This is a genomic window from Nocardioides panacihumi (genome assembly GCF_039530925.1).
GTDB lineage: Bacteria > Actinomycetota > Actinomycetes > Propionibacteriales > Nocardioidaceae > Nocardioides > Nocardioides panacihumi.
In genome coordinates, this window is the sequence record NZ_BAAAPB010000008.1 from 216,682 (window position 1) to 331,007 (window position 114,326).

105 protein-coding genes (1 of these 105 running past the window's edge) are annotated in these 114,326 nt (G+C 71.0%); 60 read left to right on the top strand and 45 right to left on the bottom strand.

Going from position 1 to position 114,326, the window contains the following annotated elements:
• Positions 1-15: 15 nt before the first annotated feature.
• Together ABD205_RS21990 and ABD205_RS21995 are read right to left on the bottom strand one after the other, a co-directional pair.
• Positions 16-1,380 (bottom strand): GH1 family beta-glucosidase, encoded by a 1,365-nt coding sequence (locus ABD205_RS21990; RefSeq protein WP_344048672.1) that lies wholly within the window; start codon positions 1,378-1,380, stop codon positions 16-18.
• A gap of 31 nt (positions 1,381-1,411) precedes the next feature.
• Entirely contained in the window at positions 1,412-2,653 is a 1,242-nt protein-coding gene (locus ABD205_RS21995; RefSeq protein ID WP_344048674.1) for an MFS transporter, read from the bottom strand.
• 107 nt (positions 2,654-2,760) lie between these two features.
• Here ABD205_RS21995 and ABD205_RS22000 point away from each other — a divergent pair, with 107 nt between their 5' ends.
• From ABD205_RS22000 to ABD205_RS22035, 8 genes are all read left to right on the top strand, one after another.
• Positions 2,761-5,445 carry an FtsK/SpoIIIE family DNA translocase gene (locus tag ABD205_RS22000; protein WP_344048676.1) on the top strand — a complete coding sequence of 895 codons (2,685 nt, stop codon included), beginning with the start codon at positions 2,761-2,763 and terminating at the stop codon, positions 5,443-5,445.
• Between the two features lie 11 nt (positions 5,446-5,456).
• Positions 5,457-7,100: a helix-turn-helix domain-containing protein gene (locus ABD205_RS22005; protein ID WP_344048678.1), complete on the top strand. Its 1,644-nt coding sequence runs from the start codon at positions 5,457-5,459 to the stop codon at positions 7,098-7,100.
• A 58-nt stretch (positions 7,101-7,158) separates the two neighbouring features.
• Positions 7,159-8,556, top strand: coding sequence for a 30S ribosomal protein S12 methylthiotransferase RimO (gene rimO, locus ABD205_RS22010; RefSeq protein ID WP_344048680.1), 1,398 nt, complete (start codon positions 7,159-7,161; stop codon positions 8,554-8,556).
• Between the two features lie 7 nt (positions 8,557-8,563).
• Entirely contained in the window at positions 8,564-9,169 is a 606-nt protein-coding gene (gene pgsA, locus ABD205_RS22015; protein ID WP_344048682.1) for a CDP-diacylglycerol--glycerol-3-phosphate 3-phosphatidyltransferase, read from the top strand.
• A gap of 182 nt (positions 9,170-9,351) precedes the next feature.
• Positions 9,352-11,358 carry a bifunctional metallophosphatase/5'-nucleotidase gene (locus tag ABD205_RS22020; protein WP_344048684.1) on the top strand — a complete coding sequence of 669 codons (2,007 nt, stop codon included), beginning with the start codon at positions 9,352-9,354 and terminating at the stop codon, positions 11,356-11,358.
• A 78-nt stretch (positions 11,359-11,436) separates the two neighbouring features.
• A complete protein-coding gene (locus ABD205_RS22025) occupies positions 11,437-14,331 on the top strand; it encodes an ExeM/NucH family extracellular endonuclease (RefSeq protein WP_344048685.1) in 2,895 nt (964 codons plus the stop codon).
• Between the two features lie 76 nt (positions 14,332-14,407).
• Positions 14,408-14,893: a CinA family protein gene (locus ABD205_RS22030; protein ID WP_344048687.1), complete on the top strand. Its 486-nt coding sequence runs from the start codon at positions 14,408-14,410 to the stop codon at positions 14,891-14,893.
• Between the two features lie 73 nt (positions 14,894-14,966).
• Positions 14,967-15,269, top strand: a complete 303-nt coding sequence (locus tag ABD205_RS22035; RefSeq protein WP_344048689.1) for a helix-turn-helix domain-containing protein — start codon at positions 14,967-14,969, stop codon at positions 15,267-15,269.
• On the opposite strand, the gene ABD205_RS22040 is transcribed toward ABD205_RS22035, so the two are convergent.
• From ABD205_RS22040 to ABD205_RS22050, 3 genes are read right to left on the bottom strand one after another with little or no spacing between them, the layout of a single operon-like run.
• Positions 15,266-16,375 (bottom strand): hypothetical protein, encoded by a 1,110-nt coding sequence (locus tag ABD205_RS22040; protein ID WP_344048691.1) that lies wholly within the window; start codon positions 16,373-16,375, stop codon positions 15,266-15,268. The genes ABD205_RS22035 and ABD205_RS22040 overlap by 4 nt on opposite strands.
• 35 nt (positions 16,376-16,410) lie before the next feature.
• Positions 16,411-17,169, bottom strand: a complete 759-nt coding sequence (locus ABD205_RS22045; RefSeq protein ID WP_344048693.1) for a DNA-formamidopyrimidine glycosylase family protein — start codon at positions 17,167-17,169, stop codon at positions 16,411-16,413.
• Positions 17,156-21,682, bottom strand: coding sequence for an ATP-dependent helicase (locus ABD205_RS22050; protein ID WP_344048695.1), 4,527 nt, complete (start codon positions 21,680-21,682; stop codon positions 17,156-17,158). Before ABD205_RS22050 ends, ABD205_RS22045 begins: the two co-directional genes overlap by 14 nt.
• Positions 21,683-21,774: 92 nt before the next feature.
• Between ABD205_RS22050 and ABD205_RS22055 the strand changes: the two genes are divergently transcribed.
• The gene (locus tag ABD205_RS22055) at positions 21,775-22,416 is read left to right on the top strand and encodes an HAD family acid phosphatase (RefSeq protein WP_344048697.1); all 642 of its coding nucleotides are present in this window, start codon (positions 21,775-21,777) and stop codon (positions 22,414-22,416) included.
• A 50-nt stretch (positions 22,417-22,466) separates the two neighbouring features.
• Entirely contained in the window at positions 22,467-23,864 is a 1,398-nt protein-coding gene (gene pdxR, locus ABD205_RS22060; RefSeq protein ID WP_344048699.1) for a MocR-like pyridoxine biosynthesis transcription factor PdxR, read from the top strand.
• Here pdxR and ABD205_RS22065 read toward each other — a convergent pair.
• Positions 23,800-25,083: an APC family permease gene (locus ABD205_RS22065; RefSeq protein ID WP_344048701.1), complete on the bottom strand. Its 1,284-nt coding sequence runs from the start codon at positions 25,081-25,083 to the stop codon at positions 23,800-23,802. The genes pdxR and ABD205_RS22065 overlap by 65 nt on opposite strands.
• A 127-nt stretch (positions 25,084-25,210) precedes the next feature.
• Between ABD205_RS22065 and ABD205_RS22070 the strand changes: the two genes are divergently transcribed.
• From ABD205_RS22070 to ABD205_RS22115, 10 genes are all read left to right on the top strand, one after another.
• The gene (locus tag ABD205_RS22070) at positions 25,211-26,197 is read left to right on the top strand and encodes an ABC transporter ATP-binding protein (RefSeq protein ID WP_344048703.1); all 987 of its coding nucleotides are present in this window, start codon (positions 25,211-25,213) and stop codon (positions 26,195-26,197) included.
• Positions 26,197-26,991, top strand: coding sequence for an ABC transporter permease (locus ABD205_RS22075; protein WP_344048705.1), 795 nt, complete (start codon positions 26,197-26,199; stop codon positions 26,989-26,991). The genes ABD205_RS22070 and ABD205_RS22075 overlap by 1 nt, the downstream gene beginning before the upstream one ends.
• Entirely contained in the window at positions 26,991-27,803 is an 813-nt protein-coding gene (locus ABD205_RS22080; protein WP_344048707.1) for an ABC transporter permease, read from the top strand. The genes ABD205_RS22075 and ABD205_RS22080 overlap by 1 nt, the downstream gene beginning before the upstream one ends.
• Positions 27,800-27,994 (top strand): DUF3046 domain-containing protein, encoded by a 195-nt coding sequence (locus ABD205_RS22085; RefSeq protein WP_344048709.1) that lies wholly within the window; start codon positions 27,800-27,802, stop codon positions 27,992-27,994. The genes ABD205_RS22080 and ABD205_RS22085 overlap by 4 nt, the downstream gene beginning before the upstream one ends.
• A 201-nt stretch (positions 27,995-28,195) precedes the next feature.
• Entirely contained in the window at positions 28,196-29,251 is a 1,056-nt protein-coding gene (recA, locus tag ABD205_RS22090; RefSeq protein ID WP_344048711.1) for a recombinase RecA, read from the top strand.
• Positions 29,241-29,855: a regulatory protein RecX gene (locus tag ABD205_RS22095; protein WP_344048713.1), complete on the top strand. Its 615-nt coding sequence runs from the start codon at positions 29,241-29,243 to the stop codon at positions 29,853-29,855. The genes recA and ABD205_RS22095 overlap by 11 nt, the downstream gene beginning before the upstream one ends.
• Positions 29,852-30,349: a phosphoribosyltransferase gene (locus ABD205_RS22100; protein WP_344048715.1), complete on the top strand. Its 498-nt coding sequence runs from the start codon at positions 29,852-29,854 to the stop codon at positions 30,347-30,349. Before ABD205_RS22095 ends, ABD205_RS22100 begins: the two co-directional genes overlap by 4 nt.
• Entirely contained in the window at positions 30,349-31,203 is an 855-nt protein-coding gene (locus tag ABD205_RS22105) for a PPK2 family polyphosphate kinase (RefSeq protein ID WP_344048717.1), read from the top strand. The genes ABD205_RS22100 and ABD205_RS22105 overlap by 1 nt, the downstream gene beginning before the upstream one ends.
• Positions 31,200-31,961, top strand: coding sequence for a HipA family kinase (locus ABD205_RS22110; RefSeq protein WP_344048719.1), 762 nt, complete (start codon positions 31,200-31,202; stop codon positions 31,959-31,961). The genes ABD205_RS22105 and ABD205_RS22110 overlap by 4 nt, the downstream gene beginning before the upstream one ends.
• The gene (locus ABD205_RS22115) at positions 31,958-32,380 is read left to right on the top strand and encodes a DUF3037 domain-containing protein (protein WP_344048721.1); all 423 of its coding nucleotides are present in this window, start codon (positions 31,958-31,960) and stop codon (positions 32,378-32,380) included. Before ABD205_RS22110 ends, ABD205_RS22115 begins: the two co-directional genes overlap by 4 nt.
• Positions 32,381-32,555: 175 nt before the next feature.
• Here ABD205_RS22115 and ABD205_RS22120 read toward each other — a convergent pair whose 3' ends face one another.
• Genes ABD205_RS22120 through ABD205_RS22130 form a run of 3 tightly spaced genes read right to left on the bottom strand, consistent with a single transcriptional unit; the run spans position 32,556 to position 35,820 of the window.
• The gene (locus ABD205_RS22120) at positions 32,556-33,299 is read right to left on the bottom strand and encodes a sirohydrochlorin chelatase (protein ID WP_344048723.1); all 744 of its coding nucleotides are present in this window, start codon (positions 33,297-33,299) and stop codon (positions 32,556-32,558) included.
• 53 nt (positions 33,300-33,352) lie between these two features.
• Complete coding sequence (locus ABD205_RS22125; protein ID WP_344048725.1) at positions 33,353-34,099, bottom strand: phosphoadenylyl-sulfate reductase; 747 nt, start codon at positions 34,097-34,099, stop codon at positions 33,353-33,355.
• Positions 34,096-35,820 carry a nitrite/sulfite reductase gene (locus ABD205_RS22130; protein WP_344048727.1) on the bottom strand — a complete coding sequence of 575 codons (1,725 nt, stop codon included), beginning with the start codon at positions 35,818-35,820 and terminating at the stop codon, positions 34,096-34,098. Before ABD205_RS22130 ends, ABD205_RS22125 begins: the two co-directional genes overlap by 4 nt.
• Before the next feature lie 349 nt (positions 35,821-36,169).
• Here ABD205_RS22130 and ABD205_RS22135 point away from each other — a divergent pair, with 349 nt between their 5' ends.
• Positions 36,170-37,612: a glycine hydroxymethyltransferase gene (locus tag ABD205_RS22135; RefSeq protein WP_344048729.1), complete on the top strand. Its 1,443-nt coding sequence runs from the start codon at positions 36,170-36,172 to the stop codon at positions 37,610-37,612.
• Here the strand turns inward: ABD205_RS22135 and ABD205_RS22140 are convergent.
• Positions 37,605-40,346: an aminotransferase class III-fold pyridoxal phosphate-dependent enzyme gene (locus ABD205_RS22140; RefSeq protein WP_344048731.1), complete on the bottom strand. Its 2,742-nt coding sequence runs from the start codon at positions 40,344-40,346 to the stop codon at positions 37,605-37,607. The genes ABD205_RS22135 and ABD205_RS22140 overlap by 8 nt on opposite strands.
• Positions 40,347-40,391: 45 nt before the next feature.
• Positions 40,392-41,135 (bottom strand): class I SAM-dependent DNA methyltransferase, encoded by a 744-nt coding sequence (locus tag ABD205_RS22145; RefSeq protein ID WP_344048733.1) that lies wholly within the window; start codon positions 41,133-41,135, stop codon positions 40,392-40,394.
• Between the two features lie 150 nt (positions 41,136-41,285).
• Here ABD205_RS22145 and ABD205_RS22150 point away from each other — a divergent pair, with 150 nt between their 5' ends.
• Positions 41,286-41,438 carry a hypothetical protein gene (locus tag ABD205_RS22150; RefSeq protein ID WP_344048735.1) on the top strand — a complete coding sequence of 51 codons (153 nt, stop codon included), beginning with the start codon at positions 41,286-41,288 and terminating at the stop codon, positions 41,436-41,438.
• A gap of 16 nt (positions 41,439-41,454) precedes the next feature.
• Here the strand turns inward: ABD205_RS22150 and ABD205_RS22155 are convergent, their stop codons facing one another.
• On the bottom strand, positions 41,455-41,859 hold the full coding sequence (locus ABD205_RS22155; RefSeq protein ID WP_344048737.1) for a DUF1801 domain-containing protein: 405 nt from the start codon (positions 41,857-41,859) through the stop codon (positions 41,455-41,457).
• 85 nt (positions 41,860-41,944) lie between these two features.
• Between ABD205_RS22155 and ABD205_RS22160 the strand changes: the two genes are divergently transcribed.
• Together ABD205_RS22160 and ABD205_RS22165 are read left to right on the top strand one after the other, a co-directional pair.
• Entirely contained in the window at positions 41,945-42,376 is a 432-nt protein-coding gene (locus ABD205_RS22160; RefSeq protein ID WP_344048739.1) for a GNAT family N-acetyltransferase, read from the top strand.
• Between the two features lie 57 nt (positions 42,377-42,433).
• Positions 42,434-42,688 carry a hypothetical protein gene (locus ABD205_RS22165; RefSeq protein ID WP_344048741.1) on the top strand — a complete coding sequence of 85 codons (255 nt, stop codon included), beginning with the start codon at positions 42,434-42,436 and terminating at the stop codon, positions 42,686-42,688.
• 13 nt (positions 42,689-42,701) lie between these two features.
• Here the strand turns inward: ABD205_RS22165 and ABD205_RS22170 are convergent, their stop codons facing one another.
• Both ABD205_RS22170 and macS read right to left on the bottom strand, forming a co-directional pair.
• Positions 42,702-43,334 (bottom strand): response regulator, encoded by a 633-nt coding sequence (locus ABD205_RS22170; RefSeq protein ID WP_344048898.1) that lies wholly within the window; start codon positions 43,332-43,334, stop codon positions 42,702-42,704.
• Between the two features lie 26 nt (positions 43,335-43,360).
• Positions 43,361-44,515 carry a MacS family sensor histidine kinase gene (macS, locus tag ABD205_RS22175; RefSeq protein ID WP_344048743.1) on the bottom strand — a complete coding sequence of 385 codons (1,155 nt, stop codon included), beginning with the start codon at positions 44,513-44,515 and terminating at the stop codon, positions 43,361-43,363.
• Positions 44,516-44,584: 69 nt separating this feature from the next.
• On the opposite strand from macS, the gene ABD205_RS22180 reads away from it, so the two are divergent.
• Complete coding sequence (locus ABD205_RS22180) at positions 44,585-44,869, top strand: YiaA/YiaB family inner membrane protein (RefSeq protein WP_344048745.1); 285 nt, start codon at positions 44,585-44,587, stop codon at positions 44,867-44,869.
• 17 nt (positions 44,870-44,886) lie between these two features.
• On the opposite strand, the gene ABD205_RS22185 is transcribed toward ABD205_RS22180, so the two are convergent.
• The 3 genes from ABD205_RS22185 to ABD205_RS22195 all read right to left on the bottom strand — a co-directional run bounded on the left by ABD205_RS22185 (position 44,887) and on the right by ABD205_RS22195 (position 48,477).
• The gene (locus tag ABD205_RS22185) at positions 44,887-45,234 is read right to left on the bottom strand and encodes a GntR family transcriptional regulator (RefSeq protein ID WP_425573095.1); all 348 of its coding nucleotides are present in this window, start codon (positions 45,232-45,234) and stop codon (positions 44,887-44,889) included.
• Positions 45,235-45,246: 12 nt separating this feature from the next.
• Positions 45,247-46,647 (bottom strand): MFS transporter, encoded by a 1,401-nt coding sequence (locus ABD205_RS22190; protein ID WP_344048749.1) that lies wholly within the window; start codon positions 46,645-46,647, stop codon positions 45,247-45,249.
• A gap of 144 nt (positions 46,648-46,791) precedes the next feature.
• Positions 46,792-48,477 (bottom strand): acyl-CoA dehydrogenase family protein, encoded by a 1,686-nt coding sequence (locus ABD205_RS22195; RefSeq protein WP_344048751.1) that lies wholly within the window; start codon positions 48,475-48,477, stop codon positions 46,792-46,794.
• A 59-nt stretch (positions 48,478-48,536) separates the two neighbouring features.
• Here ABD205_RS22195 and ABD205_RS22200 point away from each other — a divergent pair, with 59 nt between their 5' ends.
• Complete coding sequence (locus ABD205_RS22200) at positions 48,537-49,610, top strand: potassium channel family protein (RefSeq protein WP_425573098.1); 1,074 nt, start codon at positions 48,537-48,539, stop codon at positions 49,608-49,610.
• A 140-nt stretch (positions 49,611-49,750) separates the two neighbouring features.
• On the opposite strand, the gene ABD205_RS22205 is transcribed toward ABD205_RS22200, so the two are convergent.
• Entirely contained in the window at positions 49,751-50,011 is a 261-nt protein-coding gene (locus ABD205_RS22205; protein ID WP_344048756.1) for a DUF3263 domain-containing protein, read from the bottom strand.
• 249 nt (positions 50,012-50,260) lie between these two features.
• On the opposite strand from ABD205_RS22205, the gene ABD205_RS22210 reads away from it, so the two are divergent.
• Positions 50,261-52,585 carry a M4 family metallopeptidase gene (locus ABD205_RS22210; RefSeq protein WP_344048758.1) on the top strand — a complete coding sequence of 775 codons (2,325 nt, stop codon included), beginning with the start codon at positions 50,261-50,263 and terminating at the stop codon, positions 52,583-52,585.
• 82 nt (positions 52,586-52,667) lie between these two features.
• On the opposite strand, the gene ABD205_RS22215 is transcribed toward ABD205_RS22210, so the two are convergent.
• Genes ABD205_RS22215 through ABD205_RS22230 form a run of 4 tightly spaced genes read right to left on the bottom strand, consistent with a single transcriptional unit; the run spans position 52,668 to position 56,660 of the window.
• Complete coding sequence (locus tag ABD205_RS22215; RefSeq protein WP_344048760.1) at positions 52,668-54,026, bottom strand: pyridoxal phosphate-dependent decarboxylase family protein; 1,359 nt, start codon at positions 54,024-54,026, stop codon at positions 52,668-52,670.
• 54 nt (positions 54,027-54,080) lie between these two features.
• Positions 54,081-54,848 carry a type I methionyl aminopeptidase gene (map, locus tag ABD205_RS22220; protein ID WP_344048761.1) on the bottom strand — a complete coding sequence of 256 codons (768 nt, stop codon included), beginning with the start codon at positions 54,846-54,848 and terminating at the stop codon, positions 54,081-54,083.
• A 9-nt stretch (positions 54,849-54,857) separates the two neighbouring features.
• Positions 54,858-55,766, bottom strand: a complete 909-nt coding sequence (locus ABD205_RS22225; RefSeq protein ID WP_344048763.1) for a carbohydrate kinase family protein — start codon at positions 55,764-55,766, stop codon at positions 54,858-54,860.
• A 27-nt stretch (positions 55,767-55,793) separates the two neighbouring features.
• Positions 55,794-56,660 carry a sterol desaturase family protein gene (locus tag ABD205_RS22230; protein ID WP_344048765.1) on the bottom strand — a complete coding sequence of 289 codons (867 nt, stop codon included), beginning with the start codon at positions 56,658-56,660 and terminating at the stop codon, positions 55,794-55,796.
• A gap of 108 nt (positions 56,661-56,768) precedes the next feature.
• On the opposite strand from ABD205_RS22230, the gene ABD205_RS22235 reads away from it, so the two are divergent.
• On the top strand, positions 56,769-57,653 hold the full coding sequence (locus ABD205_RS22235) for a hypothetical protein (protein WP_344048767.1): 885 nt from the start codon (positions 56,769-56,771) through the stop codon (positions 57,651-57,653).
• Between the two features lie 114 nt (positions 57,654-57,767).
• On the opposite strand, the gene ABD205_RS22240 is transcribed toward ABD205_RS22235, so the two are convergent.
• Positions 57,768-58,385, bottom strand: coding sequence for an MBL fold metallo-hydrolase (locus ABD205_RS22240; RefSeq protein WP_344048900.1), 618 nt, complete (start codon positions 58,383-58,385; stop codon positions 57,768-57,770).
• A gap of 50 nt (positions 58,386-58,435) precedes the next feature.
• Entirely contained in the window at positions 58,436-59,164 is a 729-nt protein-coding gene (locus ABD205_RS22245; RefSeq protein ID WP_344048769.1) for a maleylpyruvate isomerase family mycothiol-dependent enzyme, read from the bottom strand.
• Positions 59,165-59,270: 106 nt separating this feature from the next.
• Here ABD205_RS22245 and uvrA point away from each other — a divergent pair, with 106 nt between their 5' ends.
• Together uvrA and ABD205_RS22255 are read left to right on the top strand one after the other, a co-directional pair.
• Positions 59,271-62,165, top strand: a complete 2,895-nt coding sequence (gene uvrA, locus ABD205_RS22250) for an excinuclease ABC subunit UvrA (RefSeq protein WP_344048771.1) — start codon at positions 59,271-59,273, stop codon at positions 62,163-62,165.
• Positions 62,166-62,267: 102 nt separating this feature from the next.
• Entirely contained in the window at positions 62,268-62,693 is a 426-nt protein-coding gene (locus tag ABD205_RS22255) for a Rieske (2Fe-2S) protein (RefSeq protein WP_344048773.1), read from the top strand.
• Here ABD205_RS22255 and ABD205_RS22260 read toward each other — a convergent pair.
• Positions 62,680-63,987 (bottom strand): tetratricopeptide repeat protein, encoded by a 1,308-nt coding sequence (locus ABD205_RS22260; protein WP_344048775.1) that lies wholly within the window; start codon positions 63,985-63,987, stop codon positions 62,680-62,682. The two genes, ABD205_RS22255 and ABD205_RS22260, sit on opposite strands and share 14 nt — an antisense overlap.
• A gap of 60 nt (positions 63,988-64,047) precedes the next feature.
• Here ABD205_RS22260 and uvrC point away from each other — a divergent pair, with 60 nt between their 5' ends.
• The 10 genes from uvrC to ABD205_RS22310 all read left to right on the top strand — a co-directional run bounded on the left by uvrC (position 64,048) and on the right by ABD205_RS22310 (position 73,143).
• A complete protein-coding gene (gene uvrC / locus ABD205_RS22265; RefSeq protein WP_344048777.1) occupies positions 64,048-66,012 on the top strand; it encodes an excinuclease ABC subunit UvrC in 1,965 nt (654 codons plus the stop codon).
• Positions 66,012-66,914 (top strand): RNase adapter RapZ, encoded by a 903-nt coding sequence (gene rapZ / locus ABD205_RS22270; protein WP_344048779.1) that lies wholly within the window; start codon positions 66,012-66,014, stop codon positions 66,912-66,914. The genes uvrC and rapZ overlap by 1 nt, the downstream gene beginning before the upstream one ends.
• On the top strand, positions 66,911-67,900 hold the full coding sequence (locus ABD205_RS22275; RefSeq protein ID WP_344048781.1) for a gluconeogenesis factor YvcK family protein: 990 nt from the start codon (positions 66,911-66,913) through the stop codon (positions 67,898-67,900). The genes rapZ and ABD205_RS22275 overlap by 4 nt, the downstream gene beginning before the upstream one ends.
• A 135-nt stretch (positions 67,901-68,035) precedes the next feature.
• Positions 68,036-69,019 (top strand): DNA-binding protein WhiA, encoded by a 984-nt coding sequence (whiA, locus tag ABD205_RS22280; RefSeq protein ID WP_344048783.1) that lies wholly within the window; start codon positions 68,036-68,038, stop codon positions 69,017-69,019.
• 142 nt (positions 69,020-69,161) lie between these two features.
• Positions 69,162-69,314, top strand: coding sequence for a hypothetical protein (locus ABD205_RS22285; RefSeq protein WP_344048785.1), 153 nt, complete (start codon positions 69,162-69,164; stop codon positions 69,312-69,314).
• A gap of 168 nt (positions 69,315-69,482) precedes the next feature.
• Positions 69,483-70,481 carry a type I glyceraldehyde-3-phosphate dehydrogenase gene (gap, locus tag ABD205_RS22290; RefSeq protein WP_344048787.1) on the top strand — a complete coding sequence of 333 codons (999 nt, stop codon included), beginning with the start codon at positions 69,483-69,485 and terminating at the stop codon, positions 70,479-70,481.
• Between the two features lie 2 nt (positions 70,482-70,483).
• Positions 70,484-71,701 (top strand): phosphoglycerate kinase, encoded by a 1,218-nt coding sequence (locus ABD205_RS22295; protein ID WP_344048789.1) that lies wholly within the window; start codon positions 70,484-70,486, stop codon positions 71,699-71,701.
• 3 nt (positions 71,702-71,704) lie between these two features.
• Positions 71,705-72,499 carry a triose-phosphate isomerase gene (gene tpiA, locus ABD205_RS22300; protein ID WP_344048791.1) on the top strand — a complete coding sequence of 265 codons (795 nt, stop codon included), beginning with the start codon at positions 71,705-71,707 and terminating at the stop codon, positions 72,497-72,499.
• 33 nt (positions 72,500-72,532) lie between these two features.
• Positions 72,533-72,763: a preprotein translocase subunit SecG gene (gene secG / locus ABD205_RS22305; protein WP_344048902.1), complete on the top strand. Its 231-nt coding sequence runs from the start codon at positions 72,533-72,535 to the stop codon at positions 72,761-72,763.
• A 20-nt stretch (positions 72,764-72,783) separates the two neighbouring features.
• Positions 72,784-73,143, top strand: coding sequence for an RNA polymerase-binding protein RbpA (locus tag ABD205_RS22310; protein ID WP_344048793.1), 360 nt, complete (start codon positions 72,784-72,786; stop codon positions 73,141-73,143).
• A gap of 65 nt (positions 73,144-73,208) precedes the next feature.
• On the opposite strand, the gene ABD205_RS22315 is transcribed toward ABD205_RS22310, so the two are convergent.
• From ABD205_RS22315 to tkt, 7 genes are all read right to left on the bottom strand, one after another.
• Positions 73,209-73,490: a hypothetical protein gene (locus ABD205_RS22315; RefSeq protein WP_344048795.1), complete on the bottom strand. Its 282-nt coding sequence runs from the start codon at positions 73,488-73,490 to the stop codon at positions 73,209-73,211.
• An 82-nt stretch (positions 73,491-73,572) separates the two neighbouring features.
• A complete protein-coding gene (pgl, locus tag ABD205_RS22320) occupies positions 73,573-74,304 on the bottom strand; it encodes a 6-phosphogluconolactonase (RefSeq protein WP_344048797.1) in 732 nt (243 codons plus the stop codon).
• Positions 74,301-75,224, bottom strand: a complete 924-nt coding sequence (locus ABD205_RS22325) for a glucose-6-phosphate dehydrogenase assembly protein OpcA (RefSeq protein ID WP_344048799.1) — start codon at positions 75,222-75,224, stop codon at positions 74,301-74,303. Before ABD205_RS22325 ends, pgl begins: the two co-directional genes overlap by 4 nt.
• The gene (gene zwf, locus ABD205_RS22330) at positions 75,221-76,780 is read right to left on the bottom strand and encodes a glucose-6-phosphate dehydrogenase (protein ID WP_344048801.1); all 1,560 of its coding nucleotides are present in this window, start codon (positions 76,778-76,780) and stop codon (positions 75,221-75,223) included. Before zwf ends, ABD205_RS22325 begins: the two co-directional genes overlap by 4 nt.
• Entirely contained in the window at positions 76,761-78,470 is a 1,710-nt protein-coding gene (pgi, locus tag ABD205_RS22335; protein ID WP_344048803.1) for a glucose-6-phosphate isomerase, read from the bottom strand. Before pgi ends, zwf begins: the two co-directional genes overlap by 20 nt.
• Complete coding sequence (tal, locus tag ABD205_RS22340) at positions 78,467-79,585, bottom strand: transaldolase (protein WP_344048805.1); 1,119 nt, start codon at positions 79,583-79,585, stop codon at positions 78,467-78,469. The genes pgi and tal overlap by 4 nt, the downstream gene beginning before the upstream one ends.
• A gap of 40 nt (positions 79,586-79,625) precedes the next feature.
• Positions 79,626-81,662 (bottom strand): transketolase, encoded by a 2,037-nt coding sequence (gene tkt, locus ABD205_RS22345; protein WP_425573099.1) that lies wholly within the window; start codon positions 81,660-81,662, stop codon positions 79,626-79,628.
• Positions 81,663-81,812: 150 nt separating this feature from the next.
• Between tkt and ABD205_RS22350 the strand changes: the two genes are divergently transcribed.
• Entirely contained in the window at positions 81,813-82,757 is a 945-nt protein-coding gene (locus ABD205_RS22350; RefSeq protein WP_344048809.1) for a heme o synthase, read from the top strand.
• Between the two features lie 162 nt (positions 82,758-82,919).
• On the opposite strand, the gene ABD205_RS22355 is transcribed toward ABD205_RS22350, so the two are convergent.
• The 5 genes from ABD205_RS22355 to ABD205_RS22375 form a co-directional block, all read right to left on the bottom strand.
• On the bottom strand, positions 82,920-83,840 hold the full coding sequence (locus tag ABD205_RS22355) for a DUF559 domain-containing protein (protein WP_344048811.1): 921 nt from the start codon (positions 83,838-83,840) through the stop codon (positions 82,920-82,922).
• 201 nt (positions 83,841-84,041) lie between these two features.
• A complete protein-coding gene (locus tag ABD205_RS22360; protein ID WP_425573100.1) occupies positions 84,042-84,926 on the bottom strand; it encodes a COX15/CtaA family protein in 885 nt (294 codons plus the stop codon).
• Positions 84,923-85,702 (bottom strand): ABC transporter permease, encoded by a 780-nt coding sequence (locus ABD205_RS22365; protein ID WP_344048815.1) that lies wholly within the window; start codon positions 85,700-85,702, stop codon positions 84,923-84,925. The genes ABD205_RS22360 and ABD205_RS22365 overlap by 4 nt, the downstream gene beginning before the upstream one ends.
• A complete protein-coding gene (locus ABD205_RS22370) occupies positions 85,699-86,640 on the bottom strand; it encodes an ABC transporter ATP-binding protein (protein ID WP_425573096.1) in 942 nt (313 codons plus the stop codon). Before ABD205_RS22370 ends, ABD205_RS22365 begins: the two co-directional genes overlap by 4 nt.
• Positions 86,641-86,682: 42 nt before the next feature.
• A complete protein-coding gene (locus ABD205_RS22375; protein WP_344048817.1) occupies positions 86,683-89,043 on the bottom strand; it encodes a xanthine dehydrogenase family protein molybdopterin-binding subunit in 2,361 nt (786 codons plus the stop codon).
• 168 nt (positions 89,044-89,211) lie between these two features.
• On the opposite strand from ABD205_RS22375, the gene ABD205_RS22380 reads away from it, so the two are divergent.
• From ABD205_RS22380 to ABD205_RS22420, 9 genes are all read left to right on the top strand, one after another.
• Positions 89,212-89,919 carry a helix-turn-helix transcriptional regulator gene (locus ABD205_RS22380; protein ID WP_344048819.1) on the top strand — a complete coding sequence of 236 codons (708 nt, stop codon included), beginning with the start codon at positions 89,212-89,214 and terminating at the stop codon, positions 89,917-89,919.
• Positions 89,916-91,334 (top strand): Fe-S cluster assembly protein SufB, encoded by a 1,419-nt coding sequence (gene sufB / locus ABD205_RS22385; RefSeq protein ID WP_344048821.1) that lies wholly within the window; start codon positions 89,916-89,918, stop codon positions 91,332-91,334. Before ABD205_RS22380 ends, sufB begins: the two co-directional genes overlap by 4 nt.
• Positions 91,331-92,539, top strand: coding sequence for a Fe-S cluster assembly protein SufD (gene sufD / locus ABD205_RS22390; protein WP_344048823.1), 1,209 nt, complete (start codon positions 91,331-91,333; stop codon positions 92,537-92,539). Before sufB ends, sufD begins: the two co-directional genes overlap by 4 nt.
• Positions 92,536-93,294 carry a Fe-S cluster assembly ATPase SufC gene (sufC, locus tag ABD205_RS22395; protein WP_344048825.1) on the top strand — a complete coding sequence of 253 codons (759 nt, stop codon included), beginning with the start codon at positions 92,536-92,538 and terminating at the stop codon, positions 93,292-93,294. The genes sufD and sufC overlap by 4 nt, the downstream gene beginning before the upstream one ends.
• Positions 93,294-94,571 (top strand): cysteine desulfurase, encoded by a 1,278-nt coding sequence (locus tag ABD205_RS22400; RefSeq protein ID WP_344048827.1) that lies wholly within the window; start codon positions 93,294-93,296, stop codon positions 94,569-94,571. The genes sufC and ABD205_RS22400 overlap by 1 nt, the downstream gene beginning before the upstream one ends.
• Position 94,572: 1 nt before the next feature.
• The gene (gene sufU / locus ABD205_RS22405) at positions 94,573-95,046 is read left to right on the top strand and encodes a Fe-S cluster assembly sulfur transfer protein SufU (protein ID WP_344048829.1); all 474 of its coding nucleotides are present in this window, start codon (positions 94,573-94,575) and stop codon (positions 95,044-95,046) included.
• 107 nt (positions 95,047-95,153) lie between these two features.
• Complete coding sequence (locus ABD205_RS22410; RefSeq protein ID WP_344048906.1) at positions 95,154-95,489, top strand: metal-sulfur cluster assembly factor; 336 nt, start codon at positions 95,154-95,156, stop codon at positions 95,487-95,489.
• 215 nt (positions 95,490-95,704) lie between these two features.
• Positions 95,705-96,601 carry an ABC transporter ATP-binding protein gene (locus ABD205_RS22415; RefSeq protein WP_344048831.1) on the top strand — a complete coding sequence of 299 codons (897 nt, stop codon included), beginning with the start codon at positions 95,705-95,707 and terminating at the stop codon, positions 96,599-96,601.
• Positions 96,598-98,160, top strand: coding sequence for an ABC transporter permease (locus ABD205_RS22420; protein ID WP_344048833.1), 1,563 nt, complete (start codon positions 96,598-96,600; stop codon positions 98,158-98,160). Before ABD205_RS22415 ends, ABD205_RS22420 begins: the two co-directional genes overlap by 4 nt.
• 12 nt (positions 98,161-98,172) lie before the next feature.
• On the opposite strand, the gene ABD205_RS22425 is transcribed toward ABD205_RS22420, so the two are convergent.
• On the bottom strand, positions 98,173-99,345 hold the full coding sequence (locus tag ABD205_RS22425) for a glycoside hydrolase family 6 protein (protein ID WP_344048835.1): 1,173 nt from the start codon (positions 99,343-99,345) through the stop codon (positions 98,173-98,175).
• Positions 99,346-99,430: 85 nt separating this feature from the next.
• On the opposite strand from ABD205_RS22425, the gene ABD205_RS22430 reads away from it, so the two are divergent.
• On the top strand, positions 99,431-100,336 hold the full coding sequence (locus ABD205_RS22430; protein ID WP_344048837.1) for a phosphotransferase family protein: 906 nt from the start codon (positions 99,431-99,433) through the stop codon (positions 100,334-100,336).
• A gap of 58 nt (positions 100,337-100,394) precedes the next feature.
• On the opposite strand, the gene ypfJ is transcribed toward ABD205_RS22430, so the two are convergent.
• Positions 100,395-101,357, bottom strand: a complete 963-nt coding sequence (ypfJ, locus tag ABD205_RS22435; protein ID WP_344048839.1) for a KPN_02809 family neutral zinc metallopeptidase — start codon at positions 101,355-101,357, stop codon at positions 100,395-100,397.
• 66 nt (positions 101,358-101,423) lie between these two features.
• Between ypfJ and abc-f the strand changes: the two genes are divergently transcribed.
• Both abc-f and ABD205_RS22445 read left to right on the top strand, forming a co-directional pair.
• Positions 101,424-103,022, top strand: a complete 1,599-nt coding sequence (gene abc-f, locus ABD205_RS22440; RefSeq protein ID WP_344048841.1) for a ribosomal protection-like ABC-F family protein — start codon at positions 101,424-101,426, stop codon at positions 103,020-103,022.
• Between the two features lie 54 nt (positions 103,023-103,076).
• On the top strand, positions 103,077-104,954 hold the full coding sequence (locus ABD205_RS22445) for an ABC transporter ATP-binding protein (RefSeq protein WP_344048842.1): 1,878 nt from the start codon (positions 103,077-103,079) through the stop codon (positions 104,952-104,954).
• Between the two features lie 13 nt (positions 104,955-104,967).
• On the opposite strand, the gene ABD205_RS22450 is transcribed toward ABD205_RS22445, so the two are convergent.
• Complete coding sequence (locus ABD205_RS22450) at positions 104,968-105,831, bottom strand: SURF1 family cytochrome oxidase biogenesis protein (RefSeq protein ID WP_344048844.1); 864 nt, start codon at positions 105,829-105,831, stop codon at positions 104,968-104,970.
• Positions 105,832-105,895: 64 nt separating this feature from the next.
• Between ABD205_RS22450 and moaA the strand changes: the two genes are divergently transcribed.
• Positions 105,896-106,891 (top strand): GTP 3',8-cyclase MoaA, encoded by a 996-nt coding sequence (gene moaA, locus ABD205_RS22455; protein ID WP_344048845.1) that lies wholly within the window; start codon positions 105,896-105,898, stop codon positions 106,889-106,891.
• Positions 106,892-106,936: 45 nt separating this feature from the next.
• On the opposite strand, the gene ABD205_RS22460 is transcribed toward moaA, so the two are convergent.
• Together ABD205_RS22460 and ABD205_RS22465 are read right to left on the bottom strand one after the other, a co-directional pair.
• Positions 106,937-107,140, bottom strand: a complete 204-nt coding sequence (locus tag ABD205_RS22460; protein ID WP_344048847.1) for an acetone carboxylase — start codon at positions 107,138-107,140, stop codon at positions 106,937-106,939.
• Positions 107,137-107,460, bottom strand: coding sequence for a DUF3099 domain-containing protein (locus ABD205_RS22465; RefSeq protein WP_344048849.1), 324 nt, complete (start codon positions 107,458-107,460; stop codon positions 107,137-107,139). Before ABD205_RS22465 ends, ABD205_RS22460 begins: the two co-directional genes overlap by 4 nt.
• A gap of 27 nt (positions 107,461-107,487) precedes the next feature.
• On the opposite strand from ABD205_RS22465, the gene ABD205_RS22470 reads away from it, so the two are divergent.
• The 4 genes from ABD205_RS22470 (at position 107,488) to ABD205_RS22485 (ending at position 109,825) form a co-directional block, all read left to right on the top strand.
• Complete coding sequence (locus ABD205_RS22470) at positions 107,488-107,727, top strand: dodecin (RefSeq protein WP_425573097.1); 240 nt, start codon at positions 107,488-107,490, stop codon at positions 107,725-107,727.
• Between the two features lie 67 nt (positions 107,728-107,794).
• Positions 107,795-108,520 carry a 3-oxoacyl-ACP reductase FabG gene (gene fabG / locus ABD205_RS22475; RefSeq protein WP_344048851.1) on the top strand — a complete coding sequence of 242 codons (726 nt, stop codon included), beginning with the start codon at positions 107,795-107,797 and terminating at the stop codon, positions 108,518-108,520.
• A 1-nt stretch (position 108,521) separates the two neighbouring features.
• On the top strand, positions 108,522-109,292 hold the full coding sequence (gene fabI, locus ABD205_RS22480) for an enoyl-ACP reductase FabI (protein ID WP_344048853.1): 771 nt from the start codon (positions 108,522-108,524) through the stop codon (positions 109,290-109,292).
• A 38-nt stretch (positions 109,293-109,330) separates the two neighbouring features.
• A complete protein-coding gene (locus ABD205_RS22485; protein ID WP_344048855.1) occupies positions 109,331-109,825 on the top strand; it encodes a SixA phosphatase family protein in 495 nt (164 codons plus the stop codon).
• Between the two features lie 19 nt (positions 109,826-109,844).
• On the opposite strand, the gene ABD205_RS22490 is transcribed toward ABD205_RS22485, so the two are convergent.
• Positions 109,845-110,444 (bottom strand): TetR family transcriptional regulator, encoded by a 600-nt coding sequence (locus ABD205_RS22490; protein WP_344048857.1) that lies wholly within the window; start codon positions 110,442-110,444, stop codon positions 109,845-109,847.
• A gap of 104 nt (positions 110,445-110,548) precedes the next feature.
• On the opposite strand from ABD205_RS22490, the gene ABD205_RS22495 reads away from it, so the two are divergent.
• The gene (locus ABD205_RS22495) at positions 110,549-111,979 is read left to right on the top strand and encodes an MFS transporter (protein ID WP_344048860.1); all 1,431 of its coding nucleotides are present in this window, start codon (positions 110,549-110,551) and stop codon (positions 111,977-111,979) included.
• Between the two features lie 143 nt (positions 111,980-112,122).
• On the opposite strand, the gene serB is transcribed toward ABD205_RS22495, so the two are convergent.
• Both serB and ABD205_RS22505 read right to left on the bottom strand, forming a co-directional pair.
• Positions 112,123-113,331, bottom strand: a complete 1,209-nt coding sequence (gene serB / locus ABD205_RS22500; RefSeq protein WP_344048862.1) for a phosphoserine phosphatase SerB — start codon at positions 113,329-113,331, stop codon at positions 112,123-112,125.
• An 8-nt stretch (positions 113,332-113,339) separates the two neighbouring features.
• Positions 113,340-114,143: a hypothetical protein gene (locus tag ABD205_RS22505; RefSeq protein WP_344048864.1), complete on the bottom strand. Its 804-nt coding sequence runs from the start codon at positions 114,141-114,143 to the stop codon at positions 113,340-113,342.
• Between the two features lie 60 nt (positions 114,144-114,203).
• On the opposite strand from ABD205_RS22505, the gene ABD205_RS22510 reads away from it, so the two are divergent.
• Positions 114,204-114,326, top strand: partial view of an ABC transporter ATP-binding protein gene (locus tag ABD205_RS22510; RefSeq protein WP_344048866.1) — the 5' portion only. Its footprint extends 678 nt past the window's final position; only the first 123 of its 801 coding nucleotides appear in the window; the start codon lies at positions 114,204-114,206; its stop codon lies beyond the right edge, outside the window.

Genomic DNA, 114,326 nt, shown 5'->3' on the forward strand with positions numbered 1-114,326 from the left:
TGCGCCGACTCGGCGTCAGCCGCGCCCGGCCGCAAGACGCTGGAACCAGGCGAAGGAGTCCTTCGGTGTCCGCGCGAGCGTGTCGTAGTCGACATGGACGAGCCCGAAGCGCTCCCGGTAGCCCTCGGCCCACTCGAAGTTGTCGAGAAGCGACCAGGCCAGGTAGCCGCGGACGTCGACGCCGGCGTCGATCGCCCTCAGGACCGCGCGCAGGTGGGCGTCGTGATAGGTGATCCGGCGATCGTCGTGCACAGCGCCGTCGGGGTCGACGACGTCGTGGTAGGAGCATCCGGACTCGGTGATCCACACCGGCGGGAGCGCCGGGTAGCGGGCCGCCATCTCGGTCAGCACCTCGGTGAGCGCCTCGGGCACGATCGGCCAGCCGAAGTCAGTGGTCTCGCGACCGAGGAGCTCGCGCAGCTCGAAGCCGATCTCCGGCGGCGTGGGCATGCCACCGGCCACGGGCGAGGCGGCGGTGGCGGTGCCGGGGGCGCCGACGACCATCGGGCAGTAGTAGTTGACGCCATACCAGTCCAGGGGCGTCGCGATGACCTCCAGGTCCTCGGCCACCGGTCCGGGCATCGCCTCGGCGAACCCCTCGGGATAGGCCCCGAGCAGGAGGGGGTCGGCGAACAGCCGGTTGTAGATGAGGTCGAAGAGCCCGGCAGCGGCCTCGTCCTCGGGCGAGGACGAGGCGGGCCAGACCGGGACGTGGTTGTTGGCGATGCCGATGTTCGAGGCCCCGGCCGCACGGAGCGCCTGGACCGACAGCCCGTGCGCCAGCAGCTGGTGGTGGGCGACCGGGAGCGAGTCGAAGCCGAGCGTCAGACCGGGGGCGTGCAGGCCCAGCGCGTGGCCGAGCAGCGTCACGACGACGGGCTCGTTGAGCGGCATCCACATCCCGACCCGGTCACCGAGCCGGTCGGCGACGACGGCGGCGTACTCCGCCATCCTGTGCGCGGTGTCGCGGTTCTGCCAGCCGCCCGCGTCCTGCAGGGCCTGCGGCAGGTCCCAGTGGTACAGCGTGACGGCCGGGGTGACGCCGGCCGCCACGAGCTCGTCGACGAGCCGGTCGTAGAAGTCGAGCCCGGCCGTGTTCGGCGTGCCGGTCCCCGTCGGCAGGACGCGCGGCCACGCGATGGAGAACCGGTAGACGTCGCTCCCGAGCTCCTTGATGAGCGCCACGTCCTCGGGCATCCGGTGGTAGTGGTCGCAGGCCACCGCACCGCTCTCGCCGTTGAGCGTCTTGCCGGGGGTGGCGCAGAACGTGTCCCACACCGACGGGCCTCGGCCGTCGACGTCGACCGCCCCCTCGATCTGGTACGACGCGGTGGCCGTCCCGAGCTGGAAGCCGCTCGGCAGGGTGGGGAGATCGGTCACGGGGGACTCCTTCAGCGGTGACGGGTGGGAGCTAGGCGACGCTTCGGACGTTGCGGACGAGCAGGGCGCCGAGCAACGCGAAGACGCCGGCGACGGCGAAGAGGGCGGGGTAGCCCACGAGCGTGACGACCGGGGCCGCGATCGCGGGGGCGAGGACCTGGGGGAGCGCGGAGGCGATGTTGAGCACGCCGAGGTCCTTGCCGCGTGCGGCCTCGTCGGGCAGGACCTGCGTGATGAGGGCGAAGTCGACCGAGGTGTAGACACCGAAGCCGAGACCGAGGACGAACGACGCCGCGAGCAGCGTGGTCCACGTCGGCGAGAGCGCGATGACGAAGGCGCCGAGGCCGAGCACGACCCCGGAGGCGATGACGAACACGCGCCGCCGGCCGAGCCGGTCCGACCAGACGCCGGAGACGAGCACCGCCGCCGCCACGCCGACGGTGTTGACGACGGTCAGCAGGAAGACGTCGCTCTCGGCGTGCGGCCGATCGAGGTCGTCGCGCAGGAAGTAGAGCAGGTAGACGATGGCGACGGAGTAGCCGAGGTTGATCAGCAGCCGGGTCAGCCACGCCCAGCCGAAGTCCGGGTGGCGGCGCGGAGAGACCCAGAATCCGCGGAGGAAGCCGCCCCAGCTCCACGGCGGCACGTCGCGCGGGTCGAGCACGACGTCCCGACGCAGCAGCACGTAGGGAAGGACGAGGGCGACCACCGCGGCCGCGCAGACGACGTACCCGCCCCGTCCCGGGACCAACGCGGCGGCGCCCGTCGCGACCACCACGCCGACGATCTGGGCGAGCCCGAGCCACCCGGCGATCGCGCCGCGTCGGACGGCGGGCACCTGGTCCGGGACCGCGGCCGTGAGTGCCGCCCACGTGGCGTTGAGCGTGCCCTGGACCAGGCACCAGCCCAGCACCATCGCCGCCACGTTCGGGGCCACCGCCAGGATCAGCAGGCTGACGACGCCACCCGTGACGCCGGCGACGACCCACGGGAGCCGGCGGCCGAATCGGGAGGTGGTCCGGTCCGACAAGGCACCCCAGAGCGGGTTGAGCACGGTGGAGACCGCGGCCCCCAAGCCGGTGACCAGGGAGAGGACGTACTCCTTGTGGTCGGGGGAGAGCGCTTCTGCCTGGTTGGGCAGAAGCACCTGGATCGGTCCGTAGAAGCCGATCATCACGCCGACCCAGGCGAGGTAGAAGCGCCGCGCCCACCCGTGCGGCGGATCCTCCAGCGGCTCGGCCGCGGCGGCAGGCCCGGGTGTGGCGTGGGTCACGGCGGCCAAGCATGCACGATGGCGGGTTCGACGCGCGGCGAAACCGCTCCGCGACACGCACGCGTGTGGTCCCTGTGACTGGTGGGGCTTTGAAATAGGTTGGTCTCATGGCGACCCGTACGTCTTCCCCGCCGGGGTCGCGGAGCAAGAGCACGTCCTCCTCGAAGGGAGGTCGTGCTCCGAGCAGCCGCACCCGGAGTGCTGGAAGCACCACCAAGCGATCCACCTCGCGCACCGCACGCAAGCCCGCGGCGCGCGGCAGCAGCGCACGGCGGCCCGCCCCGCGGGCGGTGCGCAACGGTCGCGGACCGATCGCCGGCCTGTTCTACGCGCTGTTCCGGGGCGTCGCTGCCCTGTGGCTCGCCGTCGCTCACGCCATCGGCACGATCGCGCGCAGCATCGGTCACGGCGCGCGTGACCTCGACCCCGAGCACCGTCGCGACGGTGCCGGGCTGTTCGTGCTCGGCCTCGCGCTCGTCGTCGCCGGAGCCGTGTGGTTCGGCATCGAGGGCGGCGTGCTCGGATTCGTCCGCACCATCGTCACCGGCAGCGTCGGCAAGGTCGGGTGGCTGGTGCCCCTGGCGCTGGTGTACGTCGCCTCGCGCACCATGCGCGACCCGGAGGGCACGGGCCCGGCCGGACGCCAGATGATCGGCTGGTCCGCGCTCGGGCTGGGCGTGCTCGGCATCGTGCACATCGCCAACGGCAACCCGCAGCCGCAGAACGGCAACGCGGCCGCGCTCCAGGACGCCGGCGGCGCGATCGGGTACGTCGTCAGCGCGCTGCTGCTCGACCTGCTCCGGTCGGCGTACGTCGTCGTGCCGCTGCTCATGCTGCTCGCCTTCTTCGGCCTGCTCGTGGTGACGTCGACGCCGCTCTACCAGGTCCCCGCCAAGCTCGCCGCGCTCCGCGACCGCGCGCTCGGCCACGAGCACGACGAGGACGAGTTCAGCGTCGGCCCCCACGACACCCAGCCGATCGCACGGCGCAGGAACTCGGGCAAGCGCGGGCTGGACGACTCGTTCATCGACCCGGACATGGGTGACCCGGCCTACGACAGCCCGGTCATCGAGGACGGCGAGCGGCGCAAGCGCCGCCGCCGTGGCGACAAGGTCGGCCTGGACCAGCTGTTCGCCGACGACCCCTTCGCGCCCGGGGAGGGCGACGCCGCCGAGGCCGCGGAGGCCGCGGACGAGGCGGTCGAGGCCACCGTGCGCCGGGCCAGGCCGGGCGCCCGCCAGGACAAGGCCGAGAAGACCGAGCTCGAGCCCCCGCCGCACAGCCCGCTCCCGCCGCGCGTCGAGCAGCTGTCGCTCTCCGGCGACGTCACCTACACGCTGCCCGGCAACGACCTGCTGAAGCCCGGCTCGCCCCACAAGGCGCGCTCGAAGGCCAGCGACGACGTCGTCGGCCGCCTCACCAACGTGCTCGACGAGTTCGGCATCGATGCCACGGTCACCGGCTACACCCGCGGTCCGACGGTCACCCGCTACGAGGTCGAGCTCGGCCAGGCGGTCAAGGTCGAGAAGGTCACCGCGCTGTCGAAGAACATCGCCTACGCCGTGGCGAGCGCCGACGTCCGCATCCTGTCGCCGATCCCCGGCAAGTCGGCCATCGGCATCGAGATTCCGAATGTCGACAAGGAGATCGTCACCCTCGGCGACGTGCTGCGCTCCAACACGGCGCGCAGCGACCACCACCCGATGGTCGCCGGCCTGGGCAAGGACGTCGAGGGCGGCTTCGTCGTCGCGAACATGGCGAAGATGCCGCACCTGCTCGTCGCAGGTGCCACCGGCTCCGGAAAGTCGTCGTTCATCAACTCGCTGATCACCTCGATCCTGATGCGATCGACGCCCGACGAGGTCCGGATGATCATGGTCGACCCCAAGCGGGTGGAGCTGAACGCCTACGAGGGCGTCCCGCACCTGATCACGCCGATCATCACGAACCCGAAGAAGGCCGCCGAGGCGCTGGCCTGGGTCGTGCGCGAGATGGACATGCGGTACGACGACCTGGCGAACTTCGGCTTCCGCCACATCGACGACTTCAACAAGGCGGTGCGCGCCGGCAAGGTCGAGGTGCCGCTGGGCAGCGAGCGCACGCTGACGCCGTACCCCTACCTGCTGGTGATCGTCGACGAGCTCGCGGACCTGATGATGGTCGCCCCGCGCGACGTCGAGGACTCCGTCGTCCGCATCACCCAGCTCGCCCGCGCGGCGGGCATCCACCTGGTGCTCGCGACGCAGCGCCCGTCGGTCGACGTCGTGACCGGTCTGATCAAGGCCAACGTGCCGTCGCGGCTGGCGTTCGCCACCTCGTCGCTCGGCGACAGCCGGGTCATCCTCGACCAGCCGGGCGCCGAGAAGCTCGTCGGCCAGGGCGACGGTCTGTTCCTGCCGATGGGTGCCTCGAAGCCGATCCGTGTGCAGGGCTCGTGGGTCTCCGAGGCCGAGATCGCTTCAGTCGTCAAGGCGTGCAAGACGCAGCTCGAGCCGGCGTACCGCGAGGACGTGACGGTGCCGGCCGCGTCGAAGCGCGAGCTCGACGACGACATCGGCGACGACCTCGAGCTCGTCGTCCAGGCGATCGAGCTGGTCGTGACGACCCAGTTCGGCTCGACGTCGATGCTGCAGCGCAAGCTGCGCGTCGGCTTCGCGAAGGCGGGGCGCCTGATGGACATCATGGAGAGCCGCGGCGTCGTTGGCCCGAGCGAAGGCTCGAAGGCCCGCGACGTGCTCGTCAAGCCTGACGAGCTCGACGGTGTGATCGCAACGCTTCAGGGGGAGCTGTGAACGCTAGGGACATGCGGGCCCGGGACATCCAGATCGGCCGCAACGGACGTCTGGCGGCGGTCATCGGCGGGATCGCCGGTGTCCTCGCGCTGGCCTTCCTGCTTCGCCATGACGGTGCGGTCGACATCGCGCTCGGCGTGGTGCTGCTGGCGATCGCCGGCCACCAGCTGTGGAACGCATGGGACGCGCGCACGCCGCTGCTCGTCGCCGACGACCTCGGCATGCGGGTCCGGCTCGGTCGGGTCTGGCAGGGCATCCCGTGGCGCGACCTGGACGAGGTCGAGCACCTGCCCCGACGGTCCTGGTGGCGTGACGGCCGCCTGGTCCTGCTGCCCCAGGACGGTGACGCCCAGATGGCTGCGCTGCCCGCGGCGGCCCGACGCCACGCAACCGTCTCGCAGAAGCTGTACGGCGCCCCCTTCGCCGTCCCGCTCGGCCTGGCCACCGTGGTGGCCGGCGGTAGCCGCGACCTCTCCTCCCGGCTGGCGGACCTGGCCGGCGAGACCACCACGATCGTGGAGATCGACCCCGGGGTGGAGGACCTCGCCGACCTGGGAGACGCCGCCGACCCGACGGCCCCCGAGCCGACCCGGGTCGTCTCCCGCGCCGCCCTGACCGACAACGCCCTGACCGACAACGCCCTGACCGACACTGCGGAGCGCCCGGCCGTCGCCAGCCCGACGCCGTCGCCGCTGCGCGAGCCGACCACGGCAGTGCGGGCCGAGATGACCCGCGACTTCTCCACGATGGGCGCCAACGCGCTCAAGCTCGACCCGTCCGAGAGCGACGACGAGTCTGACGGCGTGGGCCCCTCGCTGCCCGAGATGGGGGCACTGCAGCGCCCGTTCTTCGGCGAGATGCAGGGCGTCACCCCCATCGCCCGGCCGGGCGAGCCCGTCGAGCCGCTCGTCATCGACGACCTCGGTCCGACCCCGGCGGCGGAGCCGTTCATCGGTCCCGAGCTCGCCGCGGCCCGCACCCGCATCGGCCTGTCCGTCGACCAGCTCGCCGAGCGCACCCGGATCCGCCCGCACGTCATCGAGGCGATCGAGGTCGACGACTTCGGACCCTGCGGTGGCGACTTCTACGCGCGCGGCCACCTGCGGACGCTCGCGCGGGTGCTCGGCGTCGATGCGGCCCCTCTGCTCGAGCAGTACGGCGCGACGTACGCCGACGCCCCCATCGACCCTCGCCGGGTCTTCGAGTCCGAGCTGGCGACGGGCGCCGGCGGCCCCATCCGCCGGATGACCGGTGGCCCGAACTGGTCGGTGCTCGTCGCCGCGGTGATGGCGATCGTGCTGGCCTGGTCGGTCGCCCGGCTCGTCCTCGACAGCTCAACGACGACCCCGCCACCGGCGCCCAGCCTGGGCAGCGGCTCGGCCGGCACCGGCAACCCCTACGGCAAGCTCGCTCCGGCCGTGCCGGTGACGATCACGGCTGCCGGCGGAGGCGCCGAGGTCGTCGTACGTGACGGTGGCGGCGACGTGGTGTTCTCCGGCTCCTTGGCCTTCGGTGAGTCCAAGACGCTGCGCGCCTCGCCGCCCGTGCGGATCCAGGCCTCGGACGGCTCGACGACCGTCGCGCTCGACGGCGGCAAGGCCGCGCCGGTCGGCGAGACCGGTCAGGCCGCGCAGCAGACGTACACCGCCGACTGAGCGCGTGCCGTCAGGGTTCGTCGGTCGCGTGCGGCCGCGGCTAAGGTGAACGACGATCATGACGACTGACACGCAGCTCTCCGTGGCCATGGTGACCCTTGGGTGCACCCGCAACGAGGTGGACTCCGAGGAGCTCGCCGGCCGGTTGACCGCCGGCGGCTTCCGGCTGGTCTCCGACCCGTCGGAGGCGGACACGGTCGTGGTCAACACCTGCGGCTTCGTCGAGCAGGCCAAGAAGGACTCCGTCGACACCCTCCTCGAGGCGGCGGACCTGAAGGGCACCGCCGGAAACGGGGGCCGCGCACAGGCGGTCGTGGCCGTCGGCTGCATGGCCGAGCGCTACGGCAAGGAGCTCGCTGAGAGCCTCCCGGAGGCCGACGCGGTGCTCGGGTTCGACGACTATCCCGATATCGCCGCCAAGCTGCGGGCGATCGTCAACGGCGAGGCGCACCATCCGCACACGCCGCAGGATCGCCGGCTCCTGCTCCCGATCTCACCGGTCGAGCGCGACGCGACCGCGGTGTCGACGCCGGGCTTCGACGACCTCCGCACGCGACTCGACGACGGACCGTGGGCGCCGCTCAAGCTCGCCAGCGGCTGCGACAGGCGCTGCACGTTCTGCGCGATCCCGACCTTCCGCGGCTCGTTCGTGAGCCGCCGGCCGAGCGACGTCCTCCACGAGGCGCAGTGGCTCGCCGGGCAGGGCGTCAAGGAGCTCTTCCTGGTCAGCGAGAACTCCACGTCGTACGGCAAGGACCTCGGCGACCTGCGGCTGCTCGAGACCCTGCTGCCGGAGCTCGCTGCCGTCGACGGCATCGAGCGGGTGCGGGTCTCCTACCTGCAGCCCGCCGAGACCCGCCCCGGCCTCGTCGAGGCGATCGCGACGACGCCCGGCGTGGCTCCGTACTTCGACCTGTCCTTCCAGCACGCCAGCAACGCCGTCCTGCGGCGGATGAAGCGCTTCGGGGACCCCGACAGCTTCCTCGGCCTCCTGGAGAAGGTGCGCTCGTACGCGCCGGAGGCCGGCGTGCGCTCCAACGTCATCGTCGGCTTCCCCGGTGAGACGGAGGAGGATCTCGAGATCCTCTGCGACTTCCTCGTCGCCGCCCGCCTCGACGTGACCGGCGTGTTCGGTTACTCCGACGAGGACGGCACCGAGGCCGCGGGCTTCCCCGAGGAGCTCAAGCTCGACGAGGACGAGGTGCGCGCGAGGCACGAGCACGTGCAGTCGCTCGTCGAGGAGCTCAACGCACAGCGCGCGGAGGAGCGCATCGGCGAGTACGTCGACGTGCTGGTCGAGACGACCCAGGACGAGACGACCGGCCGGGCGGCCCACCAGGGCCCCGAGGTCGACGGCACCACCACCCTGCTCGGCTCCACGGCCGGCGTCGGGGACATCGTCCGGGCCGAGGTCGTGGCGACCGACGGTGTCGACCTGATCGCCAAGGCCCTGTGAGGACACGATGACCGAGACGCAGGCCAGCAACCTCAACGTGCCCAACGTCCTGACGACCCTGCGGATCGTCATGGTGCCGTTCTTCGGCTGGGCGCTGCTGGCCGACGGCGGCGAGAACGCTTCGCTGCGGGTGCTGGCCTGGGCGCTCTTCGTGGTCGCCATGATCACCGACAAGATCGACGGCGACCTGGCCCGCAAGCACAACCTGATCACCAACTTCGGCAAGATCGCCGACCCGATCGCCGACAAGGCGATCACCGGGATGGCGTTCATCGGGCTGTCGGTCGTCGGCGACATCTGGTGGTGGGTCACGATCGTGGTGCTGCTTCGCGAGTGGAGCGTGACGCTTCTGCGGCTCTCCATCCTCAGGCGCGTGGTGATCGCCGCCGACCAGCTCGGGAAGGTCAAGACCGCCGTGCAGGCCGTCGCCCTCGCCGGCCTCTGCCTGCCGCTGCGCGACCCGGACCTGCCGGACTGGTTCCACGTGCCCGGTGAGCTGCTCTACTACGGCTTCCAGGCCTGCCTCGCCGTCGCTGTCGCCCTGACGCTCTGGTCGGGCTACAACTTCTTCGCCGGCGTCTGGAAGCAGCGGCACGCCATCCGCGCCGCTTAACCGCTGCAGATGGGATCTGGCATCGGCAAGACCTGCCGAGATTGCCGGAGAATGTCGTTGCCGAGTTGGGAAGCCGTTCACTTCCTGGGATGTCCACGACACCCGAGCCGTCATAGGGTCACGGAGTCACACGGGGTTCGGGCCTGGGATGGCGGGAGCCCCTTCTCAGCAACGGAGGCTCCATGTCGTCCTCACGCCCCATCGCCCGCCTCGGTGCGGGCTCGCTCGGACTGGCCCTCGCGGCCGCCGGCCTGAGCTTCGTCGCCGCTCCTGCCGCGCATGCAGCCGACCCGGTCGTCATCAACCTGGTCGGCATCAACGACTTCCACGGCCGCATCGACGCCAACACCGTCAAGTGGGCTGGGACGGTCGAGCAGACGAAGGCTCTGCGGCCGGCCGCGGACACGCTCTTCGTCGGCGCCGGGGACCTCGTCGGGGCCTCGCTGTTCGCCTCGGCCACCGCCAACGACCAGCCGACCATCGACGTGCTCAACGAGCTCGGGCTGCAGGCGTCCTCGGTCGGCAACCACGAGTTCGACAAGGGGTGGGCGGACCTCCGCGACCGGATCATCGGCCCCGCCGCCACTCCGAACGCGGCCTGGGAGTACCTCGGCGCGAACGTGTACGCCAAAGGCACGACGACCCCGGTCCTCCCGGAGTTCTGGGAGACCGACGTCAGCGGGCTCAAGGTCGCCGTCATCGGCGCCGTCACCGAGGAGACCCGCTCGCTGGTCAGCCCGGGCGGCATCACCGACATCGACTTCGGCCCGATCGTCCCGGCGATCAACCGCGTCGCGGACGAGCTCACGGACGGCAACGCCGCCAACGGCGAGGCCGACGTGATCGTCGCGACGGTCCACGCCGGCGCCGTCAAGGGCGCGGGCTCGTCGTACGAGGAGCAAGTGCTGCAGAACGGCGAGTTCCAGGACATGGCGCTGCATCTGTCGCCGAAGGTCGACGCCGTCTTCCAGGGCCACACGCACCAGCTGTACGCCTGGGACGCCCCGGTCACGGGTGGCGACCTGCCGACCCGCCCGCTGCTGCAGACGGGCAACTACGGCGACAACGTCGGCAACATCCAGCTGACCGTCGACCCGGCCACCAAGCACGTCATCTCCTACACGAAGCAGAACGTCGCCCGGGTCACCACGCCGGACGCCGACCTGATCGCGCGCTACCCGGTGCTCAGCCAGGTGAAGTCGACCGTGGACACCGCCATCGCGAACGCGGCGGCGGTGGGCAACCAGCCGGTCGGCTCGATCACCGCCGACATCACGACCGCGCTGCCCAACCCCGCGCTGCCGCCGGCCGCCGGCGGCACCGGCAACCGCGACGACCGGGCCAACGAGTCGACCCTCGGCGACCTGGTCGGCAACGCGCTGCGCGACGGCGTACCGTCCGACCAGGGCCACGTCGACCTCGGCATCGTCAACCCGGGAGGCCTTCGCTCCGAGCTGCTGTACGCCGGCGACACGACCTCGAACCCGGCCAACACCAACGGCGTGGTGACGTACGCCGAGGCGAACAACGTGCTCCCGTTCGTCAACAACATCTGGCTGGTCGACCTCAAGGGGTCCTCGCTGAAGAAGGTGCTCGAGCAGCAGTGGCAACCGGTCGGCTCCTCGCGTCCGTTCCTGGCGCTCGGGTTGTCGGACAACGTCCGGGTGACCTACGACCCGAACGCACCGGCCGGCTCGCACATCACCTCCGTCCGGATCGGTGACGCGCCACTGGACCCCGACGCGACGTACACGGTGTCGACGTTCAGCTTCCTCGGCACGGGCGGTGACAACTTCGCGGCCTTCACCGAGGGCACGCCGCACGACACCGGCCTCGTCGACCGCGACCTGTGGATCTCCTACCTGCAGAACCACCCGGGCCTGTCGCCCGACTTCGCGCGCCAGCAGGTCGGCGCCACGGGCCTCCCTGCCTCGGTCAGTGCGAAGGGCCACTACGAGTTCACGCTCAGCAAGCTCGACCTCACGTCGGCAGGGAGCCCCGCCAACACGTCGGTGTCGATCACGGCTGACCGTGGTCGTGGCCCGGTGGTCAAGGTCGGCACCGCCACCGTGTCCGGCGGGACCGCAGCCGTGTCGATCGACATCCCGTCGCAGGTGAAGGGCGGCGTCCTCACGCTCGTCGCGCAGCCCAGCGGCACGACCGTCACCATCCCGGTCGCGCAGAAGTAGATCCGTCTTCGTCGGGGCCGGCTCGCGCCGGCCCCGACGTCGTCCCACCCCACCGCCCCCTCACCTCTCGGAGCATCTATGTCCTCGTCACGTCGGGTCGGCATCGTCGCCGCCCTCGGCCTCGCCACCACAGCGCTCAGCCCGCTCCTGGTCGCCTCACCCGTCCACGCCAACCCCGCCGGCACCGGCCTCGTCATCAGCGAGGTCTACGGTGCGGGCGGCAACAACGGCGCCGTCTACAACGCCGACTTCGTCGAGCTCTACAACCCGACCGCCTCCGCGCTCCCGCTCGCCGGGCTGGCGGTTCACTACCGGTCCGCGGCAGGCGGGTCGGGCGGGTCGCCGTACGCACTCTCCGGGTCCGTGCCCGCCCACGCCCACTGGCTCGTGCAGATGGGGGCGGCCGGTGCCAACGGGGCCGCGCTGCCGACGCCGGATGCGACCGCGGCCCCGGCGTTCAACATGGCGGCGGGAGGCGGTCAGGTCGCGCTGCAGCAGGGCACGACGGTCATCGCGACGTCGGGCAACGTGGCCGGTGCTGCAGGTCTCGTCGACTTCGTCGGCGCGACCGGCGCGAGCAGCTTCGAGACGGCCCCGACGACGTCGGCCGCGACCGCCGCGCAGTCGCTCAACCGGACGAGCGCCGGGGCCGACACCGACAGCAACGCGGCGGACTTCGCGCTCGCCGCCCCCTCTCCGACGAACAGCGGGACGACCGGCGGCGGGGGAGACCCGACGCCGCCCACGCCGCCGATCGACGCGTCGATCGCCCAGATCGAGGGCTCGACCGACACCTCGCCGTACGCCGGCTCGAACGGCGCGGCCGGCTCGCAGACCCTCACCACGCAGGGCGTCGTCACGGCGGTCTACTCCGGATCGGGGTCGTTCAACGGGTTCTACCTGCAGACTCCCGGCACGCCCGACACCCCGAACGCGTCGGACGGCATCTTCGTGTTCGGATCCCAGGCGGCCGCGCTCGTGCACCGAGGCGACAGCGTGCGGATCACCGGGCGGGTGCAGGAGTTCAACGGCTTGACCGAGTTCTCCGTGGACACCCCGGTCGCGTCGAACCTCACCGTGCTGCCGACCTCGCTCGGGCAGGTGACGCCGCTCTCCGTCAGCGACTGGTCCAGCCTCGACACCGACGCCGAGAAGGAGGCCCACGAGAGCGAGGTCGTCGACCCGACGGCCCTGCACTTCACCGTCTCGGACAACTACGACACCAACGTGACGGGCACCTTCGGCCTGGCGGTCGGTGACCACGCGCTCGTGCAGCCGACCGAGGTCGCCGACGCGCAGGACGCCGCCGCCATCGCGGCCGTGAAGGCCGACAACGCCGCACGCGCGATCGCACTGGACGACGGCTACAGCGGCGACTTCTTCACCAACACCACGGGCAAGAACACGCCGATGCCGTGGCTCACCCTCGATCACTCCGTGCGGGTGGGGGCGTCGGCGACGTTCCACCAGCCGGTCATCCTGGACCACCGGAAGAAGGAGACCAGCGGCACGGTGGCGGGCGACCCCGCGCAGTGGACGCTGGAGCCGCTCGCGCAGGTCACCGGCACCGGCGATGACGTCGTCTCGTTCGCCGACACGCGGGCCGACAACCTGGCCCCGAAGCAGGTCGGGGGCGACACCCGGATCGCGACCTTCAACGTGCTCAACTACTTCCCGACCACCGGGCGGGAGTTCGTCGACCAGCTCGGCGGCAAGTGCACCTTCTACACCGACCGGGCCGGCAACGACGTCGCGACCAACCAGTGCGGCTACGCCTCGACCAGCGCCGGCGACGGCCCGCGCGGCGCGGCCGACGCCGCGAACCTCAAGCGGCAGCAGGACAAGATCGTCCACGCGATCAACACCCTGGGCGCCGGCATCGTGTCGCTCGAGGAGGTCGAGAACTCGGTGAAGTTCGGCAAGGACCGCGACTTCGCGCTGTCCACGCTCGTCGACGCGCTCAACGCCGACGCCGGCTCGACGGTCTGGTCCTACGCGCCCTCTCCGGCCGCGGCGGACCTGCCGCCGGTCGCAGAGCAGGACGTCATCCGCACGGCGTTCATCTACAAGCCCTCCGCGGTCTCGCTCGTCGGCCCTTCGCACGTGCTCACCGGCTCCGCGCCGTTCGCGGACGCCCGGGAGCCGCTCGCCCAGGGCTTCAAGCGGGCAGGAGCGCCTGACGAGGACGCCTTCGCGGTGATCGTGAACCACTTCAAGTCGAAGGGCTCCGGCGTCGACGACGGCACGGGCCAGGGCAACGCCAACCCGGACAGGGTGGCGCAGGCGAACGCGCTGGTCGGCTTCGCGAACAGCGTCGCCGGCGACCTCGGCACCGACAAGGTGTTCCTGACGGGTGACTTCAACGCCTACTCGCACGAGGACCCCGTCCAGGTGCTGGAGTCGGCCGGCTACGCGGAGCTCAACGGCGAGTTCAACGGCGGCGAGTCGACGTACTCCTTCGACGGCATGGACGGCTCGCTCGACCACGTCTTCGCCAGCCCGGCGGCGAAGGCATGGGTGACCGGCGTCGACGTGTGGGAGATCAACGCCCAGGAGTCGGTGGCCTACGAGTACAGCCGCTACAACTACAACGCGACGCTGCTGTACGACGACAGCCCGTTCCGCGCCTCCGACCACGACCCGGAGGTGATCGGGGTCGACCTTCCCGAGCTGACGTACACGCCCACCGTCGACGCAGCCGACACGACGGTGGTCTACAGCAAGGCCCCCGCCCAGGTGACCGTCACGGTGAGCGCCGACGGCGTGGTCCCGACAGGGACCGTGCAGATCCTCGACGGCCAGGACGTCGTCGGGAGCGGCACCCTGGTCGATGGCAAGGTCGTCGTCACCATCGCGGAGAAGGCGTACAAGCGTGGCACGTACACGCTGACGGCCGCCTACTCCGGTGGCGGTCGGGTGCTGCCCGGCAGCGACACCTTCACCCTCACGGTGACCAACCCGGTCGGACACTGAGTGCGACGGAGGGTCCGGACCGCGCCGCGGTCCGGGCCCTCCGTGCGGCGTTGACGTGCCTCCTACGATCGGCGTCGTGACAGACCTGGGGAAGCGCGTCCACCTCCTGCTGCGCGCGGAGGGCAGCACGGTCTCGACCGCCGAGTCGCTGACGGGCGGGCGACTGGCGGTTCGGTTCACCGACGTGCCCGGTGTCTCCGAGACGTTTCTCGGCGGCGCGGTCACGTACGCGACCGCCCTGAAGATGTCGCTCCTCGGGGTCGACGAGGAGATCGTCGTGAGGCACGGGGTGGTCTCCGCCGAGTGCGCCCGGGCCATGGCCAGCGGCGTCAGGGCGGTCACCGGGTCGACGTACGGGCTGTCGACGACGGGCGTCGCAGGCCCCGACGACCAGGAGGGCAAGCCCGCCGGCACCGTGTACGTCGGCCTGGCCGGTCCCGGCTTCGTCGTGTCCGAGCTGTTGGAGCTGCAGGGCGACCGCACGGAGATCCAGGAGGCCACCTGCGAGGCAGTCCTCGCCGCGCTGGAGGTGCGCCTGCGGGAACAGACTGCTCTCAGGTAGCGTTGGCCCATCGCCACCCTGGTGGCAGCGAGACTCTTGGCCAGCCGCGGCCCGATGTGAGGAGGCAGTCCGCATGGTGCTGTTCCGTCGACTGCTCGGCGACGTGCTCCGCGCGCAGCGGATGGATCGCGGGATGACGCTGCGCGAGGTCTCTGCGGAGGCGCGCGTCAGCCTGGGCTACATCTCCGAGATCGAGCGCGGTCAGAAGGAAGCCTCGTCCGAGCTGCTGGCGTCGCTGTGCGGTGCGCTCGACGTGCGCCTCTCCGACGTGCTGCGCGAGGTCTCGCACGCGGTCGCGGTCGAGGAGGCCGCCACCGCCCCGACGCCGATCCCGGTCCGCAACGCGGGCGCGGACGTCGTCGCCTCCGCGGCCTAGACTGCAGGGTCGACCGCTCCGGGCGTCGGAGCAGGCTCGTGTGCGCGACGCCAGTCGTACACCGGGCGCCAGCGCTCGTGCATCGTGGTCACGAGGCTGAGCAGGAGCACGAAGAAGAGCGCGTGGCCGTAGTTCAGCGAGCCTCCCAACCGGCCGAGGACGATGCCTTCGACGACCACCAGCGCCACGTTGACGGCGGTCCGCACGACGAACGCCACGGCCAGCGACTCGATCGACCTCGACCTGCGCTGAGCCGCCAGGGCGAGGGCCGCGTTGATCAGCACGAGGACGCTCACGCCGACGAACATCTCCGTAGCGTCGGCCTCGACGCCCGGCAGCACTTGGGCGAACAGCACCGACAGCAGGCCGACGAGCACGACGCGCTCGAACGTCACCCACGAGACCAACCGGCCTCTCGTGGCCGACCACGCCGCCACCTCGGCGGCGGAGTCGATCTCCTCCGGCAGCGGATCTGCAGCCAGCTTCCAGGGCCAGTCCGGGGGCGACAGACGTGGCCGGACCACGAACCACAGCACGAGTGCGAGCACCCCGAGACCGGCGAGGATCAGCGGACCGAACCACGCGTGCTCGGCGAGCGCGTCGGTGAAGTCGAGCTTGGCGATGTGGATCCACCACTCCTGCGGCAGCTTGATGAAGATCCAGATCGCCGCGGCGACGTACACCCACGTGCGCTGGACCCACCGGCCCGCGTCCCAGCGGGTCCGGACGCCTTCGTAGGCGATGAAGAAGTACTCGAAGGTGTTCGCGAAGATCAGCAGCAGGGCCCTCACCTGGGTGAGCTCGAACGCGACCACCCCGACCAGGCGGTAGAAGTAGAGGAAGCGGGCCACCCCGAACGCCGGCATGCTCGACCAGTTCCGCAGTGTCGAGAGGTAGGCGATGGCGAGGTAGTAGGTGTCCATCGCCTTGTCGTAGCCCTGGTAGGCGGGCGGGTCGTAGCCGAAGGCCTGGAAGACGCTGTGGTCGACCGCGTCCAGCACGAGGGATGCGATCACACCGGGAAGCGGCCACCTCGGAATCGTCAGGGGCACGAGGAAGCGTGCCCCGACGACCGTGATGAAGACAGCGAGGACGCCCCCGTGCATGACATCGGACCCTAGGGGGTCCGGGTGCGGCGCGGCTAGGAGCGCATCGGCTGGCACGCCGGGCAGAAGTACGCCGGCCGGGGCCGCGCCTCGCCGCCCAGCTCCATCCGCTGGATCGGAGTGCCACAGCGCAGGCAGGCGGCGCGACCGCGCCCGTAGACGGCGTTCGTGGGCGGTCGGCGTGCCATCGCCTGCTCGAGCTTGAGATGCCCGACCCGCACGGTCCGCAGGAGATCAGGCACGTCGCGGACGGGTGTGGTCGGATGAAGCCCCATCGTGAAACAGATCTCGGCGGCCCACATCGTGCCGATGCCGGCGAGGCTGGTCTGGTCGCGCAGCGCGTCGAACACCGGCTCGTCGGGATGGGCCCGCAACCGGCGGACGGCCTCGTCCTCGTCCCAGTCGCTGCCGAGCAGGTCGGGGCCGAGGTGCCCGACCGCCTCCGCCTCGTGCGAGCGTGCGAGCACCTCGACGACGCCGAGCAGGAACCCGACCGCCTGGGCCGTGTCCGTCTCGAGGACGACGCGGACGGTGTGCGCGGGCTTGGGCCAGCGTTGTCCGGGGCCGAGGATGGCCCACGAGCCGTCCATCTTGAGGTGGGTGTGCAGCGTCCAGTCGTCGCCGATGCGGGTCAGCAGGTGCTTGCCGCGCGCGACCGTGCCCGCGACGGTCTGCCCGGCGAGGTCCACCGTGGCGAAGCGAGGCACCCGCACGTCCGTGCGGGTCAGGACCTCGCCGGTCAGCGCACGGTCGAGCCGGCGTGCCGTCCGGAGGACGGCGTCACCTTCGGGCATCGCTGATCCGCAGACCTCTGGGTGTCGCCACGAAGCCGGCGGACTGGAGCGCGTGTCGCAGCGGCGTGTCGCCGGAGCCGAGCAGGCGGTCGCCGTCGGCTCGCTCCACGGTCAACCGCCCGAGGGCACCCCGACGGACGGCGTCGGCCAGCGCCTCTGCGGCGGGGTCCAGCCGGTCGGGCTCCTCCGACCAGGTGAGGAGGGTCCGTCCACCGCGCTCGACGTAGAGCACGAGGTCACCGTCGACGAGGACGACGATCGCGCCCGCCTTGCGTCCAGGACGGTGTCCTTCGCCGGCCGGCCACGGCAGGGCAGCGCCGAACGGGTTCGCGGGGTCGGTGGCTGCCAGTGCCACGGCGATCGGCTTGACGCCGTCGTCGGTGCTCCTGCTGTAGGTCCGCAGCCGGTCGACGGCGCCCGCCGTCCCGAACTGAGCAGCGCCGAGGCCCTCCACGAAGTAGCCGCGCCGGGCCCGACCTGAGTCCTCGAAGGCGCTCAGCACCTTGTAGACGCCGGCGAAGCCGCCGGGAACCCGCTCGTTGACCACGGCACCACGCGTCACGACGCCGTGCCGCTCGAGGAGTCGCTCGGCGGTGGCGTGCGCGCGCCGCGTCGCGTCCGAGTCGATCTCCGGGAGGAGGGCCCATCGGCCGGCTGTCTCGGGCGGTCCCGACCGTGCCGGCATCCGCCCCCGGCCGCCCGAGAGCCGGGCGCGTGGCGGCTGCCGTCGGGTCCGGTGGGCAGGCGTGCCGGCCCCGGTCAGGGCGCGGACCGGGGCGAGGGTGTCGTTGCTGATGCGTCCCGCCCAGACGAGATGCCACAGCACGGCGCTGAGCCCGGGGTCGTCCTGGGCGCCGACGGCGTCGGAGAGCTGGCGGAAGAACCAGGCGCCACCAGGCGACAGCGCCTGCAGGACCGCTTCGGCGAGCTCGGCGTCGCGGTGGTCGAGCCCTTCGAGCTCCTGCGGCTCGGGCAGCGTCAGCTCGGCGCTGTCGGCGGCGTGCAGCGAGATCCACCCGTCGGCGCCCGGCAGCGGCCCGTGTCCGGACCAGAGCACCTCGCCGGTCGTCGTCAGCTCGTCGAGGTAGGCCGGCTCGTAGTCGACCACGCGTGCTGCGAGCACCAGCGGCTCGAGTGCACTCGCCGGCACCGGGCAGCCGGCGAGCTGGTCGACGACGGCGAGCACGCCGTCGATGCCGCGCAATCCCTTCGCCGTGGCCGAGACACGCTGCCAGGCCGGCAGGAAGCGACCGAGCGTCGCCGGCTCGACCGGTTCGATCTCGTGACGCAGACGCGCCAGCGAACGTCGACGGAGGGTCCGCAGGACGTCGGCGTCGCACCACTCCTGACCGCCGACGACGCCTGCCGGCCGGAACTCGCCGTCGAGCACGCGGCCACGAGCCGCGAGGCGCTGGAGAGTGTGGCGCACCACCGCGACGCCGAGGCCGAGCCTGTCGGCCACCTCGTCAGCCGTGAAAGGTCCGTGTGTGCGGGCGTAGCGAGAGACGAGGTCGCCCAACGGATCCTCGACGGGCTCGGTGAAGACGGCGGGGACGCCGGGCGGCACAGCGACGCCGAGGCCGTCCCGCAGCCGGCCGACGTCCTCGACGACGGCCCAACGGTCGTCGCCGGCCACGCGGACGGGGACGACACGACGGGCGGCGACGAGGCCATCGAGCATGGTGACGGTCGCAGCGGCGTCAGGGACGGTGCGCGCCTGCACCTCGGCGCTGCTCAGCGGGCCGACGAGGCGGAGCAGGTCCACGACGCCCTCGGCGTCCCGTGCGCGCCGGTCCGGGGCGAGCCGCTGCAGCTCCGCCTCGAGCTCGGCGAGGACCTCGGGGTCGAGAAGCTCGCGCAGCTCCGCCCGGCCGAGGAGCTCGGCGAGCAGCCCCTGGTCGAGGGACAGCGCCGCCGCGCGGCGCTCGGCGATGGGGGAGTCGCCCTCGTACATGAACTGGGCGACGTAGCCGAACAGCAGGCTCCGTGCGTACGGCGACGGGGTCGTCGTGGCCACGTCGACCACCTGCACCTCACGGCGCTCGACCCGACGCAGCAGCGTCACGAGCGAGGACAGGTCGTAGACGTCCCGCAGACACTCGCGGACGGCCTCGAGGACGATCGGGAACGACGGATACTGAGCGGCGACCTGCAGCAGTGCCGCCGACCGCTGACGCTGCTGCCAGAGGGGGCTGCGCCTGCCGGGGTCGCGCCGTGGGAGCAGGAGGGCGCGGGCCGCGCACTCGCGGAAGCGGCTGGCGAAGAGCGCCGACCCGCCGACCTCGGTGGTGACGATGTCCTCGATCTCGCCCGGGTCGAAGACGACGATGTCCGGCCCGGGCGGCTCGGCCTCGGTGTCGGGGATCCGGATGACGATGCCGTCATCGGAGGCGACCGCCTGTCCGTCGACACCGAACCGCTCGCGGAGCCGCGCGTTGATCGCGAGTGCCCACGGTGCGTGCACCGGCGTGCCGTAAGGGGAGTGGAGGACCAGTCGCCAGTCGCCGAGCTCATCGCGGAAGCGCTCGACCAGCAGGGTCGTGTCGCTGGGCAGCACGCGGGTGGCCTCCGCCTGCTCGGTGAGGTAGGCGACCAGGTTGCCGGCAGCCCACTCATCGAGTCCGCCCTCCTGCGCGCGCGCCTCCGCCTTCGCCGGCGGAAGCGCCGCGAGCTCGCGGGTGAACGCACCGATCGCCTCGCCGAGCTCGGCGGGTCTGCCGAGGCTGTCGCCCTTCCAGAACGGCAGGCGTCCTGGCACTCCCGGCGCGGGCGTCACGAGCACACGGTCGTGGGTGATGTCCTCGATCCGCCAGCTGGTCGCCCCGAGGGCGAACACGTCACCGACGCGCGACTCGTAGACCATCTCCTCGTCCAGCTCGCCCACCCGCCGGCCCGGCCCCTCGCCCACAGCCAGGTAGACGCCGAACAAACCCCGGTCGGGAATCGTGCCGCCGCTCGTCACCGCCAGCCGCTGCGCGCCGGGCCGGCCCGTCAGCGTCCCGGTGACCCGGTCCCACACGATCCGTGGCCGGAGCTCGGCGAACTCGTCGCTCGGATAGCGCCCCGCCAGCAGGTCGAGGGTGGCGTCGAACGCGCTCCGCGGCAAGGCGGAGTACGACGCGGCGCGTCTGACCAGCTCGAAGAGGTCGTCGACCGGCCACTGGTCCATCGCCGTCGCCGCGACGACCTGCTGGGCCAGCACGTCGAGCGGGTTGGCGGGCACGCTGAGCGACTCGATCGCTCCCGAGCGCATCCGCTCGACGGCCACTGCCGTCTGCGCGAGGTCGCCGCGGTGCTTGGGGAAGAGGATCCCCCGGGAGACCTCGCCGACCTGGTGGCCCGCGCGACCGACCCGCTGCAGGGCGCTGGCCACGCTGGGCGGCGACTCGATCTGCACCACGAGGTCGACCGCGCCCATGTCGATGCCCAGCTCGAGGCTGCTCGTCGCCACGACCGCCGGCAGTCGGCCGGCCTTGAGGTCGTCCTCGATCAGCGCCCGCTGCTCCTTCGACACCGAGCCGTGGTGCGCCTTCGCGATGATCGTCTCGGCGCCGTGGCTCTGCCCGGACTGCGCCATCAGCTGCGCTGGCGGCGCCCCGTCCGCGTCGACCCCGGAGGCGATCTCGTTGAGACGAGCGGTCAGGCGCTCGGCGAGCCGCCGGGAGTTGGCGAAGACGATGGTCGAGCGGTGCTGTGCGATGAGCCCGGCGACGCGCTCCTCCACGTGCGGCCAGAGCGAGTTGCTCCGCTGCGGGTCGCCCGACTCCTCGTCGTACTCCTCCGGGGCCGTCATGTCCTCGACCGGCACCACGACCTTGAGGTCCCACCGCTTGTCCGCGGGTGGCGCGACGATCTCGACCGGGGCCGTGCCGCCGAGGAAGCGTGCGACCTCCTCGAGCGGGCGCACCGTCGCCGACAGGCCCACCCGCTGCGCCGGCTTCTCGAGCAGGGCGTCGAGCCGCTCGAGGGTCAGCGCGAGGTGGGCGCCGCGCTTGGTGCCGGCGACGGCGTGCACCTCGTCGAGGATCACCGTCTCGACACCGCGCAGCGACTCGCGCGCCTGGCTGGTGAGCATGAGGAAGAGCGACTCCGGAGTGGTGATGAGGATGTCCGGGGGCGCCGTGACGAGCCGGCGACGCTCGTTGGCGGGGGTGTCGCCGGACCGCACGCCGACGCGCACGTCATGGGTCTTCGTGCCGAGGCGCTCGGCCGTCTGCCGGATCCCGACGAGCGGCGTTCGCAGGTTGCGCTCGACGTCGACGGCGAGAGCCTTGAGCGGGCTGACGTAGAGCACCCGGGTGCGCTTCGCCTTCTCGGGGACGGCGTCGGTCAGCAGCCGGTCGACCGCCCAGAGGAACGCGCTCAACGTCTTGCCGGAGCCGGTGGGCGCCACGACCAGCGCGTGCCGTCCCTTGCTGATCGCCTCCCAGGCACCCTGCTGCGCGGGAGTCGGCTCCGCGAAGGCGGCCGAGAACCACGCGCGGGTCGGCTCGCTGAATCGCTCGAGGGGCATGCGACCATCCTTGCGCACGGCACCGACACCCGAACCGCTCAGGCGGGGCGCTCGGCGGCCGTTATGGGTCCTGTCCCCGACAGAAAGCAGACATGTCCCACAGCAGCACGGCCGGTCGCCTTCGCCCGGCCCCTCCCGTCGCCGTCGTCTTCCCGCTCGCGGTGGCGCTCGCCATGACGCTCGCCATGACGCTCGCCATGACGATGGCCGCGCCCGCCTTCGCGAGCGCTCCGCGCGCCCACCCCCACCACGCTCGCCACGACCGGATCCCGCCGAAGCGGGTGTGGCTGCGCGACGTGTCGACGGCGCTGTCGGACGTCCCGACGTATCTCGACGCGCGCGCCCGCGCGGCTGGCAGGCTGGCCGTGGTGCTCGGCATCGACAACGTCGCCCTCGCCTCCCACTACGACTGGCCACGGGGTGTCCCGCCGACGCTGCGGGTCGCCCGGCACGCCCGCCGGCTCGGCATGGCGGTGTTCTTCGTGACCGGGCGCTTCCAGCGTGAGCAGCATCGTCTGAGCCGCCTGCTGCACAGGGCAGGGTTCGACTTCGACGGGGTCTGTGGACGCGCGCCCGGCGAGCGGGTCCCGGTGGCCAAGCAGCAGTGTCGACGCGCCATCGCGGCCAGGGGCTACACGATCACCGCCAACATCTCGAGCAACAGGCAGGCGTTCCACGGCGGCTACTACGAGCGCGCCGTGCTGCTGCCGGACTACGGCGGCAGGCTCGGTTAGGGCGGCTCGCGGCATCGCCCTCTGTCGGTGCTCTCGGGCATGGTGAGCACGTGGACCTCTCCCTCGACCTGAGCGAGCGCGGTGACCGTGCCGGGGCGCTCTACCGCGCGCTGCGCGACGCGTTGCGGGAGGCCAGGCTCGTGCCCGGCGATCGGCTTCCCTCGAGCCGCACGCTCGCGGGAGATCTCGGCATCTCCCGGACCACGGTCGCGACGGTCTACGAACGACTGGTCGCGGAGGGCTTCCTCGAAGCACGGGTCGGGGCGGGCACCTTCGTCAGCGAGGTCGCAGCCACGCCGCCGCGCTGCGCCGCGGGCTCGCTGCGGCCGCGTCCGGGCTGGCGCTGGCCGCCCGTCGCCGTCAGCGGGGACAGTCCCGTGCCGGCGTACGACTTCAGGGTCGGCATCCCCGACGCCTCCCTCTTCCCGTTCGAGACGTGGCGTCGGATCCTGGCGGCGGAGTCACGGCTCCGCGGGCACAGCCCGGGGGCGTACGGCGGCCCGGCCGGCCTCCCGCGGCTGCGCGAGGCGATCGCCCACTCGGTGGCCTACGGGCGGGGCGTGCGGGCCGACCCGGACGAGGTCGTCGTCACCAGCGGCACCCAGCAGGCGCTCGACGTCGTGGCGCGGGTGCTCCTGCAGCCCGGTGACACCGTGGCCGTGGAGGATCCGGGCTATGCCGCGGCGCGTGACCTCTTCGCGTCCCACGGTGCCACGGTCGTGCCGGTGCGGGTCGACGCCGAGGGCCTCGTCGTCGACGAGCTGCCGGCCCGGACGCGACTGGTCTACACCACACCGAGCCACCAGTTCCCGCTCGGCGTGGCGCTGAGCCTGGCCCGGCGCCGAGAGCTGCTCACCTTCGCCGCGCGCCACGACGCGGCGGTGGTGGAGGACGACTACGACAGCGAGTTCCGCTTCAGCGAGCGGCCGCTGGAGCCCCTTCACGCGCTCGACCGCAGTGGCAGGGTCGTCTACGTCGGGACCTTCTCCAAGTCGCTGCTGCCGAGCCTGCGGGCGGGATACCTGGTCGCGCCACCGAGCCTCGTCGACGCGTTGTCGGGCGCGAAGCAGCTGACCGACGGGTTCGGGCCGGTCCAGCCGCAGGCCGCGCTGGCGCGCTTCCTCGAGGAAGGCCTGCTCGGACGCCATGTGCGCCGAGCCGCGAAGGTGTACGGCGAACGCCGAGCCCTGGTGCTGGCCGCCCTCGACGGTCTGCCCGTGGAGGTGGTCCCGTCGGCGGCCGGCCTGCACCTCGCGGCGTACGCCGCCGTGCCGCCCGACCTCGCCGAGCGCGTCCGCTCGGAGGGGATCGCCGTCGAGACCATCGCCCAGCACCGTGTCGGCGCCGGCCGTGACGGCCTCGTGCTCGGCTACGGCGCCGCCGTCACGGACACGATCCGGCCGGGACTGGCTCGGCTGGCACTGGCGGCGGGGTGGACCGCCTCCTGACGAGGGTCCACACCAGACCTCCGGCGGCGAACAGGGCCGGACCGATGACGTGTGTGCCGGTCATCGCCAGCAGCACGAGGGCTGAGGCCAGGGACGCGACGGCGCACCACCAGGCCGGCGTACGCCGGGGGAGGAGGCGGAGCGCGGCCGCGGCCCCGACGACGTACACGAAGGAGAAGGTGCCCGTCGCCAGGAGCAGTGTCGCGTCGGTGGGAAGGTCCAGCAGCGCCAGCGTCGCGACCGATCCCAGAGCGATCGTGGCGATCACCGCGAGTGAGCGGCGCGGCACCTCGCCCGGCCCTCCACCGGCTGCCAGGACGCGAGGCAGGCCGCCGTCGCGGGCGAGTGCGGCACCGAGCCGTGAGCCGCCCGCGAAGTACGCGTTGACGGCCCCGACGGTCAGCAGGACGGCGACGACCGTGGTCACCGGCCGCGCTGCATCGCCGAAGCCGAGCACGAGGAGGTCGGACAGGGGCGCGGGGCCGGTCGCCGGCCCGAGGACCGCCACGGTCACGAAGGCGATCCCCAGGTAGAGCACGCCGACCACGACCAGCGCGATCGCCGTCGAGCGGCGGATGTCGCGCGCGGGGTCGCGATACTCCGCCGACAGCGAGGTGAGGATCTCCCAGCCCGCGAACGCCCATACCAGCACCGCCGCTGCGCGGCCGACCGACGCCCAGCCGTGGGGCGCGAACGGAGTCAGGTGGGCCAGGTCCGCGTGCGGGAGTGAGACCAGCACGGAGACGGCGAGCAGGAGCGCGATCGCCGCGGCGATGCCGAGCTGGATCCGGCCGGAGATCCGGATCCCGAACCAGTTGAGCACGGTGACGAGCGCGATGATGCCGGCGGTCGCGGCGAGGGTCGTCGGTCGTCCGCCGCCTACTGCGTCGGCGACGTACGCACCGGCGAACGCGGCCGCGACCGGGGCGCCGACGCCGATCGTGAGGTAGCACGCCCAGCCGACCATGACGGCGACGTGCTCACCGAAGGCGAGCCGTGCGTATGTCGACACACCGCCGCCGTCGGGGTGGCGGGCGCCGAGCGCGGCGAAGGTCGTCGCGAGGGGGACCGACATCACGATGAGCGCTATCCAGGCGACGAGCGAAGCTGGTCCGGCCTCGGCGGCGGCGAGGGCGGGGAGCGAGATGACCCCGGTGCCGAGCACGGCGCCGAGGGTGAGGGCCGCGCCCTGGGTGACGGAGAGTCCGGAGCGAGTCACACACGGAGCGTAAAGCGACATAGTGGCCCGCCACCCGGCCAATTTCGCCACGATCGACTGGGCCAATCGCCCCCGGCGTTCGAGGCTGTCGGTGGGGCGTCCTAGGGTCAGGAGTGTGTCCGAACCCATGACCTCGGCTCCCGTGGTGCCGGCATCCTCCGACCCGCCGTCGATGATCTCGGCGCGCGGGCTGCGCAAGTCCTTCGGGCAACGCGGGAAGAAGGGGCAGGGGACCGAGTTCGAGGCGGTCCGGGGCATCGACGTCGACGTACAGCGTGGAGTGGCCTTCGGCTTCCTCGGCCCCAACGGCGCCGGCAAGTCGAGCACCATGCGGATGATCTGCTGCGTGTCGCCGGTGAGCGGCGGCGACCTGCGCATCTTCGGGCTCGACCCGGCGACCCACGGCCCTGAGATCCGGGCACGGATCGGTGTCTGCCCGCAGGAGGACACCCTCGACACCGAGCTCAACGTCTGGGAGAACCTCTACGTCTACGGTCGCTACTTCGGGCTCCCGCGCGACGTGGTCAAGGGTCGGATCGACGAGCTGCTCGACTTCGTGCAGCTGACAGACAAGGCGCGTGCCAAGGTCGACGACCTCTCCGGGGGCATGAAGCGGCGTCTGACGATCGCGCGGAGTCTGATCAACAAGCCCGAGATCCTCATCCTCGACGAGCCCACGACAGGGCTCGACCCGCAGGCGCGCCACGTCATCTGGGACCGCCTGTTCCGGCTCAAGCAGCAGGGCGTGACCCTCGTGCTGACCACTCACTACATGGATGAGGCGGAGCAGCTCGCGGACCGTCTGGTCGTGATGGACAAGGGCGTGATCGTCGCGGAGGGCTCGCCTCGCGAGCTGATCGAGCGCTACTCCACCCGCGAGGTGGCCGAGATCAGGTTCGGCGTCGGGCAGAACGAGGCCGCCGCGCCGCAGGTGTCGGACCTCGCCGACCGGGTCGAGGTGCTGCCCGACCGGCTGCTGCTCTACACCGAGGACGGCGAGCGCGCGCTGCAGGAGGTGCTCGGCCGTGGACTTCGGCCCGAGACGACGCTCGTTCGGCGCGCCACGCTCGAGGACGTCTTCCTGCGGCTGACCGGCCGCACCCTGGCGGACTGATGGCGACGCCCACGGTGCCGATCGCCGGCGCGCTCCGGCTGGCCGACTACTGGACGATCGTCTACAAGCGGACGTGGAAGGGCGGCGTCATCACGTCGTTCGTGACGCCGTTCTTCTACGTCGTCGCGATGGGGGTCCTGCTCGGTGGCTACGTCACGGCTGACCCGGACAGGCTCGGCGGCGCGCCGTCGTACCTCGCCTTCATCGCCCCCGGCATGGTCGCCGCGCAGGCCATGACGATCGCTTTCAGCGAGACCACCTATCCGGTCATGGGCATGGTCAAGTGGCAGCGGATCTACTACTCGATGATCGCGTCGCCGCTCAGCGTCGGCGAGATCGTGCTGGCTCAGCTCGGCTTCATCGTGCTCAGGGTGGCCTTCTCCTGCGGTGTCTTCCTCGCCGTGCTCGCGCCGTTCGGCGTGTTCGGCTCGGTGTGGGGGACCGTTCTCGCGCTGCCGGTGCAGATGCTCATCGGGCTGGCGTTCGCGACGCCTGTCTTCGCGTTCGCCGCTGGCCTGGAGGACGAGTCGGCGTTCGCCCTGGTCTTCCGTCTCGGGATGATCCCGCTGACGCTCTTCTCGGGCACCTTCTTCCCGATCGACAACCTCGGGCCGGTCCTGGAGGTCGTCGCGAGGATCACGCCGCTCTGGCACGGCGTCGACCTGACCCGGATGCTCGTCCTCGGAGACGTGCACTGGGGCCGAGCAGCCGTCCACGTGGCCTACCTCGCCGTGCTCGCTGTCGTCGGCTGGCGGCTGACGGTGCGCCGACTGAGCAGACGGCTGGTGAAGTGATGGCGCTCGTCAACGTGGCTCTCAACACCGCGGTCAGCCGGCCTGTGCGCGCCGGCGAGGCGGTCTCGCTCCTGCTCTACCGCAACTTCCTGGCGTACCGGCGTGCCTGGACGGTGTTCGCGACCGGGTTCCTCGAGCCGGTGTTCTACCTGTTCTCGATCGGGATCGGCGTCGGCAAGCTCGTCCACGGCTTCGAGTTCAACGGCGAGCCGATCGACTATCGCGAGTTCGTGGCGCCGGGCATGCTCGCGGCGTCGGCGATGAACGGCGCTCTCCTGGACGCGACCTTCAACTTCTTCTTCAAGCTGAAGTACAACAAGCTCTTCGACCAGATGCTCGCGACGCCGTTGACGACCCTCGACGTCGCCCGCGGCGAGTTGTCGTGGTCGCTGCTGCGTGGGGGCTGCTACTCCGCCGCCTTCGTGCTCGTCATGCTGGCGATGGGCCTGATCGGCTCCTGGTGGGCGGTGCTGGTGGTCCCGGCCACGCTGCTCATCGGCCTCGCGTTCGGTGCGGTCGGGATGGCCCTGACGACCTTCATGCGGTCCTGGCAGGACTTCGAGTACGTGACGCTGGGCATGCTGCCGATGTTCCTGTTCTCGGCCACCTTCTTCCCGGTCACCGCCTATCCGGACTGGCTGCGATGGGTCGTGGAGTGCACTCCGCTGTATCGCGGTGTCGTGCTCTGCCGAGAGCTCACCACGGGCGCCGTGTCGTGGGGCTCGCTGGTGTCCGTCGCCTATCTGGTAGCGCTCGGGGTCGCTGGGCTGCTCGTCGTTCGCCGTCGGCTCGACAGGTTGTTGCTGACATGAGGCACACCGAGTTCTGGGCCCGGATGGAGCGGGCCCTGGGGGCGGGCTACTACGAGGCGTGGGCCGACCAGTTCGTCATGAGCGCCCTCGGTGGCCGGACCGCTCGGCAGGCGCTGGACGCCGGCTACAGCCCTCTGCAGGTCTGGCGTGCGGTGCACGACACCCTCGGGCTCCCGCCGAGTGAGCGCTGAGTCGCGACACGCCGGACAAATCAGTGGATCGAACATCTGTTCGGGCTAGATTGTATCCACAGGTGGCGCGCTGGTCGACGTGATCCACAGGTGCTCGAGGCGCCTTTCCGGGTTTGTCGGTGGGCTCGTCTAGCGTCCTCCTCGATGACGAAGACACGAGGAAAAGCGACCACGAAGACGCACGAAGGAAGGACGACCGCCATGGCTGGTGGAGACCGCGAGAAGGCGCTGGACGCCGCGCTCGCCAACATCGAGAAGCAGTTCGGCAAGGGCTCGGTGATGCGCCTGGGCGACGACTCGCGCGCCCCGCTGGAGGTGATCCCCACCGGTGCGATCGCGCTGGACGTGGCCCTGGGCATCGGCGGCCTGCCGCGCGGCCGGGTGGTGGAGATCTACGGTCCGGAGTCCTCCGGCAAGACCACTGTCGCCCTGCACGCGGTCGCCAGCGCCCAGCGTGGTGGCGGCGTCGTGGCCTTCATCGACGCCGAGCACGCACTCGACCCGGACTACGCCAAGGCGCTCGGTGTCGACACGGACGCGCTCCTGGTCAGCCAGCCCGACTCCGGCGAGCAGGCGCTCGAGATCGCGGACATGCTGATCCGCTCGGGCGCGCTCGACCTGATCGTCATCGACTCGGTCGCGGCGCTCGTGCCGCGGGCCGAGATCGAGGGCGAGATGGGCGACAGCCACGTCGGTCTGCAGGCGCGGCTCATGAGCCAGGCGCTGCGGAAGATGACGGGTGCCCTCAACGGCGCCGGCACGACGGCGATCTTCATCAACCAGCTGCGCGAGAAGATCGGCGTCATGTTCGGCTCGCCCGAGACGACGACCGGTGGCCGCGCCCTCAAGTTCTACTCCTCGGTCCGCCTCGACGTGCGTCGCATCGAGACGCTGAAGGACGGGACCGACATGGTCGGCAACCGGACCCGCGTCAAGGTCGTGAAGAACAAGGTCGCCCCGCCGTTCAAGCAGGCCGAGTTCGACATCATGTACGGCAAGGGGATCAGCCGCGAGGGCGGCCTGATCGACGTCGGCGTCGAGGCCGGTCTCATCCGCAAGGCCGGGGCCTGGTTCACCTACGAGGGTGATCAGCTCGGCCAGGGCAAGGAGAACGCCCGCAACTTCCTGAAGGACAACCCCGACCTCGCCAACGAGATCGAGAAGAAGATCCTCGAGAAGCTCGGCGTCGGCCCGACGGTCGACAGCCCGGAGAGCGCCGACCTTCCGGCCGACCCGATCGGTGTCGATGACTTCTGAGTCCGCATCGAGTGCTGATGTCCCCGACTGGGTCGGGGACGTCAGCCTCGGGGTCGACGCCTGGACACGGCGCGGCGCCGAGACGCAGCCACCGCCGGTGGATGAGGTCGTCGAGGGTCCGGCCGCGGATCCCGAGTCGGTGGCACGGAAGATCCTGCTCGACCAGCTCACCGGTCAGGCGCGCAGCCGTCACGAGCTCGCCACCCGCCTGGCGAAGCGCAATGTCCCCGAAGAGATCGCCGCCCGCCTGCTCGACAGGTTCGAGGAGGTCGGGCTGGTGGACGACCAGGCCTTCGCCCGGCTCTGGACGACAAGCCGCCAGTCGTCCAAGGGGCTCGCTCGGCGAGCGTTGGCACAGGAGCTGCGCCGCAAGGGTGTCGCCGACGATGTCGTGCGCGAGGCTCTCGACGAGCTCGACCCCGCGGACGAGGAGGCTGCCGCCCGGGCACTCGTGCAGCGCAAGCTCCGCACCATGAGTCGCCTGGACGACACCACGAAGGCCAGGCGGCTGGTCGGCATGCTCGCGCGCAAGGGCTACCCGTCAGGATTGGCGCTGGCCGTCGTGCGTGACGAGGTCGCCGGCATGCCAGAATCCGACGCGTGAGCGAACCCGAGCGGGAAGTCCTGACCTACGAGCTCTTCGGCATCGCCGTCCGAGAGGTCGCCCAACAGGTCGTGGACTCCGGCTACGAGCCGGACATGGTGCTCTCCATCGCCCGGGGAGGTCTCGGCCTCGGCATGGGGCTGGGCTATGCGCTGGACGTCAAGAACCTCTCCGCCGTCAACGTCGAGTTCTACACCGGCGTCGGCCAGACTCTCGACGTGCCGATGATGTTGCCGCCCACACCCGCAGCGGTCGACCTGACCGGCCTCAAGGTGTTGATCGCCGACGACGTCGCCGACTCGGGCAAGACCTTGGAGGTCGTCCACGAGTTCTGTGCCGACCACGTCGCTGAGGCGAGGACGGCGGTCATCTACGAGAAGCCGTGGACCGTCATCAACGCCGAGTACGTCTGGCGCCGTACCGAGAAGTGGATCGACTTCCCGTGGTCCTCGATGCCACCGTTGGTCAACCGTCACGGAGGGATAGCGCACTGATGAGCCTTCTCGATGAGCTACGCATCCCGCGAGGTCCGGTCGACCTGTCGGCGTACTCGCCTGGCGGCACGCCCGGGCTCGACATGGGGAAGAAGCGCGGCAAGCGTCGCCTCGACGCGCTCGGCCCGGCGCTCGTGAAGCTCCAGACCAAGCTCTTCGCCCAGCGCGCACAGCCCGACGGCCGGCGGGTGCTGCTCGTCCTGCAGGGGATGGACACGTCCGGCAAGGGCGGCGTGCTCAAGCACACCGTCGGCCTGGTCGACCCGGTCGGCGTACGGATCACCTCCTTCAAGGCTCCGACTGACGAGGAGCGCGCCCATGACTTCCTGTGGCGCATCGAGAAGGCGGTCCCTGCGCGTGGATACCTCGGTGTGTTCGACCGCTCCCACTACGAGGACGTGCTGATCGCGCGGGTGCACTCCTTCGCGCCACCCGAGGAGATCGAGCGCCGATACGGTGCGATCAACGACTTCGAGCAGCGGCTCGTGGACGAGGGCACCGTCATCGTGAAGTGCATGCTGCACATCTCGCCCGCCGAGCAGATGAAGCGGCTGCTCGCCCGGCTGGACGACCCCGCCAAGCACTGGAAGTACAACCCGGGGGATGTCGACGAGCGCCAGCAGTGGGCCGCCTACACCGAGGCCTACGAGGTCGCGCTCGAGCGCACCAACACCGAGGCGGCTCCGTGGTACGTCGTGCCGAGCGACAAGAAGTGGTATCGCAACCTCGCGATCGCCAAGCTCCTCCACGAGACGTTGAAGTCCCTCGACCTCGGCTGGCCGGCGGCGGACTTCGACGTCGCGGCCGAACGGAAGCGGCTCGCGGCTGACACGATCGGGGAGCGTGAGGGGTGACGCTCGCGCAGGTCCGCGTCACCCGTTATGTCACACCCCTGCGCGAGGGGGGCAGCCTCCCGGGCATCGTCGAGGGCGACGACCTCGGCACGTACGTCTGCAAGTTCCGCGGTGCGGGCCAGGGGCTGCGCGTCCTGGTCGCGGAAGTCATCGTGGCCGGCCTCGCCAGGGCCCTCGACGTGCCGACGCCTGTCCAGGTGGAGCTCGACCTCGACCCCCAGATCGCCCGTTACGAGGCCGACGAGGAGGTCCAGGACCTGCTCAACGCCAGTTGCGGCTCCAACCTCGGCATCGACTTCCTGCCCGGCGCGTTCGGGTACGACGCGGCGTACGAGCCCGATCCGGACCTGGCCGGCCGCATCCTGTGGATCGACGCGCTCACCGCCAACGTCGATCGCAGCTGGCGCAACCCCAACCTGCTGGTCTGGGGCGGGACGGTGCGGGCCATCGACCACGGCGCCTCGCTCTACTTCCACCACTCGTGGCCGGGTGCGCCCGGGAATCCGGAGCGGTTCGCGGCACAGCCGTACGACGTCTCCGAGCACGTGCTGCGCGGGTTCGTGGCGCAGGCCCGTGACCAGGACAAGGCGCTGGCGGCGCGGCTCACCGACGACGCGTTGGCCGGCATCCTCGGCGACGTGCCGGACCAGTGGCTCGAGCCCGTCCCCGGTGCCGACGATGCCCCAGCCGTGCGTGATCGCTACATCGAGTTCCTACGGGCACGCCTCGACCTGGGACGGGAGTGGCTGCCCTCATGAGTGAGACACGGTCGCCGTACCAGTACACCGTGCTCCGCTGCGTTCCACGCGTGGAGCGCGAGGAGTTCGTGAACGTGGGCGTGGTGCTCTTCTGCCCCGAGCGGGACTTCCTGGCATGCGCGTGGCGGCTCGACGAAGAGCGGCTGCGCGCGCTCGCACCCGGCCTCGACATCGCGGCCGTCCGTGCGGCGCTCGAGGCGGTCGAGATGGTCTGCGCCGGCGAGGCGCACGGTGCCTACGGCGAGGCGACGCGTGCCACGGCGTACGGCGTCCGTTCGGTCGGCGACACCCCGAGCACGCGCTTCGGGTTCCTCAAGGCGCCTCGGAGCACCGTCCTCCAGCCAGGCCCTGTGCACGGCGGCGTGACCACCGACCCGCAGGCGGAGCTCGACCGCCTGCTCAGTCGCCTCGTCACCTGACGAGTCGGCGCGTCCTCGCGTTCCAGAAGCGCCGAGTCGGCGCATCCTCGCGTGCCAGAAGCGCCGAGTCGGCGCATCCTCGCGTGCCAGAAGCGCCGAGTCGGCGCATCCTCGCAAGTTGTCTGCGAAGATGCGCCGACTCGCGCCTCTGAGCGTGCGAAGATGCGCCGACTCGTCAGACGGGGACGAGCTCGACGGCGCCGACGGCGTAGCGGGCCAGGATGGTCCGGGCCAGCTCTGGGTGGGCCCCCAGTGGCTGGGCGACCGCGACGGCGCCGGCCTCGAGTGCGAGCTCAGCGGCCCGGTCCGGCAGCCAGCCCGGCGCCAGGAACAGCGAGGCGACGGCGATGTGCCGGCGGCCCTGGGCACGGAACGCGCGGACCGCCTCGCCGGTGGCCGGCGGGGTGGCGGACGCGTACGCGGCCACGACCGGGAGCTTGTGGTGGGCGCCCCAGAGGCGAGCCAGGCGCGCCACGGACGCGTTCGCCAGCGGGTCGCTGGAGCCGGCCGCAGCCAGCACGAGGGCGTCGAGCTCGCGGACCCGGGCCTCCTTCAGCGCGGCCCTGAGCCGCTCGTCGAGGATCTCCAGGAAGCGCGCCTCGTGGCCGAGCACCGCGGTGGCGCGGATCTTGACCAACGGGTGACGCTCGCTGGCCGCCGCGATCACTGACGGGACGTCGACCTTCGCGTGGTAGGCCTCGGTGAGCAGCAGCGGGACGACGACGATCTCGTCGTGGCCCTCGCGGACGAGCTTGTCGACGACCTTCTGGAAGCCCGGGGAGGCGAGCTCGAGGAAGGCCTCGGCGACCCGGAGCTCGGGGCGCTGCGCGCGGACCTCCTCGACGAGAGCGGTGATGGTCGCCGCGGAGCGGGGGTCGCGTGAGCCGTGCGCCAGGGCGATGAGAGCGGGAGCAGCCATGGTGTGCCGCCTTTCGTGCTACGAGAGGGTTCTGCCGAACCGGGGGAGGGGGATCAGGTGTGGATGCCGCACTCGGTCTTGCCGGTGCCTGCCCAGCGCCCGCTGCGCGGGTCCTCGCCGGGGGCTACTCGGCGCGTGCACGGCGCGCACCCGATGGAGGGATAGCCGTCGTAAGCGAGCGGGTTGACGAGTACGCCGTTCTCGGCGATGTAGCGCTCGACCTGCTCGTCGGACCATCGGGCCATGGGCGAGACCTTGACCTTGCCCTTCTTCGCATCCCAACCGATGACCGGCGCGATCACGCGGTTGTGGGTCTCTGCGCGGCGCAGACCGGTCGCCCAGGCGTCGTACCCGTCGAGCGCCTCCTGCAGGGGCTGCACCTTCCGCAGCTTGCAGCACAGGTCGGGGTCGGTCCGGTAGAGGTCCTTGCCGTACGTCGCGTCCTGCTCGGCCACGCTCTGGGTCGGCGTGATGGTGATGAGGTTGACGTCGAGCGTCGCGGCGACCGCGTCCCGGGTGCCGATGGTCTCCACGAAGTGGTAGCCGGTGTCGAGGAAGACCACGTCGATCCCGGGCACCACAGAGGCGGCTAGGTGGGCGAGAACGGCGTCGCCCATCGACGAGGTGACGCAGAAGCGCTCCCCGAACGTCGCGGCGGCCCACTCGATGATGGTCTCCGCCGGCGCGAGCTCCAGCTCTGCGCCCCAGTGCGAGACGAGCTCGCGCAGCTCCTCGGACGAGCGTCCGTCGGTGTGGGCGCCCTTGAAGCTGCGGGCCGCCAGTGTGGTCGCGGTGCTCATACCGCCACCGCCTCGAGGACGTTGTCGCCCCGGAGGAGCTCCTCGTCGGCACGGGCGACCCAGGCCGCGAAGTGCTCACCGTCGCGCCGGTCCGCGAGGTAGTTGGTGACGACCGCCGTGACGTAGTCGTCCAGGCCGGCGCTGGTCACCTTGTGGGCGCGCAGCTTGCGGCCGAAGTTGGCCTCGAGCCCGGTCGCGCCACCCAGGTGCACCTGGAAGCCCTCGACCTGGTCGCCGTTCTCGTCCATGACGAGCTGCCCCTTGAGGCCGATGTCAGCGACCTGGGTGCGAGCGCAGGCGTTGGGGCAGCCGTTGACGTTGACGGTGATCTGGGCATCGAGCTCCGGGAAGCGCCGCTCCAGCTCGGCGATCAGGTCGGCCGAACGCTGCTTGGTGTCGACGATGGCCAGCTTGCAGAACTCGATACCGGTGCAGGCCATCGTGTTGCGCCGCCAGTTGGACGGGTGGGCGGACAGCCCGATGCGGTCGAGGCTCGCGACGAGCGAGTCGAGCCTGTCCGGCGCGACGCCGAGGATGACGATCTTCTGGTACGGCGTCAGGCGCGCGCCGGCCGCGCCGTGCTGCTCGATGACGTCGGCCAGCTGGACCAGCAGGGTGCCGGAGACGCGGCCGACGGTCGGTGCGACACCGACGTACAGGTTGCCGTCCTTCTGCTCGTGAACGCCGATGTGGTCACGGTGACCGAGCGGCGACTCGGGCGAGGCGTTGTCGACGAGAGGCCGTCCGAGGTACTCGTTCTCGAGGACCTCGCGGAACTTCGCCCGGCCCCAGTCGGCCACGAGGAACTTCAGGCGCGCCTTCGACCGCAGCCGGCGGTAGCCGTAGTCGCGGAAGATGCCCGCGACGCCCTCCCATGCGTCCGGGACCTCGTCGAGCGGGATCCAGACGCCGAGCTTCTCGGTGAGGTGCGGGTTGGTCGACAGGCCGCCGCCCACCCACAGGTCGAAGCCGGGGCCGAGCTCCGGGTGGACCGTCCCGACGAAGGCCACGTCGTTGACCTCGGGGGCCACGTCGTGCGAGGGGTGACCGGTCAGCGCGGTCTTGAACTTGCGCGGGAAGTTCGAGAAGCGAGGGTCACCCAGGAAGCGGCGCTTGATCTCCTCCAGCGCGGAGGTGCCGTCGATGATCTCGTCCTTGGCCACGCCGGCGACGGGGGAGCCCAGGAAGGGTCGCGGGCTGTCACCGCACGCCTCGAGCGTCGAGAGTCCGGCCGACTCGAGCTTCTCCCAGATCGCGGGGACGTCCTCGATCTCGATCCAGTGGTACTGGATGTTCTCGCGGTCGGTGACGTCTGCGGTGTCGCGGGCGTGGTCTCGACCGATCTCGCCGAGCGCGCGTACGGCGGCCGCGGACAGCAGTGCACCGTCGGTGCGCACCCGCATCATGAAGTAGCGGTCGTCGAGCTCCTCCTCCTCGAGCACCGCGGTCTTGCCGCCGTCGATGCCGGGCTTGCGCTGGGTGTAGAGGCCCATCCAGCGGAAGCGGCCGCGCAGGTCGGCCGGGTCGATCGAGTCGAACCCGCGCTTGGAGTAGATGTGGAGGATCCGGTCCCGCACGTTCAGCGGGTCGTCGTCCTTCTTGGACTGCTCGTTCTTGTTGAGCGGCTCGGTGAACCCGAGTGCCCACTGACCCTCGCCGCGCTTCGGGCGGGGGATCTCGGTGCGCTGGGCGGACTCCGGCTTGTAGCGCAGGTCAGGCATGAGGAAATCACGGTCCTTCGCTGAGGCGCCGCATCGTGCGGCACGGACAACCGTCGGTGAGAGGAGGGGTCGGGGCGGTCAGCGAGGCCAACACATCATGCTGCGGGTGCGCCCGAAGTCCACGTGGCGACGTACCACGAGGTGGGCGTGAGTTGCAGCAGTGACCATGTCAAGGAGTCTCAGCCCTCGGACCGGCGTCCCACAACTAATGATCTCATGATGTGGGACTGTCGACCACGATGTGAGACGATCCGGCGTCCCTCCAGCGGGGCCTGCGACGCAGGTCACACAACGTCCGACCAGCGGGTGGGATTGGAAGCCCCGCGTCACCCTCACTAGGCTCGGTCCCATGGCCGACCTCAACGCCCTGACGAGCAGCGCATACACCCAGGCTCTGGAGGTCATCGCCTCCGTCGAGCCTCGCATCGCCGAGGCGACTCGGCAGGAGCTCGCCGACCAGCGGGCCTCCCTGAAGCTCATCGCGAGCGAGAACTACGCCTCGCCTGCGGTGCTGATGACGATGGGCACCTGGTTCAGCGACAAGTACGCAGAGGGCACGGTCGGTCACCGGTTCTACGCCGGCTGCCAGAACGTCGACACCGTCGAGGCGCTCGCCGCCGAGCACGCCCGAGAGCTGTTCGGCGCCGAGTACGCCTACGTCCAGCCGCACTCCGGCATCGACGCCAACCTGACGGCGTACTGGGCGATCCTCGCGCACCGCGTCGAAGGCCCGTGGCTCAGGAACGCCGGCGTCAAGAACATGAACGACCTCTCCGAGGCCGACTGGGAGCGGCTGCGTGGCGAGCTGGGCAACCAGCGCCTGCTCGGCATGAGCCTCGACGCCGGCGGCCACCTGACCCACGGCTTCCGCCCGAACATCTCCGGCAAGATGTTCCACCAGCAGCAGTACGGCACCGATCCCGAGACCGGGCTGCTCGACTACGACGCGCTGGCCGCGAAGGCGCGCGAGTTCAAGCCGCTGATCATCGTGGCGGGCTACTCGGCCTACCCGCGGCGGGTGAACTTCGCGAAGATGCGCGAGATCGCCGACGAGGTCGGCGCGACGCTCATGGTCGACATGGCGCACTTCGCCGGCCTGGTGGCCGGCAAGGTCTTCACGGGCGACGAGGACCCGGTCCCGCACGCCCACGTGGTCACCAGCACCTCGCACAAGTCGCTGCGCGGCCCGCGCGGTGGCTTCATCCTGGCCACGGAGGAGTACACCCCGTCCGTCGACCGCGGCTGCCCCATGGTGCTCGGCGGCCCGCTCTCGCACGTGATGGCAGCCAAGGCCGTCGCGTTCGCCGAGGCACGCCGCCCCGACTTCCAGACCTACGCCCAGAACATCGCCGACAACGCCCAGGCGCTCGCCGAGGGCTTCCTCAAGCGCGGCGTCAACCTCGTCACCGGCGGCACGGACAACCACATCGTGCTGCTCGACGTCTCGTCGCTCGGCATCACGGGACGGCAGGCCGAGTCGGCTCTGCTCGACTCGGGCGTGGTCACCAACCGAAACTCGGTCCCCTCCGACCCGAACGGTGCGTGGTACACCTCCGGCGTCCGGCTCGGCACCCCCGCGCTGACCACCCGTGGGCTCGGCGCGGACGAGTTCGACCAGGTCGCCGAGCTCATCGTGAACGTCCTGAGGAGCACCTCGCCCGGCACGACGTCGGCGGGCGCACCGTCCAAGGCGTCGTACGTCATCGAGGACGGCGTCGCCGCGAAGACGAAGGCCGCCGCGGCGGAGCTGATGGACAGGTTCCCGCTCTACCCCGGGCTCGACCTCAGCTGAGCACGAGGCGCCGGAGGACGCGGTCCAGTGCGTTGACCACGTACTGGGCCGCCTCCGCGCTCAGCACCAAGGGCGGCTTGATCTTGAGGACGTTCTTGTAGTCGCCGGTCGGCTGGACGATGCACCCCTCGTCGAGCATCGCCTCGCACACCAGGCGCGTGAGCTCGGTCGCGGGTGCGAACGTCTCCCGGTCGGACACCAGCTCGACACCGAGGTAGAGGCCGAGCCCGTGCACGGCCCCGATGACGTCGTACGTCGACGCGAGCGACTCGAGCCCGCTCCTCAGCGCGTCGCCGACCGTCTTCGCGTTCTCCTGCAGGTGCTCGCTCGCCATCACGTCGAGCACCGCGAGGCCGACCGCCGAGCTGACGGGAGAGCCCCCTGCCGACGAGAAGAAGCTCCCCTCGGCGGCGAACGCCTCGGCGATGGCACGCGTGGTGATCACGGCCCCGAGCGGCTGGCCGTTGCCCATCGCCTTCGCCACCGTGATGATGTCGGGCACGGCGCCCTGCTGCTCGAAGCCCCAGAAGTGGTGGCCGAGCCGGCCGTAGCCCATCTGCACCTCGTCGCTGATGCAGACGCCGCCCAACGCGCGGACGCGGTCGTAGACCCCGACGAGGTAGCCGTCGGGCAGCAGGACGCCACCGCCGTTGCCGAAGATCGGCTCCAGGATCACGCCCGCGAGGTGGCTCGTGTCGAGCCCGGCGAGCTGTACGTCGAGGTCGGCGAGGTAGCCGGCGGCCGCGCGTGGGCCGCGATGCGTGCCGCGGATGGCGTTCGGCGCGTCCATGAGCTCGACCCAGTCGGGTCGGGTCGACAGGGCTCGCGGGTTGTCGCCCAGGCTCGTCGTGACGGCGTCCGAGCCGATCGTCCAGCCGTGGTAGGCCTCGCGTGCGGCGAGGATGCGCGGGCGGCCGGTCGCCGTCGTCGCCAGGCGGAGCGCCAGGTCGACAGCCTCGCTGCCGCTGTTCACGAGGAACACCTGGTCGAGGCCATCGGGAGCCAGGTTGGCGAGCCGCTCGGAGAGCTCGACGGCCGCACCGTAGTGGAACCGCGAGTTCGTGTTCAGCAGTGACCACTGCCGGGCGGCCGCGGCGGTGAGCGCCGGGTGGGCGTGGCCGGTCGTGGCGACGTTGTTGAGCACGTCGACGTAGACCTGGGCCCGGGTGTCGACGAGGTGCTCGCGCCAGCCGCGCTCGATCTGGGGCGGAGCGTCGAAGTAGTGCTCCTGGACCGTCGCGAAGTAGGCGTCGCGCCGAGCCAGCAGTCGCTCCGGATCCGGCTCGGGCACGGCCACGTCGAGCCCGAGGAGAGGGGAGGGGTCGGGGGAGAGCCGACGCCACACCTGTGCCGCGTGGGGCGTGACGTACGCCGGCGGGCGACCCGGCAGCGCGCTCACCTGGATCGTGATCACCGGCTCGACCGTCGTGCCGTCCTCGTCGACCCCGTCGACGAGGACGCCGGCCGGGACGGCGTCGAGCCGCGTGCCGATCGGCAGCGCGACCTGGACGCCGAGCGCCAGGACCCTCGCGGTGTTGCGCCGGGCGAGAGGGATCGCCCGGGTGAGTCGGTACTCGCCGTACCGCGTGACGGTGCCGGGCCGGAGCAGCCGTCGCTCGATGTCCGGGTCGAGCCAGGCGCCCGCGTCGAGCAGGGGGCTGGTGGTCGACAGGTCGAGCGGAGTCAGGGCCGAGTGGACCAGGCGCGGGAGCCTCGGAGTGGTGAGCGGCTGACCGCTGGCACGGACGAGCCAGGTCATCTCCTCGAGGTCGAGCGCGGCAGCTCGCTCGAACGCGCGGACCTCGTCGGTCTGGCGTGCCTGCGTGTAGTCGTTGCCGCCGTCGAGCGTCACCTGCTCGGCGCTGCTGGCGACGACGACGGCGGTGCGGAGGACGACCAACGGCCAGAGTGCGGTGAGCTCGGCGTCGGTCAGCGGCGCGCGCTCCGCGAAGGCCTCGACGACCGCGAGCACGGCCGTGACGTCGTCGCCGGTTTTGCCGAGGACGCTCGAGGCGGTCACCGCGAGCTCCGCGACCCGCCAGCTCGTCATGACGTCTCCGAAGTCGATCACCCCGACCGTGCCCTCGTCGTCCGACACCGCGTTGTCGTCGGTCAGGTCGCCGTGGATCACCTGCTCCGGCAGGCTCTCGACGACTGCACGCAGCCGATCGCTCGCGGGCACGGTCGCGGCGAGCACCTCGTCGCGGACGCCGGCAGGCAGGTGCGGCTCCAAGGACGTCAGCACGTCGCCGGCCAGGCGCAGGTCCCACTGGCTGCGGCGCTCGGTGCCGGGGTGTGCGAACCCGGCCAGCGCCGCGACGAGCGCCCCGGCCGTGCGGCCGAGCAGCCGGCACCGGTCGACGCCGAAGCCGTCCAGCTCCAGCAGCGGCGTGCCCGCGACGTAGGTGAGCACCCGCGCCAGCAGTCGTTGGCCGCCCAGCTCGACGGTCTCGACGGCCTCGCCGGACAGGGCCGGTACGACGCCCGGCACGCGTAGCCCGGCCCCGGCCGCGACGGCGAGTGCAGCGTGCTGGGCGTCGAGCTCGGCACGCGCCGTCGCGGCGTTGGCCAGCTTGACGACGACAGTGCCCGTGGGGGAGTCGATGCGGAAGTTCCGGTCCTGCTGGCTGCCGAGCTCCACGATGGGGCCGGTCAGCCCCCACAGCCGTGCGGCGATCTCCGCCGCCTCGTCGCACGTCGCCACCGGCCTCGCCAGGCCACCCAGGTCGGTCATGTCGGGATCATCTCGCACCGGCCGCGCGTGCGGCTGGCCGGGCGCTCACGGCTTGCGCCACACCGAGACGTGCTTGGTGCTGTCGTCGGTGAACAGGGTCCGGTCCCAGTCGGCGTAGCGCGCTTCGAGGTCGAGTCCCGCGATCCGTGCCATCAGGTCGAGCTCAGCCGGCCAGGCGTAGCGGAAACGGCCGGCGCTGCGCCGATAGCGGACGCCCTCCGACGAGGACTCGCGGGTGAAGTGGTGGGAGACCAGGTGCTGGGTGACGAGCTCGAACGTGTCGAAGCCGAGGTGGCGGTCGGAGACGTCGAAGGGCACCGCGTCCTGGCCCGGCGGCAGCGATCGGAGGGGAGGGACGCTGAGCTCGACGACGAACCGGCCCCCGGGGCACAGGTGGCGGGCAGCGTTGCGGAAGCACTCGACCTGCTCGTCCTGGGTCAGCAGGTTCGAGATGGTGTTGTAGACCGGGTACACCAGCGTGAACTCGCCCTCGACGCGTGTGGTCGCCATGTCGCCGACCGTGACCGGGAGCGCGGCGGCGTCGACCTTGGTGCGCAGCTGCGCCAGCATCGCTTCGGAGAGCTCGATGCCCGTGACCGGCACACCGCGCTCCAGCAGCGGTACGCCGACGCGGCCGGTCCCGATCGCGAGCTCGAGCGCCCTCCCGTCACCGGCGAGCGTCGCCAGCAGGTCGACCGTCGGGTCGAGGACGGCGGCCGTGAACATCGGGTCCTCCGGGTCGTCGTACCGCTGCGCTGTCGCCCGGTCCCAGATCTCGCTGCTCGTCACCGGTCGAGACTGCCGCAGTCATGCCGTCGGGGTCGACGCCTTTTGCGCTCCGGACGGACAGTTGAGCCCGTCTGGCGACGGTGGGACGATGGGTGGTCCGGCGACGAAGCCATGGGATGCGACGCCGCGAACCCGCGTGAGAAGGCCACCATGAGGAAGCCACTGCGGTGCCATCTGTCCCTGCACTCCTGGCGGAAGGTGAGCACCGAGGACGGCTCCGGCCAGTTCCGCCGGTGCCGGAGGTGCGGCAAGGAGCAGGAGCCGGCGGACCCGCCCCACTGGAGCGCCGGAGGTGGCGGCTGAGGCACGGCCCACGCCCTCACGCCCCCTGGGCGAGCCGGCGCCACCCGCCTGCGCGGTTGTTCGCAACGATCGCCCGTAACAGCTCGATCAGGGCTGCCCGGTCGAACCCGTCGCCCTCGTAGATCTGGATCGCCCGGGCGGTTGCGTTGTCGTGTCCCTGGTTGATGATCCGGTGCGGGTCGGGCACGGTCGGGTCGTACAGGAACAGGTTGACGTGGTCCTTCGTGGCCAGCAGCGCGCAGACGTTCCCTTCCAGCACGAAGTACGGCCGCACGGTGCGCTTGACCGTCTCCTGGATCTCAGGGTCCGCCTCGTGGACGGTGCGGCGCAGCTCCGTGCAGAGTTCGCGCTGCCAGTCGGGCAGGTCGGCGAGGTAGGCGTCGACCCCGGGATGGCGACGGGGATCGGCTGGTCCGCCCATGAGCCGACCCTAGTGCCTGACCCGCCACCACGCTCTGCCCGACCACCCCGTCACGAGCAGGGTCCGCGCAGGGAGAATGCGGGCTGTGATACCGGACAGCGCCGATGACTACGAGATCGACTTCGAGATCGGCCGGATGGACCTCGACCGCGTCCACGCCTGGCTGTCGACCGACGCGTACTGGGCGCTCGGGCGGACCCGGGAGGCGGTCCACACCGCCGCGCGCCACTCCTTGAACATCGGGGCGTTCACCGCGGACGGGCGCCAGGTGGCCTACGCGCGCGTCGTCACCGATCACGCGACCTTCGCCTGGCTGTGCGACGTCTACGTCGACCGTGATCACCGCGGCCGCGGACTCGGCAACCGGATGGTCGAGGCCGTGGTCGAGCGACTGCGACCGATGAACCTCAGGCGCGTCCTGCTCGCGACACACGATGCTCACGACGTCTACGCCCGTGTCGGCTTCGTGCCGATGCCGCACCCCGAGCGCTTCATGGTCCTCGCCCAGCCGGACTGACGCCTGACAACAGCGGCTTCGTCGGCGCACACTGGAGGTGGCGAGTCAGGGCGGGCCATGGACGACAGTGAGCGACTCCGAGAGTTGCACGACACGTACGTGTGGGAGGTCAACGCGGCGGTCGGCGAGGGACGCCTCGACCTCGTCTGGCAGTTGGCGGACGAGTTCCTCGACGAGGTGTTGGAGCTCCTCACCTCCGATGAGGAGATGACCTGTGGGCGGGCCGACTGCCTGGTCTGCAACCGACCCCGCCCGCCGGAGGCGGCGCCGCGTCCGCGCCGATGGACCTGGCGCGGCCGCCGCCAGCGGTGAGGTGCCCTGCGGTCTACTCCGCGTCGAGCCCGTGCTCGATCGCGTAGCGGGTCAGCTCGACGCGGTTGTGCATCTGGAGCTTGCGCAGCGTGTTCTGCACGTGGTTCTGCACGGTGCGGTGCGACAGCACGAGTCGCTCGGCGATCTGGCGGTAGGACATGCCCTTGGCGACCATCCTCAGCACCTCGGTCTCGCGGTCGGTCAGTGCCGACCCGGCCCTGTCGTCGGGCGGTGCCTCGGACCGGCGCTGGAACTCGCCCAGCACGAGCCCGGCGAGGCCGGGCGTGAAGACCGCGTCACCGTCGGCGACCCGGCGTACGGCGGCCAGCAGCTCCGCACGCGAGGCCGACTTCACCAGGTAGCCGGTCGCGCCTGCCGTCACCGCCGCCAGGACGTCGCCCTGCTCGCCCGACGCGGACAGCACGAGCACCCGCACCTCCGGCTCCAGCCGCACGATCTCGGTGGTGACCTGGACGCCGTCGGGGGCCGGGATCTGCAGGTCGAGCACGACGACCTGCGGGCGTGTCGCCGCGAAGCGGACCAGCGCCTCGCGGCCGGTCGCGGCCACCGCGACGACGTCGTAGCCCGCCTGCGCCAGGTCGCGTTCCACGGCGTCGCGCCACATCGGGTGGTCGTCGACGACCATCACCCGCACCGGGTCCGCCTGATCGCTCACGACGCCGCGCCCAGGTCCTGAGCGGAACGCGGCACGACGATCTCCCACTCGGTGCCGAACGAGCCCGTGACCAGCGCCGCCGTGCCTCCGAGCGCGGCGATGCGTCCTCGGATCGACTCGCTGACGCCGAGCCGACCCTGCGCGACCGCCTCCTCGAGCCGGCCGGCGGGGATCCCCGGGCCGTCGTCGCGCACGGACAGCTCGACGCGGTCGGGGTAGGCCTGCAGCAGCACCCAGGCCCGCGCGTCGTCGCCGACGTGGTGCCGCACGTTGTCGAGGCAGGCCCCTGCAGCTGCCACGATCTCGTGGGCCACGGCGGCCGGCAGCTCGACCGGGAAGGCGGGCGCCGACACGGTGATGGTGCCGGAGCGCTCGAGCCGCCCGAGCTCCGAGACGAGGTCGACGTTCTCCTCGCCGACCTCGCCGACCTCGGCGACGTCCTCGGCACGGATCAGTCGACGCAGCTCGCGTTCCTGCTCCCCGGCGAGCCTGCCCAGCTCGGCCAGCTCACCGCCCAGCTCGCCGCCGCGCCGCTGCACCAGTGCGAGGACCTGGAGCACGCCGTCATGGACCACACGGGCCAGCCGAGCGCGCTCGGAGGCCATCGCCGCTGCTCGCTCGGCGGCGTCACGCTCGGTGGCCATCCGCTGCAGGGATCCGCACATGAAGCCCACGATCGAGCCACTGATGACGAGCAGGAACGCGTTGTTGTAGTCGGACTGCCGGATGTGCTCGCGCAGCGTGAGGTCGACGACCGCGAAGAGCGTGCCGGCGGCCAGGCCGCCGATCATCCGGTAGTGGATCGACCACGCGAGCAGTGCGCCGACGATCCAGAAGCCCGGCACCGTCGCCCGGAATGCGTCGCCCTTGACCAGTGGCGTCGCCAGCAGCAGCGCCAGCGCCACGGCGAGGTCGGCCGTCAGCAGCACGACGGTACGCCGGCGCGGCTCGGCGTACGCCCAGATGGCGTAGCCGGTCCACAGCACCATGACGGCGATGCAGCCGGCCCCGGCGACAGGGTGGTCGAAGTTGCCCGCGCGGTAGACGTTCAGCCCGATCGCGTTCACGAGGACGATGACGCGCAACACCGCGAGGGCCCGGAAGAGCCGGTTCTCGACGGCTGTCGCGGCGGGCGACGACCACGTGCTCACACGCGGCAGTGTCGCACCTGAGTACGCGTGCGGATGCCCGGTTGGCGCGAATCCACCGAGACTCCCGTCATGGATACTCCCAACACCAAGAACACCACCGCCTTCTACGCGCAGTCGGCCGTCGCCTTCGGCTCCGCTCTGCTGGCCATGCTGGGCGCCATCTACTACCTGCCGGGCGACGGCTGGCCGAAGGCGTTCCTCGCCCTCGGCACGCTCTTCCTCACGACCTCGTCGTTCTCGCTGGCCAAGTGCGTCCGCGACGCACAGGAGACCCAGTACGTCGTCTCCCGCCTCGACCAGGCGCGGGTGGACAAGATCCTCGCCGACCACAACCCGTGGAAAGAGGCCAACTGACTCCACCTGGCGACCGCTCAGCGCTCCAGAGCCCGCCGCACGAGGCTGACGGCCTCGTCCACCGTCAGGCCGAGCGCGCGGACGCGCTCGGCGTAGGTCGCCGCAGCCGCCCTGCCCTCCCGCTCGACCCCCGCGCCGGCGACGAAGCTGCCCGCCCGCCCCCGGGTCTCGATGAGGCGTGCCTGCTCGAGCTCGCGGTAGGCGCGGGCGACGGTGTTCGCCGCGACTCCGAGGTCGTCGGCGAGGTGTCGCACCGTCGGCAGCCGTACGCCGGCGGCCAGCTCGCCGCGCTCGATCCGCGTCGCGATCTGAGCGCGGATCTGCTCGTACGGCGGCTCCGGCGCGTGCGCGTCCAGGGTGATCACGACGGACATCCTTCACGCATCCACGAGGTCGGGGCGACGGATCGTGAACCACGAGATCACGCCACCTGCGGCGAGCAGCGTCGCGCAGGCGACCATCGCCTCGTGGAACGCCCCGTCGAAGGTGGTCGGGTCGGCGTACTCCCCGCCGTGCAGGCCGACGGCGATCGGCAGGGCCGCCACGGCGAGGAGGGCGCCGGCCCGGGCGACCGCGTTGTTGACCCCGCTCGCGATCCCGGCGTGCTCGTCGGGCGCGGCCGCCAGCACCGTGGCGGTGAGGGGGGCGACCATGAGAGCCAGCCCCAGGCCGAAGACGATGACGGCGGGCAGCACGTCGAACACGTAGCTCACGTCGGGCCCGATCCGCAGCATGAGAAGCACCCCGACCGCCATCACGAGCGGGCCGACGGTCATCGGGATCCGGGGGCCGATGCGCTGGCCGAGCCGGCCGCCGGCGGGGGCGAGGAACAGCATGATGATCGTCATCGGCACGAAGGCGGCGCCGGCGGCCAGTGCCTCGTAGCCGCCGACGGTCTGCAACTCGATGACGACGAAGAAGCTCAGGGCTCCGAGCGCGCCGTACACCAGCAGCGTCATGGCGTTGGAGGCGCTGAACGTCATGTTGCGGAACATCTCGAGGCGCAGCATCGGCTCCGGCTCGTGGGCCTCCGCCACGATGAATCCGACCCCTGCAGCCACGCCGAGGAACGCCGCTACCCAGCCACCCGGTCCGCCCCACTCGATCAAGGCGTACGTCGTCGCGCCCAGCGTGACCGCGGCGAGGACCGCGCCCACGACGTCGAAGTGGGAGGACGCCCGCGGGTCGCGCGTCTCCGGGACCGTCCTGACGGCAATGAGGACGGTCACGGCCGCCAACGGGAGGTTGAGCAGGAAGATCCAGCGCCAGTTCGCATAGTCGACGAGCGCGCCGCCGACGAACGGCCCGATCGCGGCCGCGATGCTTCCGAGCCCTGACCAGGCACCGATCGCTGGAGCGCGCTCGTCGGGCGCGAAGGCGCCCTGGATCATCGCGAGGCTGCCCGGCGTCAGCAGTGCGCCGCCGATGCCTTGAAGCGCGCGGGCGGCGATGAGGATCTCCGGGTTCGGCGCGACGCCGCACAGCAGCGACGCGGCAGCGAACCACACGACGCCGACCACGAACACCCGCCTGCGGCCGAACCTGTCACCGAAGGACCCGCCCAGCAGGATCAGGCTCGACAGCGTCAGCAGGTAGGCGTTGGTGATCCACTGCAGCTGAGCGAGGCTCGCGCCCAGGTCCCGGCCGATCGTGCGCAGCGCGACGTTGACGACCGTCCCGTCCAACATCGCCATGCCGGAGCCGAGCGTCGCGGCCGCGATGACGGCACGGCCGACAGGTGTGCCCATCCGCACCGCTGAGGTCTCCGGGACGGTCATGGGCACGACGCTAACCCCTCACCCTCCCGCCGAGACGTCAATCCCCACGGTCCGAGACGTCAATCGACAGTGACGGATTGACGTCTCGGACCGTGGGGATTGACGTCTCGGCGGGAGAGAGGGGAGGGGAGGGGAGGGGGTGGGTCAGAGGGTCGGGGTGGTGCGGGCGACGATGGCGGCGAGGTCTCCGCCGGCGAGGGCGCCGTACGTGCCGCCGGCGTACGACCCGGCCTCGGCGCCGAAGCGGGATGCGCAGAACACGTCGGCCACCTCGGCCGACGCGTAGCGCACCAGGAGCGAGCCCTGCAGCACCGCTGCCATCCGGCCGGCGAGACGCCGGGCCGAGACCTCCATCGCATCGGGAGCGAGCGACCCGAGCATCCCGAGCAGCGAGTCGATCGCTGCGTCGAGCCTGGCATCGGCCCCACGGGCGCGTCCGACCTCGGTGAGATAGGCGTCGAGCACCTCCGGCTCGCGGCTCAGCGCGCGCAGGACGTCGAGAGCGTTGACGTTGCCCGAGCCCTCCCAGACGGAGTTGAGGGGCGCCTCCCGGTAGAGCAGCGGCAGCCCGGACTCCTCCACGTAGCCGTTGCCGCCGAGGCACTCCAGAGCCTCGGCGACCAGGGCGGGCGTCCGCTTGCACACCCAGAACTTCGCCAGCGGCAGGCCGATCCGGCGCAGCGCGGCCTCGTGGGGGTCGGAGAGCCGGTCGACCGACTCGGCGAGCCGGATGGCCAGAGCGGTCGCGGCCTCCGACTCGACGGCCAGGTCCGCGATGACGTTCTGCATGAGCGGCTTGTCGGCGAGAAGCCCGCCGAACGCCGACCGGTGCGCGACGTGCCAGGACGCCTCCGCCACCGCGCGCCGCATCAGCGAGGCCGACCCGAGCACGCAGTCGAGCCTGGTGGCGGCGACCATCTCGATGATGGTGCGCACGCCGCGTCCCTCGTCGCCGAGCCGGAACGCGACCGTGCCGTCGAGCTCGAGCTCGGAGGACGCGTTGGACCGGTTGCCGAGCTTGTCCTTGAGCCGGACGACGTCGAGCCGGTTGCGGGTGCCGTCCGGAAGCACGCGGGGGAGCACGAAGCAGGTCAGGCCCCCCGGCGCCTGGGCCAGGGCGAGGAAGACGTCGTTCATCGGTGCCGAGGTGAACCACTTGTGGCCGTGCAGGGTGTAGGTGCCGTCCGCCCCCGACGCTGTGGTCGGCCGGGCCTCGGTGACGTTGGCCCGCACGTCGGACCCGCCCTGCTTCTCCGTCATGCCCATGCCGGCGAGCGCCCCGAGCTTCTGCGACGCCGGTCGTACGCCCGGGTCGTAGGTGCGGGAGGCCAGCAACGGCGTCCACTCCTTCGCGAGCGCCTCGTCGGCGCGCAGCGCGGGGACCGCGGCGTACGTCATCGAGATCGGGCACCCGTGTCCCGGCTCGGTCTGCGACCAGGCGAAGAAGCCGGCGGCGCGGCGTACGTGCGCGTGCCGGCCGTCGTCGGTGGAGCTGTCGGCCTCCCACGGTGCCGCGGCGAGGCCGTGGCCGACCGCGCGCTCCATCAGCCAGTGCCACGACGGGTGGAAGGCGACCTCGTCGATACGGTTGCCGTAGCGGTCGTACGTCGTCAGGACCGGCTCGTTGGCATTCGCCAACATGCCCTGCTCTCGCGCCTCCTCGGAGCCGGCCTCGAAACCGAGCGGCACCAGCGACTCGAGCGTGGCCGTCGAGGCGTGCCGGACCACGGCCTCGGAGAGCGCGAGGTCGGCCGTCACGACGTTGTGGCCGGCCAGCAGCGGCGCCTGGTTGAGGACGGTGCGGATCCCTCCGCCGGATGCCAGGGTCATGCCACTACGGTAGTGGCGTGCCAGACGATCAGCGCGCCGACTCCGCCTGGCGAGGGTCGGTGGACGACGCGCCCGGCGCGGGGCGTATCGCCCTTCCTGAACACGTCCGCTCCCCGTGGTGGCAGCTCAGCCGGCGCGTGATGATCGCGCTGTTCATCCTGATCGGCGTCGTGCTCATCGTCTTCCTCGATCGCGACTCCTACCGCGACGCGAACGGCGACAACCTGAGCCTGATCGACTCGGTCTACTACACGACGCTCACGCTGACCACGACCGGCTACGGCGACATCGTGCCGACGTCCGACCACGCCCGGCTGATCAACGCCTTCGTCATCGCACCGGCCCGCATCGCGTTCCTGGCGCTGCTGATCGGCACCATCATCGAGGCGCTCGCCGTCCGCGGCCGGGAGCAGATGCGGATCACCCGCTGGAGGAAGAAGATGGCTCACCACGTCGTCGTCGTCGGCTACGGCACCAAGGGGCGCAGTGCCGTCGACACGCTGCTCAACAACGGGCTCGAACGCGAGTCGATCGTCGTCGTCGACCCGAGCAAGACGGCCCTCGAGGAGGCTCACTCCGACGGGCTCGCCGTCGTCACGGGCAGCTCGACCCGGCGCGACGTTCTCCACCGTGCGGGCATCGCGACGGCCGACCAGGTCATCATCACCACCGACCGGGACGACACCAACGTGCTGACCACGCTCACCGTGCGCCAGCTCAACCCGGACGCCTGGATCGTCACCGCGGCCCGCGAGCAGGAGAACGCGCCGCTGATGAAGCAGTCCGGCGCCAACTCGGTGATCACGTCCTCGGACGCCGTCGGCCGCCTGCTCGGGCTCTCGTCGCTCTCACCGACGCTCGGCCTGGTGATGGAGGACCTGCTCACGTACGGCGAGGGCCTCGAGGTGGCCGAGCGCGACCTGCTCGTCGGCGAGGTCGGCAAGCAGCCCCAGCAGCTGCCCGACCAGGTGATCGCGGTGGTCCGCGACGAGCGGGTGTTCCGCTACTTCGACCCGGTCGTGACCCAGCTCGCGCGGGGCGACCGCCTGATCGTCGTCCGGCCCGCGAGGGAGCTCGCGTGGGCGCCGCGGCCCGGCACGCACGGTGAGGACCTGGCGGACGAGGACGTCTGAAATGTACTGAACCGCCGGGGTCTCGGGTCCCCAGCGGTTCAGCGAGTAGGACTCTAGCCGCCAGGCGGCGCGTGCCCAAGCGGATCCGCCCAGGCGTGGCGAAGATGACTCGGATGGGGGGTGCGGATAGTCCGAACGGACTATGCCGTGCCCCGGCGCACCGAACGGGCCCGTCGGCGGGTGATCCGCTGGCGACGCAGCCTCCGGACGAGCAGCGCGTCGTGCTCCAGCGCCTCGGGATCGTCGATGATCTCGGCGAGAGCCCGGTAGTAGTCGGCAGCGTTCACGCCGAACCGGTCCCTGATCGCGTCGTCCTTCGCCCCGCCGTGCGACCACCACGTGCGCTCGAAGGAGAGCACGTCGGCGTGGCACGTGAGGAGGTCGCGGGCGCGTTCGCTCATGCCGCCAGTCTTCCAGCCGCCCCTCTCGACGAGACCGTGGGGTGTGAGCCGGTGCCCGCCCGCTGGTCCGAGCGCATCGGTCCGCTGAGTGCGCCGGAAGTCCTCCACTTCTGCAGGTAATCGCAATGCACATCTGTGTCGATCGCGGCCATTGACCGGACGATCTCGCGGATCGGACAGTTCCGGAAGGCCCGATCCCGGGCTGAACCTGTCTCGGGGGCCTGCGGGCCCCGGTTCAAAGGGGAACACGTGAATCCACGCATCGTCTCGGGCCTCACCCTGGCCCTCGTCTCCGCCGCCTGGCTGGCGCCCAACGGCGTCCAGGCCGCCCCCGCGACGGCCGGCAAGTCGGCCACCTCGCACCACACCCCGCCCAGCGCCGGCAAGTCCGGCGACCACGGCCGGTCCGCTGCGGCGAAGGGTGCCGGCAACTTCGTCGCCTCCCGCCCGGCACGTCTGCACCTGTCGAAGCAGGACGTCGCCCAGCAGGGGACCGTCTACTCCTCGCACGGCATCAACTACGTCTCCTACGGGCGCGCCTACCGTGGCCTCGAGGTCGTCGGCGGCGACTTCGTCGTCGCCACCGACGACGCCGGCCAGGTGCTGTCGACCTCGGTCGCGCAGACCGCGCCGACCGACCTCGCCTCCACGACGCCGTCGGTGTCGGAGGCGGCCGCGCGCCGCACCTCGGCCGACCAGGTCGACCACGCGACGCTCGGCGGCACGCGCCTCGTCGTGTTCCAGGACGAGTCGACGTCGCACCTGGCCTACGAGACGGTCGCGGCCGGCACCCGAGGCGGCGCGCCGTCGCGGCTGTCGGTCTACGTCGACGCGCACAGCGGCAAGGTCCTCGGCACCCGGGAGCACGTCGTGCACGGCACCGGGTCGGGCACCTACAACGGCCCCAAGCCGGTCACCTTCGGCACCACGCTGTCCGGGTCGACGTACTCGATGAAGGACCCGGCGGCGACCAACCTGAGCTGCCAGGACGCGGCCAACAACACCACCTTCACCCAGTCCACCGACTCCGGGTGGGGCGGCGGCGCGGCGACCGACCGCGAGACGGCGTGCGTCGACGCGCTCTTCGCGGCCGACAAGGAGGTCGGGATGCTGTCGGCCTGGGACGGGCGCAACGGCCCGGACGGCAACGGTGGCGCCTGGCCGATCCGGATCGGCGACCAGGAGGAGAACGCCTACTACGACGGCACCCAGGTGCAGGTCGGGTACGACGACTCCGGCGCCTGGATCTCGTCGATCGACGTGGTCGCCCACGAGATGGGCCACGGCGTCGACGACCACACGCCGGGTGGCATCTCCGGGAAGGGGACGCAGGAGTTCGTCGCGGACACGTTCGGGGCGGCGACCGAGTGGTACGCCAACGAGGCGGCGCCGTACGACACCCCCGACTTCACGGTCGGCGAGGAGGTCAACCTGGGCGGCGCGCCGATCCGCTACATGTACAACCCGTCGCTCGCCGGCGACAGCAACTGCTACTCGAGCTCGACCCCGAACGCCGAGGTGCACGCCGCGGCGGGGCCGGGCAACCACTGGTTCTACCTGCTCGCCGAGGGCACCAACCCGACGAACGGCCAGCCGACGAGCCCGACCTGCAACAGCTCGACCATCACGGGCATCGGCATCCAGAAGGCCGAGCAGATCATGTACAACGCGATGCTGCTGAAGACGACGACCTCGTCCTACCTCAAGTACCGCACCTGGACGCTGACGGCCGCCAAGAACCTCTACGGCACCACGACCTGCTCCGAGTTCAACGCGGTCAAGGCGGCGTGGAACGCGGTCTCGGTCCCGGCTCAGACCGGGGACCCGACCTGCACGCCGGGCGGCGGCACGGGCACCGTCACGGTGACCAACCCGGGCAACAAGAGCGGCACGGTGGGCACCCCGATCAGCTCCTTCACGCTGAGCGCGTCGGGCGGCACCGCGCCGTACACCTGGTCGGCCACCGGCCTGCCCGCGGGCGTCACGCTCTCGAGCTCCGGCACCGTGTCCGGCACGCCGACCGCGGCCGGCACCTACAGCGTCATCGCCTCGGCCACCGACAGCAAGGGCGCGGCCGGGACGACGTCGTTCACCTTCACCGTGAGCGGTGGCGGCACCGGCTCCTGCTCGGGCAACAAGCTGACCAACCCCGGCTTCGAGTCGGGCAGCACCGGCTGGACCGCGAGCACGGGCGTCATCGACAGCTCGACCGGCGCCCCGGCGCACAGCGGCAGCTACAAGGCGTGGATGGACGGCTACGGCACGACCCACACCGACACGCTCAGCCAGTCGGTCACGATCCCGGCGGGCTGCGCGGCGACGCTGAGCTTCTGGCTCTACGTCAGCTCCTCGGAGACCACCACCACGTCGGCGTACGACACGCTGACGGTGAAGGCCGGGTCGACGACGCTGGCGACGTACTCGAACCTGAACAAGGGATCGGGCTACGTCCAGAAGTCGATCAACGTGGGCTCGCTGGCGGGGACGACGTTCACCCTGACGTTCACCGGCGCCGAGGACAGCTCGCTGCAGACGAGCTTCCTCGTCGACGACACGGCGGTGACGCTGGGCTGACCATCTGAGCTGACGATCTGAGCTGACGATCCGATCAGCGGGCCGGTGGCCGTCGCCCTCGGGCGGCGGCCACCGGTGCGTCTCAGCGCATGGACTCGAGGATGCCGGCCAGGTCGTCGGCGGTGGTGAGGGGGTTGACGATCGCGAACCGGGTGCAGACACGACCGTGGTGGCGGGTCGGGGTCACGAAGGCGTAGCCCTGGTCGAGAAGGCGCTTGCTCCACGCGGCGTAGTCGGCGTCGGTCCAGCCGACCCGTTCGAAGATGAGCACCGAGAGGTCCGGCTCGACGAGCAGGCGCACGTGGTCCGCCGCCTCGATCAGTGCCCGTCCGGCGCGGGTGATCGACAGCGTCCGCTCGACCGACTCGGTGTAGGCGCGGGTGCCGTGGACGGCCAGCGAGAACCAGAACGGCAGACCTCGCGCCCGCCGGGTCAGCTGGATGGCGAAGTCGCTCGGGTTCCACTCGCCCTCGACGGTGACCGGGTCGAGGTAGCCGGCCTTCTGGGTGTGTGCGGCGCGGGCGAGCACCGGGTCGCGGTAGATCAGGGCGCAGCAGTCGAAGGGCGCGAAGAGCCACTTGTGCGGGTCGACGATGAAGGAGTCGGCGCGCTCCACACCTTCGTAGAGGTGGCGCACGGACGGCGCGGCGAGGCCAGCGCCGCCGTACGCGCCGTCGACGTGGAACCACCAGCTCTGCTCCTCGGCCACGTCGGCGACACCGGCGAGGTCGTCGACGACGCCCAGGTTGGTCGTGCCGGCGGTGGCGACGACGGCGAACACGGACTCGCGCTGCTTGTCGGTGGCGGTCGCCAGCCACTCGCGGATCGCGCTGCCGGTCAGCCGGCCGCGCTCGTCGCCGGGGATGAGGACGACGTCGACGTCCATCACCGACTCCAGGGCGTGCTTGACCGAGGAGTGGGTCTCGTCGGTGAGGACGACCGCCCAGCGGTCCGGACGCGAGCCGCGACGGTGCTGGACCGCGGCCCGGGCCGCGACGAGGGCGGACAGGTTGCCGATCGTGCCGCCCTGCACGAAGACACCGCCGGACTCCGCCGGCAGGCCGGCCAGGTCCGCGATCCAGCGCAGCGCCTGGTTCTCGGCGAACACGGCGCCCGAGCCCTCCAGCCAGCTGCCGGCGTACACGCTGGAGGCGCCGACCAGCATGTCGAACGCCGCGGCCGCCTTGCTCGGCGCGCCGGGGATGAAGGACAGGTAGCGCGGGTGGTCGATCGAGAGGCAGGCGGGCGCGAGGACGTGCTCCCACAGCCGGAGCGCCTCGTCCTGCCCGACGCCGGTCTCGGTGACAGTGTGTCCGGCCTTCTCGAGCAGCGCTTCCGGTGTCAGCGTCTCATCCAGCGGCGCCTGCATGGCCAGGCGGTCGAGGCAGAGGTCGGCGAGGGCGCGCGCCATCCGGTCGGTGGCGTCCGTGTAGAGGTGCATGCCGCGGATCCTAGGGACTGCGGCGCCCCTTGCGTGCACCCGCGACGATCGGACCTAGGCGCGTCGCGTGAGCACGAGCGGTCCGTCGGCCGTGATGGCGACCGTGTGCTCCATGTGTGCCCCGCGTGAGCCGTCGGCGCTGCGCAGCGTCCAGCCGTCGGCGTCGGTGAAGATCTCGTCGGTGGTGTGCAGGAACCACGGCTCGATCGCGATGACCAGGCCGGCCTGGAGCTTGAAGCCGCGGCCGGCGCGCCCGTCGTTGGGTACGTGCGGGTCGCCGTGCATGGTGCGGCCGACTCCGTGGCCACCGAACTGCGTGTTGATCGCGAGACCCTTGGCGTGCGCGACGGCCGCGATCGCGGCGGAGATGTCACCGATCCGGTTGCCGGGCAGCGCCGCCGCGATGCCGGCCTCGAGCGCTCGCGTCGTGGTCTCGATGAGGTCCAGGTCCTCCTGGCGCGGCGTGCCGACGACGACACTCAGCGCGGAGTCGGAGACCCAGCCGTCGACGCTCGCCGCGAAGTCGACGCTGAGGAGGTCGCCGTCCTGCAGCTCGTAGTCGTGCGGGAGACCGTGCAGCACGGCGTCGTTGACGCTGGTGCACAGGACCTTGCCGAACGGGCTCGCTCCGAAGCTGGGGTGGTAGTCGATGTAGCAGGACTCCGCGCCGCGGTCCTTGATCATCTGGTGGGCGAGCTCGTCGAGCTCGAGCAGGTTGACACCCACGTCCGCCTTGTCCTGGAGCGCGGTGAGTACGTCGGCGACGAATCGGCCGGCCGGCCTCATCTGCTCGATCTGGGTGGGGGTGCGGAGCTCGATCACGCCGAAACCCTACGGCAGTTCGCCTCGGCGCGGCGGATCGGCGCCCGGCCTGGTGACGGTGATGGCGGCCGCCGCGGTGGCGTGCTCGAGCACCCTGCGCCACCCGTCGCCGCGCAGCGCCCGCAGGGCTCCCCGCGCGGCGCCGCCGAGCACGCCGAGGTCCCAGAGCCCGTCGATGACGGCGGCGCAGAACGAGTCGCCGGCGCCGATCGTGTCGGCCACGATGACCCGGGGCGCGGCGACGTCGATCCGCTCCTGCGGCGTGACGACGGTGGCTCCCTCACCGCCACGTGTGATCACGACCGCCGCCGGCCCGTGGCCGAGGAGCAGCTCCGCCGCGGCGACGGCGTCGAGGTCGGGGAAGAGATGGTCGAGGTCCTCGTCCGAGGCCTTCACGACGTCCGAGCGGCCGACCACGGCGAGGACCGCGCCGTGGATGACGTCGAGCTGCCCCATCGCGCCGGGCCGGATGTTGAGGTCGTACGTCGCCGTCGCGTGCGGCCGCAGGAGGTCGACGAGCTCGAGGACGCTCGCCGCCCCCGGCGAGAGCACCGCCCCCAGCGATCCCGTGTGCACGACCAGGGGCTCGCGGGTGGGCCTCCACGGCTGGATGCTCCACTCCAGGTCGAACGCGTAGCTCGCGGCGCCGTCGGCTCCCAGGCGGGCGTCGGCCGAGGAGGTGCGGCCCGACCGCGGCTCCTGCCGGACGACCTCGATGCCCTCGTCGCGCAGGTGTGCGTGCAGCAGCGCACCGAGCCGGTCGTCGGCGTACTGCGTCAACAGGGTCGCCGGCCGGCCGAGCCTGCTCAGCGCGACGGCCACGTTCGCCGGGCTGCCGCCCGCGTGCTCCGCGACGGCGCCGTCCGGGCCGTGGACGACGTCGACGAGTGCCTCGCCGATGATGAGGGCCCTGTCCATGGCTGGCAGCGTAGTGACCGCCCCCGGCTAGTGGGCAGCGTCAGGGACGGTGTCGGGCGCAGCCACTTCGTGCGCCCACCCCGGCGCACGCACGAGATGGGAGAGCCGGGCTCGCCAGGTGGTCGCCGTGCGCAGGTCGCGGGCGATGGCGCTGTACTCGTGGAAGGCGACCTTGAGCGGGTTGTAGGTGTCGATGTTCGTGGTGAGCCCGTAGACGCAGCGCTCACCCTCCGCCTCGAACGTCCCGAACAGGCGGTCCCAGACGATGAGCATGCCCGCGTAGTTGCGGTCGAGGTAGCTGCCCTGCGACGCGTGGTGGACGCGGTGGTGCGAGGGCGTGTTGAGCACCGCCTCGAACGGGCCGGGCAGGCGGTCGATCCGCTCCGTGTGGATCCAGAACTGGTACACGAGGTTGATCGAGGCGCAGAAGGCGAGCACGCCGGGGTGGACCCCGACGGCGATCATCGGAAGGTAGAACACCCACGAGGTCGCACCCGTCCAGGTCTGCCGCAGCGCGGTGGACAGGTTGAACCGGCGGCTCGAGTGGTGCACGACGTGCGAGGCCCAGAGGACCCGGATCCGGTGGTGCCCGCGGTGCGACCAGTAGTAGAAGAAGTCCTGGGCGACGATGATCAGGGGGAGGGTCCACCAGGTCAGCTCGACGCGCAGCGGGGTCAACGAGTACACGAGCGCGTACGCCGCGACGATCGGGATCTTCCACAGGGTGTCGAAGACGACGCTGCCCAGCCCCATGGTCAGGCTGGTCGCCGTGTCCCGCGGCTCGTAGCCGAGCTCGTCGTCGTCGGCGTGGAACCAGTACGACACCGCTTCGAGGACGATCAGCAGCAGGAAGGCCGGGATCGACCACGTCACCACGTCGGGCAGGTCGGGCACGCTCGGCTCCTTCGACGACATCGGAGCGCCGGGTCGGCGCGGCGCGATCGTAGACCGCGCTGGGCCGACCGGTGCGCCGATCGGCGCAGAACTGTTACGTTCCGGCTCGTGGCGAGTGACGCCCCGCGCGACCTCAGGATCACCCATCCGGCCCGGTGGGCAGTCGGGCGCGTCGAGCGCTCGGGCGGGTTCGTGACGCGGATGGCGTGGCACCGCGGCGACGGGTCGTCCGTGCACTGGGCGTCTCGCACGGTGCGCCGGCGTGGCCGCCTCGAGCTCCGGGACGAGACCGGGGCGGTGACCGGCGCCGTCGGGGCCGAGAGGACGACGGCCCAGCGGCTGGCCCGGGTCAACGTCGTGGTGGGCATCGCCTTCGTGGTCGGTGGGTCGCTCTTCGCCCTGGGCCCGCTGCTCGCCGAGCTCGGCGGCGCTGTCCGGACGGTCGACGTGGTCTACCTGATCGGCGGCGTGTTCTTCAGCCTCGGCGGCTACACGTCGGTGGTGCAGGCGTCGAACGCGCCCACCGTCATCGACGAGCGCGGAGCGCTGAGCGGTGGGTCGTGGACGTGGTGGGCATGGCGTCCGCGGGAGATCGGCTGGCTCAGCGTGGCCGTCCTGTTCGCCGGGACGCTGCTCTTCGGTGTGAGCCTCGTCGCCGCGTTCGCCTCCGACCTCACGGCCCGGCAGTCCAACGGCTGGATCTGGCTGCCGGACATGGCGGGCTGCGTCTGCTTCCTGGTGTCGGGTCACCTCGCCCTGATGGAGGTCTGCCACGGTCGGATCGGCATCCGGCTCGGGGACCTCGGCTGGTGGGTCGTCGCTGTGAACCAGCTCGGTTCGGTCCTGTTCTTCCTCGCCGGCCTCGCCGCCTACACCCGCCCCGCGACCTCGACCGTGGTCGACCTCCGCCTGGTCGACTGGGGCACCTTCGGCGGGGCCGTGTGCTTCGTCGTCGGCGGGGTCCTCCAGCTGTACGAGCGTCCGGACACCTGAGCAGGGACGTCGACTGGGCGGCCGAGGGCCAGATGCTGGCCGGACGAGGCACGACACGCCGACCGGCGCCCGCGTGTCGCGCCGTTTCGGGTCAGGAGCATGGCCCTCTGCCCGTCACCAGCCGCGTTCGCGCCACTCGGCGAGGTGCGGGCGCTCGGCACCGAGCGTCGAGTCGTTGCCGTGGCCGGGATAGAACCAGGTCTCGTCCGGGAGGCGCTGGAAGATGCGCTCCTCGACGTCGTTGATGAGCTGCTCGAACGCGCCGACGTCGCCGAACGTGTTGCCGACGCCCCCCGGGAAGAGCGAGTCGCCCGTGAAGAGGTGCGGCGGCCCGGACGGGTCGTCGTACAGCAGGCAGATCGAGCCGGGGGTGTGACCGCGCACCGCGATGACCTCGAGCTCTGACTCGCCGACGGTGATCCGGTCGCCCTGACCGACCGTGCGGGTGATCGGCACCCCGGTCTGCTCGGTGATCGCGGCCGCGTCGGGCTCGCCGGCGATGGTCGCGGCGCCCGTCGCGGCGACGACCTCCGCGAGCGCGCGGTGGTGGTCCCAGTGCTGATGGGTCGTGACGACGGCGTCGAGTCCCGCGGCGCCGATCCAGGGGATCAGCCGCTCCGGCTCCGCGGCGGCGTCGACGAGGACCTGCGCCCCCGTGTGCCGGCAGCGGAGCAGGTAGCAGTTGTTGGACATCTTCGGGTCGACGGCGACCTTGTGGATCGTCAGGTGCATCAGGTCCCTGCCGTCGTACAGGCCGCCGGGGCGCACCACGCCGCTGTACGTCACATCCCCTCGATTCCCGGCAGCACGCCGTCGTCGCTGATCGGTCCGGCGCTGCCGGGGTACGGCGGCCGGCCGGTGCTCCACCATGCCAGCGCGTGTCCCGGCCCGGCCACGGTCGGGCCCGGGGTGCCGAACGTCCACGACCGGCCCAGGTCGGTGGCGGTCGCGATGAAGCCCGGCCCCGTCCGCAGCCCGGCGTTGCGGTCGAGGAGCCGCACGATGAACTCCTCCGGCCAGTCCGCGGGGGAGTAGGCGGCGACGTCGGGCCCGAGCTCGGGCCCGAGGTCGGCGTGGTGGATCTCGACCTCCCGCAGCCGCATCCACGGGACGGCGCCGGCGGCGAACGTCCGCCCGGAGCCGGGCGTGCGCTCGATCGTGGCGCCGGCGAGGTCGTCGTTCACCGCCGCGACGGCGGCGGCGAGCCGGGTCACCGCGGCCAGGTGGCGGTCGCGCACCTCGGTCACGGGCGCGGCGGCCAGCTCCTCGATGTCGGCGTCCCGGGCCGCCTGGGAGCGGTACATCGCGACCGGCTCGCCCTCGATCACGCCCACGAGTGCGCGGGCCAGGCCCTCGCCGTTCAGGGCCAGGTGGGCGACGACGTGCGCGACGCTCCAGCCGGGCAGCAGGCTCGGTCGGCGCCAGGCGTCGTCGGGCAGGGAATCAACCGTGCGCACGAGGCGCTGAGACGCAGTGCGGAGCGACTCCGCCGTCGATGTGGGGTGGCTCACGGACACCATCCTGGCATCTGGGTGGTCCTGGTCGCTCCTGCTACCATGGCGAACACCTGTTCGACTCGTTCGGACGGGATCCCACCAACACCGACAGAGGAGCGGCGTGGCCGACCAGCTGATCATCCGGGGCGCCCGGGAGCACAACCTCAAGGACGTCTCCCTCGACCTCCCACGGGATGCGCTGATCGTGTTCACCGGCCTGTCGGGCTCGGGCAAGTCGAGCCTCGCGTTCGACACCATCTTCGCCGAGGGCCAGCGCCGCTACGTCGAGTCGCTGTCGGCGTACGCGCGTCAGTTCCTGGGCCAGATGGACAAGCCCGACGTCGACTTCATCGAGGGCCTCAGCCCGGCGGTCTCCATCGACCAGAAGTCCACCTCGAAGAACCCGCGCTCGACAGTCGGCACCATCACTGAGGTCTACGACTACCTCCGTCTTCTCTACGCGCGCGCGGGCCGGCCGCACTGCCCGACCTGCGGCGCGCCGATCGAGCGGCAGACGCCGCAGCAGATCGTCGACCGGATCCTCGCGCTGGACGAGGGCAGGCGGTTCCAGGTGCTCGCCCCGGTCATCCGCGGCCGCAAGGGCGAGTACGTCGACCTGTTCGCCCAGCTGCAGAGCCAGGGATACTCGCGGGCCCGCGTGGACGGCGAGACCCACACGCTCGACACGCCCCCCAAGCTCGACAAGCAGAAGAAGCACACGATCGAGGTCGTCGTCGACCGGCTCCAGGTCAAGGCGTCCTCCAAGCGCCGCCTGACCGACTCCGTCGAGACGGCGCTCGAGCTCGCGGGCGGACTGGTGCTCATCGACTTCGTCGACGACGGCGGCGAGCTCAAGTTCTCCGAGAAGATGTCGTGCCCCAACGACCACGTCATCGACACCGACGACCTCGAGCCGCGTTCGTTCTCGTTCAACAGCCCGTTCGGCGCCTGCCCGGCATGCCACGGTCTCGGCACCCGGATGGAGGTCGACCCGGAGCTGGTCATCCCCAACCCCGGGGCCACGCTGGGGGAGGGCGCGATCCAGCCCTGGAGCCACGCCCACATCTCCGACTACTTCCTCCGGCTGCTCGGCGCGCTGGGCAAGGAGGTCGGCTTCGACCTCAACACGCCGTGGGAGGACATCCCCGCGAAGGCTCAGCAGACGATCCTCGACGGCCACGTCCGCAAGGTCCACGTCGTCACGACCAACCGCTACGGGCGGCAGCGTGCCTACGACGCCGAGTTCGAGGGGGTCCGCTCCTACGTCGAGCGTCGTCACCGCGAGGCCGAGACCGACACGAGCCGGGAGCGGTTCGAGGGCTTCATGCGCGAGGTGCCGTGCCCGACGTGCGCCGGCAGCCGCCTCAAGCCCGTCTCGATGGCCGTCACGCTCGGCGCCCGGGACGAGGGCGGCAAGAACATCGCCGAGGTCTGCGCCCTCCCGATCGACGAGGCGTCGGCGTACCTCAACTCGGTGCAGCTCAGCGTCCGTGAGAAGCAGATCGCCGAGCGAGTGCTCAAGGAAATCCAGGAGCGGCTCCAGTTCCTGCTCGACGTCGGCCTCGACTACCTCTCCCTGGACCGGCCGTCGGGGTCGCTGTCCGGCGGCGAGGCGCAGCGCATCCGGCTCGCCACGCAGATCGGCGCAGGTCTCGTCGGCGTGCTCTACGTCCTCGACGAGCCGTCCATCGGCCTGCACCAGCGCGACAACGCCAAGCTGATCGAGACGCTCGTGCGGCTCAAGGAGCTCGGCAACACGCTCATCGTCGTCGAGCACGACGAGGACACGATCCGGGTCGCCGACTGGGTCGTCGACATCGGCCCGGGCGCCGGCGAGCACGGCGGTCACGTCGTGCACAGCGGCACGGTCAAGGAGCTGTACGAGAACGACAGGTCGATGACCGGACAGTTCCTCGCCGGGAAGCGTGAGATCCCGGTCCCCGTCGTCCGCCGCCCGACGACCAAGGGACGCGAGCTCACCGTGCTCGGTGCCAAGGAGAACAACCTCAAGGACCTCGACGTCTCGTTCCCGCTGGGCGTCTTCCTGGCCGTCACCGGCGTCTCCGGCTCGGGCAAGTCCACGCTCGTCAACGACATCCTCTACACCTCGCTCGCGAAGCAGATCTACAACGCCCGCACCATCCCGGGCCGGCACCGGACCATCACGGGGCTGGAGCACGTCGACAAGGTGATCCACGTCGACCAGAGCCCGATCGGGCGTACGCCGCGGTCCAACCCGGCGACCTACACCGGGGTGTTCGACCACGTCCGCAAGCTGTTCGCCTCGACGCCCGAGGCGAAGATGCGCGGCTACCAGCAGGGCCGGTTCTCGTTCAACGTCAAGGGCGGTCGCTGCGAGGCGTGCGCCGGAGACGGCACGATCAAGATCGAGATGAACTTCCTGCCGGACGTCTACGTGCCCTGCGAGGTCTGCCACGGACAGCGCTACAACCGCGAGACGCTCGAGGTGCACTACAAGGGCAAGAACATCGGCGAGGTCCTCGACATGCCGATCGAGGAGGCCGTCGACTTCTTCGCGGCCGTCCCGGCGATCTCTCGCCACCTCAACACGCTGCTCGAGGTCGGTCTCGGCTACGTCCGGCTCGGCCAGCCGGCGACGACGCTGTCCGGCGGCGAGGCGCAGCGTGTCAAGCTCTCCAGCGAGCTGCAGAAGCGCTCGACTGGCCGGACCGTCTACGTCCTGGACGAACCGACGACCGGCCTGCACTTCGAGGACATCCGCAAGCTGCTCGGGGTGCTCTCGAGCCTCGTGGACAAGGGCAACACCGTCCTCGTCATCGAGCACAACCTCGACGTCATCAAGACGGCCGACTGGATCATCGACATGGGTCCCGAGGGCGGCAACAAGGGCGGGACCGTGGTCGTGGAGGGGACGCCGGAGGAGGTCGCGGCCCACCCGCACTCCTACACGGGCCAGTTCCTGCGGCCGCTGCTCGACGGCCGTGCGGCGGCGCAGCCGAAGGCGACCCGTCGACGTGCCAGGAAGGCCAGCTGACGCCTCGGCGTACGCCGGTCTGAACCGGGCGCGCCTCTCAGTCGTGTCACAGGCTGGCGCACTAGCGTCGCCCTTGACCGACTCGACGACCAGGAGACCTCGATGGCAGACCAGCTCACCCGCCGTACCACTCTCGCCGGGGCCGCCGGACTGACCGCGTCACTTCCGTTGCTCGCCGCTTGCGGCGGCGGGAGCGGATCGGGTGCCTCCGGGCAGGACAAGGTGACGCGGAACAAGCCAGGCACGGTGGTCGGCCCGACCAGCGATGTCCCGGTGGGGAGCGGCAAGATCTACGGCGACCTCAACGTCGTCGTCACCCAGCCCGAGGCGGGGACGTTCAAGGCGTTCAGCGCTACGTGCACCCACCAGGGCTGCCAGGTCTCCTCGGTCGACCACCAGGCGATCCTGTGCCGGTGCCACTTCAGCAAGTTCTCCATCGAGAACGGCTCGGTCGAGGGCGGCCCCGCCCCGGCGCCGTTGCAGTCGGTGCCCATCACCGTGACCAACGGCCAGATCACCCTGGCCTGACGGCGGTCATTCCGGTCCGCGCGCTCGCGGAGGCCTGCCAGGCCTCGTCGCGCGGCGAGCGCCGACGGTCGAGGCGCTCGTCGAGGAGCGCCCTGGCCTCGTCCCACCGGTCGGCCCGGAGCAGGGCGGCGATCCGGGCCTCCTCGACGACCTCGCGCTGGGCGTCGGACCCGCCGAGGCGGCGTACCTCCGGGGCGAGTGCCGCCAGCGCCGTCGCGGCCTCCGCGTGCCGGCCGCACGCCATCTGCCGGAGCGCGCGAGCGAGCGGGGCGACCACCTCGCGCTGCGTCGGGTGGTCGTGCTGCGCTGCCCGGGCGGCGAGCCGGTCCAGCGCCGCGGTGTCCCCGACGGCGAGCAGCGCCACGGCGACGTGCATGGCCAGGAACGGCGTCGCGGGGCGCTCCATGGTGTCCGGACCCGTCGCGGAGATCACCTCGTCGAGGGACGGGACCGCCGTCGCGCCCGGAGTCAGCGCCCAGCGGAAGAGCAGCGAGCCGGAGTCGACGAGGGCACGGCAGCCGCGCGCACCCTCGGGCCGCAGCTGCGTCTCGTAGCGACGACGTACGGCGTCGAGGTCGCCGAGCGAGAGCTCGTGCAGCGCGGCGTGCCACGAGAAGTGCGAGAGCGAGTCGATGGTCGCACCGTCGCCGGTCACCCAGCCGTCCATCCACGCCAGCCCGGCCTCGTGGTCGCCGGTCTCGTAGTGCGCGTGAGCGCGTGCGTGCGCGGAGTGGCCGGCCCCGGGCTCGACCGCGAGCGACGCGACCGCGAGGTCCATGGCCTCGTCGTAGCGGCGCTGCTCCTGCCGGATGAAGGCCAGCAGGCCGGCGTACCACCAGTCGTCGCCGTACGCCGGGCGACATCGCTCGACGATCGCCCACGCCTCCGACGGCACCTCGGTGACGCCGGCGAAGGCGATCGTCGGCACGGCGGAGGAGAGCAGCAACGCGTCCAGGGGGTACGCCGCCAGGTGCGCGATCAGCGGTCCCGGGTCACCCTCCAGATGAGCGCCGACGGCATGCACATGGCTGCGCTCGCGCTCGCCGGCCCGATGCGCGTGGAGCGCCGCGGCCCGCATCCGGGCCGGGACGTCGATCGGGAGGCACATCTCGTGACCGAGCAGCGCGAGCGCGGCGTGACCGAGTGCGAAGGTGGGGTCGTGCGCGATCGACTCGGCGAGGTGGTCGACCGCGCCTCTGCGAAGCCGGAGCACGTCCAGCAGTCCGCGGTTGTAGGCCGCGGCTGCGTCGTCGCTCGTGGTGAGCGGGTAGCCGTACGGGTCGCGATGCGTCACACTAACCATAGTAACTAACTGCAGATAAAGAGTGTCCGTCCCTCGCCGTAGGGTTGGTACGTGCCTGATCCGAGGAGCTACCGACCGCGGCCCGGGGACATTCCCACCCAACCAGGGGTGTACCGGTTCCGCGACCCCAAAAACAGGGTCATCTACGTCGGGAAGGCGGTCAACCTCCGCGCCAGGTTGTCCAACTACTTCCAGCCGATCGGAAGCCTGCACCCACGCACGGCGACGATGGTCACCACGGCGGCGAGCGTCGAGTGGACGGTCGTCAACACCGAGGTCGAGGCGCTGCAGCTGGAGTTCTCCTGGATCAAGGAGTTCGACCCGCGCTTCAACGTGAAGTACCGCGACGACAAGTCCTACCCCTGGCTCGCCGTGACCCTGTCGGACGAGTTCCCGCGGGTGATGGTCGGCCGTGGGGCGAAGCGCAAGGGCACCCGCTACTTCGGTCCCTACAGCCACGCCTGGGCCATCCGCGAGACCGTCGACGTGCTGCTCCGCGTCTTCCCGATGCGCTCGTGCAGCAACGGGGTGTTCAAGCGCAGCCAGCAGGTCGGTCGGCCCTGCCTGCTCGGCTACATCGACAAGTGCAGCGCGCCGTGCGTCGGCAACATCAGCGCCGAGGACCACCGCCGGATCGTCGAGGACTTCTGCGACTTCATCGGCGGCCAGACGGCCGGTTTCGTGCGCCGCATCGAGAAGGAGATGTTCGCCGCCAGCGAGGCCCTCGAGTTCGAGCGTGCCGCCCGGCTCCGCGACGACCTCGGCGCCCTCCAGCGTGCCCTCGAGAAGCAGGCGGTCGTGCTCGGCGACGGCGCGGACGCCGACGTCATCGCCCTGGCCGAGGACCCCCTCGAGGTCGCCGTCCAGGTCTTCCACGTGCGCGGCGGTCGGATCCGGGGCCAGCGCGGCTGGGTCGCGGATCGCGTCGACGAGGGCGAGACCGACAAGCTGGTCGAGGACTTCCTGCTCCAGCTCTACGCGGACGACCCGGACTCGATCCCACGGGAGGTGCTGGTGCCCGCCCTGCCGCCTGAGGCGGCCGTGGTCGAGGACCTGTTGTCCGACCTTCGTGGCAGCCGGGTCCAGGTGCGCGTGCCGCAGCGCGGCGACAAGAGGACGCTGCTCGAGACGGTGGCTCGCAACGCCGGCCAGACCCTGGCGCTGCACAAGACCCGACGGGCCTCCGACCTGACCACGCGCAACCAGGCGCTCGACGAGCTCCGTGAGGCGCTCGAGCTGCCCGAGGCGCCCTTGCGGATCGAGTGCTACGACATCTCCCACCTGCAGGGCTCCGAGATCGTCGCCTCGATGGTGGTGTTCGAGGACGGACTGGCCCGCAAGTCGGAGTACCGCCGCTTCGTCATCCGCGGGCAGCAGGGCTCCGACGACGTGCGCGCCATGCACGAGGTGATCACCCGGCGCTTCCGGCGCCTCCTCGACGAGCAGTCGACCTCGGTGCCGTCGACGGAGGTCGACGGCGCCCACGGCCCCATGCTCGTGGACCCCGAGACCGGCCGCCCGCGGAAGTTCGCCTACGCGCCGGGCCTGGTGGTCGTCGACGGCGGTGCGCCGCAGGTGGCGGCCGCCGTACGGGCCCTGGACGAGCTCGGCATCGACGACGTCCCCGTCTGCGGCCTCGCGAAGCGCCTCGAGGAGGTCTGGCTGCCGGGCCAGGCCGACCCGGTCATCCTGCCGCGCTCATCGGAGGGCCTCTACCTGCTCCAGCGGGTCCGCGACGAGGCGCACCGCTTCGCGATCACGCACCACCGCTCGCGCCGGTCGAAGTCGATGGTGGAGAGCATGCTCGACGACGTCGCAGGCCTCGGCGAGGTGCGTCGCAAGACGCTGCTGAAGCACTTCGGGTCCCTGCGCAAGCTGCGCGCCGCGACCGTCGAGGAGATCGGTGCCGTGCCGGGGATCGGTCCGACGACGGCTGCTGCGATCAAGACCGCCGTCGAGAAGAATGGGCCCGGCCTGGCCGTCAACACGGCGACCGGCGAAGTCGAGGAGACGTAGTGTCCGACCCCATCAGTGAACTGCAGACGGAGACCCCGCAGCCGGCCGGCGAGCTGGTCGTCGTCACCGGCATGACGGGCGCGGGGCGGAGCACCGCCGCCAAGGAGCTCGAGGACCTCGGCTTCTTCGTCGTCGACAACCTCCCGCCGTCCCTGCTGCCCGACGTCGTCCGGCTCGTCGACGACAGCCGCGGCCGGCAGCAGCCGATCGCTGTCGTGGTCGACGTGCGTTCGGGGTCGTTCTTCGACGAGATCGGTCGGGCGCTGGCCCACGAGAGCACCGGGCGCATGGCCACGCTCGTCTTCCTCGACGCCGGCGACGAGGTTCTCGTACGCCGCCAGGAGGCCGCTCGACGTCCGCACCCCCTCCAGGGGAGTGGCCGCCTGCTCGACGGGCTCCAGCGCGAGCGCGTCGTGCTGGCGGACCTGCGGTCGATCGCGGACCTCGTCATCGACACCTCCAACCTCAACGTCCACCAGCTCACCGACCGCATCGCGGAGGCGTTCGGGACGCCGGACACCACCCGGCTTCGGGTCACCGTCATCAGCTTCGGCTTCAAGTACGGCATCCCGATCGACGCCGACTTCATCGCCGACATGCGCTTCCTCCCCAACCCTCACTGGGTGCCCGAGCTGAGACCCGGCAACGGGCGCGACAACCCGGAGGTCGCGGCGTACGTCTACAGCCGCCCAGGGGCCAAGGAGTTCCTCGACGGCTACGTCCCGGTTCTGGCGGGCGTGGGGGAGGGCTACCTGCGTGAGGGGAAGCGCTTCATGCGGGTCGCGCTCGGCTGCACCGGCGGCAAGCACCGCAGCGTGGCGATGGCCGAGGAGATCGCCCGCCGCCTGCAGGAGCGCGGCCTCGTCGCCACTGCCCTCCACCGCGACCTGGGGCGCGAATGAGCGGTCCGATCCTCGACGACTGGAAGGACCGTGCGCAGGCGGTCGTCGCCTTCGGCGGCGGTCACGGCCTGCACGCCTCGCTCTCGGCGTTGCGCCTGCTCGTCGACGACCTCACGGTCGACGAGCTGACCGCGATCGTGACGGTCGCCGACAACGGTGGCTCGTCGGGCCGCCTGCGCCGCGAGTTCGACGTGCTGCCGCCCGGCGACCTGCGGATGGCGCTCGCCGCGCTCTGCGGCTCCGACGACTGGGGCACGACCTGGGCGGAGGTGCTTCAGCACCGCTTCGCGGGCGACGGCGAGATGAAGGGGCACAACCTGGGCAACCTCCTCATCGTCGGACTGTGGGAGCTGCTCGGTGACCACGTGGCGGCGCTCGACTGGGTCGCCCGACTGCTCGGCGCCAAGGGCCGCGTGCTGCCGATGGCGCTCACCCCGATGGACATCACCGCGCATGTGCGGGGGCTGGCGCCCGGCGACCCGAACGAGCTCGTCCCCGTCCACGGTCAGGTGGAGGTCGCCACGACAGACGGTGTGATCGACTCGATCGCGCTGGTGCCCGAGGACCCGCCGGCGGCGCCCGCCGCGCTCGAGGCGATCGCGGGCGCCGACTGGGCCTTCCTCGGCCCGGGGTCGTGGTTCACGTCGGTCATCCCGCATCTGAGGGTGCCCGCGCTGCGCGACGCGCTGCTGGCCACTCCTGCCCGGGTCGTCATCGTGCTGAACCTGGCCGAGCAGGCGGGGGAGACGCCGGGCTTCGGGCCGGCCGACCACCTCGCCGTACTCCTCGAGCACGCCCCCGCCCTGAAGGTCGACACGGTGCTGGCCGACGAGTCGTCGGTCGGGGACGGACTCGCGGACCTCCGGGAGGCGGTCGATGCGTGCGGCGCTCGACTCGTGCTCGACGACGTGAGCGTCGGGGACGGCACGCCGCGGCACGATCCGATCAAGCTGGCACGGGCATACGCCGCGATCATGACCGGCTGAGCCGGCCGTCCGGGCAGCGCGAGCGAGGTCCTTTCGCGAACGCCTGCGCGCGGACGTGTCGCAGGCTACTTTTCGCACGTCGCACGGTCGCCCACGGCTGTGAGGTTGATTGACGCGCGTGAAAGGATCGCACCTATGGCGATGACGGGACAGGTCAAGGCGGAGCTCTCGGCCACGCAGATCACCAAGACCTGTTGCCGCAAGGCCGAGGTGGCCTCCACGCTCCGCTTCGCGGGGGGTCTCCACATCGTCAACGGGCGCATCGTCGTCGAGGCCGAGCTCGACACGGGAGCGGCTGCACGCCGGCTGCGTCGTGACATCGCGGACGTCTACGGCCACCACGCCGAGGTGACGATCGTCCAGGCCAACGGCATCCGCAAGGGGAGTCGCTACATCGTCCGCGTCACGCGCGAGGGTGAGGCGCTCGCTCGGCAGACCGGCCTGCTCGACCAGCGTGGGCGTCCGGTCCGTGGGCTCCCGCCCGCTGTCGTCGCCGGCGCCGCGTGCGACGCCGTGGCAGCCTGGCGTGGCGCCTTCCTGGCCCACGGGTCTCTCACCGAGCCCGGCCGGTCGTCGTCCCTCGAGGTGACCTGCCCCGGGTCGGAGGCCGCGCTGGCCCTGACCGGCGTGGCCCGTCGCCTCGGCATCCAGGCCAAGGCGCGAGAGGTACGCGGCGTCGACCGGGTCGTCATCCGGGACGGCGACGCCATCGGTCAGCTGCTCACCCGGCTCGGGGCGCACGAGTCCCTGATGGCCTGGGAGGAGCGCCGGATGCGCCGGGAGGTCCGCGCCACCGCCAACCGGCTCGCCAACTTCGACGACGCCAACCTGCGCCGATCCGCCCGCGCGGCCGTCGCCGCCGGAGCGCGCGTCGAGCGGGCGCTGGAGATCCTCGGCGAGGAGATCCCCGACCACCTTCGCCAGGCCGGCAGCCTGCGGCTCGAGCACAAGCAGGCCTCGCTCGAGGAGCTCGGCCAGCTGCACGACCCGGCGCTCACGAAGGACGCCATCGCCGGCCGGATCCGGCGCCTGCTGGCCATGGCCGACAAGCGTGCGGAGGAGCTGGGCATCCCCGACACCGAGGCCGTGCTGACCCCCGACATGCTCGCCGACGACTGACCCGCGGCACACGGGGTTGCTCGGCGGGGGCGAGCCGGGGATCCTCGGGGGTTCTCCCAGGGTCCTGGCCGACGAGGAATGTCGGTGGTCGACGAGACGATGGGTCCATCAGCACCCCATCGGATCCGACGGAGGGACGGCCATGTGGGACACCGCCCAGACCATCCAGACGCACCTGTCGCACGACCTTCCGTGCCCCCATTGCGGGCACCCCGTCCACACCTTCCTCGCCTGCAGCGACACCTGCGACTGCGAGCCGACGGTCATGCCGGGATCGATCGCGCTCGCGGCCTGAGCGGCCTCGGGATCGGGTGATGTGAGTCGCGTCGCATCCGCCCGGTTGGATCGTCACAACCGACCGGGTCACGAGACCAGCGGTCCCTCTACAGGCAGGTAGTGGGTAGGGTCGTGGCCGTCCGTTTCGAAGGCGTGACTAAACGCGCCTCAGACTCCAGGAGTAGCAGTGACCGTTCGCGTAGGCATCAACGGCTTCGGCCGCATCGGCCGCAACTTCTTCCGCGCCGTACGTGCGTCGGGCCTCGACATCGAGGTCGTCGGCATCAACGACCTGACCAACAACGCGACGCTCGCGCACCTGCTGACCTTCGACTCGATCCTGGGTCGTCTCGACGCGAGCGTCGAGTCCACGAACGACGCGATCATCGTCGGCGGCAAGGAGATCAAGGCGTTCGAGGAGCGCGACCCCGCCGCGCTGAAGTGGGCCGACCTCGGTGTCGACGTGGTCGTCGAGTCGACCGGCTTCTTCACCGACGCCACCAAGGCCCGTGCCCACGTCGACGGTGGGGGCGCCAAGAAGGTCATCATCTCGGCGCCGGCCAGCAACGAGGACGCCACGATCGTCATGGGCGTCAACGAGGGCATCTACGACCCCGAGCAGCACACGGTCGTGTCCAACGCCTCCTGCACCACCAACTGCCTCGCCCCGATGGCGAAGGCGCTCAACGACGGCATCGGCATCAACAAGGGCCTGATGACGACGGTCCACGCCTACACCGCGGACCAGAACCTCCAGGACAACATCCACAAGGACCTGCGTCGCGCCCGCGCCGCCGCGCTCAACGTCGTCCCGACCTCGACCGGCGCCGCCAAGGCCATCGGCCTGGTCCTGCCCGAGCTCAAGGGCAAGCTCGACGGCTACGCCCTGCGCGTCCCGGTGCCGACCGGCTCGCTCACCGACCTGTCGTTCGAGGCTTCCCGTGAGACCTCGGTCGAGGAGATCAACGAGATCGTCAAGGCTGCCGCCGACGGCCGCATCCTGCGCTACTCCACCGACCCGATCGTCTCGTCCGACATCGTGACCGACCCGGCGTCCTGCATCTTCGACGCCCCGCTGACCAAGGTCATCGGCAACCAGGTGAAGGTCGCGGGCTGGTACGACAACGAGTGGGGCTACTCCAACCGCCTCGCGGACCTGATCGACTACATCGGCAAGACGCTCTGACGTTGGCCTCGACGTTGAACGACCAGGGCGAGCTCAGCCCCGAGTTCCTGCAGAGCGTCTCCGGCAAGCGGGTCCTCGTGCGGTCCGACCTGAACGTGCCGCTCAACGACGGCGCGATCGGTGACGACGGCCGCATCCGCGCGTCGGTGCCCACGATCCGGGCGCTGGCCGATGCCGGTGCCCGCGTGATCGTGACCGCCCACCTCGGCCGTCCCGCCGGTGCGCCCGACGCGAAGTACTCGTTGGCGCCGGTCGCCGAGCGGCTCGGCGAGCTGCTCGGTGCGCCGGTCGCCTTCGCGACCGACACTGTCGGGGCGTCCGCCCGGGAGACCGTGGCCAAGCTCGCCGACGGGCAGGTGGCGCTGCTGGAGAACGTCCGCTTCAACGCCGGCGAGACGTCGAAGGACGACGCCGTACGGGGTGCGTTCGCCGACGAGCTCGCGGCGCTCGCCGACGCCTTCGTCTCCGACGGTTTCGGCGTCGTGCACCGCAAGCAGGCGTCGGTCTACGACGTCGCCCAGAGGCTGCCCCACGCCATGGGCGGCCTCGTTGCCGCCGAGATCGATGTCCTCCGGCGCCTGACCGAGGCACCGGAGCGGCCCTACGTGGTCGTGCTCGGCGGCTCCAAGGTCTCCGACAAGCTCGGCGTGATCGACAACCTCCTCGGCAAGGCCGACAAGCTGCTGATCGGTGGTGGCATGGTCTTCACGTTCCTCAAGGCGCAGGGTCTCGAGGTCGGCAAGAGCCTGCTGGAGGAGGACCAGGTCCAGACGGTGCTCGGCTACCTCGAGCGAGCGGAGCAGTCGGGCGTCGAGATCCTCCTGCCGACCGACATCGTCGTCGCCGACAGCTTCGGCGACGACGCGTCGGCACGCGTGGTCCCGGCCACCGAGATCCAGGCCGACGCTCTCGGCCTCGACATCGGCCCGGAGTCCGGGGCTGCGTTCGCCGACGCGATCCGGCCCGCCAAGACGGTCTTCTGGAACGGCCCGATGGGCGTCTTCGAGCATGCTGCCTTCGCGGAGGGCACCCGCGCGGTCGCGCAAGCACTCACCGAGATCGACGGGCTGTCGGTCGTCGGTGGCGGCGACTCCGCGGCCGCGGTGCGGGCCCTCGGCTTCGACGAGGACGCGTTCGGTCACATCTCCACCGGCGGTGGCGCGAGCCTCGAGTTCCTCGAGGGCAAAGAGCTCCCCGGCATCACGGTCCTGGAGGACTGAGCCATGGCCGCGAAGCGCACCCCGCTGATGGCGGGGAACTGGAAGATGAACCTCAACCACCAGGAAGCGGTGGTGCTGGTCCAGAAGCTGGCGTGGACGTTGTCCGACAAGCGTCACGACTTCGGCCAGGTCGAGGTGGCGATCTTCCCGCCGTACACCGACATCCGCTCCGTCCAGACGCTCGTCGACGGCGACCGGCTCCACGTCAAGTACGGCGCGCAGAACCTGTCCAACCACGACGAGGGCGCCTACACGGGCGAGATCTCCGGGGCGATGCTGGCGAAGCTGGGCTGCAGCTACGTGATCGTCGGACACTCCGAGCGGCGCGAGAACTACGGCGAGACCGACGAGTGGGTCGCGCTCAAGGCGCGTCAGGCCCTCAAGCACGGTCTCACTCCGATCGTCTGCGTCGGCGAGGGCCTGCACATCCGGCAGGAGGGCGAGCACGTCCGGTACACGACCGACCAGGTCGCCCGCTCGCTCGACGGTCTGACCAGCGAGCAGGTCGCGGGCCTGGTCATCGCCTACGAGCCGATCTGGGCGATCGGCACCGGTGAGGTCGCGACCGCGGAGGACGCGCAGGAGGTCTGCGCCGGCATCCGGGCCCAGGTCCGCCAGGCGCACGGCGAGGACGTCGCGTCGTCGGTGCGCATCCAGTACGGCGGCTCGGTCAAGGCATCGAACGTGGCAGCGATCATGGCGCAGCCCGACATCGACGGCGCGCTCGTGGGAGGGGCGAGCCTGCAGGTGGACGAGTTCGCCGCGATCTGCCGGTTCTATGCCATGCCGATGCTCTGAGCAGCGACGTACGTGACGTAGGATCCCCTCGTGCTGGAATTGCTCTTCACCATCGTCCTGCTCATCGCGAGCGCGCTGATGATCCTGCTGGTGCTGCTCCACAAGGGTCGCGGCGGCGGGCTGTCCGACATGTTCGGCGGCGGCGTCTCGAGCTCGCTCGGAGGCTCCTCGGTCGCCGAACGAAACCTGGACAGGCTGACGGTTGGCATCGGCGTCATCTGGTTCGCCTCTGTCATCGCGCTCGGCCTGCTCAAGGCCTACTGAGAAATCCGAAAGGGACGAACGTGGCTGGTGGTGGCAACGCGATCCGGGGTAGCCGGGTCGGGGCCGGTCCGATGGGTGAGGCCGAGCGGGGCGAGGCTGCTCCGCGCAAGGCGGTCACCTACTTCTGTGCGCACGAGCATCGATCGGTGGTGACGTTCGCCGTCGAGGCGACGGCCCCGGACTCGTGGGACTGCCCGAAGTGTGGGCTGCCCGCGAGCCTGGACTCCGACAACCCGCCGCCGGCGCCGAAGATCGAGCCGTACAAGACGCATCTCGCTTACGTGAAGGAGCGTCGCAGCGACGCCGAGGCGCAGGTGATCCTCGATGAGGCGATCCAGCTGCTCCGGTCACGTCGGAAGTCGGGCGACATCATCTTCTGACGCCTGCAGCGCTTCATCGACGACGAAAGGGCCGTCACCCCGCTGGGGTGGCGGCCCTTCTCGGTTCAGGACACGAGCCGGACGGTCTTGTCGCGGCTCGCAGGCTCGTCCACGACGCGGTCGGCACGGTCGGCACGGTCGGCACGGTCGGCACGGTCGGCCTCGATGGCCCGCCTGATCCGGTCGAGCCCGACCGAGAGCGGGATCGAGGCGCGCAGGTCGGCTGCGTACTCAGCCAGGACGTCCAGGACGGCAGGCGAGGCCCACGTGCACGCCTCGACCCGCCCCATCCGCTGGGCGGTGATCTCGGCGTCGATATGGGCGTCCCGCGTGCGGTGCGTGCTCACTGGTGTCTACCTCGCGTCTCGGCTGTCGGGCCACCGTTGCGTCTTCCCATCGGCGCTCGGAGCGAGGTCTTGAGCGGAACCGTCAGAGCCCCGAGGCGCTCTCCCGGTCGAGGAACCAGATCGTCTCGTCCCGGCCCGTCACGCCGGAGGCGGGGATCTCGTGGAGGTCCCGACCGCCGAGGGCGGCCGCGACGGCGTCCGCCTTGCCGCTGCCCGAGACGAGGAACCACACCGAGGCGGACCTGTTGAGCCGCGGGTAGGTGAGGCTGATCCGCTCCGGAGGCGGCTTCGGTGAACCCGTGACGCCGACCGCGGCGCGGTCCGACACGTCGAGCTGTGCGAAGCCCGGGAACAGCGACGCGATGTGCCCGTCGGGACCCGCCCCCAGCATGAGGATGTCGAAGACCTCGGGGCCGTGCTGCTCCAGCTCCGCCTCGTAGGCCCGGGCGCCCTCCTCGACGTCGGCGGCGTCGGCCGTCGACGCCATCTCGTGGACGCGGTGGGGCGGAACTCCGACCGCGTCGATGAACGCGGCCCGCGCCTGCGCGACATTGCGGTCGGGGGAGTCGGGCGCGACGAAGCGCTCGTCGCCGAACCAGAGCTCCACGGCCCCCCAGTCGACGCCTGACTCCGGCGCGAGCCGGGTGATCTCGTGGTGGATCTTCTCGGCGATCGTGCCACCCGTCAGCACGACGTGCGGCACGTCGCCGGCCGCCTGCAGATCAGCGATCCGGCTGAGCAGCTCGCCGGCCACGGCCGTCGACAGCGCCGCGGCGTCCTCGTGCACCTCGACGCGGGCATCGTCCTGAGTCATCGGGCCTTCTTCCTGGTCGGGCGTGGATGGGCGAGCCGCCGGGCCGTGGCGGCGTAGACCTCGTCCTCGTCGAGACGACGCAGCTCCTCGGCGAGGAGCTCGGGCACGTCACGCCGTTTGAGCGCGATCGGGCGATCGGGGCGTCCCGGGGTCGTGAACGTCGCGAGCCGCCCGTCCGGGCGAGCGATGCGGATCGGGCCTGCGGCGGTGTCCAGGGTGACCTGGGTGATGCCGGGACCGTCCGAGGCGCGACGCGCGACGGGCACGCGGAGCCTGTCCTCGAGCCAGGCGACCAGCAGGTCGGCGCTCGGATTGGCGCGCTCCGAGGAGACGGACGCGCCGGTGACCTTGACGGGGTGCTGGTCGAGCGCCGCCGCCAGAAGCGCGCGCCACGGTGTCAGCCGGGTCCACGCGAGATCGGTGTTGCCCGGGGCGTGCAGGTCGCACCGCTCCCGCAGCAGTCGCGAGCGGTTCCGTCCGACCGAGGCGCTGTCGGTGATGCGACGCTGGGCGAGCCTCCCGAGCGGGTCGCCGGCCGGGTCGGCCGGCGCGTCGTGCGGCCACCAGATGACGACGGGGGAGTCGGGGAGCAGCAACGGGAGCACGACCGACTCGGGATGCTTCGCTACCTCGCCGGTCAGCCTGATGAGTGCCGTCTCGCCGCCCCAGCCGTTGCCGATGCCCACGGCGGCGTTCACCGTGCCGTGGCCACGCTTGTCGCCGAGCACGACGGCGAGCACCCGCGCCGGGTGCTCCCGGGACGCCTGGCGGGTCTGGTCGAGCGCGGCGTCGGCGTACTCCTCCTCGACGACGATGACAAGGGTCAGCACCATGCCCATAGCGGGTGATCCTGCGTGTCGGCGGGCCCGCACGAGCTCGGCCGCGATCCCGGCCGCGTTGGTCTGCTCGATGGTGATCACGGGCGCCTCCAGGTGCGCCCGTCGCGGGCGAGCATCTCGTCGGCGGAGGCCGGACCCCAGCCTCCCGACGCATAGTCGTCAGGGCCCCGCCCGGAGTCGTCGCGGTCCGCCCAGTGATCGAGCACGGGATCCAGGATGCGCCACGACAGCTCGACCTCCTCATGACGCGGGAAGAGCGGTGGGTCACCGAGCAGCATGTCGAGGATGAGCCGCTCGTAGGCCTCCGGCGAGGACTCCGTGAACGAGCCGCCGTACGCGAAGTCCATGTTGACGTCCCGGATCTCCATCGCGGTGCCCGGCACCTTCGAGCCGAAGCGGGTCGTGATGCCCTCGTCGGGCTGGATCCGGATGACGAGGGCGTTCTGGGTGAGCTCCTCGGTCGAGGAGGCGCCGAACGGCAGGTGGGGAGCACGCTTGAAGACGACCGCCACCTCCGTCACCCTCCGGCCGAGCCGCTTGCCGGTGCGCAGGTAGAACGGCACGCCGGCCCAGCGCCGCGAGTCGATCCCCAGCTTCACGGCGGCGAACGTCTCGGTGGTCGACTTCGGGTCGATGCCGTCCTCCTGCCGGAAGCCGAGCACCTTCTCGCCACCGGCCCAGCCCGCGGCGTACTGGCCCCGGGCGGTGTGGCGGGACAGGTCGCGGGGGAGGACGACGGACGCGAGCACCTTCTGCTTCTCGATCCGCAGCGCCGCCGCGTCGAAGGAGGTGGGCTCCTCCATCGCGACCAGAGCCATCAGCTGCATGAGGTGGTTCTGGATGACGTCGCGAGCGGCGCCGATCCCGTCGTAGTAGCCGGCCCGGCCGCCGATGCCGACGTCCTCGGCCATGGTGATCTGGACGTGGTCGACGTAGTTGCTGTTCCAGATCGGCTCGAACATCGTGTTGGCGAAGCGGAAGGCCAGGATGTTCTGGACCGTCTCCTTGCCCAGGTAGTGGTCGATCCGGAAGACGGAGCCGTCCGGGAAAGCGCTGTCGAGGAGACCGTTGAGTTCCTGCGCGCTGGCCAGGTCGTGGCCGAACGGCTTCTCCACGACGACGCGCCGCCAGGTGTCAGCGGTCGCGCCGGCCAGGCCGTGCTCCTTGAGCTGACCGACGACGTCACCGAAGAACCGCGGCGGGATCGCGAGGTAGAAGGCGTGGTTGCCGCCGGTGCCGCGGACCTGGTCGAGCTCCTCGATGGTCCGACGCAGCCGGTCGAAGGCGACGTCGTCGTCGAAGTCGCCCGGCACGAACCGGAAACCCTCGGAGAGCTGCTTCCACACCTCCTCCCGGAACTCGGTGCGCGAGTGCTGCTTGACCGCGTCGTGGACGACTTGCGCGAAGTCCTGGTCGGCCCAGTCGCGCCGTGCGAAGCCGGTCAGGGCGAAGCCCGGTGGGAGCAGGCCGCGGTTGGCGAGGTCGTAGATCGCCGGCATGACCTTCTTGCGCGACAGGTCGCCGGTCACCCCGAACAGCACGAGGCCGCACGGGCCCGCGATCCGAGGCAGCCGTCGGTCCTGCGGGACGCGCAGCGGGTTCGACGTCACCCCGCCGTCACCGCCGCCGGTGGGCACGGTAGAAGTCGATCAGTCCGCGTGTGGAGGGGTCCTGCTCGGCCGCCACCTCGGCGTCGCCGGCGACGGCCGGGCTGATCTGCATGGCGAGCTGCTTGCCGAGCTCGACGCCCCACTGGTCGAAGCTGTCGATGCCCCACACCGCGCCCTCGGTGAAGGTGATGTGCTCGTACAGCGCGATCAGCTGGCCGAGGACCGACGGCGTCAGGTCCGCCGCCATGATCGACGCCGTCGGCCGGTTGCCGGTGAAGACCCGGGCCGGGACGATCGCCTCCGGAGTCCCCTCCGCGCGCACCTCCTCGGCCGTCTTGCCGAAGGCGAGCGCACGGGTCTGGGCGAGGAAGTTGGCGAGGAACAGCTCGTGGACGTCGACGCTCTGCCCGTCATGGACGTCCTGCAGCGGGTACGCCGGGTTGGCGAACGCGATGAAGTCGGCCGGGATCAGCCGCGTGCCCTGGTGGATCAGCTGGTAGAACGCGTGCTGGCCGTTGGTGCCCGGCTCTCCCCAGAACACCTCGCCGGTCTGCGTGGTCACCGGCGTGCCGTCCGAGCGCACGCCCTTGCCGTTGGACTCCATCGTCAGCTGCTGGAGGTACGCCGGGAAGCGGTGCAGCAGCTGGGAGTAGGGCAGCACCGCGTGCGTCTGGGCGCCGAGGAAGTCGGCGTACCAGATGTTGAGCAGGCCCATCAGCGCGGGCACGTTCGTGGACGTCTCGGCGGTGCGGAAGTGCTCGTCCATGGCGTGCATGCCGGCCAGGAACTCGGCGAACCTCTCGGGGCCGATGGCGACGACCAGGGACGTGCCGATCGCCGAGTCGACCGAGTAGCGGCCGCCCACCCAGTCCCAGAAACCGAACGCGTTCGCCGGGTCGATGCCGAACGCCGCGACCTTGTCGAGGGCGGTGGAGACGGCGACGAAGTGCTTCTCGATCGCCTCCTTCTCGTCGAACCCCGCGGAACCGCCGTCAGCCAGGTGTTCGAGGAGCCAGGCCTTGCAGAGTCGGGCGTTCGTGAGGGTCTCGAGCGTCCCGAAGGTCTTGCTGGAGACGATGAAGAGGGTGGTCGCCGGGTCGAGGCCGGCGAGCTTGGTCGCCGCATCGGTCGGGTCGATGTTGCTGATGAACCGGCATTCGATCTCGCCCTCGCCGTCGGGCAGAGCGCGGTAGGCCGCGAGCGCCTCGTACGCCATCACCGGGCCGAGGTCGGAGCCGCCGATCCCGATGTTGACGACCGTGCGGATCCGTTCGCCGGTGACACCGGTCCACGCGCCGGAGCGCACACGGTCGGCGAAGTCGTAGACCCGCTCGAGGACCGCGTGCACCTGAGGCACGACGTCAGTGCCGTCGACCACCAGTGACGCGTCGGCCGGCAGCCGGAGAGCCGTGTGGAGCACGGCGCGGTCCTCGGTCACGTTGACGTGCTCGCCGCGGAACATCGCCTCCCGGCGCTGGGCGAGGCCGACCTCGTCGGCGAGCGCCAGGAGTGCCGCGAGGACCTGGTCGTCGACGAGGCCCTTCGAGAGGTCGACGTGGAGGTCGGCCGCGTCGTAGGTCAGACGCGCTGCCCGGCCAGGATCGGCCGCGAACCAGCCGCGCAGGTCGGGGGAGAACCCTTCGGCCAGCGCGGCCAGTCGGTGCCAGGCCCCGGTCGTCGTCGGATCGACCGGCCCGGCCGAGCCCCCAGTCGTCACGCCTGGGCCGCCTGCGCCATCTGCCCCTTGACGGTGTCCACCAGCTCGATCCACGAGGCCTTGAACTTGTCGACGCCCTCGGTCTCGAGCGTCAGGAAGACGTCGTCGAGGTCGACACCGGCGGCCGCGATCTGGTCGAAGAGGGTGTGCGCCTCGCCCGACCTCCCCGTGACCTGGTCGCCCCGGAGCTCACCGTGGTCGGCGAAGGCGTTCATCGTCTTCTCCGGCATCGTGTTCACCGTGTCGGCGACCACGAGGTCGGTGACGTACAGCGTGTCCGGGTACGCCGGGTTCTTGACACCGGTCGAGGCCCACAGGGGACGCTGCGCGTGGGCGCCTGCGGACTCGAGCGCCTTCCACCGGTCCGAGGAGAAGACCTCCTCGAAGGCGGCGTACGCGAGCCGTGCGTTGGCGACCGCGGCCTTGCCGCGCAGCGCCAGCGCCTCGTCGGTCCCGATCTTGTCCAGCCGGGCGTCGATCTCGGTGTCGACGCGGCTGACGAAGAAGGACGCGACGGAGCGGATGGTCGAGAGGTCGACGCCGGCCTCCCTGGCCTGCTCGAGACCGGTCAGGTAGGCGTCCATGACCTGGCCGTAGCGCTCGGTCGAGAAGATCAGCGTGACGTTGACGCTGATGCCCTCCGCGATGGCAGCGGTGATGGCCGGCAGACCCTCCAGGGTGGCGGGGATCTTGATGAGGACGTTCGGCCGGTCGACCGCTGCCCACAGAGCCTTCGCGCTGTCGATGGTCGGCTGCGTCTCGTTCGCCAGGGTCGGCTCGACCTCGATGGACACCCGGCCGTCGTCCTTGGTGGCCTGCGCGACGGGCGCCATGATGTCGCAGGCGTTGCGGACGTCCTCGGTCGTCAGCTCGAAGATGACCTTGTCGACGTCGGCGCCGTCCGCGACCAGGCGGCGGACCTGGTCGTCGTAGCGCTCGCCGTTCGCGATGGCCGCGGCGAAGATGGTCGGGTTGGTCGTGACGCCGACCACCGACTTCTCCTTGACGAGCTCGGCGAGGTTGCCGGTCTCGATGCGCTCACGGGACAGGTCGTCGAGCCAGATGGACACGCCGGCGTCGGCCAGCGCCTCGAGACGATCGCTCTGAGTAGTCACGGTTTCTCCTTCGGATCGTTGGTGGAAAGCGCTTGGAGGGCTACGCCTGCTTGGCCGCGGCCTGGATGCTGTCCTTGGCGGCCTGGGCCACGGCATCGGCGGTGAAGCCGAACTCCTTGAAGACGCGGGCCGCGTCGGCCGAGGCGCCGTAGTGCTCGAGGCTGACCATCCGGCCGGCGTCGCCGACGTACTCGCGCCAGCCCTGCCGGATGCCGGCCTCGACGCTGACACGGGCCTTGACGGTCGGCGGGAGCACCTCGTCGCGGTAGGCCTGGGTCTGCTGCTCGAACCACTCGATCGACGGCATCGAGACGACGCGGGCGTTGACGCCCTCCTCCTTGAGCTGCTCGCGTGCCTTGACCGCGAGCTGCACCTCGGAGCCCGTGCCGATGAGGATGACGTCGGGCTGGCCGCCGTCGGCCTCGACCAGGACGTAGCCGCCCTTGCCGACGTTCTCGGTCGTGGCGAAGCCCTGCTCGCCCCGCGGGAACGTGGGCATGGCCTGGCGGCTGAGGATGAAGCCGGCAGGGCGGTCGGAGTTGTGCAGGATCTGCAGCCACGCCGCCGCGACCTCGTTGGCGTCACCCGGACGCACGATGTCGAGGCCGGGGATGCCGCGCAGCGCCCACAGGTGCTCGACCGGCTGGTGGGTCGGGCCGTCCTCGCCGAGCCCGATCGAGTCGTGGGTCCAGATGTAGATGACCGGGGCCTGCATCAGCGAGGCCACCCGCACGGAGCCGCGCATGTAGTCGGAGAAGGTCAGGAAGGTGCCGCCGAAGACGCGGGTGCCACCGTGGACGGCGATGCCGTTCATGATCGCGCCCATGCCGTGCTCGCGGATGCCGAAGTGCAGCACCCGACCCTCGAGCGGGTCGCCCTCCCACAGGTTGGTGGAGCGCTCCTTCGGGATGAACGACTTGGCGCCCTCGATGGTGGTGTTGTTGGACTCGGCCAGGTCGGCGGAGCCACCCCACAGCTCGGGCATCAGGTCGGCGACGGCGTTGAGCGTCTTGCCGAAGGCCGCGCGAGTGGCGATGCCCTTCTCGTCGGCGTCGAACGTCGGCAGAGCCTCGGCGACGCCGTCGGGGACGGCGCGGTCCTTCATCCGGCGGAGGATCTCGGCCTTGTCGGCGTTCGCGGCGGCCCAGTCGTCGTACCGCTTGTCCCACTCGGCGCCCCACGCCTTGCCGCGCTCCAGAAGGCCGCGCGTGTGGGCGAGGACGTCGTCGGGGACCTCGAAGGTCTGCTCCGGGTCGAAGCCGAGGATCTTCTTCGTGGCGGCGACCTCGTCGACACCGAGCGCCGAGCCGTGCGCCTTGCCGGTGCCCTGGGCCTTCGGGGCGGGCCACGCGATGATCGTGCGCAGGACGATGAGGGACGGCTTGCCGGTCTCCGCCTCGGCGGCCTTGATCGCCTCGAAGAGGGCGGGCACGTCCTCCTCGTACGTCGTCATGTCGTGCGTCCAGTCGACGGTCTGGACGTGCCAGCCGTACGCCTCGTAGCGCTTCGCGACGTCCTCGGTGAACGCGACGTCGGTGTCACCCTCGATCGAGATCCGGTTGGCGTCGTAGATCATCGTGAGGTTGCCGAGCTCCTGGGTGCCGGCGATGCTCGAGGCCTCGCCGCTGACGCCCTCCTCCAGGTCGCCGTCCGAGCAGATGGCGTAGACGTGGTGGTCGAAGAGCGAGTCGCCCTCGGCGGCGGTCGGGTCCAGCAGGCCGCGCTCGCGACGGGCGGCCATCGCCATGCCGATCGCGTTGCCCACACCCTGGCCGAGCGGGCCGGTGGTCACCTCGACGCCCGCCGTGTGGCCGAGCTCCGGGTGGCCGGGGGTCTTGGAGCCCCAGGTTCGCAGGCTCTTGAGGTCGTCGAGCCCGAGCCCGAAGCCGCCCAGGTAGAGCTGGATGTAGAGCGTGATCGAGCTGTGTCCGGCGCTCAGGACGAACCGGTCGCGCGACATCCAGTTCGGGTCCGCGGGGTCGTGCCGCATGACCTTCTGGAACAGCAGGTACGCGGCGGGCGCCAGGCTCATCGCCGTACCGGGGTGTCCGTTCCCCACCTTCTGCACCGCGTCCATCGCCAGGACGCGGACGGTGTCGACCGCCTTCTTGTCGAGATCGGTCCAGTCGAGCTCGGTGGTGGTGTTCACAGGCTTCCTCTCGCGATGGTGCAGGTAGGCCCTTCGGCCATTTCCGAGCCTACTCATGCCCGGCGTTAGACTCAGCACGTGACCTACGTCGACCAGCAGGTTCCCCGCGTCCAACGCCAGGAAACCGGTGGGGCGACCGTGCGAGACGTGGTGGCGGCGTACGTCGGTCTCACCAAGCCTCGAGTCATCGAGCTGCTCCTCCTGACGACGGTACCGGTGATGTTCTTCGCCGCTCGCGGCGTCCCTTCCCTCGGACTGGTCCTCGCGACCGTCGTGGGTGGCACGCTGTCGGCGGGCTCGGCGTCGGTGTTCAACTGCGTCTACGACCGCGACATCGACGAGCAGATGCGCCGGACGCGCCGGCGTGCACTGCCCCGGCACATCGTGTCGCCGCGCTCCGCGCTCGTGTTCGGCACGGTCCTCGGGATCGTCTCGACCGTCGTGCTCTGGGCGTTCGTCAACCCACTCTCGGCTGTCCTGTCCGTGACCGCGAACGCGTTCTACGTCTTCGTCTACACGATGCTCCTCAAGCGCCGGACGACGCAGAACATCGTCTGGGGCGGCATCGCCGGCTGCTTCCCGGCGCTGATCGGCTGGACGGCTGTGACCGACTCGCTGGCGTGGGCGCCCGTCGTCCTCTTCGGTGTCGTCTTCTTCTGGACGCCGCCGCACACGTGGGCGCTCGCACTGCGCTACCGCGAGGACTACGCGAACGTCGACGTGCCGATGCTGCCCGTCGTCAAGCCGGCCCGCGCCGTCGCGCGGCAGATCGTCGCCTACTCCTGGGTGATGGTCGCGTGCTCGCTCCTGCTGTGGCCGGTCGCGGGCACCGGGGTCTTCTACACGGCCTGTGCGGTCGTCCTCGGCGCGGTCTTCCTGGTCCAGGCCTACCGCCTCCTGGCGCGGGCGCGGGGCACCGAGGACCTCTCCGTGATCCGCCCGATGCACCTCTTCCACAGCAGCAACCTCTACCTGTCGCTGCTCTTCGTCGCCGTCGCTCTCGACCCGCTGATCTCCCGCTGACGGCCTCTCTCCCGCCGAGACGTCAATTCCCACGGTCCGAGACGTCAATCCCCACGGTCCGAGACGTCGATCCCCACGGTCCGAGACGTCGATCCCCACGGTCCGAGACGTCAATCCCCACGGTCCGAGACGTCGATCCGTCCGGTCCGAGACGTCAATCCGTCACCACCGCCGGGTGCTGTAGCGATCGGCGAGCGCCTCGCGCACGCGGCGCAGCCAGTCGTCGAGCCTCGCGCTCGTGAAGTCCCCTGACCGCACGACGATGACGGTCCAGCCCTCGTCGCGCAGCCACTGCCGTCGGCGCTCGTCATGCACCGCCTGATCCGGGGCGGAGAAGTGGGCATCGAAGCCGTCGTACTCCACACAGACGCGGTGGTGGGGGTAGGCGAAGTCGAGGCGATAGGTCGGGACTCCGTCGTCCTCGACCCAGAACTGGGGCTCCGGCGCCGGCAGTCCCGCGTCGAGCAGAGCAAGGTAGACCCAGCTCTCCCTCGGCGACTCGATGAGCGGGTTGATCAGCGGGATCAACTCGCGGAGCTGGCGGACGCCACGGCGGCCGCGGAATCGCGGAAGCTCGATGAGGAGTTGCTCGCGCGTGAGCCCGTGCAGACGGGCGAGCTCGTTGAGAGCCGCATATGCCTCGCGCCGGCGCAGGTTGCAGCCGAGGTCGAGCGCGGTTCGCAGCGGGGTCGTCACCCAGATGCCTCCGATCCTCATGACGTCGCGGTCGAGCAGGTCGCGCGTGCCGCCGGCGACACCTGGCCGACGGGTGCGGGCGTGGCCGCCACGCGCGCTCGACTCGATCTCAGGCAGCACCTCCTGCTCAGCGAGGGTCAGCACGTCGACGCCGTGGAGGATGGCCGCGGTCCGATCCCGTACGACGTGATGCTCGTCGACCACGAAGGAGAGGCAGGCGGCGCGCAGCTCGACCGTGTCGGTGAGGCACGAGTCGACGTACACGCCGCGGAACGGCTCGCGGATGCGCCGCGTCTCGATGAGCTCGGCGATGGCGTGCGAGCCGAGACCGCGGGCTTTGAGGTCGTCCCGCCTGAACGGCCCCATGGGCAGATTGCGTGAGTCCATGCGGCAACGGTCGTGCCCCTGGCTGGACGACCGCGGGGTGCTGATCGTCGGCGGTGGAAGCCAGTGCTCCGGGGTCGGGGTGTGTGCGCCGAGTGGTCCGGTCCGCTGAGGGATCACCTCTCGGGCCGTGGGGATTGACGTCTCGGGCCGTGGGGATTGACGTCTCGGACCGTGGGGATTGACGTCTCGGGGGAGGGAGGGTCAGGTGAGGGTGGGCTGCCGGATGCGGAGCAGCACCCAGGTGACGGCGGCCGCGATGAGGGCCGCGCCGAGCATGTGGAAGCCGACGAGGACGATGGGGAGGTTGGTGAAGTACTGCACGAAGCCGATCAGGCTCTGGGCCAGCTCGACGACGAGCAGGATCACGGCCGCCTGCACGGTCGCGGCCGGTGCGTGCAGGGCGAGGGCGGCGAAGACGAGGCCGACGGTCAGGCCGATGAAGAGGAAGACCAGGTCCGCGTGGAGCTGGGACACCTGCAGCGGCGAGAGACCGTTGCGAGGGCTGTGGGCGTCGCCGGCGTGCGGGCCGGAGCCCGTGACGACGGTGCCGGCGTAGAGGACGAGCCACGCAGCCCCGAACGTCGCCCAGGCGAGCCGCACGACAGGTCCGCCGACGACCGGCAGCTCGGCGTGGTCGATCCGCCACAGGAACAGCACGGACAGCCCGATGATCGCCATGGAGCACAGCAGGTGCAGCGAGACGATCCAGGGGTTGAGATCGGTGAGCACCGTGATGCCGCCGATGATGGCCTGAGCCGGGATCCCGAGCGCGATCCACAGCGCCAGCAGGCGCAGGTCACGGCGCCCCGACTGCCACGCGGCGACGAACGTGGCGATCGCGATGGCGGTCAGGACGAACGTCAGCGTGCGGTTGCCGAACTCGATGGCCGAGTGGATGTTGAGGTTGCCGTGAGGCGTCATCGACTCGCCGGTGCAGCGCGGCCAGGTCGGGCAACCGAGCCCGGATCCGGTCAGACGGACCGCGCCGCCGGTGACGACGAGCACGACGTTCGCGATCAGCGTCGCCCAGCCCAGTGGCCGGACGAGGCTCGGCCGGACGATGCGAGCGGTGCTGGACACGGTCATTCCCACGTGAAGGTCCTTGCGGTGAGGGCGGAGCCGATGACGGCCCAGCCGAGGAGCACGCCGAGGTCGCGCCGGGCGACGGCGCCGTCGAGGAAGGCGGTCCGGACGGCTTCGCCGAGCGCCCCGGAGGGCAGCCACTCGGCGAAGGAGCCGAAGCCGCCGTACGCCGACGCCGGGAGGACGACGGCGCCGCCGGCCAGGAGCAGCAGGTAGATGAGGTTCGCGGCGGCGAGGGTCGCCTCTGCCCGCAGCACTCCCGCCACGAACAGTCCGAGCGATGCGAACGCGGCCGTGCCCAGCACCACCGCGAGGAGGAACCCGACGGCGCCCGCCTCGGGCGTCCAGCCGAGCAGCTGGGCCACGCCGCCGATGACGAAGAGCTGGACGAGCTCGACGAGCACCAGGGCCAGCACCTTGCCGGCGAGCAGTCCCAGGCGGGGGAGAGGAGAGGCTCCGAGGCGCTTGATGACGCCGTAGCGCCGCTCGAAGCCGGTGGCGATCGCGAGGGAGGTGAACGACGTCGACATGATCGCCAGCGCGAGCACACCCGGCGTGAAGAGATCGACCAGGGGGCGGCCCTCGAGGACCTTCGGCGAGAGGCTCAGGTGCTGTCCGCCCTTGACCGCGCCGACGAGGACGATGACCGGGATGACGACCGCCAGCAGCAGCTGCTCACCGTTGCGCAGCATCAGCCGCGCCTCCATCGACGCCTGCGCCAGCACCTGCCGGTGGAGCGGCGCACCGGCCGGCTTCGGGGTGAAGGTGCCCGTGGTCACGGCTGCAGCTCCCGTCCGGTCAGCTCCAGGAACACGTCCTCGAGGCTGCGGCGTCCGAGGGTCAAGGACTCGGGCAGAACGTCTTGCTCCTCGCACCACCGGGACACACGCGCCAGCGTGGTGCTGTCGGCCGGACCGGTCACCAGGAGACTGCGCTCGTCGAGCTGGGTCACCTCGGTCTGGGCACCGAGCGCGGCGCGCAACGAGTCCGGGGCCCCCGGTGGGAACGGCCGGGTGACGACGAGCCTGATCGTGGCGGCAGCGCCGCCCCGCGTCAGCTCGAGCGGGGAGCCCGAGGCGATCAGGCGGCCGTGGTCGATGATGTGCACCCGATCGGCCAGCTGCTCGGCCTCGTCGAGGTAGTGGGTGGTCAGCACGACGGTCACACCGTCCTCGCGCAGCTCGCGCAGCAGGTCCCACGTCGTACGACGGGCGGCCGGGTCCATCCCGGCCGTCGGCTCGTCGACGAACACGATCTCGGGGCGTCCGACCAGCGCCATCGCCAGGCCGAGCCGCTGCTGCTGGCCGCCGGAGAGGCGTCGGTACGGCGTGCGCCCGCACTCGTCCAGCCCCAGACGATCCGCGAGCATGCCGATGTCGAGCGGGTGGGCGTGCAGTCGCGCGATGTGTCGCAACATCTCCATCGCCCGCACGCCGCTCCAGGCACCCTGGCCCTGCAGCATCACGCCGATGCGGGGGAGAAGCTCACGCCGGTCGGCCACCGGGTCCAGCCCGAGCACGCGGACGCGGCCGGACTGTGGCCTGCGATAGCCCTCGCAGGTCTCCAGCGTGGTGGTCTTGCCGGCGCCGTTGGGACCGAGGACGGCGGTGATCGAACCGCGTACGACGGAGAGGGAGAGCCCGTCGACGGCGGTCTTGTCGCCGTACCGCATCACCAGGCCGTCGACCTCGACAGCAGGGGGTGGAGCGTCGGGCACCCGAGCAGTCTAGGAACCGACCGGTCACGGACGGGAATCGGGTCAGATCTCGGCGCTCTCGGTGCTCGAGCCACCGGCCGAATCTCCTGGGATCGTCCCGAACGCCGCGGGCGGCTCACGCCACGGATCGGGGAGGGTGCCGGCCCGCGCCTGCTCGATCGCCCGCCACACGCGCTCGGGCGTGCACGGCATGTCGAGGTGGCGCACGCCGAGGTGCGACAGCGCGTCGACGACGGCGTTCTGGACCGCCGGGGTCGAGCCGATCGTGGCCGACTCGCCGATGCCCTTGGCGCCGAGCGGGTTCAACGGCGTCGGCGTCTCGGTGGTGGAGACCTCGAACGAGATGGCGTCGGCCGCGGTCGGCATGGTGTAGTCGGCGAACGTGGCGGAGAGCGGGTTGCCGTCCTCGTCGTACACGAAGTGCTCCCACAGCGCCTGCGAGATGCCCTGCAGCGCGCCGCCGTGCTGCTGGCCCTCGACGAGCAGTGGGTTCAGGACGCGTCCGCAGTCGTCGACGGCGATGTGCCGCACCGGCGTCACCAGGCCTGTCTCCGTGTCGACCTCCACGATCGACACGTGGCAGCCGAACGGGAAGGTGGCCTCCTCGGAGTGGAAGTCGTCCGTGTCCGCGAGGACCACGCCCTGGGCTGCCGCCTCCGCCGCCACCTCTGCCCACCCGACGGCAGCACCGGGGACACCACGGACCGCGAATCCGCCGTCGACCACCTCGATGTCGGCGCCGCTGGCCTCGAGCAGGCGCGCGGCGATCTCCCGTGCGCGGTCGAGGACCTTGCCGGCCGCTCGCCCGATGGCGCTGCCGCCCAGCTGCAAGGAGCGCGAGCCTCCGGTGCCGCCGCCGCTGCGCACGCGTGCGGTGTCGGACTGGACGAAGCTGATCCGCTCCATCGGGATGCCGAGCCTGTCGGAGACGATCATGGCGAAGGACGTGGCGTGGCCCTGGCCGTGCGCTGACGTCCCGGCGCTCACCGTCGCGCTGCCGTCGGCGTGCACCTCGACCGATCCGAACTCGGTGCCGGCGAAGCCCGTGATCTCGACGTACGTCGCGATGCCGATCCCGAGCAGTCTCACCTCTCCTGCCTCCCGGCGGCGGCGCTGCTCGGCGCGCGCGGCGTCGACGTCGGCGATCCTGAGCGCCTCTCGCAGCGGCAGGTCGAAGTCGCCCACGTCGTAGCGGGCGCCCGTCACCGTCCGGTACGGGAAGGCGTCCTTCGGGATCAGGTTGCGGCGCCGGATCTCCTCGGGTGCGAGCCCGAGCTCGGCTGCCGCCACGTCCATGAGCCGCTCGATCAGCGCGGCCGCCTCCGGCCGTCCGGCGCCTCGGAAGGCGCCGACGGGCGCCGTGTTGGTGAGCGACGCGATGGCGGCGTACGTGATCCGGGGGATCTCGTAGACGCCCTGGCTCATCAGGTAGGTGCCACCGAGCGGGAACGTGCCGCCGAAGCCGCCGTAAGCACCGCAGTCGCCGACCAGCCGGAGCCTCATGCCGAGGATCCGGCCGTCGTCGTCGAGCCCGAGCTCGGCGTACTGCACCTGGCCACGCCCGTGCATCGACAGCATGGACTCGCTGCGCGTCTCGGCCCACTTCACAGGCCGATCCAGCTGCTGGGCGGCGACGACGACCGCGGCGTGCTCGGCGTTCGCGCCGGCCTTGCCACCGAACGCGCCGCCGACATGCGGAGCGACCAGCCGGACCCGTTCCCGGGGGAGTCCGGCGCAGGCCGCGAGCTGGTCGCGTGCCATGTGCGGCTGCTGGGTCGTGAGCCAGATCGACAGGTCGTGGTCGCCGTGGTGCGGCCGGACCAGGATGGCGTGGCCCTCCATGGGTGCGGTCGCGACGCGCTGGTTCTCGATCCTGACGCGCACGACCCGGGCGTCCGCGGGCCACGGATCACTCTGGTCGTCGTCCTTGCGGGACGCGGCGACGTTGCTGCCGAGGTCGTCGAACTGGAGGGGCGCTCCGTCGGCCAGTGCCTCCTCCATGTCGACGACGACCGGCAGCGGGTCGTAGTCGACCTCCACCAGCTCGGCGGCGTCGACGGCCTGGGCGCGGGTCCGGGCGACGACGAGGGCGACCGGCTCGCCGACGTACCGCACCTTGTCGAGGGCGAGCAACGGGCGCACCAGCCGCTTGTCGGCGATCGCGAAGGGGCGCAGCGTCCTGTCCGCGAGGTCGGCGCCCGTCAGGACGGCCTCGACACCGGCCGCTGCCGCTGCGTCGGCGGTGTCCACCGAGAGGACGCGCGCGTGCGCGAACGGGCTGCGCACGAACACGGCGTGCAGGAGATCGGGGCCCTGCTCGTTGTCGACGAAGGTCGACCGTCCGACCAGCAGGTCGGGGTCCTCGACCCGGCGTACGACGGTGCCCAGCAGCGATCCCGGCATGGTCGATCCCCTGTCTCCCGAGAGTGGTGATCCGTCTCACAGTGATGACAGGGGCACCGTATCGGGAGCGGACAACCTCTCCGGTCGGACCCGGAGCGGAGGGGGCGGTGGACCAGGTAAGGGTGACCTTCCTTGAAGCGTGCTCGTCATTAAGCGCACACTAGTGTTGTGAAAATCGATGAGGCCCCCGACAGGCGGACGCGTGAGCGCGTCGTCCGGTCGATCCTCGTCAACGGCCCGTCCACCGCGGCCGGGCTCGCCGAGCGGCTCGAGCTGACCCCCGCCGCCGTACGACGCCACCTCGACCTGCTGGTCGAGGAAGGTGCCGTCGAGCCCCGTGACCCGCGCCCGGGCGTGCACCGCGGACGTGGGCGGCCGGCCAAGCTCTTCGCGCTCACCGAGCACGGGCGCGAGGGCTTCGACCAGCAGTACGACGACCTGGCGGTCTCCGCGCTGCGCTTCGTCGCCGAGACGGCGGGCGAGGCCGGTGTGCGGGAATTCGCCCAGCGTCGCGCGGCGTTCATCAAGCAGGGCTTCGAGTCGGTCAGCGCGGCAGACCCGTCGCTCTCGCCGGCGCAGGCGCTGGCCCGGGTCTTCACCGACGCGGGCTACGCGGCGAGCGTCCGCGAGCTTCCGATCGTCAACGGGCAGGCCGTGGGAGAGCAGCTGTGCCAGCAGCACTGCCCGGTCTCCCACGTCGCCCACGAGTTCCCCCAGCTGTGCGAGGCCGAGACCGCGGCGATCAGCCAGGTCCTCGGCACCCACGTACAACGACTGGCCACCATCGCCCACGGCGACGGGGTGTGCACCACCTGCATCCCGCACGCCGCCCAGGTCTCGAGCAAGACGAGTATGAAGGAGCAGGTCACCGCATGACCTCGATCGAAGAACTGAACCCCGAGCTGAAGGGCATCGGTCGCTACGAGTTCGGCTGGTCCGACTCCGACGTCGCCGGCGCCTCCGCGCAACGTGGTCTCAACGAGCACGTCGTGCGCGACATCTCGGGGAAGAAGAGCGAGCCGCAGTGGATGCTCGACCTGCGCCTGAAGGGCCTGAAGCTCTTCGGTCGCAAGCCGATGCCGACCTGGGGCTCCGACCTCAGCACGATCGACTTCGACAACATCAAGTACTTCGTGCGCTCCTCGGAGAAGCAGGCGGCCTCGTGGGAGGACCTGCCCGAGGACATCAAGAACACCTACGACAAGCTCGGCATCCCGGAGGCGGAGAAGCAGCGCCTGGTGGCCGGCGTCGCGGCGCAGTACGAGTCCGAGGTCGTCTACCACTCGATCCGCGAGGACCTCGAGCAGCAGGGCGTGATCTTCCTCGACACCGACACCGCGCTGAGGGAGCACGAGGACCTGTTCAGGGAGTACTTCGGCACCGTCATCCCGGTCGGTGACAACAAGTTCGCCGCGCTCAACACCTCGGTGTGGTCGGGCGGATCGTTCATCTACGTGCCCAAGGGCGTCCACGTCGACATCCCGCTGCAGGCCTACTTCCGGATCAACACCGAGAACATGGGCCAGTTCGAGCGGACCCTGATCATCGCCGACGAGGACTCCTACGTTCACTACGTCGAGGGCTGCACGGCGCCGATCTACTCCTCGGACTCGCTGCACTCGGCCGTCGTCGAGATCATCGTCAAGAAGAACGCCCGGGTGCGCTACACGACCATCCAGAACTGGTCGAACAACGTCTACAACCTGGTGACGAAGCGCGCCACGTGCGAGGCCGGCGCGACCATGGAGTGGGTCGACGGCAACATCGGCTCCAAGGTGACGATGAAGTACCCCGCCGTCTACCTGATGGGCGAGCACGCCAAGGGCGAGACGCTCTCCATCGCGTTCGCCGGCGAGGGCCAGCACCAGGACGCCGGCGCCAAGATGGTCCACGCCGCACCGCACACCTCCAGCTCCATCCTGAGCAAGTCGGTGGCGCGCGGCGGCGGCCGGACGTCGTACCGCGGGCTGATCCAGATCAACGAGGGTGCGTACGGCTCGAAGTCGAACGTGCTCTGCGACGCGCTGCTCGTCGACCAGATCAGCCGGTCGGACACCTACCCGTACGTCGACATCCGCGAGGACGACGTGTCCATGGGTCACGAGGCGTCGGTCTCGAAGGTCTCCGACGACCAGCTCTTCTACCTGATGTCGCGCGGCATGGCCGAGGACGAGGCGATGGCGATGATCGTGCGCGGGTTCGTCGAGCCGATCGCCAAGGAGCTGCCGATGGAGTACGCGCTCGAGCTCAACCGACTGATCGAACTGCAGATGGAAGGAGCCGTCGGGTGACGTCGTCGACCCTCGACAGCACTGCGCACAATTCTTGGGAGGAGTCCCTGGAGCTCGACCGGGTCGAGTCCCACCTCCACCCGGAAGGCTCGTTCCGCGTCGATGACCACCCGGTCCCGACGGGTCGGGAGGAGATCTGGCGGTTCACCCCGCTGCGGCGGCTCAAGGGCCTGCACACCGACGCGCCGCTCGACGGCGACGGCGTCGGCGCCGAGGCCGACCTTCCGACCGGTGTGACCGTGCAGCTGATCGGCGCGGACGACGCGCGACGCGGGTCGAGCGGCTTCGTGCCGACCGACCGCATCGCCGCGCGCGTCTGGGCCGAGGCGAGCAAGGTCTGGGCGGTCGACGTCGCTCCCGAGGCCGTCCTCGACCAGCCGGCGTTCATCACGCTGACGGGCAAGGACTCCTCGGTCGCGACCGCGCACCACGCGATCGTGACCGTCGGAGCGCACGCCCGGGCCACGATCGTCTTCCGCTTCGAGGGCAGCGCGACGCTGGCCGACGACGTGGAGGTCGTGGTGGGCGAGGGCGCACAGCTCACCCTCGTCTCGATCGACGACTGGGAGGACGACGCCGTCCACGTCGGCCACCGGCACGTCCAGGTCGGCCGAGACGCCTCCTTCAAGCACGTCGACATCACCTTCGGCGGCGACGTGGTCCGCAACGACACCACGGTCGAGTATGCCGGCCCGGGCGGCGAGGCCGAGCTCCTCGGCCTCTACTTCGCCGACGCGGGCCAGCACATCGAGCACCGCCTGTTCGTCGACCACACCGCCCCCAAGACCAAGTCGCACGTCACCTACAAGGGCGCGCTGCAGGGTGAGGGTGCGCACACCGTGTGGATCGGCAACGTCCTGATCCGCAAGGTCGCCGAGGGCATCGAGACGTACGAGGAGAACCGCAACCTCGTCCTCACCGACGGCTGCCAGGCCGACTCGGTCCCCAACCTGGAGATCGAGACCGGTGAGATCGCCGGTGCCGGCCACGCGTCCGCGACCGGCCGGTTCGACGACGAGCAGCTGTTCTACCTGCGCTCGCGCGGCATCTCGGAGGCCGAGGCCCGACGCCTCGTCGTGCACGGCTTCTTCAACGACCTCATCCGCCGGATCGACGTGCCGCAGCTCGAGCAGAAGCTCACCGCCACCGTCGAGGCCGAGCTGGCCAAGAACGTACTGAACCTGAACGGAGCAACGAACGCATGAGCACCCTCGAGATCAAGGACCTGAAGGTCTCCGTCGAGACCGAGGACGGTCCGAAGGAGATCCTCAAGGGCGTCACGCTGACCATCGGCGACGACGAGACCCACGCGATCATGGGCCCGAACGGGTCCGGCAAGTCGACCCTGGCCTACTCGATCGCCGGGCACCCGAAGTACACGATCACCGGCGGCAGCGTCACCCTGGACGGCGAGGACCTGCTCGGCATGACCGTCGACCAGCGTGCCCGCGCGGGCCTCTTCCTGGCCATGCAGTACCCGGTCGAGGTGCCCGGCGTGTCCGTCGCGAACTTCCTCCGCACCGCCAAGACCGCGATCGACGGCGAGGCGCCGAAGCTGCGCACCTGGGTGAAGGACGTCAACGCTGTCCTGGAGAAGATGAACCTCGACCCGACGTTCTCGCAGCGATCGGTCAACGAGGGCTTCTCCGGCGGCGAGAAGAAGCGCCACGAGATGGCGCAGCTCGCGCTGCTCGACCCGAAGGTCGCGATCCTCGACGAGACCGACTCCGGCCTCGACATCGACGCGCTCAAGGTCGTGTCGGAGGGGATCAACACCTTCCGCGAGCGGGAGAACAAGGGCGTGCTGCTGATCACCCACTACACGCGCATCCTGCGTTACGTGAAGCCGGACCGCGTGCACGTCTTCGTCGACGGTCGCGTCGCCGAGTCCGGCGGTCCCGAGCTCGCCGAGGAGCTGGAGGCCAACGGCTACGACCGCTTCCTCAAGGCCGCGGTCTGATGCCTCTCCCCGGCCTGCTGCCTGAGCTCGAGGTGGTCCGCAAGGACTTCCCGATCCTCGAGCGCACGGTCCATGACGGCCTGCCGCTGGTCTACCTCGACAGCGCGAACACCTCGCAGAAGCCGCAGATCGTGATCGACACGATGGTCGACCACCTCGAGCGGCACAACGCGAACGTCGCCCGCGCCATGCACGCCCTCGGCGCGGAGTCGACGGAGGCGTTCGAGGCCGCCCGGGACGTGGTCGCGCGCTTCATCGGCGCGCCCGAGCGTGACGAGGTGATCTTCACGAAGAACGCCTCCGAGGCCCTCAACCTGGTGTCCAACACGCTGGCCTGGGCGCGCGGACCGCTCGCTGTCGGGGAGGGCGACCTCGTCGTCACCACGGAGATGGAGCACCACTCCAACATCGTGCCGTGGCAGCTGCTCACCGAGCGCACGGGCGCGACGCTGCGCTGGTTCGGGTTGACCGACGACGGTCTGCTCGACCTGTCGAACATCGACGAGCTGATCACCGAGCGCACCAAGGTCGTGACGCTGACCTGGGTGTCGAACATGCTGGGCACGATCAACCCGATCGGTGAGATCGCGCGCCGCGCGCACGCCGTGGGCGCGCTCGTGGTCGTCGACGCCTCCCAGGCGGCGCCGCAGCTGCCCATCGACCTCGCCTCGATGACGCCCGAGGAGCGGCCGGACTTCCTGGTCTTCACCGGCCACAAGACGGTCGGCCCGACCGGTATCGGCGTGCTCTGGGGTCGGCGAGAGGTCCTCGAGCAGCTGCCCCCGTTCCTCGGGGGTGGCGAGATGATCGAGACCGTCCGCATGGAGCGGTCGACGTACGCCGGGATCCCGCACAAGTTCGAGGCCGGCACCCCGCCGATCGTCGAGGCTGTCGGTCTCGGTGCCGCGCTGACCTACCTCGGCCACCTCGGCATGGACGCGATCCACACGCACGAGCAGGCGATCACCGGGTACGCGCTCGACGGACTGCGGACCGTCAAGGGCCTCACCGTCCTCGGTCCCCTCGACGCGGCGCTTCGGGGCGGTGCGATCTCGTTCGAGCTCGACGGCGTTCACCCGCACGACATCGCGCAGGTCGTCGACTCGCGCGGCGTCGCCATCCGAGCGGGACATCACTGCGCGAAGCCGGCGCACGCCCGGTTCGGCGTGCAGAGCTCGAGCCGGATGTCGTCGTACCTCTACACGACGCCGGAGGAGATCGACGCGCTCGTCGAGGCGCTGGAATACACGCGCTCCTACTTCCGGTTGGACGGGTGAGATGAGCACACAAGCCGACCTCGACGCCCTGTACCAGGAGATCATCCTGGACCACTACAAGAACCCCCACCACTCGGGGCTGCGCGACCCGTTCGAGGCAGAGGTCCACCACGTCAACCCGACCTGCGGCGACGAGGTGACCCTCCGCGTCCACGTGCGCGACGGCATCGTCGAGGACGTCTCGTACGACGCCGTCGGCTGCTCGATCTCCCAGGCGTCGGCGTCCGTGCTGACCGATCTGGTGATCGGCAAGCGGGTCGACGACGCGATGGCCGTGCACGCCGACTTCCTGACCCTGATGCAGGGCAAGGGCACCGTGGTCCCCGACGAGGACGTGCTGGAGGACGGCATCGCCTTCGCCGGTGTTGCCAAGTTCCCCGCGCGCGTCAAGTGCGCTCTGTTGAGCTGGATGGCCTGGAAGGACGCGACCGCGCAGACCCTGGCCGCCGCCCCCGCCACGGAGGAGAACCGATGAGCGAGCACGACCACCACGACCACGCCGGGCACGACCACGCCGGGCATGACCACGCCGGGCATGACCACGCCGGGCACGACCACGAGGCACAGACGGGCGGAGTCGTCATGACGGTGACCGTCGCTGACGGCGCGACGCTCGCGGTGGACGACGTGACGGAGGCGATGAAGGACGTCGTCGACCCCGAGCTCGGCATCAACGTCGTGGATCTGGGTCTCGTGTACGGCGTACACATCAACGAGGCGTCCGACGTCGTCATCGACATGACGCTGACGTCGGCGGCCTGCCCGCTGACCGACCTGATCCAGGACCAGACGAACCAGGCCCTCGAGGGCATGGTCAACGACGTCGCGATCAACTGGGTTTGGATGCCCCCGTGGGGCCCCGACAAGATCACGCCGGACGGCCGCGAGCAACTGCGTGCGCTCGGCTTCAACGTCTGACACTCCAACGCCGAGTCGGCGCATCCTCGCAGTTTGTCTGTGAAGATGCGCCGACTCGGCGTTTCCAGGGTGCGAAGTTGCGCCGACTCGGCGTTTCCAGGGTGCGATGTTGCGCCGACTCGGCGTTTCCAGGGTGCGAAGTTGCGCCGACTCGGCGCCGTCCGAGGGTGCACAAGCGCCGACTCGGCGATGTCGTGGAGCACTAGCCTGTGCGCGTGAGCGATGTGGTGGCGGAGGCGACTGGCCTCGTCAAGACGTTCGGCGGCGTGCGGGCCCTGGACGGGCTCGAACTGACGGTGTCGGCAGGCGAGGTGCACGGCTTCCTCGGGCCGAACGGCGCCGGCAAGTCGACGACGATCCGGATCCTGCTCGGTCTGATGCGCGCCAGCGGGGGAGGGGCCAGGCTGTTCGGGGCTGACCCCTGGCGCGACGCGGCCGACCTGCACCGTCGGTTGGCGTACGTGCCCGGCGACGTCTCGCTGTGGCCCAACCTGAGCGGCGGGGAGACCGTTGACCTGCTGCTGCGGATGCGCGACGCCGACCCGCGTACGTCGCGTCGCGACGAGCTGATCGAGCGCTACGCGCTCGACCCGACCAAGAAGGGCCGGGCGTACTCGAAGGGCAACCGTCAGAAGGTCGCCCTCGTCGCGGCTTTCGCAGCCGACGCCGAGCTCTTGATCCTCGACGAGCCGACCAGCGGGCTCGACCCCCTGATGGAGCAGGTCTTCAACGACTGCGTCGCCGAGGCCACGGATCGCGGTGCCACGGTGCTGCTGTCCAGCCACATCCTGAGCGAGGTGGAGCGGCTGGCCGACCGGGTCACGATCATCCGCGAAGGCCGGACGGTCGAGACCGGCACGCTCGAGTCCCTGCGTCACCTGCACCGCAGCAAGGTCACGGCGACGGTCACCGGCCCGGTGCCGGAGCTGTCCGGCCTGGCCGGCGTGCACGACGTCTCGGTCGAGGGCACCCAGGTGACCTGCACCGTCGACCCCGACGGTCTCCCGACCGTGCTCACCGCGCTGACCGCGGCCGGGGTGACGGCACTGACCAGCACGCCGCCCAGCCTCGAGGAGCTCTTCCTCGACGCCTACCGCACGCCCGTGCGATGAGCGCGACAGCAGGCACCCGGCTGCTCGTGCGCCAGTTCGCGCGGCGCGACCGGATCATCGCGCCGGCCTGGCTGCTGGTGATGGCCGTGCTGTGCCTCGTCTCCGCGGCCGCCACCCCGGGCCTGTACGACACCGACGCCGCACGGGTGCGTGCCGCCGAGGCTCTCAACGACAGCCCCGCGATCGTCGCGCTCTACGGTCCGATCCTCGACGTGCACAGCATCGGCGAGCTCGCGATGACCAAGATGACCGTGCTGTACGCCGTCATCGCGGCCATCCTCTTCGTCGTCCTCGTCCGCCGGCACACGCGTGTCGAGGAGGAGAGCGGCCGCACCGAGCTGGTCGGCGGCACGGCGGTCGGCCGGGACGCGCCGCTCACGGCGGCCGTTGCCGAGTCTGTGGTCGTCGCGATCGCGCTCGGTCTTCTCGTGGTCGTGGCGAACATCGCCGGAGGCCTCGACCCGGCCGGGTCGGTGGCCTTCGGCTGTGTCTGGTTCGGCACCGGCCTCGTCGCGACCGGCATCGCCGCGGTGTGCGTCCAGCTGTCGGCCAGCGCCCGCACGTGCGCGGCGGCCGCCGCCGGCGTCCTGGGCGTGCTCTTCATGATGCGCGCCGTCGGTGACGCGAGCGGCGCGACCTGGCTGAGCTGGTTGTCGCCGTTGGGATGGAACACCCAGGCGCGGGCCTGGTCGGGGACCCGCTGGTGGGTCCTGGCCCTCTACCCGCTCCTCGCCGTGGCGCTGGTCGCGGTCGCACGGTGGCTGCGCGGCCGGCGTGACCTGGGCGCCGGCCTGGTCGCCGCCCGCCCCGGCCCGGCGACCGGTTCACCGCGCCTGTCCGACGCGGTGTCGCTCAGCCTGCGCGTCCACGGCGCCGCGATCGTCGCGTGGACCGCCGCCGTCGCGGTGCTCGGACTGCTGTTCGGCTTCATCGCACCCGGCCTCGACGACCTGCTGGACTCCGGGTCGGCCCAGGAGCTGATCGACCGGCTCGGCGGGGAGATGCTGGCCGCGGTGCTGTCGGTGGTGGCGATCGTCGTCACGTGCTTCGGGATCTCGGTCGTCAGCCACGCCGGCAGCGACGAGACCGGGGGACGGACGGAGGAGGTGCTCGCGACCGCGACGTCGCGGGCACGGTGGTTGGCCGCATCGCTGGTCGTCGCGCTCGCCGGCTCGCTGTGGCTGCTGTTCGTCACCGGGATCACGCTCTGGGTCGGCTACGCGACTGCCGGTGGCCCGTCGCCCGGCGACCTGGTCACGGCGGCCATCGGCTGGTCGCCGGCCGTCTGGGTCGTCATCGGTCTCGCCGCCGTGCTGCTCGCCCTCCGCGGTTCGTGGGCCGTGTTCGGGTGGGTGTGGCCGGCTCTGTTCCTCACGCTGACGCTGATCGGCGAGCTGGTGGGCTTCCCGGGCTGGCTGACCGGGCTGTCGCCGTACTCCCACGTGCCGACGATGCCGGCGCAACCGTGGCAGTGGGCGCCCGAGATCGGGCTCACCGCCATCGCGGCGCTGTTGTTGGCAGCCGCCTGGTTGCGCTTCCGCGAGCGCGACATCGGCTGACGGCCGCTCCGCTCAGTACAGCGCTGCGAACGGCGTGGACCGGGCGGCGGAGAGCGCCTTGTCGTGCTGGTACGGCGACGCCTGGTCGTACATCCACGGGCGGGTCAGCCACAGGTAGGCGTCGACGCTGCGCCGCGTGACCCGCACCTGCGCCGCGGTGAGTCGCAGCGCAGCGACGTACGCCGGCTGGACGACCTGCCACGTCGGCGGCACGCCGAGCGCGTTGCAGAGTGTCGCCTGCCCGTCCGGGCAGCTGCGCGAGTTGTCGAAGGTCGACGAGCCGAACCGGTGGTCCCACTGGGCGTAGGTGTAGCCGCGGCCGCTGTCGGCGGTGTCGATGACGAAGTGCTTCCCGCTGACGCCGCGCCGTGCGAGCGCCCGGAGGATCGCGGCGCCCTGGGTGATGTTGTCGGGGGTCCTGGTGTAGTGCGTGATGTCCAGGCTGAAGCCGCGGACGTAGGCGACGCCCGAACGCCGCAGCAGCGCTGCCGCCTGGTCGGGCGAGAGCCAGTCGGAGGCGCCGGCGTCGAGGTAGACGGTGGCCCGCCGGTTGTGGTCGTGGAACCACTTCGCGGCGTACCGCGTGAGGGACTGGCGCACCCGCGGGTCGTGCACCCCGTCGCGCGCCGGGTTCGTGGTGATCGCGAGGTCGGGCTCGAGCGCGATCAGCACGCGCGAGCCGCCGATCCCGGCGGAGACGCGCTGGATCCACGTGCGGTAGTGCGCCTGCTCGGTCGCGGTCAGCGGCGTGCTCCTGGCGCCCTCGCCCCGGGGCCAGAGGCCGAAGACGGCGACCTGGACGAGCTTGTTCGGATCGTTGGTCGGGTTCACCGTGCGCAGGTAGTCGGGGACCTTGTTCAGGGCGAACGAGTTGGTGCCAGTGAGCCACAGCGCCGAGGGCTGCAGCGCCGCGCGCCCGAGGTAGGTCCTGTCCGTGCCGCTGGACGAGAGGTAGTCGGTGTAGAGACCGCGGCCGTTCTCCCAGAAGCCGTTGTTGACGGCCCACGTCCCGCCGCCGAGGGGGTTGCTCGGGTTCGTGGCATACCGGCCGCCGCCGAACGACTTCGCATCGGGCAGAGGCAGCCGGGAGCCGTCGGCCCGGGCACTCTGCGTCGTCACCACGCTGCCCGCGACCGCCAACACCGTCGCGGTGATCGCCGCTGCCAGCCCTCGAGAGATCCTCACGTGGGAGTCCATCGGCAGCCGCCGCGTCGACGTGAAGAGTCCCGGTTGCGCGTGACGGGGCCTGACATCGGCTAGCGTCCGGACCATGTGGGAGCCCGAGCCGGGGTGGCTCGCCCTGCCCGGTGGCAGCGGCGTGTCGACGGTCGGCGTCTGGCGCACGGTCCTCGGCGAGCGGGCGGTCGCCGTCAAGCGGGTGGCCGCGCCGGACGAGTACGACCCCGCCGAGCTGACGGATCCGCGCCACTTCGCCTACTGGCGGCGGGCGGCCGACGTCGCGACGTACGGGCTGGTCGACGCGACTCCCGGCCTGCGTGCGCCGCGTACGTCCGCGGAGGAGGACGCGGACGGCGTCACCATCGTGGCGGAGTGGGTCGAGGACGCGGCCAACAGCGGTCTGTTCGCGGCTCACGCGATGGGTCGCTTCGCCGCCGCGGACCTCTCCCACGTGCGCTGGTTGGCTCGCCACCAGCTGCGGGACCGGCTGGCACGTGTCGAGCGACGCGGCGGCTGGTCCACCCTGACGCGTACGACGGCCAGCGACATCGCCGACGTGCTGTGGCGCAAGCGCGGCCGGCTCCTCGATGCACTCGACGCCCTGCCGCAGGTCGCCCAGCACGGTGACCCGGTGCCCGGGAACCTGCTCGGTCGCGACGCCGACGACCTGATCGCGGTCGACTGGGGCTCGCTCGGCTACGGACCGGTGGGCGGCGACCTCGGCTACTACCTCCTGATGGCGCGCGAGGAGTTCGAGCCGCTCCTCGACGCCTACCTGCTCGGCCTTCCGGCCGGCCTGGCCACCCGCGAGCAGGTGACGCTCGGCGCGCAGGTCACCGCCGTCTACACCGTGTGCACCCGCGCCGACTGGGCGCTGGCGCGGGTGGCGACGGGGGAGGGTGCGCTCGCGGCGAAGTTCCGGCACCCCTCGGTCGCGCCGCACCTGCGCGCCCTGCAACGCCAGACCGACGCCGTCAGCGCGCTGCTGGAGGCGTAGGTCTGGACACTGCGCGTCGTCCCTCGGCGGCTCCTCGGCCAGCGAAGGTCACACCGGGTCAGACCGCGCCGGCGGCGAAGGTGTCGCACGCGTTGACGTCGTCGTTCGACGCCATCCCCGTCTTGAACCACTGCACCCGCTGTGCCGAGGACCCGTGCGTCCAGGACTCCGGGTTGGCGTGCCCGCTCATCCTGTTCTGGATGTAGTCGTCGCCCACCGCCGTGGCCGCACCGATCGCGTCGGTGATGTCGGTGTCGGTGAGGTCGGAGATGAGGACGTTGCCATCGGCGTCCGGCGTGGTCTGGGCCGCCTGGGCCCACATGCCGGCGAAGCAGTCGGCCTGCAGCTCCAGCTTCACCGAGTCGCTCCTCGGGCCCTGCTGGGTGCGCACCTTGCCCATGATGCCGAGCAGGTTCTGGATGTGGTGCCCGTATTCGTGGGCGATCACGTACGCCCTCACGAACGGGGCGTCCTTGCCACCGAGCTGGCCCTCGAGCATGTCCCGGTAGAAGGACGTGTCGAGGTAGATCGTCTGGTCCGTCGGGCAGTAGAACGGGCCGACGTCGGTCGTCGCGTTGCCGCAGCCGTTCGTGTTCACCGACCCCGTGAACGTCTCGACGCCGTTCTCCGGCTGGAACTGCCCGTTGACCTCGCCCTTCCAGTAGTCGTAGAGCGAGTTCTCGACCGCCACGAGGGCGCAGTCGGGGTTGTTGTTCGCGTCCTCGCCGGACTTGCAGTTCGCGTAGCGGCCCGTGTCGCCCTGGGCTTGGTCGAACCGGCTGGCGTCGAGAGTGCTGCCGGCCGCACCGCCCAGGACGCTCCCGAGGTCGGGCCCGACACCCGTGCACTGGCTGATGAGGACGATCACGAGCAGCAGGACGATGCCGCCCGCGCCCATCTTCCCGGTCGGCAGCTGCATTCCGCCTCCGCCGAGACCGCCCCCGCCGAGACCGCCGCCGCCCGATCCACCCACGTCGCGGGTGCGACTGGTGTCCAGCCGCGCCTTCGGGTTGAACCGCATCCGAGATACCCCCATCACTCGCCGACTTCGGGGCTAGGTACCCCGCGCCATAGACTATTGATCCTCATGATCACCGCCCATCAACTGGAAGTCCGCGTCGGAGCCAGGCTCCTCATGGAGAACGTCAGCTTCCGGGTCGGGCCGGGTGACAAGGTCGGCCTCGTCGGGCGCAACGGCGCCGGCAAGACCACGCTCACCAAGGTCCTCGCCGGCGACTCGCTCCCGGCGGGCGGCAACGTCACGCGCACCGGTGAGATCGGCTACCTGCCGCAGGACCCGCGCGTCGGTGACCCCGAGGTGCTGGTTCGGGACCGGATCCTGTCCGCGCGCGGCCTCGACGCCGCCGTACGCCGGATGCGGGCGGCCGAGCTGGAGATGGCCTCGGACGACCCGGCCGTGCGCGAGAAGGCCATGCGCCGCTACCAGAGGGCACACGACGAGCTGGACGCCGGCGGTGGGTACGCCGCGGAGTCCGAGGCGCTCCAGATGGCCCAGTCGCTGGGCATCCCCGACCGCCTGATGGAGCAGCAGCTCAAGACGTTGTCGGGCGGTCAGCGCCGGCGGGTCGAGCTGGCGCGGATCCTCTTCTCGGGCGCCGAGGTGCTGATCCTCGACGAGCCGACCAACCACCTCGACGCCGACTCGATCATCTGGCTGCGCGACTGGATGAAGGCCTACCGAGGTGGCTTCATCGTCATCAGCCACGACAACAGCCTGCTGTCCGAGACGGTCAACAAGGTCTTCCACCTCGACGCCAACCGGTCGGTCATCGACGTCTACAACATGGGCTGGCGCAACTACCTCACCCAGCGCGAGACCGACGAGGCCCGCCGCAAGCGCGAGCTCCTGAACGCCCAGAACAAGGCGAAGACCCTCACCGACCAGGCCAACAAGATGCGCGCGAAGGCGACCAAGGCGAGCGCCGCGCAGCAGATGCTCAAGCGGGCCGAGAAGCTGATGGCGGGTGTCGAGGGGGAGCGTCAGACCGACAAGGTCGCCGCGATCAAGTTCCCGTCGCCGGCCCCCTGCGGCAAGACGCCGCTCACCGCGAAGGGCCTGTCCAAGTCGTACGGCGCCCTCGAGGTGTTCACCGCGGTCGACCTCGCGATCGACAAGGGCTCGCGCGTCGTCATCCTGGGTCTCAACGGCGCGGGCAAGACGACCATGCTGAGGATCCTCGCCGGCGTCGACAAGCCCGACACCGGCCTCGTGGTGCCCGGCCACGGCCTCAAGATCGGCTACTACGCGCAGGAGCACGAGACCCTCGACGTCGGCCGGACCGTGCTGGACAACATGCAGTCCGCGGCCCCCGAGCTCACCGACACCGAGGCCCGCTCGGTGCTCGGTGCGTTCCTGTTCAGCGGGGACGACGTCCACAAGCCGGCCGGCGTGCTGTCCGGCGGCGAGAAGACGCGTCTCGCGCTCGCCTCGCTCGTCGTCAGCGCCGCCAACGTGCTGCTGCTCGACGAGCCGACCAACAACCTCGACCCGGCGTCGCGCGAGGAGGTCCTCAACGCGATCCGTCGCTACGAGGGCTCGATCATCCTCGTCACCCACGACGAGGGCGCCGTCGAGGCGCTCGAGCCCGACCGGGTGCTGATCCTGCCCGACGGTGTCGAGGACCTCTGGAACGAGTCGTACGCCGACCTCGTCTCCCTCGCCTGACCTCGACGGGTCCCGGCGCGGCCGCTCCCACCACCGTCCCAGATACTGGTCCCTATGGCAGGCAATCTGGGGATGGGCGGCGTCTACCGGAACCTGCGCTCGGACCGGCAGGTGCTCGGTCAGCGTCTGGAGCGTGGCACCGTGCGGCGGGTCGTCGGCTTCGCGCGGCCGCACCGTCGGCCGATCGCGGGCTTCCTGGCCCTCACGGTCGTCGACGCCGGCCTGGTGGTGGTGACGCCACTGCTCACCAAGCACGTGGTCGACGACGGCATCCTGAAGGGCGACGTGGCTGTCGTCGTCTGGCTCGCGGTGGCGATGGCGGTCGTCGCACTGGTCGACGCCGGCATCGGAGTCGCGAGCGGACTGCTCTCGTCCCGCATCGGTGAGGGCCTGATCTTCGACCTGCGCACCCAGGTCTTCGCGCACGTGCAGCGCCAGTCGCTCGCGTTCTTCACACGCACCCAGACGGGCGCGCTCGTGTCGCGTCTCAACAACGACGTCATCGGCGCCCAACGTGCGTTCACCTCCACACTCTCGAACACCGTCGCCAGCCTGATCTCGGTCATCGTCGTCGGCATCACCATGCTGACGCTGAGCTGGCAGGTCACGGGGCTGTGCCTGCTGCTCTTCCCGGTGCTGCTCCTGACGTCGCGCTGGGTCGGCAACCGGCTGGCCGGCCTGACCCGCGAGCAGATGGACGGCAACGCGGCTCTCGGCACGGCGATGACCGAGCGGTTCAGCGTCGGCGGGGCGCTGCTGATGAAGCTCTTCGGCCGTCGTGCCGAGGAGGACGCCCAGTTCGCGGTCCGGGCCGCCGTCGTCCGCGACGTCGGTGTGCGGATCTCGCTGCTGACCCGGGTCTTCACGATGGCGATGACGCTGGTGCCGGCCATCGCCACCGCCCTCGTGTACGGCGTCGGCGGCTGGCTCGTCATCCAGGGTCACTTCACGCTGGGCACGCTCACCGCCCTCGGCCTGCTGCTGCTCCGCCTGCTCGGGCCGCTGCAGTCGCTGTCGAACGTGCGGATCGACGTGATGACCGCGCTGGTCAGCTTCGAGCGGGTCTTCGAGGTCCTCGACCTGCCCTCGACCATCCAGGAGCGAGCCGGCGCCGTCGCGCTGCCGCGCGACGCGGCCCGGGTGGAGTTCGAGCACGTCGCCTTCAGCTACCCGAGGGCCGAGGAGGTCTCGCTCGCCTCGCTCGAGGTGATCGCGCGGGTCGAGTCCCGTCCCAGTGGGCCGGTGCTGACCGACATCACGTTCACGGCCGAGCCCGGTCAGATGGTCGCGCTCGTCGGTCCGTCGGGAGCCGGCAAGACGACCATCACGCACCTCGTCGCCCGGCTGTACGACGCGGGCGCCGGCGTCGTCAGGGTGGGTGGTCACGACGTCCGCGACGTCACGCTGCAGTCGTTGGAGGATGCCGTCGGCTACGTCACGCAGGACGCCCACATGTTCCACGACACCATCCGCGCCAACCTCCTCTACGCCCGCCCGGACGCCTCGGAGCACGCCATCTGGGACGCGCTCGAGGCCGCCCAGATCGCACCCCTGGTCTCGGCGCTGCCGGACGGTCTCGACACGGTCGTGGGGGACCGCGGCTACCGGCTCTCCGGTGGCGAGAGGCAACGGCTGGCGATCGCCAGGCTGCTGCTGAAGGCGCCGTCGATCGTCGTGCTCGACGAGGCCACCGCCCACCTCGACAGCGAGTCCGAGGCCGCCGTGCAGCGCGCCCTCGACGCGGCGCTGAGTGGCCGGACGTCGCTGGTCATCGCCCACCGGCTCTCCACGGTGCGCGACGCGGACCAGATCCTCGTGGTCGAGGCCGGGACCGTCGTCCAGCGCGGCACGCACGAGGAGCTGCTCGCCGTCGGCGGGCTCTACGCCGAGCTCTACCGCACCCAGTTCCTGGGCCAGCCGGACGCCGTCTGAGCGCCGGGGCGCGTCACTTGCGCGCCGCGCGCTCCTTCTCGTACGCCGCCTTGTAGGCCTCGCGCACGGCCTGCTTGCGGCTCGTCTTCTCGCTCCGCGTGTCGTCGCGGTCCTGCTTGACCCGGCGTCGCGCAGCGCCCACCGCGTCGCCCTTGCCGGTGCGCCACTCGTCGTAGAGCAGGTAGAAGAATCCGAAGACGGCGAGCACGCCGAAGAACCACCACTGCAGCCCGTAGAAGAAGTGCGGGCCGTTGCCGAGGTCGGGCAGCGAGAGCGGGTCGAGCGCCTGGGTCGGCTTCGGGTCCTCGCTGTGGAGCGCCAGCCAGCCGCCGTACACCTGCCTGCCGATGGCGGGACCGACGGTCCGGGACGAGAGCGCGCGGGTGGACAGGGCATCGACCCGCGTGCTGCTGCCGGAGCCGTCCGCGCGGACGTAGCCGGTGACGGTCACCCGCCCCGCGGGTGGCGGGGGGACGTCGGGACGCTTGTCGTCGGCGGCAGTGCCCAGCCAGCCCCGGTCGACGATGACCGTCGTGCCGGCGTCGGTGACGAGCGGGACGACGACGTCGACGCCCGGCGCCCCGTCGTCGTTGGAGCGGTATCGCCAGATGATGGTGTGCGCGGCGTCGTACGTGCCGGTCACCGTGACGAGCCGCCACTCGTCGTCCGCGGCGACGGGCTCGCCGGCGGCGAGCACGTCGTCGATCGGCGCGGCCGTGCGGTGCTCGTTGGTCTCCACGACCTGGTTGTCGTGCTTGCGGTCGGTCAGCCGGTGGAACTGCCACTGCCCGAGCCACCACGTCGCCCAGGCGACGAGGACGACCGTCAACGCGAACAGTCCCCAGCGGCGGCTGAGGAGGAACCGGAACGACCGCACGCCACGAAGGCTAATCCCGGAGTCGCCGAAGCCCACACCCGCGGGGGTCCCCACCTAGGATGGTGTGGTGGAGACGACACCGCTCGCCGACAGGTTCGGTCGCATCGCGACCGACCTACGGGTCTCGCTGACCGATCGGTGCAACCTGCGCTGTGAGTACTGCATGCCGGCGGAGGGCCTGGAGTGGCTGCCGACCGAGGCCGTGCTCACCGATGACGAGGTCGTCCGACTGGTCACGATCGCCGTGGAGCGGCTCGGCGTACGCGAGGTGCGGTTCACGGGCGGGGAGCCCCTCGTGCGGCGCGGTCTCGTCGGGATCGTCGCGCGGACCCACGCCCTGGGCGTCGAGACCTCGCTGACCACCAACGGCCTCGGGCTGGCCCGTACGGCGTCGGCGCTGGCCGCGGCCGGCCTCGACCGTGTCAACGTCAGCATCGACAGCATCCGCCCCGAGACGTTCGCCGCCGTCACCCGACGCGATCGGCTGCACGACGTGATCGCCGGCCTCGGCGCTGCCCAGGAGGCCGGTCTGGGCCCCGTGAAGCTCAACGCCGTGCTCATGCGGGGTGTCAACGACGATCAGGCCCCCGAGCTGCTGCGCTGGGCGGTCGAGCACGGCTACCACCTGCGCTTCATCGAGCAGATGCCACTGGACGCCCAGCACGTCTGGTCGCGCACGGAGATGGTGACCGCCGACGAGATCCAGCGGCTGCTCGAGAAGGAGTTCGTCCTCGAGCCCGCCGAGGAGCCCCGGGGGAGCGCCCCGGCGGAGCTGTTCACCGTGGACGGCGGGCCGGCGACGGTCGGCATCATCGCGTCGGTGTCGCGCCCGTTCTGCGGCGACTGCGACCGGGTGCGGCTGACGGCCGACGGCCAGGTCCGCAACTGTCTGTTCGCGCGCGAGGAGTCGGACCTGCGGGGTGCGATGCGAGCCGGCGCGTCGGACGAGGAGCTCGCCCAGCGCTGGGTGACGGCGATGGCCGGCAAGCGGGCTGGCCATGGGATCGACGACCCGACGTTCCTGCAGCCGGACCGGCCGATGTCGGCCATCGGCGGCTAGCAACGTCATACGGGGCGGTTGCTCCGACAGCCACCTCGTACGACGTCAGTGCGGCTGGGTCTCCTTGAGGAAGCCGCGCGCGCCGAGGAAGTCACCCAGGGACGCCTTGTGGTCGTCGCAGGCCAGCCACACCTTGCGCCGGTCCGGGGTGTGGATCTTCGGGTTGTTCCACCGCAGCTCCCAGGTGCCGGGCGCCTGGCAGCCCTTGGCCGAGCAGAGATCGAGCTCGGTCTTCTCGCCGAGCGTCACAGCTCGCCCTGCGGCTTGTCGTCGCCGTCGGTGAGCTCGCGGCGATAGCCGGTGTCGAGCAGCGAGAGGTCTTCGTCCCGCGTGTGGGCGGCGTTGGCGCCGACCACGGCGACGTACGGCAGCACGATCGCGCCGACGATCAGCAGGGGCCACAGCCAGTTGATGCCGTTGGCGCCGGCGAAGACGGCTCCGACGAAGCACACGACCCGGATCGACATCGAGATGAGGTAGTGCCGCTGCCGGACGCTGATGTCGTGCTCGTGGCTCTGCGCGGCGGTGGTGATGCGGACGGCCTCGTCGCGGTGTCTGACTCTGGCCATGCGCCCACTCTACGTCGCTAGAGTCGGGTGACCGCCATCACCCAGGAGGTAGTCATGGCCAACCACACCTACCGTCTCACCGAGGTCGTCGGGAGCTCACCGGAGAGCATCGACGCCGCCATCCGCAACGCGGTCGACCGGGCGTCGAAGACGCTGCGCAACCTCGACTGGTTCGAGGTCACTCAGATCCGCGGTCAGGTCGAGGACGGCCGGGTCGAGCACTTCCAGGTCGGCCTCAAGGTCGGCTTCCGACTCGAGGACGAGTGAGCGCGACGCGCCGACCGTGTCGCCCGTCATTGGGCATACTTCGCGGTAATCGCTACGTTCGGGCAACGTGAGCGGAGCAAGCGCAACTGACAGGGAGCCGCGGTCGGTGCTGGTCACCGGCGGCAACCGTGGCATCGGGCGAGCCGTCGCGGAGGCGTTCCTCGCGGCAGGCGACAAGGTGGCCGTCACGACCCGCAGCGGGGGAGCGCCGGAGGGCGCTCTCGACGTCCGCTGCGACGTGACCGACCCCGCGCAGGTCGAGGCGGCGTACGCCGAGATCGAGGCCGCGCACGGCCCGGTCGAGGTCCTGGTCGCCAACGCCGGCATCACCAAGGACACGCTCCTGCTGCGGATGTCCGAGGACGACTGGGCGTCGGTGGTCGACACCAACCTGACCGGCTCCTACCGGCTCGCCAAGCGTGCCGCGAAGGGCATGCTGCGGCTTCGTCGCGGGCGGATCATCTTCGTCTCCAGCGTGGTCGGCCTGCTCGGAAGCGCGGGACAGGCCAACTACGCCGCCTCGAAGGCCGGCCTGGTCGGTCTGGCGCGCTCGCTCGCCCGCGAGCTCGGGAGCCGCGGCATCACGGCGAACGTCGTCGCACCCGGCTTCGTCGAGACGGACATGACCGACGTGCTCACCGACGAGCAGAAGAGTGCCATCAAGGCCCAGGTTCCGCTGGGTCGCTACGCGAGCGTCGACGAGATCGCCGACGCCATCACCTGGCTCGCGGACGCGGGCTACGTCACCGGGGCCGTCATCCCCGTCGACGGTGGACTGGGAATGGGGCACTGACATGGGTCTCCTCGAAGGCAAGCGGATCCTCGTCGCGGGCGTGACGATGGACAGCTCGATCGGCTTCGCGACCGCCAAGGTCGCGCAGGAGCAGGGCGCCACGGTGCTGATCTCCAACTTCGGCCGGGCGCTGTCGATCACCAAGCGGATCGCCAAGCGGCTGCCGGCCGAGGCGCCGGTGCTCGAGCTGGACGTCACCGACCCCGAGCACCTCGCCGGGCTCGCGGACCAGGTCCGTGAGCACGTCGACGGGCTCGACGGCGTGGTCCACTCGATCGCCTACGGCAACCCGGAGACGCTGCTCGGCGGCAAGTTCCTGGACGGCCCGTGGCCCGATGTCGCGCAGGCGGTGCAGGTCTCGGCGTACTCGCTGATGAGCCTCGCGCAGGCGACCCGGCCGCTGCTGACGCCGGGAGCGGGCGTCGTCGGGCTGACCTTCGACGCCACGGTCGCCTGGCCGGCGTACGACTGGATGGGCGTGGCCAAGGCCGGCCTGGAGTCCTGCGCGCGTTACCTGGCGCGCGACCTGGGCCCGCACGGCATCAGGGTCAACCTCGTCTCCGCCGGCCCGCTGCGCACGCTCGCCGCGAAGGCGATCCCAGGCTTCAGCGACCTCGAGGACATGTGGTCGACCCGGGCGCCGCTCGGCTGGGACAACACCGACCAGGAGCCGACGGCGCGTGCGGTGTGCGCGCTTCTCTCCGACTTCTTCCCGGCGACCACGGGCGAGATCGTGCACGTGGACGGCGGCTTCCACGCGATGGGCGCCTGATCACCCCTCCGCCCGTCGCGCGCCACTAGGCTCGGAGGATGACCCGCGTCCTTGTCATCGTCCGCCACGCCAAGGCGGAGTCGTACGGCGCCACGGACCACGAGCGCGCCCTCACCGACCGCGGTCTCACCGAGGCGGGCCGGGCCGGCGCGTGGCTGGCCGCGCGGGGCACGACACCCCAGCAGGCGATCGTGTCGGACGCCGTCCGCACCGAGCAGACCTGGTCGGCGATGGCGGCCGAGGCCGGCTGGACGTTGAAGCCGTGCCTCGACAGCACGCTCTACGAGGCGGACGCCGACACGGCGCTCGACCTCGTCCGAGCCCTCGACGACGGGGTCACGACCGCGTTGGTCGTCGGTCACAACCCGACGATGGCCTATCTCGCGCAGGTGCTCGACGCGGGTGGCTCGCCGCAGCTCGCCACGACGGGGTTCCCGACGGCCGCCGTCGCCGTGTTCGAGTACGACGGCCCGTGGGCCGATCTCGCGGAAGGCACCGCGCAGCTGGTCGACGTACACGTCGAGCACCGCTGAGCAGTCCGGCAAACACCCCTCAGACCAGCGGTCGGACCGCACCCATCGTGACGTCGACGAGCCGGCTCAGGTCGCTGTCGTCGCTCTCCGCCCAGTGCTCCTGGGCGGCCTCGAGGCACTCGAGCGCGCTCCTGACGAGCGCCTCGGCCTGCAGCCCGGCATCGTCGCCGGTCGGTGCCAGGCGCGCGGCGACCACCGGGCTGAGCAGCGCTGTCCAGCGTCGGCGCCACTCCTCGACGGTGGCCCGCACGGCGGGCTCGTCGCGCAGCATCAGCTGAAGGCGGCGTGACCGCCCCGGATGGGCGACCTGCCTGTCGACGATGACCTGGAACGCTGCGCGCAGCGCCGCCCACGGGGACTCGCCGGCGGGCCGCGCCTGCAGGACGGACACGAGCTCTGAGCCCGACTCCGTCATCCGGGCCAGGACGAGGTCGTCCTTGCTCGCGAAGTAGCGGAAGAACGTGCGCCGCGACATCCCCGAGGCTGCGGCGATCCGGTCGACGGTGGTCATCTCGAAGCCATGCTCGGAGAAGAGCAGCCAGGCCTGTCGCTGGACCTCGGTACGCACAGCCTCACGCGCGTGGTCGCGCAGGGTGGGAGTGGCGTCGACGGGACTCATCAGGGTCAGCGTACGCCCTGTGACATTCGACGCCGCGAATGGCACTCGGTGTCACAATCGCGTTAGCATCACCCGACCCGATCCAGACCTCGAGAGGAACCGTCATGCAGCACGAGCCGTCGGGCGCGACCGACGCCGAGATCGCCTCGCACACCTCACCGGCCCGCGCGCGGCTGGAGCTGTTCGTCGTCGGCCTCGGCGCCCTGGTCGTCTCGCTGGCGCAGTCGCTGCTCATCCCCGTGCTCGGCGAGCTTCCGCAGGACCTGCACACCTCCGCGAGCACGATCAGCTGGCTGCTGACCTCCACGCTGCTCGTGGCCGCCGTGTCGGTGCCGATCATGGGTCGCCTCGGCGACATGTTCGGCAAGCGCCTCCTGCTGCTCGTCGCCGTGGGCGCGCTCGTCGTCGGGTCGCTGCTGACCGCGGTGACGAGCAACGTCGGCCTGCTGATCGCCGGTCGCGCGATCCAGGGCGCCTCGTCCGCGGCGATCCCGCTGGGCATCAGCCTGCTCGCAGGGCTGCTGCCGCGTGAGCGCGTCGGGTCGGCTGTCGCGCTCATCAGCGCCATGCTCGGCGTCGGCGGGGCGCTCGGCCTGCCCCTCGCGGGCTTCGTCGCGGAGCGTGCCGACTTCCACGCGCTGTTCTGGATCACCGCGGCCGTGGGGGCTGTCGCGTTCCTCGGCATCCTCACGATCGTCCCCGAGTCGCCGAACCGCAGCGGGGGCCGCGTCGACATGGTCGGTGCCGTCATCCTCGCCGCCGGACTGGTCGCCCTGCTCCTCCCGCTGAGCCAGAGCTCGAGCTGGGGCTGGGACTCCCCGCGGGTGTGGGGACTGCTGGCGCTGTCGGCGCTGCTGATCGTCCTCTTCGGCTGGACGCAGACCCGTATCGCCGACCCGCTGGTCGACCTGAAGGCGCTGCGGCGCAAGCCGATCATCTTGGCGAACCTCGCCTCGATCCTCTTCGGATTCGCCCTGTTCGCGTCGTTCATCGGCACGGCGGCGTACGTCGAGGCGCCGGAGCAGTCCGGCTACGGCTTCGGCTCGAGCCTGCTCGTCGGGGGCCTCGCGATGCTCCCGGGCGGACTCATGATGCTGGTGTTCTCGCCCGTGGCCGCCCGACTGATCGCGCGGCGCGGCGGCCCGCAGACCCTCGCGATCGGAGCGGTCGCCGTCGCGCTCGGCTTCGCCGGCCGGATGTCGGTGCACGACCACCTCTGGCAGGTCATCGTCGGGTCGACGGTGATCGGGATCGGCACCGGCATCGGGTACGCCGCGCTGCCCTCGATCATCAACGCCAACACCCCCGTCCACGAGCTCGGGTCGGCCAACGGCCTCAACTCGCTCTTCCGGAGCCTGGGCAGCTCGCTCGCCTCCGCGATCGGCGGAAGCCTGCTGGCCGGCAGCGTCATCCACCTCGGCGCCTTCGCGTTGCCGTCGCTGACGGCGTACCGCGAGCTCTTCGCTCTCTGCGGCATCGCCGCGGTGCTCGCGGCCCTGGTCGCGCTGGCGATCCCTCACCGACGAACGGTCTGACGGGGTCGGCCGCCCGCGATCCAAACTGTCACGGTGATAGTTCGCGGGGTCGGTGACACTTCGTAGGTGTCACCCGTCGCCCAAACTGTCACGGTGATAGTTGGGTCCGCGGGTCCGCGGGTCCGCGGGTCCGCGGGGGCGTGTCAGATCGGGGGAGCCGGAGTGACGATCCCGGCCTCCGCGTCGGCGGCCTCGATCTCCTCGCGGCTGATGCCGAGCAGGTACATGATCGTGTCGAGGTAGGGCACGTTGACGGCCGTGTGCGCCTGCGAGCGTACGACGGGCTTCGCGTTGTAGGCCACGCCGAGGCCGGCCGCGGAGAGCATGTCGAGGTCGTTGGCGCCGTCGCCGATCGCGACGGTCGCGGACTCGGAGATGCCCAGCTCGGCGGCGAACTCCCGCAGCGCCCGCGCCTTCCCGGCCCTGTCGACCACGTCGCCGAGGATGTTGCCGGTCAGCACCCCGTCGACGATCTCGAGCTCGTTCGCGCGCTGGTAGTGGATGCCGAGGTCGGTCGCCAGCCGTGACGTGATCTGGCTGAACCCACCCGAGACGATCGCGAACCGGTAGCCCAGCCGGCGCAGCGTCCGGACCATCGTCCGTGCGCCCGGGTTGAGCTGGAGGCTGTCGTACACCTCGTGAACCGCCGAGGCCGGCACCCCCTTGAGCAGCGCGACGCGCGCCCGCAGTGACTCCTCGAAGTCCAGCTCACCGCGCATCGCACGCTCGGTCACCTCGGCGACCTCGGCCTCGCAGCCGGCGTGCGACGCGAGCATCTCGATGACCTCGCCCTGGATGAGCGTGGAGTCCACGTCCATGACGATGAGCCGCATGCCGTGGCGGGTCAGGTTGGCCGCCTGGACGGCGATGTCGACGCCCTGCAGGGCCGCCTCCTGCGCGAGCAGCACCCGCAGCCCGTCCGGCGCCGCGCCCGAGACCGCCAGCTCGATCGCGGTCACGGGATAGCTGGCCAGCCGCTGGATCCGATCGATGTTGCCGCCGGCGTCGGCGATGCGGCCGGCGACCGCCGCCATCGCGCTCGCCTGCAGCGGGGCACCGATGACCGTGACATGCGACCGGTGCTGCTTCGTGCCGTTGTCGCCCGTGCCCCGGACGATCTCGACCTGCATGCCCAGCTCGTCGGCGCTCTGCGACACCGCATCTCGCAGGGCCACCTCGTCATCGGGGACGCTCACGAGGACACCCAGCACGAGGCGTCGCCGCAGCACGATCTGCTCCAGGTCGAGGACCTCGACCCCGGCTTCGGCGAGCCGGGCGAAGACTGCCCGGGTGACACCCGGACGGTCACGCCCGGTCAGGGTGATGAGCAGCGAGTCGGGGCGCGGGTCCATGGCGCGGCTCAGACTATCGGCTGTTCGGGCCACGCCTCGGGAGAGCCCGCGGCGACGAGACCGTGACGCGCGGCCCGGTCCAGGGGGCGCAGCGCGTCACGCCGCGCCGCGATCTCGTACGCCGACAGAGCGCCCCCGTCGTCCTCGAGCGCGAGCTCCACGATCTCGGCGGCCTGGAGCGCGCGGGTGGCGAGCTGGACACACCTGTCCGGAACGCCCGGCGGGGGCGCGACGTGGGGCCGGTGCCGCAGGTTCATGAGCCGGTCGGCCACCTCGGGCCGCCAGCGGGCGACATCGAGGTCGGCCAGTGCGTCGGCGGCCTGCGACAGCTCGCGGCGCAGCGTCCGGTCGGCTTCGCCGATGTCGGGCAGCTGGCGACGCTCGGCACGGTGCGCGTGCCAGGTCACGGCGGCCCCGACGCGCCCTGGCACCAGCCCGATCCACGCTCCGGACACGACCACGGCCTGGCCGGCCTCGAGCGCGGCCGCGTTGAACGCCGGCGGTCCACCGAGCCCGACCGGGTCGCCCTCGACGGGCAGTGCCACGCCGAAGCCCGTGGCACCCTCCACCCGGACCCGGGCGAGACCGGCGAGCAGTGTCTCCGCGGCTTCGTCGGGGCGCGGGACTCCCAGGTCGAGCGCGCCGAGCCCGGCGACGACGTGCGTCGCGTCCTCGCCGATGACCGCGTCGAGGAGCAGGTCGGTGACCACGTGTCCGCGCAGCCACGCGGTCGCCCACCAGGCCGTGCGGAGGGCGAGCGGCAGGCCGTCGTCGACCGGCTCGAGCCGCTCCTCCGTACGCCTGTCCGTCACGCTCCCAGAGTCTAGGAGGGTCGCCGAAGGGGCGCCGTCGCCGGTCGATAGGCTGCGGCCATGGCAGCCGTCCTGGAGTTCCGCGACGTCACGGTCCGCCGGGGTCAGTCCGTGCTGGTCGACGGCGTCGACTGGGTCGTGGAGGAGGACGAGCGCTGGGTCATCCTCGGCCCGAACGGCGCC

What these genes read in the sequence shown, in the direction of transcription:
- ABD205_RS22045 (WP_344048693.1), bottom strand. Translation starts at nt 17,169, where the DNA reads ATGCCCGAAGGTGACGCCGTCCTCCGGACGGCACGCCGGCTCGACCGT.
- fabI (WP_344048853.1), top strand. Translation starts at nt 108,522, where the DNA reads ATGGGTCTCCTCGAAGGCAAGCGGATCCTCGTCGCGGGCGTGACGATG.
- ABD205_RS22150 (WP_344048735.1), top strand. Translation starts at nt 41,286, where the DNA reads ATGAGGAAGCCACTGCGGTGCCATCTGTCCCTGCACTCCTGGCGGAAG.
- tkt (WP_425573099.1), bottom strand. Translation starts at nt 81,662, where the DNA reads ATGGACGCGGTGCAGAAGGTGGGGAACGGACACCCCGGTACGGCGATG.
- ABD205_RS22035 (WP_344048689.1), top strand. Translation starts at nt 14,967, where the DNA reads ATGGTGCTGTTCCGTCGACTGCTCGGCGACGTGCTCCGCGCGCAGCGG.
- ABD205_RS22180 (WP_344048745.1), top strand. Translation starts at nt 44,585, where the DNA reads ATGGATACTCCCAACACCAAGAACACCACCGCCTTCTACGCGCAGTCG.
- ABD205_RS22240 (WP_344048900.1), bottom strand. Translation starts at nt 58,385, where the DNA reads ATGCACCTGACGATCCACAAGGTCGCCGTCGACCCGAAGATGTCCAAC.
- ypfJ (WP_344048839.1), bottom strand. Translation starts at nt 101,357, where the DNA reads ATGCGGTTCAACCCGAAGGCGCGGCTGGACACCAGTCGCACCCGCGAC.
- ABD205_RS22095 (WP_344048713.1), top strand. Translation starts at nt 29,241, where the DNA reads ATGACTTCTGAGTCCGCATCGAGTGCTGATGTCCCCGACTGGGTCGGG.
- tpiA (WP_344048791.1), top strand. Translation starts at nt 71,705, where the DNA reads ATGGCCGCGAAGCGCACCCCGCTGATGGCGGGGAACTGGAAGATGAAC.
- sufU (WP_344048829.1), top strand. Translation starts at nt 94,573, where the DNA reads ATGAGCACACAAGCCGACCTCGACGCCCTGTACCAGGAGATCATCCTG.
- ABD205_RS22195 (WP_344048751.1), bottom strand. Translation starts at nt 48,477, where the DNA reads ATGACCCTGGCATCCGGCGGAGGGATCCGCACCGTCCTCAACCAGGCG.
- ABD205_RS22205 (WP_344048756.1), bottom strand. Translation starts at nt 50,011, where the DNA reads ATGAGCGAACGCGCCCGCGACCTCCTCACGTGCCACGCCGACGTGCTC.
- rimO (WP_344048680.1), top strand. Translation starts at nt 7,159, where the DNA reads ATGACGACTGACACGCAGCTCTCCGTGGCCATGGTGACCCTTGGGTGC.
- ABD205_RS22375 (WP_344048817.1), bottom strand. Translation starts at nt 89,043, where the DNA reads ATGCCGGGATCGCTGCTGGGCACCGTCGTACGCCGGGTCGAGGACCCC.
- ABD205_RS22490 (WP_344048857.1), bottom strand. Translation starts at nt 110,444, where the DNA reads ATGAGTCCCGTCGACGCCACTCCCACCCTGCGCGACCACGCGCGTGAG.
- ABD205_RS22495 (WP_344048860.1), top strand. Translation starts at nt 110,549, where the DNA reads ATGCAGCACGAGCCGTCGGGCGCGACCGACGCCGAGATCGCCTCGCAC.
- ABD205_RS22050 (WP_344048695.1), bottom strand. Translation starts at nt 21,682, where the DNA reads ATGCCCCTCGAGCGATTCAGCGAGCCGACCCGCGCGTGGTTCTCGGCC.
- ABD205_RS22020 (WP_344048684.1), top strand. Translation starts at nt 9,352, where the DNA reads ATGTCGTCCTCACGCCCCATCGCCCGCCTCGGTGCGGGCTCGCTCGGA.
- ABD205_RS22445 (WP_344048842.1), top strand. Translation starts at nt 103,077, where the DNA reads ATGGCAGGCAATCTGGGGATGGGCGGCGTCTACCGGAACCTGCGCTCG.
- ABD205_RS22130 (WP_344048727.1), bottom strand. Translation starts at nt 35,820, where the DNA reads ATGCCTGACCTGCGCTACAAGCCGGAGTCCGCCCAGCGCACCGAGATC.
- ABD205_RS22105 (WP_344048717.1), top strand. Translation starts at nt 30,349, where the DNA reads ATGAGCCTTCTCGATGAGCTACGCATCCCGCGAGGTCCGGTCGACCTG.
- ABD205_RS22360 (WP_425573100.1), bottom strand. Translation starts at nt 84,926, where the DNA reads ATGACCGTGTCCAGCACCGCTCGCATCGTCCGGCCGAGCCTCGTCCGG.
- ABD205_RS22055 (WP_344048697.1), top strand. Translation starts at nt 21,775, where the DNA reads ATGTCCCACAGCAGCACGGCCGGTCGCCTTCGCCCGGCCCCTCCCGTC.
- ABD205_RS22170 (WP_344048898.1), bottom strand. Translation starts at nt 43,334, where the DNA reads ATGGTCGTCGACGACCACCCGATGTGGCGCGACGCCGTGGAACGCGAC.
- abc-f (WP_344048841.1), top strand. Translation starts at nt 101,424, where the DNA reads ATGATCACCGCCCATCAACTGGAAGTCCGCGTCGGAGCCAGGCTCCTC.
- sufB (WP_344048821.1), top strand. Translation starts at nt 89,916, where the DNA reads ATGACCTCGATCGAAGAACTGAACCCCGAGCTGAAGGGCATCGGTCGC.
- ABD205_RS22285 (WP_344048785.1), top strand. Translation starts at nt 69,162, where the DNA reads ATGTGGGACACCGCCCAGACCATCCAGACGCACCTGTCGCACGACCTT.
- ABD205_RS22355 (WP_344048811.1), bottom strand. Translation starts at nt 83,840, where the DNA reads ATGGACTCACGCAATCTGCCCATGGGGCCGTTCAGGCGGGACGACCTC.
- pgl (WP_344048797.1), bottom strand. Translation starts at nt 74,304, where the DNA reads ATGACTCAGGACGATGCCCGCGTCGAGGTGCACGAGGACGCCGCGGCG.
- ABD205_RS22485 (WP_344048855.1), top strand. Translation starts at nt 109,331, where the DNA reads ATGACCCGCGTCCTTGTCATCGTCCGCCACGCCAAGGCGGAGTCGTAC.
- ABD205_RS22190 (WP_344048749.1), bottom strand. Translation starts at nt 46,647, where the DNA reads ATGACCGTCCCGGAGACCTCAGCGGTGCGGATGGGCACACCTGTCGGC.
- ABD205_RS22255 (WP_344048773.1), top strand. Translation starts at nt 62,268, where the DNA reads ATGGCAGACCAGCTCACCCGCCGTACCACTCTCGCCGGGGCCGCCGGA.
- ABD205_RS22120 (WP_344048723.1), bottom strand. Translation starts at nt 33,299, where the DNA reads ATGGCTGCTCCCGCTCTCATCGCCCTGGCGCACGGCTCACGCGACCCC.
- ABD205_RS22140 (WP_344048731.1), bottom strand. Translation starts at nt 40,346, where the DNA reads ATGACCGACCTGGGTGGCCTGGCGAGGCCGGTGGCGACGTGCGACGAG.
- ABD205_RS22070 (WP_344048703.1), top strand. Translation starts at nt 25,211, where the DNA reads ATGACCTCGGCTCCCGTGGTGCCGGCATCCTCCGACCCGCCGTCGATG.
- recA (WP_344048711.1), top strand. Translation starts at nt 28,196, where the DNA reads ATGGCTGGTGGAGACCGCGAGAAGGCGCTGGACGCCGCGCTCGCCAAC.
- ABD205_RS22410 (WP_344048906.1), top strand. Translation starts at nt 95,154, where the DNA reads ATGACGGTGACCGTCGCTGACGGCGCGACGCTCGCGGTGGACGACGTG.
- ABD205_RS22275 (WP_344048781.1), top strand. Translation starts at nt 66,911, where the DNA reads ATGAGCGGTCCGATCCTCGACGACTGGAAGGACCGTGCGCAGGCGGTC.
- whiA (WP_344048783.1), top strand. Translation starts at nt 68,036, where the DNA reads ATGGCGATGACGGGACAGGTCAAGGCGGAGCTCTCGGCCACGCAGATC.
- ABD205_RS22115 (WP_344048721.1), top strand. Translation starts at nt 31,958, where the DNA reads ATGAGTGAGACACGGTCGCCGTACCAGTACACCGTGCTCCGCTGCGTT.
- ABD205_RS22005 (WP_344048678.1), top strand. Translation starts at nt 5,457, where the DNA reads ATGCGGGCCCGGGACATCCAGATCGGCCGCAACGGACGTCTGGCGGCG.
- ABD205_RS22165 (WP_344048741.1), top strand. Translation starts at nt 42,434, where the DNA reads ATGGACGACAGTGAGCGACTCCGAGAGTTGCACGACACGTACGTGTGG.
- ABD205_RS22025 (WP_344048685.1), top strand. Translation starts at nt 11,437, where the DNA reads ATGTCCTCGTCACGTCGGGTCGGCATCGTCGCCGCCCTCGGCCTCGCC.
- pgsA (WP_344048682.1), top strand. Translation starts at nt 8,564, where the DNA reads ATGACCGAGACGCAGGCCAGCAACCTCAACGTGCCCAACGTCCTGACG.
- ABD205_RS22000 (WP_344048676.1), top strand. Translation starts at nt 2,761, where the DNA reads ATGGCGACCCGTACGTCTTCCCCGCCGGGGTCGCGGAGCAAGAGCACG.
- ABD205_RS22080 (WP_344048707.1), top strand. Translation starts at nt 26,991, where the DNA reads ATGGCGCTCGTCAACGTGGCTCTCAACACCGCGGTCAGCCGGCCTGTG.
- serB (WP_344048862.1), bottom strand. Translation starts at nt 113,331, where the DNA reads ATGGACCCGCGCCCCGACTCGCTGCTCATCACCCTGACCGGGCGTGAC.
- ABD205_RS22420 (WP_344048833.1), top strand. Translation starts at nt 96,598, where the DNA reads ATGAGCGCGACAGCAGGCACCCGGCTGCTCGTGCGCCAGTTCGCGCGG.
- ABD205_RS22215 (WP_344048760.1), bottom strand. Translation starts at nt 54,026, where the DNA reads ATGCACCTCTACACGGACGCCACCGACCGGATGGCGCGCGCCCTCGCC.
- ABD205_RS22430 (WP_344048837.1), top strand. Translation starts at nt 99,431, where the DNA reads ATGTGGGAGCCCGAGCCGGGGTGGCTCGCCCTGCCCGGTGGCAGCGGC.
- ABD205_RS22075 (WP_344048705.1), top strand. Translation starts at nt 26,197, where the DNA reads ATGGCGACGCCCACGGTGCCGATCGCCGGCGCGCTCCGGCTGGCCGAC.
- ABD205_RS22225 (WP_344048763.1), bottom strand. Translation starts at nt 55,766, where the DNA reads ATGGACAGGGCCCTCATCATCGGCGAGGCACTCGTCGACGTCGTCCAC.
- ABD205_RS22400 (WP_344048827.1), top strand. Translation starts at nt 93,294, where the DNA reads ATGCCTCTCCCCGGCCTGCTGCCTGAGCTCGAGGTGGTCCGCAAGGAC.
- sufC (WP_344048825.1), top strand. Translation starts at nt 92,536, where the DNA reads ATGAGCACCCTCGAGATCAAGGACCTGAAGGTCTCCGTCGAGACCGAG.
- ABD205_RS22040 (WP_344048691.1), bottom strand. Translation starts at nt 16,375, where the DNA reads ATGCACGGGGGCGTCCTCGCTGTCTTCATCACGGTCGTCGGGGCACGC.
- ABD205_RS22085 (WP_344048709.1), top strand. Translation starts at nt 27,800, where the DNA reads ATGAGGCACACCGAGTTCTGGGCCCGGATGGAGCGGGCCCTGGGGGCG.
- ABD205_RS22125 (WP_344048725.1), bottom strand. Translation starts at nt 34,099, where the DNA reads ATGAGCACCGCGACCACACTGGCGGCCCGCAGCTTCAAGGGCGCCCAC.
- ABD205_RS22155 (WP_344048737.1), bottom strand. Translation starts at nt 41,859, where the DNA reads ATGGGCGGACCAGCCGATCCCCGTCGCCATCCCGGGGTCGACGCCTAC.
- ABD205_RS22465 (WP_344048849.1), bottom strand. Translation starts at nt 107,460, where the DNA reads ATGGCCAGAGTCAGACACCGCGACGAGGCCGTCCGCATCACCACCGCC.
- ABD205_RS22135 (WP_344048729.1), top strand. Translation starts at nt 36,170, where the DNA reads ATGGCCGACCTCAACGCCCTGACGAGCAGCGCATACACCCAGGCTCTG.